Origin of the sequence: Streptomyces sp. WM6378, assembly GCF_001279695.1 — a bacterium.
Lineage (GTDB): Bacteria > Actinomycetota > Actinomycetes > Streptomycetales > Streptomycetaceae > Streptomyces.
In genome coordinates this window covers 1-107,703 of sequence record NZ_LGDD01000144.1, presented here as the reverse complement: position 1 = coordinate 107,703, position 107,703 = coordinate 1, and the positions used below count along the sequence as shown (strand labels likewise).

Annotated in this window: 87 protein-coding genes; 42 read left to right on the top strand and 45 right to left on the bottom strand. The window is 71.6% G+C overall.

All coding sequences use genetic code 11. The features are described 5' to 3' along the window. Positions 1-414 precede the first annotated feature (414 nt). Positions 415-2,595 (top strand): potassium-transporting ATPase subunit KdpB, encoded by a 2,181-nt coding sequence (gene kdpB / locus ADK54_RS14750; RefSeq protein ID WP_053726077.1) that lies wholly within the window; start codon positions 415-417, stop codon positions 2,593-2,595. 28 nt (positions 2,596-2,623) lie between these two features. On the opposite strand, the gene ADK54_RS14745 is transcribed toward kdpB, so the two are convergent. Together ADK54_RS14745 and ADK54_RS14740 are read right to left on the bottom strand one after the other, a co-directional pair. Continuing rightward, positions 2,624-4,144, bottom strand: coding sequence for a DEAD/DEAH box helicase (locus tag ADK54_RS14745; RefSeq protein ID WP_053726076.1), 1,521 nt, complete (start codon positions 4,142-4,144; stop codon positions 2,624-2,626). A 383-nt stretch (positions 4,145-4,527) separates the two neighbouring features. Next, on the bottom strand, positions 4,528-4,731 hold the full coding sequence (locus ADK54_RS14740) for a cold-shock protein (RefSeq protein ID WP_053726075.1): 204 nt from the start codon (positions 4,729-4,731) through the stop codon (positions 4,528-4,530). Between the two features lie 432 nt (positions 4,732-5,163). Between ADK54_RS14740 and ADK54_RS14735 the strand changes: the two genes are divergently transcribed. Next, positions 5,164-5,928 carry an SDR family NAD(P)-dependent oxidoreductase gene (locus ADK54_RS14735; RefSeq protein ID WP_053726074.1) on the top strand — a complete coding sequence of 255 codons (765 nt, stop codon included), beginning with the start codon at positions 5,164-5,166 and terminating at the stop codon, positions 5,926-5,928. Between the two features lie 73 nt (positions 5,929-6,001). Here the strand turns inward: ADK54_RS14735 and ADK54_RS14730 are convergent, their stop codons facing one another. The 5 genes from ADK54_RS14730 to ADK54_RS14710 form a co-directional block, all read right to left on the bottom strand. Beyond that, a complete protein-coding gene (locus ADK54_RS14730) occupies positions 6,002-7,114 on the bottom strand; it encodes an ABC transporter substrate-binding protein (protein WP_053726073.1) in 1,113 nt (370 codons plus the stop codon). Positions 7,115-7,233: 119 nt separating this feature from the next. Beyond that, positions 7,234-8,730 (bottom strand): IMP dehydrogenase, encoded by a 1,497-nt coding sequence (locus ADK54_RS14725; RefSeq protein WP_053726072.1) that lies wholly within the window; start codon positions 8,728-8,730, stop codon positions 7,234-7,236. Positions 8,731-9,017: 287 nt separating this feature from the next. Next, positions 9,018-9,917, bottom strand: a complete 900-nt coding sequence (locus ADK54_RS14720) for a polysaccharide deacetylase family protein (protein WP_053726071.1) — start codon at positions 9,915-9,917, stop codon at positions 9,018-9,020. Between the two features lie 372 nt (positions 9,918-10,289). Further along, entirely contained in the window at positions 10,290-11,522 is a 1,233-nt protein-coding gene (locus ADK54_RS14715) for a GNAT family N-acetyltransferase (protein WP_053726070.1), read from the bottom strand. Positions 11,523-11,601: 79 nt separating this feature from the next. Continuing rightward, positions 11,602-12,846, bottom strand: coding sequence for an MFS transporter (locus ADK54_RS14710; protein WP_053726069.1), 1,245 nt, complete (start codon positions 12,844-12,846; stop codon positions 11,602-11,604). A gap of 56 nt (positions 12,847-12,902) precedes the next feature. Here ADK54_RS14710 and ADK54_RS14705 point away from each other — a divergent pair, with 56 nt between their 5' ends. After that, the gene (locus ADK54_RS14705) at positions 12,903-13,886 is read left to right on the top strand and encodes an ArsR/SmtB family transcription factor (protein WP_053726068.1); all 984 of its coding nucleotides are present in this window, start codon (positions 12,903-12,905) and stop codon (positions 13,884-13,886) included. Positions 13,887-13,917: 31 nt separating this feature from the next. Here the strand turns inward: ADK54_RS14705 and ADK54_RS14700 are convergent, their stop codons facing one another. The 5 genes from ADK54_RS14700 to ADK54_RS14680 all read right to left on the bottom strand — a co-directional run bounded on the left by ADK54_RS14700 (position 13,918) and on the right by ADK54_RS14680 (position 20,824). Further along, positions 13,918-15,069 carry an XdhC family protein gene (locus ADK54_RS14700; protein ID WP_053726067.1) on the bottom strand — a complete coding sequence of 384 codons (1,152 nt, stop codon included), beginning with the start codon at positions 15,067-15,069 and terminating at the stop codon, positions 13,918-13,920. A gap of 46 nt (positions 15,070-15,115) precedes the next feature. After that, positions 15,116-16,579, bottom strand: a complete 1,464-nt coding sequence (locus tag ADK54_RS14695) for an NCS2 family permease (RefSeq protein ID WP_053726066.1) — start codon at positions 16,577-16,579, stop codon at positions 15,116-15,118. Positions 16,580-16,923: 344 nt separating this feature from the next. Further along, complete coding sequence (gene pucD, locus ADK54_RS14690) at positions 16,924-19,329, bottom strand: xanthine dehydrogenase subunit D (RefSeq protein WP_053726065.1); 2,406 nt, start codon at positions 19,327-19,329, stop codon at positions 16,924-16,926. Positions 19,330-19,331: 2 nt separating this feature from the next. Beyond that, positions 19,332-19,925: a (2Fe-2S)-binding protein gene (locus ADK54_RS14685; RefSeq protein ID WP_053726064.1), complete on the bottom strand. Its 594-nt coding sequence runs from the start codon at positions 19,923-19,925 to the stop codon at positions 19,332-19,334. A 2-nt stretch (positions 19,926-19,927) separates the two neighbouring features. Next, on the bottom strand, positions 19,928-20,824 hold the full coding sequence (locus ADK54_RS14680; protein ID WP_053726063.1) for an FAD binding domain-containing protein: 897 nt from the start codon (positions 20,822-20,824) through the stop codon (positions 19,928-19,930). 263 nt (positions 20,825-21,087) lie between these two features. On the opposite strand from ADK54_RS14680, the gene ADK54_RS14675 reads away from it, so the two are divergent. Together ADK54_RS14675 and ADK54_RS14670 are read left to right on the top strand one after the other, a co-directional pair. Then, on the top strand, positions 21,088-22,758 hold the full coding sequence (locus ADK54_RS14675) for a PucR family transcriptional regulator (RefSeq protein ID WP_053726062.1): 1,671 nt from the start codon (positions 21,088-21,090) through the stop codon (positions 22,756-22,758). 141 nt (positions 22,759-22,899) lie between these two features. Then, entirely contained in the window at positions 22,900-23,673 is a 774-nt protein-coding gene (locus ADK54_RS14670) for a hypothetical protein (RefSeq protein ID WP_053726061.1), read from the top strand. A 41-nt stretch (positions 23,674-23,714) separates the two neighbouring features. Here ADK54_RS14670 and ADK54_RS14665 read toward each other — a convergent pair whose 3' ends face one another. Beyond that, the gene (locus tag ADK54_RS14665) at positions 23,715-23,990 is read right to left on the bottom strand and encodes a hypothetical protein (protein ID WP_053726060.1); all 276 of its coding nucleotides are present in this window, start codon (positions 23,988-23,990) and stop codon (positions 23,715-23,717) included. Between the two features lie 163 nt (positions 23,991-24,153). Next, complete coding sequence (locus tag ADK54_RS14660) at positions 24,154-24,912, bottom strand: GntR family transcriptional regulator (RefSeq protein WP_053726059.1); 759 nt, start codon at positions 24,910-24,912, stop codon at positions 24,154-24,156. 124 nt (positions 24,913-25,036) lie between these two features. On the opposite strand from ADK54_RS14660, the gene ADK54_RS14655 reads away from it, so the two are divergent. Next, entirely contained in the window at positions 25,037-25,885 is an 849-nt protein-coding gene (locus tag ADK54_RS14655) for a (2Fe-2S)-binding protein (RefSeq protein ID WP_053726058.1), read from the top strand. A gap of 238 nt (positions 25,886-26,123) precedes the next feature. Continuing rightward, entirely contained in the window at positions 26,124-27,179 is a 1,056-nt protein-coding gene (locus tag ADK54_RS14650) for a DUF2637 domain-containing protein (RefSeq protein WP_053726057.1), read from the top strand. Positions 27,180-27,214: 35 nt separating this feature from the next. Here the strand turns inward: ADK54_RS14650 and ADK54_RS14645 are convergent, their stop codons facing one another. After that, positions 27,215-27,685, bottom strand: a complete 471-nt coding sequence (locus tag ADK54_RS14645) for an ATP-binding protein (protein ID WP_078966381.1) — start codon at positions 27,683-27,685, stop codon at positions 27,215-27,217. Between the two features lie 140 nt (positions 27,686-27,825). On the opposite strand from ADK54_RS14645, the gene ADK54_RS14640 reads away from it, so the two are divergent. Next, entirely contained in the window at positions 27,826-30,945 is a 3,120-nt protein-coding gene (locus ADK54_RS14640) for an alpha-mannosidase (RefSeq protein WP_053726056.1), read from the top strand. Here ADK54_RS14640 and ADK54_RS14635 read toward each other — a convergent pair. From ADK54_RS14635 to ADK54_RS14620, 4 genes are all read right to left on the bottom strand, one after another. Then, complete coding sequence (locus ADK54_RS14635) at positions 30,942-32,807, bottom strand: serine/threonine protein kinase (protein WP_053726055.1); 1,866 nt, start codon at positions 32,805-32,807, stop codon at positions 30,942-30,944. The genes ADK54_RS14640 and ADK54_RS14635 overlap by 4 nt on opposite strands. A gap of 130 nt (positions 32,808-32,937) precedes the next feature. Further along, on the bottom strand, positions 32,938-34,680 hold the full coding sequence (locus ADK54_RS14630) for a pyruvate dehydrogenase (protein ID WP_053726054.1): 1,743 nt from the start codon (positions 34,678-34,680) through the stop codon (positions 32,938-32,940). Positions 34,681-34,707: 27 nt separating this feature from the next. Next, entirely contained in the window at positions 34,708-36,420 is a 1,713-nt protein-coding gene (locus ADK54_RS14625; RefSeq protein WP_053726053.1) for a protein phosphatase 2C domain-containing protein, read from the bottom strand. Between the two features lie 144 nt (positions 36,421-36,564). After that, the gene (locus ADK54_RS14620; RefSeq protein ID WP_053726052.1) at positions 36,565-40,344 is read right to left on the bottom strand and encodes a S8 family peptidase; all 3,780 of its coding nucleotides are present in this window, start codon (positions 40,342-40,344) and stop codon (positions 36,565-36,567) included. Positions 40,345-40,535: 191 nt separating this feature from the next. Between ADK54_RS14620 and ADK54_RS14615 the strand changes: the two genes are divergently transcribed. From ADK54_RS14615 to ADK54_RS14605, 3 genes are all read left to right on the top strand, one after another. Further along, positions 40,536-41,516, top strand: coding sequence for a helix-turn-helix domain-containing protein (locus ADK54_RS14615; protein WP_053726086.1), 981 nt, complete (start codon positions 40,536-40,538; stop codon positions 41,514-41,516). A 69-nt stretch (positions 41,517-41,585) separates the two neighbouring features. Next, on the top strand, positions 41,586-42,068 hold the full coding sequence (locus ADK54_RS14610) for a DUF456 domain-containing protein (RefSeq protein ID WP_053726051.1): 483 nt from the start codon (positions 41,586-41,588) through the stop codon (positions 42,066-42,068). Between the two features lie 76 nt (positions 42,069-42,144). Then, positions 42,145-42,525, top strand: a complete 381-nt coding sequence (locus ADK54_RS14605) for a PPOX class F420-dependent oxidoreductase (RefSeq protein WP_107090531.1) — start codon at positions 42,145-42,147, stop codon at positions 42,523-42,525. A gap of 6 nt (positions 42,526-42,531) precedes the next feature. On the opposite strand, the gene asnB is transcribed toward ADK54_RS14605, so the two are convergent. The 4 genes from asnB to rsgA form a co-directional block, all read right to left on the bottom strand. Continuing rightward, the gene (asnB, locus tag ADK54_RS14600; RefSeq protein ID WP_053726049.1) at positions 42,532-44,373 is read right to left on the bottom strand and encodes an asparagine synthase (glutamine-hydrolyzing); all 1,842 of its coding nucleotides are present in this window, start codon (positions 44,371-44,373) and stop codon (positions 42,532-42,534) included. A 197-nt stretch (positions 44,374-44,570) separates the two neighbouring features. After that, positions 44,571-45,671 (bottom strand): calcium:proton antiporter, encoded by a 1,101-nt coding sequence (locus ADK54_RS14595; RefSeq protein WP_053726048.1) that lies wholly within the window; start codon positions 45,669-45,671, stop codon positions 44,571-44,573. Between the two features lie 42 nt (positions 45,672-45,713). After that, entirely contained in the window at positions 45,714-47,087 is a 1,374-nt protein-coding gene (locus tag ADK54_RS14590; RefSeq protein ID WP_053726047.1) for a bifunctional transcriptional activator/DNA repair enzyme AdaA, read from the bottom strand. A gap of 280 nt (positions 47,088-47,367) precedes the next feature. After that, a complete protein-coding gene (rsgA, locus tag ADK54_RS14585; protein ID WP_053726085.1) occupies positions 47,368-48,474 on the bottom strand; it encodes a ribosome small subunit-dependent GTPase A in 1,107 nt (368 codons plus the stop codon). Positions 48,475-50,219: 1,745 nt separating this feature from the next. Between rsgA and ADK54_RS14580 the strand changes: the two genes are divergently transcribed. Then, a complete protein-coding gene (locus ADK54_RS14580) occupies positions 50,220-51,968 on the top strand; it encodes an ABC transporter permease (RefSeq protein WP_053726046.1) in 1,749 nt (582 codons plus the stop codon). A gap of 27 nt (positions 51,969-51,995) precedes the next feature. Next, the gene (locus ADK54_RS14575; protein ID WP_078966380.1) at positions 51,996-53,417 is read left to right on the top strand and encodes a nitrate/sulfonate/bicarbonate ABC transporter ATP-binding protein; all 1,422 of its coding nucleotides are present in this window, start codon (positions 51,996-51,998) and stop codon (positions 53,415-53,417) included. Positions 53,418-53,685: 268 nt separating this feature from the next. Here ADK54_RS14575 and ADK54_RS14570 read toward each other — a convergent pair whose 3' ends face one another. Then, on the bottom strand, positions 53,686-54,087 hold the full coding sequence (locus ADK54_RS14570; RefSeq protein ID WP_053726083.1) for an ArsR/SmtB family transcription factor: 402 nt from the start codon (positions 54,085-54,087) through the stop codon (positions 53,686-53,688). Positions 54,088-54,235: 148 nt separating this feature from the next. Between ADK54_RS14570 and ADK54_RS14565 the strand changes: the two genes are divergently transcribed. From ADK54_RS14565 to ADK54_RS14535, 7 genes are all read left to right on the top strand, one after another. Further along, on the top strand, positions 54,236-54,709 hold the full coding sequence (locus tag ADK54_RS14565) for an NADH-quinone oxidoreductase subunit B family protein (RefSeq protein ID WP_053726045.1): 474 nt from the start codon (positions 54,236-54,238) through the stop codon (positions 54,707-54,709). Continuing rightward, positions 54,706-56,661, top strand: a complete 1,956-nt coding sequence (locus ADK54_RS14560) for a proton-conducting transporter membrane subunit (protein WP_234392069.1) — start codon at positions 54,706-54,708, stop codon at positions 56,659-56,661. The genes ADK54_RS14565 and ADK54_RS14560 overlap by 4 nt, the downstream gene beginning before the upstream one ends. Continuing rightward, a complete protein-coding gene (locus ADK54_RS14555; protein WP_053726044.1) occupies positions 56,658-57,611 on the top strand; it encodes a respiratory chain complex I subunit 1 family protein in 954 nt (317 codons plus the stop codon). The genes ADK54_RS14560 and ADK54_RS14555 overlap by 4 nt, the downstream gene beginning before the upstream one ends. 4 nt (positions 57,612-57,615) lie before the next feature. Continuing rightward, on the top strand, positions 57,616-58,281 hold the full coding sequence (locus tag ADK54_RS14550) for a hypothetical protein (protein WP_234392068.1): 666 nt from the start codon (positions 57,616-57,618) through the stop codon (positions 58,279-58,281). A 94-nt stretch (positions 58,282-58,375) separates the two neighbouring features. Continuing rightward, positions 58,376-60,004: a proton-conducting transporter membrane subunit gene (locus ADK54_RS14545; RefSeq protein WP_234392067.1), complete on the top strand. Its 1,629-nt coding sequence runs from the start codon at positions 58,376-58,378 to the stop codon at positions 60,002-60,004. After that, positions 60,001-61,479, top strand: coding sequence for an NADH-quinone oxidoreductase subunit C (locus ADK54_RS14540; protein WP_053726043.1), 1,479 nt, complete (start codon positions 60,001-60,003; stop codon positions 61,477-61,479). The genes ADK54_RS14545 and ADK54_RS14540 overlap by 4 nt, the downstream gene beginning before the upstream one ends. A gap of 61 nt (positions 61,480-61,540) precedes the next feature. Then, a complete protein-coding gene (locus tag ADK54_RS14535) occupies positions 61,541-61,933 on the top strand; it encodes a VOC family protein (RefSeq protein ID WP_053726080.1) in 393 nt (130 codons plus the stop codon). On the opposite strand, the gene ADK54_RS14530 is transcribed toward ADK54_RS14535, so the two are convergent. Both ADK54_RS14530 and ADK54_RS14525 read right to left on the bottom strand, forming a co-directional pair. Next, a complete protein-coding gene (locus ADK54_RS14530) occupies positions 61,873-62,595 on the bottom strand; it encodes a helix-turn-helix domain-containing protein (protein ID WP_053726042.1) in 723 nt (240 codons plus the stop codon). The two genes, ADK54_RS14535 and ADK54_RS14530, sit on opposite strands and share 61 nt — an antisense overlap. Positions 62,596-62,633: 38 nt before the next feature. Then, positions 62,634-63,827 (bottom strand): YihY/virulence factor BrkB family protein, encoded by a 1,194-nt coding sequence (locus ADK54_RS14525; RefSeq protein WP_053726041.1) that lies wholly within the window; start codon positions 63,825-63,827, stop codon positions 62,634-62,636. A 17-nt stretch (positions 63,828-63,844) separates the two neighbouring features. Between ADK54_RS14525 and ADK54_RS14520 the strand changes: the two genes are divergently transcribed. The 14 genes from ADK54_RS14520 (at position 63,845) to ADK54_RS14460 (ending at position 77,341) form a co-directional block, all read left to right on the top strand. Beyond that, complete coding sequence (locus ADK54_RS14520; RefSeq protein WP_053726040.1) at positions 63,845-65,479, top strand: acyl-CoA dehydrogenase family protein; 1,635 nt, start codon at positions 63,845-63,847, stop codon at positions 65,477-65,479. A 276-nt stretch (positions 65,480-65,755) separates the two neighbouring features. Beyond that, the gene (locus ADK54_RS14515; RefSeq protein ID WP_234392066.1) at positions 65,756-67,048 is read left to right on the top strand and encodes a helix-turn-helix domain-containing protein; all 1,293 of its coding nucleotides are present in this window, start codon (positions 65,756-65,758) and stop codon (positions 67,046-67,048) included. Between the two features lie 43 nt (positions 67,049-67,091). Next, positions 67,092-67,655: a GNAT family N-acetyltransferase gene (locus tag ADK54_RS14510; protein ID WP_053726039.1), complete on the top strand. Its 564-nt coding sequence runs from the start codon at positions 67,092-67,094 to the stop codon at positions 67,653-67,655. 173 nt (positions 67,656-67,828) lie between these two features. Beyond that, positions 67,829-67,912 carry a putative leader peptide gene (locus ADK54_RS48545; protein WP_310591794.1) on the top strand — a complete coding sequence of 28 codons (84 nt, stop codon included), beginning with the start codon at positions 67,829-67,831 and terminating at the stop codon, positions 67,910-67,912. Positions 67,913-68,026: 114 nt separating this feature from the next. Then, on the top strand, positions 68,027-69,724 hold the full coding sequence (locus ADK54_RS14505) for a nitrite/sulfite reductase (protein ID WP_053726038.1): 1,698 nt from the start codon (positions 68,027-68,029) through the stop codon (positions 69,722-69,724). A 31-nt stretch (positions 69,725-69,755) separates the two neighbouring features. Continuing rightward, complete coding sequence (locus ADK54_RS14500) at positions 69,756-69,935, top strand: hypothetical protein (RefSeq protein WP_053726037.1); 180 nt, start codon at positions 69,756-69,758, stop codon at positions 69,933-69,935. Then, positions 69,932-70,645 carry a phosphoadenylyl-sulfate reductase gene (locus ADK54_RS14495; RefSeq protein ID WP_053726036.1) on the top strand — a complete coding sequence of 238 codons (714 nt, stop codon included), beginning with the start codon at positions 69,932-69,934 and terminating at the stop codon, positions 70,643-70,645. The genes ADK54_RS14500 and ADK54_RS14495 overlap by 4 nt, the downstream gene beginning before the upstream one ends. A 32-nt stretch (positions 70,646-70,677) precedes the next feature. Next, positions 70,678-71,223 carry an adenylyl-sulfate kinase gene (cysC, locus tag ADK54_RS14490; protein WP_053726035.1) on the top strand — a complete coding sequence of 182 codons (546 nt, stop codon included), beginning with the start codon at positions 70,678-70,680 and terminating at the stop codon, positions 71,221-71,223. Beyond that, positions 71,220-72,155, top strand: a complete 936-nt coding sequence (gene cysD, locus ADK54_RS14485) for a sulfate adenylyltransferase subunit CysD (RefSeq protein ID WP_053726034.1) — start codon at positions 71,220-71,222, stop codon at positions 72,153-72,155. Before cysC ends, cysD begins: the two co-directional genes overlap by 4 nt. Before the next feature lies 1 nt (position 72,156). After that, a complete protein-coding gene (locus ADK54_RS14480; RefSeq protein WP_053726033.1) occupies positions 72,157-73,506 on the top strand; it encodes a sulfate adenylyltransferase subunit 1 in 1,350 nt (449 codons plus the stop codon). Between the two features lie 257 nt (positions 73,507-73,763). Beyond that, positions 73,764-74,876: an aliphatic sulfonate ABC transporter substrate-binding protein gene (locus ADK54_RS14475; RefSeq protein WP_053726032.1), complete on the top strand. Its 1,113-nt coding sequence runs from the start codon at positions 73,764-73,766 to the stop codon at positions 74,874-74,876. 45 nt (positions 74,877-74,921) lie between these two features. After that, complete coding sequence (locus tag ADK54_RS14470) at positions 74,922-75,716, top strand: ABC transporter ATP-binding protein (RefSeq protein WP_053726031.1); 795 nt, start codon at positions 74,922-74,924, stop codon at positions 75,714-75,716. Beyond that, positions 75,703-76,593 (top strand): ABC transporter permease, encoded by an 891-nt coding sequence (locus ADK54_RS14465; protein ID WP_053726030.1) that lies wholly within the window; start codon positions 75,703-75,705, stop codon positions 76,591-76,593. Before ADK54_RS14470 ends, ADK54_RS14465 begins: the two co-directional genes overlap by 14 nt. Positions 76,594-76,600: 7 nt before the next feature. Beyond that, a complete protein-coding gene (locus ADK54_RS14460) occupies positions 76,601-77,341 on the top strand; it encodes a sirohydrochlorin chelatase (RefSeq protein ID WP_053726029.1) in 741 nt (246 codons plus the stop codon). A gap of 487 nt (positions 77,342-77,828) precedes the next feature. Here ADK54_RS14460 and cyaB read toward each other — a convergent pair whose 3' ends face one another. The 3 genes from cyaB to ADK54_RS47490 are packed head-to-tail and all read right to left on the bottom strand — an operon-like array spanning position 77,829 to position 79,252. Continuing rightward, positions 77,829-78,386: a class IV adenylate cyclase gene (cyaB, locus tag ADK54_RS14455; RefSeq protein WP_078966378.1), complete on the bottom strand. Its 558-nt coding sequence runs from the start codon at positions 78,384-78,386 to the stop codon at positions 77,829-77,831. Positions 78,387-78,399: 13 nt separating this feature from the next. Further along, complete coding sequence (locus ADK54_RS47495) at positions 78,400-78,903, bottom strand: hypothetical protein (protein ID WP_234392065.1); 504 nt, start codon at positions 78,901-78,903, stop codon at positions 78,400-78,402. A 28-nt stretch (positions 78,904-78,931) separates the two neighbouring features. Beyond that, positions 78,932-79,252 (bottom strand): helix-turn-helix domain-containing protein, encoded by a 321-nt coding sequence (locus ADK54_RS47490; RefSeq protein ID WP_234392064.1) that lies wholly within the window; start codon positions 79,250-79,252, stop codon positions 78,932-78,934. Between the two features lie 128 nt (positions 79,253-79,380). On the opposite strand from ADK54_RS47490, the gene ADK54_RS14445 reads away from it, so the two are divergent. Next, positions 79,381-79,887 (top strand): hypothetical protein, encoded by a 507-nt coding sequence (locus ADK54_RS14445; protein ID WP_053726028.1) that lies wholly within the window; start codon positions 79,381-79,383, stop codon positions 79,885-79,887. A 248-nt stretch (positions 79,888-80,135) separates the two neighbouring features. On the opposite strand, the gene ADK54_RS14440 is transcribed toward ADK54_RS14445, so the two are convergent. The 3 genes from ADK54_RS14440 to ADK54_RS14430 form a co-directional block, all read right to left on the bottom strand. Then, the gene (locus tag ADK54_RS14440) at positions 80,136-82,784 is read right to left on the bottom strand and encodes a fibronectin type III domain-containing protein (protein ID WP_053726027.1); all 2,649 of its coding nucleotides are present in this window, start codon (positions 82,782-82,784) and stop codon (positions 80,136-80,138) included. 152 nt (positions 82,785-82,936) lie between these two features. After that, positions 82,937-83,515, bottom strand: a complete 579-nt coding sequence (locus ADK54_RS14435; protein WP_053726026.1) for a TIGR03086 family metal-binding protein — start codon at positions 83,513-83,515, stop codon at positions 82,937-82,939. Between the two features lie 62 nt (positions 83,516-83,577). Next, entirely contained in the window at positions 83,578-84,210 is a 633-nt protein-coding gene (locus ADK54_RS14430) for a DsbA family protein (RefSeq protein WP_053726025.1), read from the bottom strand. Positions 84,211-84,370: 160 nt separating this feature from the next. Here ADK54_RS14430 and ADK54_RS14425 point away from each other — a divergent pair, with 160 nt between their 5' ends. Next, entirely contained in the window at positions 84,371-85,222 is an 852-nt protein-coding gene (locus ADK54_RS14425; protein WP_053726024.1) for an aldo/keto reductase, read from the top strand. Between the two features lie 29 nt (positions 85,223-85,251). On the opposite strand, the gene ADK54_RS14420 is transcribed toward ADK54_RS14425, so the two are convergent. The 5 genes from ADK54_RS14420 to ADK54_RS14400 all read right to left on the bottom strand — a co-directional run bounded on the left by ADK54_RS14420 (position 85,252) and on the right by ADK54_RS14400 (position 90,697). Then, the gene (locus ADK54_RS14420) at positions 85,252-85,812 is read right to left on the bottom strand and encodes a DUF1697 domain-containing protein (RefSeq protein ID WP_053726023.1); all 561 of its coding nucleotides are present in this window, start codon (positions 85,810-85,812) and stop codon (positions 85,252-85,254) included. Positions 85,813-85,890: 78 nt separating this feature from the next. Then, positions 85,891-87,099 carry a S8 family peptidase gene (locus ADK54_RS14415; protein WP_053726022.1) on the bottom strand — a complete coding sequence of 403 codons (1,209 nt, stop codon included), beginning with the start codon at positions 87,097-87,099 and terminating at the stop codon, positions 85,891-85,893. A 513-nt stretch (positions 87,100-87,612) separates the two neighbouring features. Further along, positions 87,613-88,884: an ABC transporter substrate-binding protein gene (locus ADK54_RS14410; protein ID WP_107090532.1), complete on the bottom strand. Its 1,272-nt coding sequence runs from the start codon at positions 88,882-88,884 to the stop codon at positions 87,613-87,615. A gap of 38 nt (positions 88,885-88,922) precedes the next feature. Continuing rightward, positions 88,923-89,762 carry a carbohydrate ABC transporter permease gene (locus ADK54_RS14405; RefSeq protein ID WP_053726020.1) on the bottom strand — a complete coding sequence of 280 codons (840 nt, stop codon included), beginning with the start codon at positions 89,760-89,762 and terminating at the stop codon, positions 88,923-88,925. After that, positions 89,759-90,697, bottom strand: a complete 939-nt coding sequence (locus ADK54_RS14400; protein WP_053726019.1) for a carbohydrate ABC transporter permease — start codon at positions 90,695-90,697, stop codon at positions 89,759-89,761. Before ADK54_RS14400 ends, ADK54_RS14405 begins: the two co-directional genes overlap by 4 nt. Positions 90,698-90,825: 128 nt before the next feature. Here ADK54_RS14400 and ADK54_RS14395 point away from each other — a divergent pair, with 128 nt between their 5' ends. Beyond that, a complete protein-coding gene (locus tag ADK54_RS14395) occupies positions 90,826-91,737 on the top strand; it encodes a phosphotransferase enzyme family protein (RefSeq protein WP_053726018.1) in 912 nt (303 codons plus the stop codon). A gap of 10 nt (positions 91,738-91,747) precedes the next feature. On the opposite strand, the gene ADK54_RS14390 is transcribed toward ADK54_RS14395, so the two are convergent. Continuing rightward, positions 91,748-92,473: a 3'-5' exonuclease gene (locus tag ADK54_RS14390; protein ID WP_053726017.1), complete on the bottom strand. Its 726-nt coding sequence runs from the start codon at positions 92,471-92,473 to the stop codon at positions 91,748-91,750. Between the two features lie 106 nt (positions 92,474-92,579). Next, entirely contained in the window at positions 92,580-93,815 is a 1,236-nt protein-coding gene (locus ADK54_RS14385) for an SAV2148 family HEPN domain-containing protein (RefSeq protein WP_063801980.1), read from the bottom strand. A gap of 324 nt (positions 93,816-94,139) precedes the next feature. Here ADK54_RS14385 and glgX point away from each other — a divergent pair, with 324 nt between their 5' ends. Beyond that, positions 94,140-96,260 carry a glycogen debranching protein GlgX gene (gene glgX / locus ADK54_RS14380; protein WP_053726015.1) on the top strand — a complete coding sequence of 707 codons (2,121 nt, stop codon included), beginning with the start codon at positions 94,140-94,142 and terminating at the stop codon, positions 96,258-96,260. A 111-nt stretch (positions 96,261-96,371) separates the two neighbouring features. Here the strand turns inward: glgX and ADK54_RS14375 are convergent, their stop codons facing one another. Then, a complete protein-coding gene (locus tag ADK54_RS14375; RefSeq protein ID WP_053726014.1) occupies positions 96,372-97,634 on the bottom strand; it encodes an MFS transporter in 1,263 nt (420 codons plus the stop codon). An 81-nt stretch (positions 97,635-97,715) separates the two neighbouring features. Here ADK54_RS14375 and treY point away from each other — a divergent pair, with 81 nt between their 5' ends. Further along, on the top strand, positions 97,716-100,067 hold the full coding sequence (treY, locus tag ADK54_RS14370; RefSeq protein WP_053726013.1) for a malto-oligosyltrehalose synthase: 2,352 nt from the start codon (positions 97,716-97,718) through the stop codon (positions 100,065-100,067). Here treY and ADK54_RS14365 read toward each other — a convergent pair. Further along, positions 100,027-100,575, bottom strand: a complete 549-nt coding sequence (locus ADK54_RS14365) for a cytochrome P450 (protein WP_159047762.1) — start codon at positions 100,573-100,575, stop codon at positions 100,027-100,029. The two genes, treY and ADK54_RS14365, sit on opposite strands and share 41 nt — an antisense overlap. Before the next feature lie 79 nt (positions 100,576-100,654). Further along, a complete protein-coding gene (locus ADK54_RS14360) occupies positions 100,655-101,212 on the bottom strand; it encodes a DUF1707 and FHA domain-containing protein (protein ID WP_053726011.1) in 558 nt (185 codons plus the stop codon). A gap of 213 nt (positions 101,213-101,425) precedes the next feature. On the opposite strand from ADK54_RS14360, the gene ADK54_RS14355 reads away from it, so the two are divergent. Both ADK54_RS14355 and treZ read left to right on the top strand, forming a co-directional pair. Continuing rightward, positions 101,426-102,379, top strand: a complete 954-nt coding sequence (locus tag ADK54_RS14355; protein ID WP_053726010.1) for a GNAT family N-acetyltransferase — start codon at positions 101,426-101,428, stop codon at positions 102,377-102,379. Positions 102,380-102,452: 73 nt separating this feature from the next. Then, on the top strand, positions 102,453-104,192 hold the full coding sequence (gene treZ / locus ADK54_RS14350; protein ID WP_053726009.1) for a malto-oligosyltrehalose trehalohydrolase: 1,740 nt from the start codon (positions 102,453-102,455) through the stop codon (positions 104,190-104,192). Positions 104,193-104,229: 37 nt separating this feature from the next. Here treZ and ADK54_RS14345 read toward each other — a convergent pair whose 3' ends face one another. The 3 genes from ADK54_RS14345 to ADK54_RS14335 all read right to left on the bottom strand — a co-directional run bounded on the left by ADK54_RS14345 (position 104,230) and on the right by ADK54_RS14335 (position 107,083). Next, a complete protein-coding gene (locus ADK54_RS14345) occupies positions 104,230-105,360 on the bottom strand; it encodes an aminopeptidase P family protein (protein ID WP_053726008.1) in 1,131 nt (376 codons plus the stop codon). An 86-nt stretch (positions 105,361-105,446) separates the two neighbouring features. Continuing rightward, positions 105,447-106,400: a hypothetical protein gene (locus ADK54_RS14340; protein ID WP_053726007.1), complete on the bottom strand. Its 954-nt coding sequence runs from the start codon at positions 106,398-106,400 to the stop codon at positions 105,447-105,449. 41 nt (positions 106,401-106,441) lie between these two features. Continuing rightward, positions 106,442-107,083 carry a nucleoside/nucleotide kinase family protein gene (locus ADK54_RS14335; protein ID WP_199826962.1) on the bottom strand — a complete coding sequence of 214 codons (642 nt, stop codon included), beginning with the start codon at positions 107,081-107,083 and terminating at the stop codon, positions 106,442-106,444. Positions 107,084-107,147: 64 nt separating this feature from the next. Between ADK54_RS14335 and ADK54_RS14330 the strand changes: the two genes are divergently transcribed. After that, positions 107,148-107,540 carry a VOC family protein gene (locus ADK54_RS14330; RefSeq protein ID WP_053726005.1) on the top strand — a complete coding sequence of 131 codons (393 nt, stop codon included), beginning with the start codon at positions 107,148-107,150 and terminating at the stop codon, positions 107,538-107,540. The last annotated feature ends 163 nt before the right edge of the window (positions 107,541-107,703 follow it).

Here is a 107,703-nt window from a genome sequence, read left to right as displayed (position 1 = left end):
TGCCACCCCCTTGGCAATGAGCGCCACCAACGCGAAAACCGCGATCGTGGTGACGACGAAGGCCACGTCGGCCATCGTGAACTCCTGGAGAGAGGTTCGGATAAGAACGGACATCCCGAGGAAACCCCCTCGCCGAGCGCTTTCGGCCTCCGTTGACGCCCCTCTTACGGCCCGCCCCGACTCCTTGACGGGTCTCATACGCCCCTGACCCCCGGAGACCGCCGACTCCACGCACGAGGGCGATTCAGCCGTATTGTCGCGGCTTTGACATCGGTGGACCGCGCTGTCAGAGAGCCGTAAATACCCGCGGAATCGGGCGAGTTAGGCTCCGGCGATGACCTAGATTTCGGTTCGCCCGATCACAGGCCGTGTCCGAACCCCGTCCGGACCGCCGGACCCACCAGAAGGTCGTTGATGTCTCCCGCCGCCCCCCAGCAGGCCCCGACCGTCCTGTCCCCCAGTGGCCCGCCGCCCAGGAATCCGCCGGGGCCGCGGCCGCCCCGGCCCACCCACCGGGACGGCCGGCGGTCCGCCGGGCTCTTCGAACCCGTACAGCTCCTCAAGGCGTTTCCCGACGCGCTGCGCAAGCTGCATCCGCGGGACCTGGTGCGGACGCCGGTGCTGTTCGTGGTGGCCATCGGGGCGGCGTTGACCACGCTGTCCGCGCTCGTCCACCCGTCGGTCTTCACGTGGGTGATCGGCGTCTGGCTGTGGCTCACGGTGATCTTCGCGAACCTCGCGGAGGCCGTCGCCGAGGGCCGGGGCAAGGCGCAGGCCGAGTCGCTGCGCCGGGCCCGTACGGACACCGTCGCGCTGCGCCTTCGGGACAACTGGCGGGTAGGTACGGATCTGGACCACGCCAGGACCGAGGCCGTCGCGGCCACCGATCTCAAGCCGTTCGACTTCGTCCTGGTCGAGGCGGGCGAGCTGATCCCTGCGGACGGCGATGTGGTCGACGGGGTCGCGGCGGTCGACGAGTCGGCGGTGACCGGCGAGTCGGCGCCCGTGATCCGCGAGTCGGGCGGTGACCGCTCGGGCGTCACCGGCGGCACGACCGTCCTCTCGGACCGGATCGTCGTACGCGTCACCTCACGGCCCGGGCACTCCTTCCTGGACCGGATGATCGCGCTGGTGGAGGGCGCGGCCCGGCAGAAGACGCCGAACGAGATAGCGCTGAACATCCTGCTCGCGGCGCTCACCATCATCTTCCTGCTGGTCGTGGTGACGCTCCAGCCGATGGCCGAGTACGCGAACGCCGCACAGTCCACCACCGTCCTGGTGGCGCTGCTCGTGACGCTGATCCCGACGACGATCGGGGCGCTGCTCTCCGCGATCGGCATCGCGGGCATGGACCGCCTGGTGCAGCGCAACGTGCTCGCCATGTCCGGGCGGGCCGTCGAGGCGGCGGGCGACATCAACACGCTGCTGCTCGACAAGACGGGCACGATCACGCTGGGCAACCGGGAGGCCTCGGCGTTCGTGCCGATGCCCGGGGTCAAGGAGACGCATCTCGCGGACGCCGCCCAGCTGGCCTCGCTCGCGGACGAGACGCCCGAGGGCCGCTCGGTGGTGGTGCTCGCCAAGGAGCGGTACGGGCTGCGCGAGCCGGCCGAGGGCGATCTGCGCGGCGCCCGCTTCGTGGAGTTCAGCGCGCAGACCCGGATGAGCGGGGTGGACCTGCGCTGGGAGAACGGCGCCGTGTCCCACATCCGCAAGGGCGCGGCCGCCCAGGTGATCGAGTGGGTGGCGATGTACGGGGGTCAAGTCCCGGACCAGGCGCGGTGGTTCGCGGATTCCATCGCCGCCTCCGGAGGCACCCCGCTGCTCGTCGGCGTGCACGACTGGAACGGGCCCCGCGTCCTCGGCGTGATCCACCTCAAGGACGTCGTCAAGGACGGCATCGCGGAACGCTTCTCGGAACTGCGCCGCATGGGCATCCGTACGGTCATGATCACCGGGGACAACCCGCTGACGGCCCGGGCCATCGCCCAGGAGGCCGGGGTGGACGACTTCCTCGCCGAGGCCACCCCCGAGGACAAGCTCGCCCTGATCAAGAAGGAGCAGGAGGGCGGCAAGCTGGTCGCGATGACGGGCGACGGGACCAACGACGCGCCCGCGCTCGCTCAGGCCGACGTGGGCGTGGCGATGAACACGGGGACCTCGGCCGCGAAGGAGGCCGGGAACATGGTGGACCTCGACTCCAATCCGACGAAGCTCATCGAGATCGTCGAGATCGGCAAGCAACTCCTCATCACCCGGGGCGCGTTGACCACGTTCTCGATCACGAACGATGTGGCGAAGTACTTCGCGATCATCCCGGCGATGTTCGCCTCGGCCTATCCGGGGATCGGCGCGCTGAACGTCATGGGCCTGCACAGCCCGACGTCCGCGATCACCTCGGCGATCATCTTCAACGCGCTGATCATCGTGGCGCTGATCCCGCTCGCGCTGCGCGGCGTGCGCTACACCCCGGCCTCGGCGCACGACCTGCTGCGCCGCAACCTGGCGGTGTACGGGCTCGGCGGCCTCGTGCTGCCGTTCGTCGGCATCAAGCTCATCGACCTGGTGGTGTCGACGGTGCCGGGCCTGGGGTGACCGGTGCGGGCCGGCCACCCCCTGGGGGTCAGGCCGCGCGCCGGACCCGGGCGGCCTTGCGGGCCTCGGCCATCTCGCGGGTCTCGCCCGCGCGGCGCGAGGTGCCCGTACGGCCGCCGCCGGCCTGCCCGCGGGCGGTGCCGCGGCCGCGGAACGGGGCCTGGCCGCGCTGCTTGGGGCGCTCCGCCGGGGCCGCCGCGGGGGTGACCGGGATTCCGGAGGGGGCCTGGGCGCCGGTGATGCGGCTCAGCTCCGCCTCGCCGGAGCGGACCTGGGTGATCGTCGGGGTGATCCCGGCGGCCATCATCAGGCGGCTCATCTCGCGGCGCTGGTTGGGCATGACGAGGGTGACGACGCTGCCGGACTCGCCGGCGCGGGCGGTGCGGCCGCCGCGGTGCAGGTAGTCCTTGTGGTCGGTCGGCGGGTCGACGTTGACCACGAGGTCGAGGTTGTCGACGTGGATGCCGCGCGCCGCGACGTTGGTCGCGACCAGGACGGACACGGCACCGGTCTTGAACTGGGCCAGGGTACGGGTGCGCTGCGGCTGGGACTTGCCGCCGTGCAGCGCGGCCGCCCGCACGCCGCTCTGGAGCAGGTGCTTGGTGAGCTGGTCGACGGCGTGCTTGGTGTCCAGGAACATGATCACCCGGCCGTCGCGGGCCGCGATCTCGGTGGTCGTGGCGTACTTGTCGGCGCTCTGCACGTGCAGCACGTGGTGCTCCATCGTGGTGACCGCGCCCGCCGACGGGTCGACGGAGTGGACCACCGGGTCGTGCAGGTACTTGCGGACCAGAAGGTCGACGTTGCGGTCCAGGGTGGCCGAGAACAGCATCCGCTGGCCGTCCGGGCGCACCTGGTCGAGGAGCTCGGTGACCTGCGGCATGAAGCCCATGTCGGCCATCTGGTCGGCCTCGTCCAGGACGGTGATGGCCACCTGGTCCAGGCGGCAGTCGCGGCGCTCGATGAGGTCCTTGAGCCGGCCCGGCGTGGCCACGACGACCTCGGCGCCGGAGCGCAGCGCGCCGGCCTGGCGGCCGATCGACATGCCTCCGACGACGGTGGCCATCCGCAGCCGCAGCGCGCGGGCGTACGGGGTGAGCGCGTCGGTGACCTGCTGGGCCAGCTCGCGCGTGGGCACCAGGATCAGGGCGAGGGGCTTCTTGGAGTCGGCGCGGCGCCCGGCGGTGCGCACCAGCAGGGCGAGGCCGAAGGCGAGGGTCTTGCCGGAGCCGGTGCGGCCACGGCCCAGGACGTCGCGGCCCGCGAGCGAGTTCGGCAGGGTGGCGCCCTGGATCGGGAACGGCTCGGTCACACCCAGGCCGGCCAGCACGTCGAGGACCTCGGCGGGCATGTCCAGGTCACCGAAGTTCTCGACCGGGGGCAGGGCCGGGGTGATGGTGACGGGGAGGGCGAACTCGCCCTGCGGCGCGGCGGGCCTGCGGCCGCCGCCGGAGCGGTTCTGCCCCTGGGGCCGGAAGCGGGCCCCGCGGTCGGCGCCGCTCTTACGGGCGGCGGAGTAGCGGTCGTTCGTGCGAGCTGAACGGTTCAAGGAGAACCTTCCTCGATATGGCACGTATCGAGGGAGCCCGGCCGAATGGAGCGGCCGGGACATCGCAAGAACGAGCCGAAAACAGAAGTCGAATTCTGATCCGGCCGCACGAGGGCGCGGAAATTCCCCGCCCGTTGTCGGAATGCCGGGCAACCGCCGCCTGGGAAGGCGGACGGGCCGGATCAGGACAGCGGGCAGATGCGCACCCCGGCCGTGGCCGTGGTGGTTCGTCCGCTGCGTGGCAGGACAACCGGGGGCGCCCGGTGTCCCGCGGGCCGTGAAAACGCCGTCACGAGGTGGCGGCGGGCCCGGTGGAACAGCAACGGGCTGGGGCCCGCACCCCAAGGTGCGAGCCCCAGCCGCGTGCAGAAAACGCTTCAGCGTCAGGCAGGCGTGATGTTCTCGGCCTGCGGGCCCTTCTGGCCCTGCGTGACGTCGAAGTTCACCTTCTGGCCTTCCTGAAGCTCACGGAAGCCAGAGGAGGCGATGTTCGAGTAGTGGGCGAAGACGTCCGGGCCGCCACCCTCCTGCTCGATGAAGCCGAAGCCCTTTTCCGCGTTGAACCACTTCACGGTGCCAGTAGCCATGTCATATCTCCTTCGGGGCAATGCCCGGGGGTCCGCACTGTGCTGACCCCGTCGTTACCGCGATGATTGCCCCGTCCGGAAGAAAGCACCGGAAATACAAAAGCGCCCGACGGCATAAAACCATCAAGGCACTTGAAGTCTTTGGGAACCACAACTGCAACTGGGAACAACAGTAGCACGGATCCAGGAAGACGGCACGGCAAATACTACTATTTTGCGCGCGCCGCCAGGAGGCGTCGCCGCACTTTGCGTAAATTTCCGTGGCCGCGGCGACAAATATTCAGGTTCCCCGCCCCTGATGTCCGCCTCAACAGAGTGTCCGAAGTGGCCAGTTATGAGCCCTCGCACTTGATCTTCGACGGAGTCCGCGAACACTGGGGCGGTGCGCGGGCGGGTCCCGCGCCCCCTGGCCCCGGAGAAATGAGAGCCGCCATGACCACAGTTCTGATCACCGGTGCGACCTCGGGCATCGGCGCCGCCTTCACGCACCGCTTCGCGGGCTTCGGGTGCGCGCTCGTCCTGGTCGCCCGGGACGAGGAGCGGCTGCGCAAGACGGCCGATGAGCTGCGGTCCCGGTACGGGGTGCGGGTCGAGACGCTGGCCGCGGATCTGGTCGATCCGGCGCAGTGCCGCCTGGTGGAGGGGCGGCTCGCCGCGGCCGAGGATCCGGTGGACGTGCTGGTCAACAACGCGGGATCCGGCCTTCCCGCGCCGTTCCCGCACAGCCCCGTCGACGACGAGGAGCGGATGCTCGATCTCCTTGTGCGGGCCCCGCTGCGGCTCACGCACGCGGCCGTGCCGGGGATGACCGCGCGCGAGAGGGGCGTCGTCCTGAACGTCTCCTCGGTGGCGGGCCTGCTGCCCACCGGCACGTACGGCGCCGCCAAGGCGTGGCTGACCGCGTTCAGCGAATCCCTGCGCGTCGACCTCGCTCCGCACGGTGTCCGCGTCCTCGCGCTCGTGCCCGGTTTCACGCGTACGGAGTTCCAGAAGCGGGCCGGCATGGATGTCAGCTCGCTTCCCGAGTGGGCCTGGCTGGATGCCGAGAAGGTCGTGGAACAGGCCCTGAAGGACCTGCGCCGCCGGCGTCCGGTCAGCATCACGGGGTTCCAGTACAAGGCGTACGCCTTCGCCGTGCGTCACGTGCCGCGCACCGTCGCGGCCCGGATGGCCCGCTCGCGTACGCCTGCGAAGTGACACGTACGCCTGCGAAGTGACTGGTGGTTGGTAGCGCCGCGGCGTGGGCGGTTGACCGGGCTTCCAGGTGCTCTCAGCCGGTGTGGAGGACCCGGAAGCGATCGGGCTGCGCCGGGTCCCGATCGACGACTTGGACCGGCGGCCGGGTCCACTGCCACACGCTGATGCCCGGCGTCCGGGAGAACCGGATCTTTCCGCGGGTGCCTTCGACCGCGACATGCGGCCAGGATGCGGCGATGCGAGCCCGGTCCGCGCCCTCGGAGCGGAGCACGTCGGCGAGGACGGCGATCGTGTCGTAGCCCTCGAAGGCGACGAAGGAGGGCGCTTCGGCAAGCCGCTCGCGCAGCGCCGTCTCGACGCGTGCGCCGAGCGGGCCGAGGCGCTCGGGCAGGTAGCGCAGGAACGGGATCGCGGCGCCGTCGTCGCCGAGGAGCGCCGCCCATGAGGCGAACTCCGGCTGTCCGGCCGGAGCGCCGATCAGGACCTCGGCGAGGCGCTGGTCCCGGCGTACGGCCTTGACGATCGGCACGGCCGGGCCCGGGTGCCCGACCAGAAGGAGGAGGGCCGTCGCGCCGCTGTCGACGAGCGCGTCGCACAGCGCGGTGGGGGTGAGCGCGTTCGCGTCGAGTTCGACGACGGTGGCGCCGTGTGGAGCGAGGTGGTCCCGCAGGATGCCGGTCCCGGAGGCCCAGTACACGCTCGGCTGGGTCGCCACGGCTATGCGGCGGTGGCCTGCGCCGAGGAGGAAGTCCGCGTAGAGCCGCCAGCCGTGGGACTGCGCCGGGGCGAGGCGCGCGACCCGGTCCGTCGGCCGGTCGGTGAGCGCGTCGAGGACCGCTGACGAGCAGAGGAACGGCAGGCCGAGGGCGTCCGCCCGGGCAGCGGCGGCGCGGGCGACGACGCTGTGGTACTCCCCCGCCAAGGCTGCCACGCCCAGCCGGGCCAGTTCGTCCACGGCGGCCGCGGCCTTCTCCGGATCGGCCGCGGCGTCCCGGACCACCAGCTCCAGCGGCCGTCCACCGATCCCGCCGACGTCATTGACTTCGCGGACGCCCAACTCCAGCCCGGCGAGCAGGTGTTGACCCGCCTCGGCCCAGCCGGGCCGGGTCAGCGGAACGAGAGCGCCGATCCGGACGGCAGATCCGTCGGTGCGCTGCGCTCCGGGCGGCGATGGTGGCGTATTCATGGGGCGTCGTCTCCTGGGCGGCGAACGTCAGTGGCGAAGGTCAGTTGAGAACCACGGGCCGGAGGGGAGTGGTTCTGGCTGTACGCCACTCCCCTCCGGCCGGCGGTGGGCGGGGCCCGTCAGGCGATGGTCGCCGGGGCGTCCCGCAGCACGACGTTCGCGTGGCTCTCCTGGAAGCTCTGGTCGGAGACCAGGGTCAGCCGGGCCGTGGACTGGAACTCCGCCAGCGTGACGGAGCCGCAGGAGACCATCGTGGTCTTGAGCTTGGCGATGGTGGTGGCGAGGCCTTCGTTGAGGTCGCCCGCGTACGGGACGTAGCCGTCGACGCCCTCTTCGAAGATCAGGCCCTGGCCGCCCTGGCCGTAGCGCTGCCAGTTGCGGGCCCGGTTCGAGCCCTCGCCCCAGTACTCCTTCACGAAGCCGTCCCGGGTGGGGAGCTTCGCGCCGGCGGCTTGGTCGAAGCGGGCGAAGTAACGGCCCATCATGACGAAGTCGGCTCCCATCGCGAGGGCAAGGGCCACGTGGTAGTCGTGCACCAGTCCGCCGTCGGAGCAGATCGGCACGTACTCGCCGGTGCGCTCGCGGAAGGCGTCCCTGGCCGCCGCGACGTCCAGGACGGCGCTGGCCTGGCCGCGTCCGATGCCCTTCTGGTCGCGGGTGATGCAGATGGAGCCGCCGCCCACGCCGACCTTGACGAAGTCCGCGCCGGCTTCGGCGAGGAAGGTGAAGGCCTCGCCGTCGACCACGTTGCCGCCGCCGACCGGGATCTCCGGGTAGTGCTTCTTCACCCAGCTCAGCGCCTGTGCCTGCCAGTCGCTGTAGCCGTCGGACGAGTCGAAGCACAAGGCGTCGGCGCCCGCCTCCAGCAGGGCGGGGACGCGCTCCTGGTAGTCGTGGGTGTTGACGCCCGCGCCCACGCGCAGGCGCTTGGCGGCGTCCACGGCCTGGTTCGGGAAGCGCTTGTTGTCCGCGTAGTCGGAGCGGAACACCAGGTACTGCAGGTGGCCCTCGGCGCCGAGCACGGGGAGGCAGTCGAGGCGCTGGTCCCACAGCCGCGCGTTGGCCTCGGAGAGCGTGGTGTCGGCCCCGGCGTGGGCCAGGTCGGCGACGGCGGTCATCCGGCCGGCCACCGGCCCGTCGAGGTCGTGGCGCTGGGGGTGGAAGTCGCGGGAGGTCACCAGGCCGAGCAGGCGGCCGGTGGCGGTGCCGTCGTCGGTGACCGCGGCGGTGCTGTGCCCGGTGCGCCGCATGACGGCGACCAGGTGGCTCAGGGTGTCGTCCGGGCGGACATTGGTGTCGCTGGTGACGAACCCGGCCTTGAAGTTCTTCACCTGGCGCACGGCCGCGGCCTGGTCCTGGATCGACTGGTTGTGGTGCAGGAAGCTCAGGCCGCCGTTGCGTGCCAGCGCGATCGCGAGGTCCGGGGTGCTGACGGCCTGCATGATCGCGGACGTGAACGGGGAGCCCAGTTCGATCGCCGCCGGCTCGCCTACGAGGTGCCGCACCAGGGGCGTGCGCAGGTCGACCGTCGCGGGCGAGCAGTCCGTCCGGGTCCGGTTCGGCAGCAGCAGAAACTCGTTGAACGTCCGTGAGACCTCGGCGATGACCTGTGCCACTGTTCCTCCTGACCCCGTCGGCCGGGGCCCGACTGCCCCGCCGTGAAGATCGCCCCCGTGTTCCAGGGCCCGGGCGGACAGGGTTCGGCACAGCAGCCGTGGAGGTGCCACACACTGCGGCAGAGCCCTGACCGGCCCGTGGAATCGAACGGGGTGCGGTCGTGACCAGGCACCTTATCGACTGCCGGGCCGTCGCACGAATCGTGACCCCGTTGGGCGGAGCCGCCGTGCGCGTTCGATGTGGGCGGCCACGCCCGGGATATGACGGACCGTCAGTTACGGGTACGTCAGATGGCGGGGAAGCTGAACACGTAGCCCTGCTGCGCCAGCCAGGGCAGCAGTTCCTTCAGGGCCGCGACCGTCTGGGCGCGGTCGCCGCCGCCGTCGTGGAAGAGCACGATCGGGCCGTTCTTGAGCTCCTGCTTCACCGTCTTCACGATCGTCGCGGTGCCGGGCTGCTTCCAGTCCTTGGTGTCCACGTTCCAGCCCAGCGGGCGCATCCCGTGGGAGGCGGCGATGTGCCGGTTGTCCGGCGTGAAGGCGCCGCCGGGGGCGCGGAAGTACTGCACCTTGGCGCCGTCGGCGGCGTCCTCGATCATCTTCTGGGCGTCGAGGACCTCGGAGCTCTGGTAGGCGACGGGCTTCTTGTTCATGGCCTCGTCGTGGCTGACCGTGTGGTCGCAGAGCCGGTGGCCGGCCGCGACGATCTGCTTGACCATGCCGGGGTTGGCCTTGGCCTGCGGGCCGATCATGCAGAAGGTCGCCTTGACGTCGTACTGCTTGAGGACGGCGAGGATCTTCGGCGTCCAGACCGGGCTGGGCCCGTCGTCGATGGTGATCGAGACGGACTTGCCGCCGCTCTCGGTCTCGTGGTCGATCACTTCGGATATCCCGGCGGCGCCGGGGGGCGCGGCGGGGCCGGTGGCGTCGGCGGAGCCGTCCGAGCCGTCCGGCGCGCTGTCGTCGCCGGATGCCGAGGACCCCGGCTTGCCGCTCGCGCGGCCGGGCTTGTCGTCGGACTTGCCGGTGGACTTGCCGGTCGAGGAGGAGTGGGCGAGCGCGGGCCCTGGACCGTTGGCGGAGGTGTCGCTGCCGAGGAACACCGCGGCGGCCACGCCGCCCGTCAGGACCACGGCCGTTGCTGCGGCCATCACGATGCGGCGTGTGTGGGCGGTCAGTCGCGCCATGGATTCCCCATCCCCTCGGTACGTGCCGGTTCGGCAGCGGAGCTTCACCGGTTGGCCACGATCGCACGATCGCGCTCGAATCCCGAAATGCGAATTCTCCGGCCGGGTATCGAGGGAAAATACCCGATTTCCGGCAACTACCTTGGAGGACAAGGGGGTTGACGCGACCTCAGTGATACGAGGGGTTCGGTGCAGGTGCCGCACGCCGGGACTTTGGTCCCTAACGTGCAGGCAAAGACCCCTTCAAGGGGGCTTCCGGTTCCCCGTCCGAGCAGGCAGTTCACCGAAGGACCTTGGTCCCGGCCCCCGCCGCCCCCGTACGAGAGCCTCGTCACTTCTGCGCGAAATCCCCCCGGCTTCTCCCCCGGCCGCTCAGAACTCGTCGACCGTGTGCGGCAGTTCCGTGGTGCGCAGCGCCGCGTCCAGGGCCGCCGCCGCGCCCGGGGTGTGCTCGGTCACCAGGCCCGCGAGGACGAGGCGGCGGACCTCGGTGCCGCCGAGGTAGCAGGCGGCCAGGTCGCGCACGTCGAAGGTGAGGTCGGCCGGGGCCGGGGTCGGCTCGTACGTGCACGCGTGCGGGGACGCCGTCAGGCGGAAGCGGCCCGCGTTGGCCGGGACGCGGTCGTCGCGGACCTCCAGGACGAGCGCGGCCTCGGCCGCCCAGGAGCGGGCGGTGAGCGCGGCGCCGACGTCCACGAGGCGGATCCACAGCGCGGGGAACTCGGCGACGGCCCTGACCTGGTCCCGGTCGGTGGCGAACAGGAGCAGCGGGTCGTCCGGGGCCAGGCCCCAGGCGCGGACGGTGCCGGTGAGGTCGATGCCGGCGAGGTAGTTCCACAGCGCGGCCTCGCCCGCCGGGGTGTCGGCCTCCAGCTCGGCGACCTGGACGGTGCCGGGCTTGGCGGCGTCGTCCTCGCGCCGGGTGCGGTAGACGGCGTACCCGGCGAGCGGCTCGTCGGCGGCGCCGAGGCCGACGATGCGGGGCGGGCCGAGCTCTTCGTCGTCCTCGTCGGTCTCGGGCAGCCACTCGCCGCGCCAGCGCCCGGCGTCGCGGGCGATGCGCCCGGCCCGGCGGGTGCGGGTCGCCTCGTAGTACGGGCCGAGCTCGGCGGGCGCGTCGTCGGGGTCGATCAGGCGCAGGGGGCGCCGGTCGGCCTCGATGCGCAGGGCGAGCGGACGGGTCGAGTTGATCTCCACCGAGGTGCCGTAGGTGGCCGCGCCGAAGCCGAAGCGGCCGTAGATGGCGGCTTCGGAGGCCCACAGCGCGACGATGGGGCGGCCGTGTCCGGCGCAGCGGCGGAACACCTCGGCGATCATGCCGGAGAGCACGCCGCGACGGCGGTGGGTGGGGGCGACGGAGACGAACGTGAGCCCGGGGCAGGGGAGTTCACCGCCCGGGATGGACAGGGTGAAGCGGTGGGCCACCAGGAAGCCGGCGAGTGCGTCGCCGTCGTACGCCCCGACGCGGTCGCAGCGCAGCACCATCGCGCGATGGTAGGCGCGCTTCTCCTTCTCGTCTGGGCGGTCGTGGAAGACGAGCCACCAGAGCTCCAGGGCGCGGTCGACGTCGGACTCGGGCACGTCGCGGAACTCCAGCTCGCTCATGCGGCGACCCTAACCCGGCCGAATATGGACGTCACTCACATAACGTCCGGTCGGGCACGGAGCCCCCGGGCGCCGCAGGTCAGCCCACCGTCTGCTCCGCGGCCGCGGGGCTCGGGGCGTGGGCGGCCCGTCCGGCGACCGGCACCGTGACCGCGCCCGCCGCCAGGAACAGGACGCCGAGCGCCAGCCAGCCCGCCCCGCCTCCGTGGCTGACCAGGACGGCGACGAGCAGGGGGCCGCCCGCCCTGGCCAGGTCCGAGGAGAGGGACCAGGCGCCGAGGTACTCGCCCTGCCGCTCCGGCACGGCCAGGCCGTACGAGATGCCCCAGCCGCTGGCCGAGGAGAGCAGCTCGCCCGCCGTGAGCAGGGTGACCGCGACGGCGAGGACGGCGACCGCGGCCACCGGCGGCAGCCCGGCCGTAGTCGCGGTCACCGCGCAGGCCGCGAGCAGCGCCACGCCCGACCGGCGGCCGGCCGTGGCGGCCCCGGGGACGGTGTCGCTGCCGCGGGCCGCGCGCACCTGGAGCAGGATCGCGAGCGCCGTGTTGAGCAGCATGAGCACGGCGATCGACCAGCGCGGCGCCTGGGTACGCTCCGAAATCCACAGCGGGAGGCCGATGTTGAGCATGTCCGAGCTGACGTAGAGGAGCCCCGAGAGCGCGGCCAGGAGCAGGAAGCGCCCGTCGCGCAGCGCGGCACGCCGGGGCCGTCCCGGGGTGCGCGCGGCCTTCTCGCCCTCGGGCATCCGAAGGAGCACGGCCGCGACGAGCACGTACGAGAGGCAGTTGCCGAGGACGAGCGCCGCGTACCCGGCGTGCGAGTCGAGGGCGAGCGCCGCGCCCGCGCCCAGGCTGCCCAGCGAGAAGCCGACGTTGAGCATCACCCTGCTGTACGCGCTGGCCCCCACCAGGGCCGTGGAGTCGGCGAGCTGGGCGAGGTAGGCGCTCTTGACCGGCCGCCCCGCGCTCTCGGCCAGCGTGATCGCGCAGACCACGGCGAGGAAGCCGGCGAAGGAGTGGACGAACAGGTACCCGGCGAACGCCACCGCGCGGACCAGGACCGTCGCCAGGTAGACGCGGCGGTGGCCGACCTTGTCACCGAGCCGTCCGGCGGGAACGGACACGGCGGGGCCGAGCAGCGCGGCCACCGCGAGCCCGAGGCCGACCTGGGCGGCGCCGAGCCCGACGACACGCGTGAAGAAGACGATGGCGCCGGTGTGGAAGAGGCCGTTGCCGATCCAGTCGATCAGGGTGGTGACGGCGTAGGCGCGCAGCGGACCGCGGGGCGGCAGCAGCGCTGCCGCCCCCTTGGAAGTGGAGGACATGACAATCACTCAACGGCCTTGAGCGGCCGGGCGACAGAGATTTAGGCTCTGCCTCAATGCTCAGCTACCGACTCGGCGTCGACGACCTCGCCGACATGCGTTTTGCCTGCTCACCGCTGCTTGAGACGGCCACAAGCCTGTGGGCGCTGCGGAAGCCCGAGAAGTACGCGCTGCACCTGCCGTGGATTCGCCGTACGCGCGAGGCACTGGCCTCGGCGGGGGGCCTCGACACCGAACTGCTCGGCGAGCTCGCGGTGGGCGGCAGCGGCTGGATACCCGACTTCGTCACGCCCCGCCCCGAGTCGCCGCTGCCGGACGTCGCGGACGAGCTGCGCCGGGTGCGGGCGACCCCCGCGGACAAGGCGCTCTTCGATGTGCGGGCCGCGTACGCGAATCGCCCGCTGGCCCCGCGCATTGCTCAACTGGCCGCGGATCCACGGCAGTTGATGGAGGCGATCGCCGATGTGGTGGAGGCGTACTGGGAGCTGGCGATCGCCCCGCACTGGTCACGGATGCGGGCCGTACTGGAAGCGGACATGGTGCACCGGGCCCGGCTGCTCGCCCGGGACGGCGCGGCGGCGCTGCTCACCTCGCTCGATCCGTCGGCGACGTGGGACAACGGGCGGCTGACCCTGTTCGTGCACCGGGACCTGCACATGGCCGCGGAGGTCGACGGGCGCGGGTTCTGGCTCGTACCGACGCTGTTCGCGCAGCACACGATCAGTCCGGTGGGGGCCGAGGAGCGGCCGACGATCGCGTATCCGGCACGGGGTGTCGCCACCTTGTGGGAGACCCGGCCGCCGCGGCCCACGGGCGCGCTGGCCTCGCTGGTGGGTCGGCCGAAGGCGGCACTGCTGCTCGCGCTCGCGGGCCCGGCGTCGACGACCGAGCTCGCCCGGCGCCTCGGCGTCACGGCGAGCGCGGTCTCCCACCATCTGGCGGTGCTGCACCGGACCGGCCTGGTCGGCCGCGCGCGGGCGGGCCGGGTGGTGCTCTACGCCCGCACGGAGCTGGGCGAACAGCTGGCGCGCGGCGACTGACCGGAGCCGGACAGAGCGAGCGTCGCTGCGGCTAGGCCACCGAACCGATGCGCCCGACCGGTGTGTCCTTGCCGTCGTGGTGGATCGGGGTGTGGGCCCCGGTCAGCGAGACGCCGCTGCCTCCGCGCCGGTTGGCGACGATCTCCGCGGCGATCGACAGGGCGGTCTCCTCGGGCGTACGGGCGCCGAGGTCGAGGCCGATCGGGGAGCGCAGGCGGTTGAGTTCGAGCTCGGTGACGCCCACGTCGCGCAGCCGCTCGTTGCGGTCCAGGTGGGTGCGGCGCGAGCCCATCGCGCCGACATAGGCGACCGGCAGCTTCAGCGCGGTCTCCAGGAGCGGGATGTCGAACTTGGCGTCGTGGGTCAGGACGCACAGGACCGTACGGGAGTCGGTGGTGGTCCGCTCCAGGTACTTGTGCGGCCACTCCACGACGATCTCGTCCGCCTCGGGGAAGCGGGTCTTCGTCGCGAAGACGGGCCGGGCGTCGCACACCGTGACGTGGTAGTTCAGGAACTTGCCGACCCTGACCAGGGCGGAGGCGAAGTCGATGGCACCGAAGACGATCATCCGGGGAGCCGGGACGCTCGATTCGACGAGCACGGTGAGCGGCTGGCCGCACAGGCGGCCGTCGGCGCCGAGGGAGAGGGTGCCGGTGCGGCCCGCGTCCAGCATGGCGGTGGCCTCGTCGGCCACGGCGCGGTCGAGCTCGGGGTGGCCGCCGAGGGCGCCTTGGTAGGTGCCGTCCGGGTGGACGAGCAGGGCGCGGCCCATGAGTTCGGCGGGGCCGTCGGTGATCCGCGCGACCGCGGCGGCCTCGCCGCTCGCGGCGGCGGCGAGGGCGGCCGCGAACACCTCGCGGGCGGGCGAAGTGGTGCGGACCGGGGTGACGAGTATGTCGATGATGCCGCCGCAGGTCAGGCCGACCGCGAAGGCGTCCTCGTCGCTGTAGCCGAAGCGTTCGACGACGGTTTCGCCGTCTTCGAGTGCCTGCTGGCAGAGTTCGTAGACAGCGCCCTCCACACATCCGCCGGAGACCGAGCCGATCGCCGTGCCGTCGCTGTCGACGGCGAGGGCGGCTCCCGGCTGCCGGGGCGCGCTGCCGCCGACGGCCACCACGGTGGCCACGGCGAATTCGCGTCCCTGCTCGACCCACCGGTTCAGCTCTTCGGCGATGTCCAGCATGTTCGGTCTCCTTACGGATGTGTGGAGGGCGTCAGCGGCGCGGCCGCTACTTGACGCCGAGCCAGCTCTCGATGGGATGGAGGGCGAAGTAGATGGTGAAGACGGCGGTCAGGGCCCACATGAACCCGCCGATCTCGCGCCACTTGCCCTGTGCCGCCTTGATCACGGTGTAGGCGACGACGCCCGCGCCGACACCGGCGGTGATGCTGTACGTGAACGGCATGAGCGCCACGGTGAGGAACACCGGGATGGAGACCGAGCGGTCGCTCCAGTCGACGTGCTTGGCGGCGCTCATCATCATCGAGCCGATGACGACGAGGGCGGCGGAGGCGACCTGGGCGGGCACCAGCTGGGTGACCGGGGTGAAGAACAGGCAGGCCGCGAAGAAGAGGCCGGTGACGACCGAGGAGAGGCCGGTACGGGCGCCCTCACCGGCGCCGGAGGCGGACTCGATGAACACGGTCTGGCCGGAGGCGCCGGTGACGCCGCCGATCGCGCCGCCCGCACCGTCGATGAACAGGGCCTTGGACAGGCCCGGCATGCGGCCCTTGTCGTCGGCGAGCTTGGCCTCCTGGCCGACGCCGATGATGGTGGCCATCGCGTCGAAGAAGCCGGCGAGCACCAGGGTGAAGACGATCATGCCGACGCTGATGGCGCCGATGGAGCCCCAGCCACCGAACTCGACGTGGCCGAAGAGGCCGAAGTCGGGCGTGGAGACCGCGCTGCCCTTGAGGGCGGGGGCGGTGCCGCCCCAGTCCGCGTCGGTCAGGCCGGCGATCTTGGTGACCACGAAGGCCAGGACGCTGCCGGAGACGATGCCGATCAGGATCGCGCCGGGCACCTTGCGGGCCTGGAGCGCGAAGATCAGCAGCAGGGTGATCGCGAAGAAGAAGACGGGCCAGCCGACGAGCTGTCCGGTGGCACCGAGGGTGACCGGCGGTCCGTGCTCCGGACCCTTGCCCACGAATCCGGCCTTCACCAGGCCGAGCAGGGCGACGAACATGCCGATGCCCATGGTGATCGCGTGCTTGAGCGCCAGCGGGATGGCGTTCATGATCATCTCGCGGAGGCCGGTGACGACCAGGAGCATGATCACGACACCGTACATGACACACATGCCCATGGCCTGCGGCCACGTCATGTTGGGGACCACCTGGGTGGTCAGGGCCGCGGAGACGTTGAGTCCGGCGGCCAGTGCGAGCGGTACCTTGCCGATGAAGCCCATCAGCAGCGTGCTGACCGCGGCCGCGAGTGCGGTGGCGGTCACCAGACCGGCGTGGCCCAGCGTGTGCTTGTTGACGTCGGGCGTCGAGAGGATCAGGGGGTTGAGCAGGAGGATGTAGCACATCGCCATGAAGGTGGTGATGCCGCCGCGCACTTCCTGCGCGAGCGTGGATCCCCGCTCGGATATGTGAAAGTACCGGTCGAGCCAAGACCTGCCGGCCTGGGGACGGGAGCCGGAGCCCGCGTCCTCAGCGGTGGTCTTCGGCTCCACAGACTGCTGGGTCATGGTGCCTACTCCCAAGGTTCACAGGGGCACCCGCATAAGACTTGAGTCCTCAGGTCAGACAAGCTGCGGGATTTGGGATGGTGCGTGGGCTGCACGACCCGGGGGACGGCCCGAGACGAACGGTGTCTGCTCCTGCCGGGGTACCGGAAGTGGTACCGCAGTGCAGATGGCTACGGGTGTTGCTGGTGTGACTCGGTTTTGCGTGTGGTGCTGGTGCTGCTGGTTGCTGCGAGGACCGCGAGCGGTGCGGTACTTGATTGCTCCGGGCGGTGCGGGCATCGGAATTGTGACGTTCCTGGGAGGCGCGCACCGCCCGGAGGGATCTGGGGATCCCCGGGGTGGGATCAGGCTCCGGTACCGGTGAGGTGCTCGGGGCGGACCGGGGTCTTGTTGAGCTCCAGACCGGTCGCCGCCCGGATCGCCGCGAGGACGGCCGGGGTCGACGAGAGGGTCGGGGCCTCACCGAGACCTCGCAGGCCGTACGGCGCGTTCGGGTCGGCGAGCTCCAGGACGTCGACCGGGATGGTCGGGGTGTCCAGGATCGTCGGGATCAGGTAGTCCGTGAAGGAGGGGTTGCGCACCTTCGCGGTCTTCGGGTCCACGATGATCTCTTCCATCACCGCGACGCCGAGGCCCTGGGTGGTACCACCCTGGATCTGGCCGACGACGGAGAGCATGTTGAGCGCCTTGCCGACGTCCTGGGCGGTGGCCAGCTCGACGACCTTGACGAGGCCGAGCTCGGTGTCCACCTCGACCACCGCGCGGTGCGCGGCGAACGTGTACTGGACGTGGCCGTTGCCCTGTCCTGTGACGAGGTCGAAGGCCTGGGTCGGGCGGTGCCGGAACTCCAGCTCGACGTCGATCTCCTCGCCCTCCAGGACGTCCGCCAGGTCGGCGAGGACCTCGCCGCCGTCGGTGACGACCTTGCCGCCTTCGAGCAGCAGCTCGGCGGTGGCCCAGGCGGGGTGGTAGGAGCCGAACTTGCGGCGGCCGATCTCCAGCGCCTTGGCGCGCACGGCCTCACAGGTGTTCTTCACCGCGCCACCGGTCATGTACGTCTGCCGGGAGGCGGACGTGGATCCGGCGGAGCCGACCTGGGTGTCGGCCGGGTGAATGGTCACCTGCGCGACGCCCAGCTCCGTACGGGCGATCTGGGCGTGCACGGTGACACCGCCCTGGCCGACCTCCGCCATGGCCGTGTGGACCATCGCGACGGGCTCGCCGTTGATGACCTCCAGGCGCACCCGGGCGGTGGAGTAGTCGTCGAAGCCCTCGGAGAAGCCGACGTTCTTGATGCCGACCGCGTAGCCGATGCCTCGTACGACACCCTCGCCGTGCGTGGTGTTGGACAGGCCGCCGGGCAGGGCGCGGACGTCCGCGGCCTCCCCCGCCGCGAGCCACTGCTGCTCGGGCGGCAGCGGGCGGGCCTTGACCCGGCGAAGGAGCTCGGCGACCGGGGCCGGCGAGTCCACGACCTGCCCTGTCGGCATGATCGTGCCCTGCTCCATGGCGTTGAGCTGGCGGAACTCCACCGGGTCCATGCCCAGCTTCGCCGCGAGCTTGTCCATCTGGGCCTCGTAGGCGAAGCAGGCCTGGACGGCGCCGAAGCCGCGCATCGCGCCACAGGGCGGGTTGTTCGTGTAGAGCGCGATCGCCTCGATGTCGACGTCGTCGACGACGTACGGGCCGACCGAGAGCGAGGAGGCGTTGCCGACGACCGCCGGGGAGGCCGACGCGTAGGCGCCGCCGTCCAGGACGATCTTGCACTTCATGTGCGTGAGCTTGCCGTCCTTGGTGGCGCCGTGCTCGTAGTAGAGCTTCGCCGGGTGGCGGTGCACGTGGCCGAAGAAGGACTCGAACCGGTTGTAGACGATCTTGACCGGCTTGCCCGTGCGCAGCGCCAGGAGGCAGGCGTGGATCTGCATCGAGATGTCCTCGCGGCCACCGAAGGCGCCGCCGACGCCGGAGAGCGTCATGCGGACCTTCTCCGGCGGCAGGCCCAGGACCGGGGCGATCTGCTGGAGGTCGGAGTGCAGCCACTGGGTGGCGACGTAGAGGTCGACGCCGCCGTCCTCGGCGGGCACGGCGAGGCCGGACTCCGGGCCGAGGAAGGCCTGGTCCTGCATGCCGAAGGTGTACTCGCCCTCGACGATCACGTCGGCGCGCTCGCGCGCCTTGGCCACGTCGCCGCGGATGATCGGCTGGCGGTGCACGATGTTCGGGTGCGGGACGTGACCGGCGTGGTGGTCGTCGCGGCCCTCGTGGATCAACGGCGCGTCGGCGGCGAGCGCGGAGGCCTCGTCGGTGACGACCGGCAGTTCCTTGTAGTCGATCTTGATCTTGGCGGCCGCGCGGCGGGCGGTCTCCGGGTGGTCGGCGGCCACGAGGGCGACCGGCTCGCCGTGGTGGCGGACCCGGCCGTGGGCCAGGACGGGGGTGTCCTGGATCTCCAGGCCGTAGTTCTTCATCTTGGCCGGCAGGTCGTCGTAGGTGAGCACGGCGTAGACGCCGGGCATCGCGACGGCCTCGGAGATGTCGATGTTCTCGATCTCGGCGTGGGCCACGGTGGAGCGGAGCGTCTGGCCCCACAGCATGTCCTCGTGCCACATGTCCGAGGAGTACGCGAACTCACCGGTGACCTTGAGGGTGCCGTCCGGGCGGAGCGTCGACTCGCCGATGCCGCCCTTGGTGTGGTTCTGGGTGACGTTGGTGGGCGTACCGGCCGGAGTGGTGCGGGTGTTCTGCGCCATGGTCAGACCGTCTCTTCCTGACGGGCGGCCGCGAGGCGGACCGCGTCGAGGATCTTCTCGTAACCGGTGCAGCGGCACAGGTTGCCGGAGAGCGCCTCGCGGATGTCCGCGTCGGACGGCTCGGAGTTGCGCTCCAGGAGCTCGTCGGCGGCGACCAGGAGGCCCGGGGTGCAGAAACCGCACTGCACGGCGCCGGCGTCGATGAACGCCTGCTGGATCGGGGAGAGCGCGCCCGCCTCTCCAGTCTGCCCGTCCTGCGGCTTGGCCTGCCACCGCTTGGCGGCGTCGATGGACGTACCGCAGGAACCGGAGGCGCAGCCGCCGCCGGGGTGGGCGTCGGAGCGGTGGGCGGCGTAGTCGGCCAGGCCCTCCACGGTGACGACCTCGCGGCCCTCGACCTGACCGGCCGCGACCAGACACGAACACACCGGAACACCGTCGAGGCGGACCGTGCAGGAACCGCACTCGCCCTGCTCACAGGCGTTCTTCGAACCCGGAAGCCCCATGCGCTCGCGCAGGACGTAGAGAAGGCTCTCGCCCTCCCACACGTCGTCGGCCTCCTGCTTACGGCCATTGACCGTGAAATTGACGCGCATGGTTATGCAGCTCCTTCAAGGGTGCGGCCGTTGCCGCCGCGGTACGTCTCCCAGGTCCACATCAGCGTGCGGCGGGCCATGACGCCGACGGCGTGACGGCGGTAGTTCGCGGTGCCGCGGACGTCGTCGATCGGGTTGCAAGCACCCGAGGCGAGCGTGGCGAACTGCTTCGCGACCGAGGGGGTGATGATCTTGCCGTTGTCCCAGAAGCCGCCCTCTTCGAGCGCCGCGTTCAAGAACTCCTCGGCGGCCTTCGCCCGGATGGGGGTGGGCGCGGCCGAGCCGATGCCGGTGCGGACCGTACGGGTCTCGGGGTGCAGCGCAAGGCCGAACGCGCAGACCGCGATGACCATGGCGTTGCGGGTGCCGACCTTGGAGAACTGCTGGGGGCCGTCCGCCTTGGGGATGTGGATGGCCTTGATCAGCTCGTCCGCCTCAAGAGCGTTGCGCTTCACGCCCTTGTAGAACTCGTCGATCGGGATGAGCCGGACGCCGCGGGCCTGCGACTCGACCTCGACGTCCGCGCCCGAGGAAAGGAGCGAGGGGTGTGCGTCACCGGCCGGCGAGGCGCAGCCGAGGTTGCCGCCGACGCCGCCGCGGTTGCGGATCTGCGGGGAGGCGACGGTGTGCGAGGCGAGCGCGAGGCCCGGCAGCTCCGTCCGCAGGTTCTCCATGATCTTGGTGTACGGGACGGAGGGTCCGAGCCGGACGCTGTCCTCCCCGACCTCCCACTGGGCCAACTCGCTGATGCGGTTCAGGTCCAGGAGGTACTCGGGCCGGCGGTGGTCGAAGTTGATCTCGACCATCACATCGGTGCCACCCGCAATGGGCACAGCGGTGGGGTGCTCTGCCTTGGCGGCGAGCGCCTCCTCCCAGCTGGCGGGGCGAAGGAAGTCCATGAGTGGCTCTCTTCCGATTCTCAAATTCGGGGTCGTTCGCGCGGGTCCCGGGGACGGCAGGCCCTCGACATCTCAGTCGTTCATGTGCTGTTAACGCGGTGTGGACTCAGTACACAAGCCCCGATCCCTCGGGTGCAGTCACCGAAACCATGAAGGAGTTGGCTGGTCTCCGCTTACGTCTTGTAGATTCGTATGAAAGGCGGTGCTCCGTTACCTCACCGCTTTCCAACGGCAACATCAAGACAGATCGGCGGCGACACGCGATGCGGCTGCGCGCACTTCTGGAAACCGACGCGCTGGGGCTGCGGCTGCTCGGCGGCGAGGACGAGCTGGACCGCACGGTGCGGGGAGTCATGACCACCGACCTGCGGGATCCGAGCCGCTACCTCACGGGTGGCGAGCTGGTCCTGACGGGTCTCGCCTGGCGCCGGGACGCCGAAGATTCCGAGCCATTCGTACGCATCCTCGCGGGTGCCGGCGTGGCGGGCCTGGCGGCCGGCGAGGCCGAGCTCGGGGCCATTCCCGACGATCTTGTTTTGGCTTGTTCTCGCCACCGGCTCCCGCTGTTCGCGGTGAACGAGTCGGTCGCGTTCGCAACCATCACCGAGCACGTCGTGCGGCAGGTCTCGGGCGAGCGTGCGGGCGACCTCGCGGCGGTCGTGGACCGCCACCGCAGGCTCATGACGTCGGGCCCGGCGGGCGGCGGCCCCGAGGTGGTCCTCGACCTGCTCGGCTCGGACCTCGACCTGCGGGCCTGGGTGCTTTCTCCGACCGGCCGCCAGATCGCGGGCGCCGGGGACGCGCTGACCCCGGCGGTCGGCGCGGCCCTTGCCGCCGAGCACCTGGGCGCCACCCGCACCGGCCGCCGGGGCCCGCACCGGGCCACCGTCGAGGGCGTGACCTACTCGCTGTTCCCCATCCGCAACAACGGGCGGGGCGCCGCGCCCGCCGCCCGGGACGTGCGCGAGACGGTGCTTTCGGACTGGCTGCTCGCCGTCGAGGCCGACGCGAGCGACTGGCCGGCCGCCCGGCTCGACCTGCTCCAGGGCGTCACCCAGCTCATCGCGGTCGAGCGCGACCGGCGCGACGCGGCCCGCTCGGTGCGCCGCCGGCTCGCCCAGGAGGTCCTGGAGCTGGTGCAGACCGGCGCCGCGCCCGCCGAGATCGCGGCCCGGCTCAGAGTCGCGGCCCCGGTGCTGCTGCCCGGCCTCGGCTCGGCGCCGCACTGGCAGGTCGTGGTGGCCCGGGTCGACTGGGAGCGCGACTCCGGCGCGGAGATCGCGGGCGGCCCGGTCGCCCAGTCGCTCCTGGAGGAGATCCTGGTCGACCCCGCGGTGGTCGGCCCCGAGTCCTCCGACCGGATCGCGGTGGCCCACGCGGGCGACGAGGCGATCGCGCTCGTGCCGCTGCCCGCGGTCACGCCCGAGGGCGCCGAGGGAGGCCTGCACGCCGACGCGCTCCTGGCCGCCGTACGCACCCCGCTATCGGCGGGCCTGGCGGACGACGGCCGCCTGACACTGGGTGTCAGCGCCGCGGTGCACTCCGCCGAGGGGCTGCGCGGCGCCCTGGAGGAGGCCCGGCACGCCCGCCGGGTCGCCGCCGCCCGGCCCGGCCGGGTGTGCGCGGCCGGCCACCACGAGCTGGCCTCGCACGTGCTGCTGCTCCCGTTCGTGCCGGACGACGTGCGGCGCGCCTTCACCGCCCGGCTGCTCGACCCGCTGCGCGACTACGACCGGCGCCACCGCGCCGAACTCATCCCGACCCTGGAGGCCTTCCTCGACTGCGACGGCTCGTGGACGCGGTGCGCCACGCGGCTGCACCTGCACGTCAACACGCTGCGGTACCGGGTGGGCAGGATCGAGCAGTTGACGGCCCGTGACCTGTCCAGACTTGAGGACAAGCTGGACTTCTTCCTGGCGCTTCGTATGAGCTGACAGTCGATCCCGGCCAGTGTCGGACGATTGTGAACTCATTCACGCACCCCCCTTGGCCCGGCGTGCCATTCCGTGTTGAGATGCGGATCTACTCAGCAGCTCGATGGCGCGCTCGGGGAGGGCAACGTGGCGCATACCGCCATGTCTGGTTCCGGAACGACTGCAGATGACGGGGATCCGCTCCAGACCGCGGTATGGCGGCTGCGCTCGCGCGGCTGCTGGACGGACGCCGCCGCCCTGCTCGAACCGCATGCGGGCGCGGCGGCCGGCGCGCTCCAGCGCACCGCCCTGCTGACCGAGCGCTGCGTCTACACCGAGTCCGGCTGGGCGGAGGCCGACGAGGCGCTGCGCGGCGCCGAGGCCGTGGCCCGCAGCGACGAGGAGCGCGGCGCCGCCGCCTGCGAGCGCGGCTATCTCGCGTACGCCTCAACGCTGTTCGGGGTACGGGACCGGGCTGACGAGGCGCGCTCGGCGTTCGGCCGGGCCGCCGCCCTGACCGCGCTCACGGGCCGCGGCCGGGCGCTGCTCGACTTCCGGCGCGGGCTGCTCGCCGAGAACGTGGCCGACGCGCCACAGGCAGCCCGCGCCGCCTACCGCCGCGCCCACGAGGGCGCCGCGGCCCACGGCGACCCCCTGCTGCTCTCCTTCACCTGGCGCCATCTGGCCGGACTCGCCCTGCGCGACGGCGAGTTGGCGGAGGCGCGGCACGGCTTCACCGAGTCCCTGCGCATCCGCGAGGAGCTCGGCTACCTCATCGGCACGGCCCCGGCGCTCGCCGCGCTCGCCGACACCGAGGAGGAGCCGGTCTCGACCCGGCTGCGCACGGAGGCGGCCCGCCTCGTGCGCCTCCTCGGCGTCCCCACCTGGCTGGCCGCCCACTTGGGGGCCGCGCCACCCCGGCCCGCCGCGATGTGACGGTCCGTCAACCCGGTAGCGTGGCCGTTTCTGACGTATCGTCAATTCCCTGAACGCGCGTCGTCGATCAGCGAGTTGAGGTGACTCCAGGCCTGCTGGGCGAACCCCCACAGGGCGGCCCGCACGTCGGGGTGGCCGGCGAGGTAGACGACCGCCGCGATCAGCAGGACGAGCTGGACGAGGCCGGCGAGGCGGCCCGAGGAGCCGCGCCGCACGGAGCCCTGGGCGAAGCCCCGGTGCGCGTCACGTCCGTAGTCGGACGCGCGCCGGGCGGAGTCCGCGGCCCATTGCTGCTGCTGTACCTGCTGCTGTTGCATCCACGGATCCGGCATGGTGTCCCCCCGGCGTGCGATTCGTCCAAGTACCCGCAGGGACGCGGCAGTTGACGGTCCGGGTTCCTAGCGGCGCGAGCTGTTGCACGGCACGGACGCGGCCGTGACGGGCCGGGGTTCGCCGACCCGGTCGTTCAGGGGCAGGGCCTCAGAGTGCGGAGCCCGTGAAGTGTTCCCGTACGAGCGACTGGACGACCGGCAGGTTCTGGGCGCACAGGGCGTCCAGGAGGGCCAGGTGTTCGGCCGCGTCGGCGACCAGCTCTCCACGGCGCGCGACCGGCGCCGCGGTCAGCGGCCACTGGGCGCGCCGGTGCAGGTCGTCGGCGACCTGGACGAGCTGCTGGTTGCCCGCCAGGGTGAGAAGCGCCCGGTGGAAGGCGCGGTCGCACTCGGCGTAGCCCGCGCGGTCGCCGGTCGCGGCGGCCTCGGTGGTGGCCTCGGCGAGCGGGCGCAGCTCGGCCCAGCGCGCCGCCGGGACGGTACGGGCGAGCCGCAGCATCACCGGGACCTCGATCATGGCCCGCACCTCGGCGAGCTCCGCGAGCTCGCGGGCGCTGCGCTCGGTGACCCGGAAGCCCCGGTTCGGTACGACCTCGACGGCGCCCTCGATGCTGAGCTGCTGCATCGCCTCGCGCACCGGGGTCGCGGAGACCCCGAACCGCTCGCCGAGGGCCGGCGCCGAATACACCTCGCCCGGCACGAGATCGCCGTCGACCAGGGCGGTGCGCAGCGCGGCCAGGATCTGGCCGCGCACCGAGTGGCGGTGGACGGTGCGGGGGGCCGGCGGCTCGCTGTGGGTGTGCTCGCCGCGGGCGTCGCCGCGCTGCTCGCCGCCCCTGGCCTGGCCGGGGACGCGGGGCGACCCGTACGCGGGCACCACTGCCTCGCGCGCTCTGCCCTGTTCCACCCCGGCCTCCTACGGCTCCGCCTGCCCCACACAGACCATAGGCGGACAAAGCGCGAGTTCAAACCTCGCCCTCATCCGCTAAGGTAAGCCTTACCTGTCAACGATCGTGATTCGGTGGTCCCGCATGGCCGTCTCCACCTTGCTGCCCAGCCCCGCGCCGAGCCCCGTCGCGGACTCCTACGCCCGCCTGGCCGAGGTCTTTCCCGGACTGGGAATCAAGGAGCTGGTCGGCACCGAGCAGGCGCCCGGCGGCGCGGGCTGGGTCGGCGCGGCGGAGCTCGCGGCGGGCGGCACCGCTCTGGACGCCTTCCTGGCCTGGGACAACGCCCAGGTCGTACGGGACTACGGACACCAGGCCCGCCCCGACGTCATCGCCTCGTTCGGCTTCCACCGCTACGCCTGGCCCGTCTGCCTCCTCGTGACGGTGCCGTGGTTTCTGCACCGCCGGGTGCCGCGGGTGCCGGTCGCCGATGTGACGTTCCAGCGCACGCTCGGTCAACTCGCCGTACGGGTAAGTGAGTTCGCCTGTCTGCCGGGCGACCCGGCGGCTCAACTCCCCGGCGCCCGTGTCGTACCGGACGAAGAGGCGCTGCGCGGCGAGGTGCGGGCCGCGGTGGCCGAGCACATCGGGCCGGTGCTGGACGGGTTCGGCCCCCGCATGCGGCGCGGCAAGCGGGCGCTGTGGGGCATGGCGACGGACGAGATCGTCGAGGGGCTCTGGTACATCGGCGCCCTGCTCGGCGAGGAGCCGCGCGCGATGGCCGAGCTCGACGCGCTGCTCCCCGGCACCGCGAAGCCGTACGTGGGCACGCCCGGCTTCCGCGAACTGACGGCGCCCGACGGCCGGCGGCTGCCGACCCGCGACCGGGCGAGCTGCTGCTTCTTCTACACCGTGCGCCCCGAGGACACCTGCGTGACCTGTCCGCGCACCCGCGACGCCGACCGCGTGCAGAGGCTCAGCGCCGCTTCCTGAGAGCCCGCGACCGATCCGCGGGTGGGGTTCGGACACCGGCTCCGCGCCCATGCCACCCGTCCGGGTGAGCGCCAGTCGAACTCAACTCGCGCGCCGGGCACGGCAGTTCGATCGAATCCCCCCTATCCGACTTCCCTCGGCCTCAGTTGTCGCCCTCTTGCCCCGAAACCCCCTGCCGCCCCGTACGGCAGGAGCAGTATGGCGGCCGATACGCCCTACGCGATGCAAGGGACACCGCATGCGACTGACCGACATATCGCTGGACTGGCTGCTTCCGGGCGGCGTGATGATCGTGGGGGTCGTCGTGGCTCTGGTAGTGCTCGCGCGCGGCAAGCGCGCCGGTGACAACGCCACCGGCGACGACTCCTGGGAGCGCAGTGAGGAGCGCCGCAGAAGGAAAGAGGCGGTGTACGGCACCGCTTCCTATGTGCTCCTGTTCTGCTGCGCGGCGGTGGCCGCCGCGCTCTCCTTCCACGGCTTGGTCGGCTTCGGCCGGCAGAACCTCAATCTGACGGACGGCTGGGAGTACCTGGTCCCGTTCGGCCTCGACGGCGCGGCCATGTTCTGCTCCGTACTCGCGGTGCGCGAGGCCAGCCACGGCGACGCGGCGCTCGGCTCGCGCCTCCTGGTGTGGACCTTCGCGGGCGCCGCGGCCTGGTTCAACTGGGTGCACGCGCCGCGCGGCATGGACCACGCGGGCGCCCCGCAGTTCTTCGCCGGCATGTCGCTCTCGGCGGCGGTCCTCTTCGACCGCGCCCTGAAGCAGACCCGCCGGGCGGCCCTGCGCGAACAGGGCCTGGTGCCGCGGCCGCTGCCGCAGATCCGGATCGTACGGTGGCTGCGGGCCCCCAGGGAGACCTTCGGCGCCTGGTCGCTGATGCTCCTGGAGGGCGTGCGCACCCTGGACGAGGCGGTCGAGGAGGTGCGCGAGGACAAGCGCGCCAAGGAGGAGAACAAGCTCCGCAGGCGCGACCAGGAGAAGCTGGACCGGGCGCACTTCAAGGCGCTCAGCAGGCAGAACCGGGCCTGGGGGCGCGGCAGGGGCGGCCGCCAGGTCGGCGTCCAGGGGATCGGCCCCGGCCAGGGCTCCGCGCAGCCCAAGGCCGTCGCGGAGCCGGCCATAGCCGAGCCAGGACAGCTGCCCCTGCGGGGCCGGCCCTCCCTCCAGGCCGTCGCGGCCGCTGAGTCCGCGGCCCGGACCCTGGACCTCACCGCCGAGGACGACACCCAGGCGCTGCCCCGACTCGACTCACTGGAACGCAAGCTCAAGGACCTTGAGCAGCAGTTCGGCTAGCCGCCGGGCACGCGACAGTGCTTCCCGCGGAGCGCCTAGTACTGCGGCGCCGCCCCGTTGCGGCCGAGCTCGAACCACACCACCTTCCCCATGCCGTGTTCGTGCACGCCCCAGGCGTCCGCCAGCGCCTGGACGAGCAGCAGGCCCCTGCCGTGCGTACCGTCGTCGGCGGACGGTGCGTACGGCGTGGGAAGCGCGGCCACGAAATCCCGTACCTCCACGCGAAGGCCGCTCTCGCCGACCGTCGCCGTCACCACCGCGCCGTGGTCGGTGTGCACGAGGGCGTTGGTCACCAGCTCGCTGGTGAGCAGTTCGGCCACGTCCGCCGCCCCCGAATGCCCTGACGGGCCGAGAAGTTCCCTCAGCGCCCGGCGTATTTCCCCGACGGCGCTCAGATCCGCCTGCCCCACTCTCCTGCGCAGCAGACGCTGGTCCCCCTGCTGCGCATCAGGTGTCCGGACGGGCCCGCTCCCCGCGGGGCCGATCCCTGCCTGATGCCTTGTCATAACCCCCACCTGCACGTTGTGACGACCTTTCCCCCTCGAACATGCACACGGGATGCATGCCCCGTCCGGACGCGGTCACGCATGGTGATTCCTCAACAACCGAACGGGAAACCCTTCAGTGAGCCGCTGGAGGAGAAGCCATGCATGATGACCGAGCACTGGTGGAGGGACGCCTAGAGCGGGCCATGCGCCAGTTCGTGCGCCCCGCGCAGTACGCCGCCCGGGTGCCGATGGCCCTGGCCGTCTGGCACGTGCCGGACGAGCCGGTGCCCGTCGCTCGGGCGTTGACGGCGGCATACGAGCCGTTCGAGGCCGGTACCGAGTGGGGCCGGCCATGGTCGACGAGCTGGTTCCGGATCGAAGGACGGGTGCCCGAGGCGTGGGCGGGACGAAGGGTCGAGGCGGTCATCGACCCCGGTTTCACCGGAGCGGGTCCGGGCTTCCAGGCGGAGGGTCTGGTGTACGACACCTCGGGCGTCCCGCTCAAGGGCATCCATCCGCGCAACCGGCATATCCCGGTGGCAGCGCCTGCGGCGGGCGGGGAGGAGGTCGCCCTGCTCCTGGAGGCGGCCGCGAATCCGGCGGTGCTGCACGACTTCGAACCGACCCCGCTGGGAGACGTACTGACCGCCGGGCATGGGCCCATTTACCGATTCGCGGCTGCCGACCTCGCCGTACTCGACGACGAGGTGTGGCACCTGGTGCTGGATGTGGAGGTGTTGTCGGAGCTGATGCAGGAGCTGCCCGCCGACCGGGCCCGCCGGCACGGGATCCTGCGCGCCCTTGAGCGCATGCTGGACGCGCTCGACCTGCACGACGTGGCGGGCACGGCGACGGCGGCCCGCGCCGAGCTGACCGACGCGCTGTCCCGTCCGGCCGGTCCCAGTGCCCATCGCGTCTCGGCGGCCGGCCACGCGCACATCGACTCGGCGTGGCTGTGGCCGCTGCGCGAGACGGTCCGCAAGGCGGCGCGCACCTTCGCCAATGTGACGGCGCTGGCCGCCGACTACCCCGAGCTGGTCTTCGCCTGCTCACAGGCCCAGCAGTACGCCTGGGTCCGCGACCACCAGCCCCACATCTGGCGGAGCATCAAAAAGGCTGTGGAGAACGGGAATTGGGCTCCCGTCGGGTCGATGTGGGTGGAGTCGGACGCCAACATGCCGGGCGGTGAGGCGCTGGCGCGGCAGATCGTGCACGGCAAGCGCTTCTTCCTTGAGGAGCTCGGCGTGGAGACCGAGGAGATCTGGCTGCCCGACTCCTTCGGATACACCGCCGCCTTTCCACAGCTCGCGAAGCTGGCCGGGGTGAAGTGGTTCCTCACCCAGAAGCTGTCGTGGAACCAGACCAACCGGATGCCGCACCACACGTTCTGGTGGGAGGGCATCGACGGCACCCGGGTCTTCACGCACTTCCCGCCGGTGGACACCTACAACTCCCAGTTCCACGGTGCCGAACTCGCCCACGCCGAACGGAACTTCAGCGAGAAGGGACTCGCCACGCGCTCCCTCGTCCCGTTCGGCTGGGGCGACGGCGGGGGCGGTCCCACCAGGGAGATGCTGGAGAAGGCGCGCCGACTGCGCGATCTGGAGGGCTCGCCCCGGGTCACCGTCGAGCCGCCCTCGGCGTTCTTCGCGGCCGCGCACGCCGAGTACGGGGAGCGAGCCCCGGTGTGGTCGGGCGAGCTGTATCTGGAGCTGCACCGGGCGACCTACACGACCCAGGCCAAGACCAAGCAGGGCAACCGGCGCAGTGAACACCTGCTGCGCGAGGCGGAGTTGTGGACGACGGCCGCCGCGCTGCGCTCCCCCGACTACAGCGTCCCGTACGACGATCTCGACCGATTGTGGAAGACGGTGCTACTGCACCAGTTCCACGACATCCTGCCCGGCTCGTCCATCGCCTGGGTCCACCGGGAGGCGCGCGAGACGTACGAAAGGGTACGCGCGGAGCTGGAGGGAATCGTCGCGGGCGCGGTCTCGGCGCTGGGCGGGGCTCGACAGCCCACTGTGCTCAACGCGTCGCCGTACGCGCGGAACGCGGTGGTCGATGCGGCGGCCGAGGACGCGCCGGGCGGCCAGCCGCTGCCGGGCGGCCGGGCGCTGCTCGCCGTCCACGTCCCGCCGCTCGCCGCGACGGCACTCCCCCGGGCGGCCGCTTCGGCGCCGCCGGTGACCGTCGCGCGGGGCGGGTCAACTCTCGTACTGGACAACGCGGTTGTGCGGATCGTGGTGGACCACGAGGGGCTGCTGACCTCGGTCCGCGATCTCGTGGCCGACCGGGAGGTGCTCGCCCCGGGCAGTCGCGGCAACCTCCTCCAGCTGCATCCCGATCACCCCAATCAGTGGGACGCCTGGGACATCGACCGGCACTATCGGCGGCGGCACACCGACCTCACCGACGCCGACTCGGTCGAGCTCGTCGAGGAGGGGCCGCTGCGGGCGGCCGTGCGGGTGGTGCGGAGCTTTCGGAGTTCGCGGATCACGCAGGAGATCCGGCTCTCCTGCGCCACCCCGCGCGTCGACGTCGTCACCGAGGTCGACTGGCGCGAATCGGAGAAGGTGCTCAAGGCGGCTTTTCCGCTCGACGTGCACGCCGAACGGTCCACCGCCGAGATCCAGTTCGGGCATGTGCACCGCGCGACGCACGTCAACACGGGCTGGGACGCGGCCCGGTTCGAGATCTGCGCGCACCGCTGGCTGCGGGTCGCCGAGCCCTCGTACGGGGTGGCCGTGCTCAACGACTCGACGTACGGGCACGATGTGACCCGGGTGCCGCATGACGCGGGGCTCGGCACGACCGTACGCCTCACGTTGCTGCGGGCGCCGCACAGCCCGGATCCGGCGACCGACGTCGATGTCCACCGCTTCAGCTACGCACTGCTTCCGGGGGCCGAGGTGACGGACGCCGTCGCGGAGGGGCTCGCGCTGAACCTGCCGCTGCGCGTCGCGCCCGCCGCCGAGGTCGCGCCACTGGTCACGGTGGACGACCCGGCCGTGACCGTCGAGGCGGTGAAGCTCGCGGAGGACCGGGGCGGGGACGTGGTGGTGCGGCTCTACGAGTCGGCGGGCAGCCGGGTACGGGCGGTGCTGCGGCCCGGATTCCCTTGCGGGCGGGCCGAGTTCACCGATCTGCTGGAACGGCCACTGGGCGAGGCCCCGCTCTCGGCGGAGGGGATCGCCCTGGAGCTGCGGCCGTTCCAGATCGTCACGCTGCGGCTGCGCGGAGACCGGGAGCAGCAGGAAGGCTCACCACGGGCTTAGTACGGCACCGTGCCGCACCAGGTCTCCGCCCAGGCCGAGGCTCCGTACTTGTTGGCGGCGCGCATCGTGACACAGATCTCGTCGCCGGAGAACGGGCCCGTGATCGTGTAGTTGAGGGAGCCGGTGGAGTAGACGGTGTCGACGCTCTTCTTCGTGAAGTTGCTGCCCTTGTTGGTGTAGTGGATGTCGTACCGGGACGCACCGGAGACCGCCGGCCAGCTCACCGCGATCGGCATGGAACACGCGCCGACGCAGGAGTTGGTGTATTCGAGTTTGTAGGCCTTCATGTCGGGCGGCGGGGAATCCTGGGACGTGCCGCCGGAGCCGGACGAGCCCGAAGACCCGGACGCCCCCGACCCCGACCCCGACGACGACGAGCCGGTCCCGCCGCCGGCGCCACCCCCGGCGCCCCTGGTGGAGCCGCCCCCACCACCGGGCTGGCTGCCGCCCGCGCCGCCGGGAGGTGCCGGACTCCCGCCGTTGGCCGGGGAGTTCTGCCCGTCGCCGGGCTTGGCGTCCGGGCCCTTCGGGGGCTCGCTGCCCTGGGCGCTCGCCCCGGGGGAGGCGGGAGCGCTCGGCGCGCCGGGCGAGTTGCTTCCGGAGGGCGCGGCGCTGGAGCCCGCATGGGCACCACTGCTCGCGCTCGCACTGGCGCCCGGGGGCTTGGCCTGTGCTCCGCCGCCACCGTCGCTCGCGAAGGGCTGGAGCACGGCGATCGTGCCGCCGCCGACGGTGAGCACGGCGACGACCGGCAGCACGATGAGCCTGCGGCGTCGGCGGGGCCGCTCTTCGGGCTCCCGCTTCGTGGCGCTGACGCTCGCCACGACGGGCTCGGGGGATCCGGCCGGCGCCCGCAGCCCGATGGTCGCCCGGTCCACGGGCACTTCCCGCAGCGGCTCCGCCTCGGCGTCGAGCAGCCGCGCGGACTGCTGGGCGAGCCGGGCGACGACGCGGGCGGGCAGCCAGGCGCCGCGCGCGGAGCGCGGACGGGTCCGCTCCGGGTCGGCCAACAGCTCGTCCACGCCCGGCCGTTGGTCGATGTCCTTCGTCAGACAGCGGGTGATCAGGGCCCGCAGCGAGTCGTCCTCGACGCCCGTCAGATCGGGCTCGCCCTCCACGATCTGGAACATCACGGCGTGCTGGTTGCTGGCCCCGTGCCCGAACGGCAGCTGCCCGGTCGCCGCGTAGGTCAGCACGCACCCGAGGGTGAACACATCGCTCTTGACCCCGGCGCTCTGGCCCCGCACCTGCTCCGGCGACATGAAACCGGGAGAGCCGACCGCCATCCCCGTACTGGTGAGCAGGGACTCGACGGACGTCTCAAGGGCCCGGGCGATCCCGAAGTCGATGACCTTCGTACCGTCCACGGTGAGCATCACGTTGGACGGCTTCAGGTCGCGGTGCACGATGCCCGCGCCGTGAATGTCCCGGAGCGCCTTGAGGAGTTCCTCGGCGAGCGCGTGCAGGGACTCGGTCGGCAGCGGCCCGTGGCGCCGCACGATCTGTTCGAGCGAGAGCCCGGGCACGTACCCGGTCGCCACCCACGGCGGCTCGTCACCCGGACCGGCGTCGAGGACCGGCGCCGTGTAGCGCTCCCCGACCTTGCGCGCCGCCTCGATCTCCCGCCGGAACCGGGCCCGGAACTGCTCGTCGGACACGTGCTCCTCGTGGACGACCTTCACGGCGACGGTGCGCCCGCTGTCCGAACGTGCGAGGAACACCCGCCCCATGCCGCCCGCGCCGAGCCGTCCAAGGAGCAGATACGGCCCGATGCGCACGGGATCGCTCACCGCGAGCGGTTTGATGCCCCCCTCTATGTAATCTTCCTGCTCACCGCGTCCGTCCCCGTTCGTACCGCTCATGATGGTGTGACTCCCCCGGCCCTTCTCGCCTGGTCATCGGCGTAACCCGGTTGAGAGTAGTCGCTGTTGACCAACCGGGTGAAGGCGAGGACGCGCGCGAGGAACCGGCCGGGGCCCGGCCGCGGGCTCCTCAGGGCCTCGGCACGTTGCGGAGGTTGGAGCGGGCCAGCTGGAGCATGCGGCCCACTCCCCCGTCCAGGACGATCTTGCTGGCGGAGAGCGCGAAGCCCGACACCATCTCGGCGCTGATCTTCGGCGGGATGGACAGCGCGTTGGGGTCGGTGACGATGTCGACCAGCGCCGGGCCCTTGTGCTTGAAGGCGTCCTTGAGCGCGCCCGCGAGCTGCTTGGGCTTCTCCACGCGCACCCCGTACGCCCCGGCCGCGCGGGCGATCGCCGCGAAGTCGGGGTTGCGGTTGGTCGTCCCGTACGAGGGCAGACCGGCGACCAGCATCTCCAGCTCGACCATGCCGAGCGAGGAGTTGTTGAACAGCACGATTTTTACCGGCAGTTCGTACTGGACCAGGGTGAGGAAGTCCCCCATCAGCATCGAGAACCCGCCGTCGCCGGACATCGAGATCACCTGGCGCCCGCGGTCGATGAACTGGGCGCCGATGGCCTGCGGCAGCGCGTTGGCCATCGAGCCGTGGCTGAACGAACCGATGATCCGGCGCCTGCCGTTCGGCGAGATGTAGCGGGCCGCCCAGACGTTGCACATGCCGGTGTCGACGGTGAACACGGCGTCGTCGGCGGCGAGTTCGTCGAGCACGGAGGCGACGTACTCGGGATGGATCGGGACGTGCTTCTCCACCTTGCGCGTGTACGCCTTGACGACGCCTTCCAGGGCGTCCGCGTGCTTCTTCAGCATCTTGTCGAGGAACCGGCGGTCCGTCTTGACCTGCACGCGCGGCGTCAGACAGCGCAGCGTCTCCTTCACATCGCCCCACACCGCGAGGTCCAACTTCGAGCGGCGTCCCAGGTGTTCGGGGCGTACGTCGACCTGGACGATCTTGACGTCGTCGGGCAGGAAGGCGTTGTAGGGGAAGTCGGTGCCGAGCAGGATCAGCAGATCGCACTCGTGGGTCGCCTCATAGGCGGCGCCGTAGCCGAGCAGGCCGCTCATTCCGACGTCGTACTTGTTGTCGTACTGGATCCATTCCTTGCCGCGCAGCGCGTGCCCGATGGGCGACTTGATCCGCTCGGCGAACTCCATGACCTCCGCGTGCGCCCCGGCGGTGCCGCTGCCGCAGAACAGGGTGACGCGCTTCGCCTCGTCGATGAGGGCCGCGAGCTTGTCGATCTCGCTGTCGCCGGGCCGCACCGAGGGCAATGAGGTGACGAGGGCGTGGTCGATGGCCTTGTCGGGGGCCGGCTCGGAGGCGATGTCGCCGGGCAGCGCGAGGACGCTGACGCCGCCCCGGCCGATCGCGTGCTGGATCGCCGTCTGGAGCACCCGGGGCATCTGCTGCGGGTTGGAGATCAGCTCGCTGTAGTGGGAGCACTCGCGGAACAGCTGGTCGGGGTGGGTCTCCTGGAAGTATCCGAGGCCGATCTCGGAGGACGGGATGTGCGAGGCGAGGGCGAGGACCGGGGCCATCGAGCGGTGCGCGTCGTACAGGCCGTTGATGAGGTGCAGGTTGCCGGGCCCGCACGACCCCGCGCACGCGGCCAGCTTCCCGGTGAGCTGGGCCTCGGCACCGGCCGCGAAGGCGGCGACCTCCTCGTGCCTGACCTGGATCCAGTCGATGGCGGAGTTGCGGCGGATGGCGTCGACGACGGGGTTCAGACTGTCGCCGACGACTCCGTACAGCCGCTTGACGCCCGCGCGGGTGAGGATGTCGACGAACTGCTCTGCAACGTTCTGCTTGGCCATGGGTCCATCAACCCATGTCCCCTGCCGTTACGCCTCCCAGACCGCGACAGCCGTACGGTCGTCGGTGTACCCCTTCACCCTCAGCGTCACGTCGGAGAGGAAAGCGGCGAGCCCCGGCAGCTCGGGGCGGGTCCAGCGTTCGGCGAGTTCCTTGGCGAGGGCCGCCTCGCCGCGCAGGGGTTCGGCCAGGCCCCCGCTGCACAGCAGGAGGGTGTCGCCCGGACGGGCCACGGAGGCCCGGAAGCGGAACGGCTCGCCCGGCGGCGCGGGCGGGTCGATGTAGGGGCGGGCGGGCTCGACGGTGTTCAGGTCCATGGTGAGGCGGTCGCCCTGCGGGGTTTCGGCGGGGGCCGAGCCGAAGCCGACCACCGGCTCGCCGCGAGCCTCCCCCGGCTCGGGCACGGCGGGCTCGATGTCCTGCCAGACACCGCCGCGCAGCCGGAACAGGCCGCCGTGGCCGATGCCGAAGAACACCCGGGTGCGGCAGGCGGGGTCGGCCGAGAGGAGCAGACAGCGCAGGCTCGCGGTGTACTCCTCGGGCTCGGTGCCGAGCTCGGCGGCGCGGGCCCGCAGCATTCCGTAGCTGCGGTCGGTGAGCCGGTGCAGCCCCGACTTGAGGTCGCCTCGCCGGCCCGCCCTTATGTCCTCGGCGAGGCGGACGTGGCTGCGGCCGATCGCGCCCCCGATCCAGTGGCAGGCGTCGGCGGCGGCGAGGTGCGCCCGGTCGCTGGTCCGCGCGCCGCTCGCGACGGCGACCAGGACCAGGGCGTTCTCGCCGGTGCCGAAGCGGGCGGTGAGCAGGGCGTCGCGGCGCGGCTCGCCCCGGTAGCGCGCGGAGTCCCCGCGCGAGGAGGCGGCCCGCAGGACGTACGCGCCGTAGCGGGCGCCGTCGAGCACGGTGTCGGCGACGAGGTCGTCGAGCTCGTCCGGCCGGGCGGCGGGCAGCGCGGTGGGCTCGGCGTCGTAGGTGGGCGGCCCGTCACCCACATGGCCGGAACGCGGCCGGGGCACCGGCGCGAACTGCTCGGGCGGCGCGGTCTTCGGCGGGCCGAACTGCTCGTCGGGGGCGAACGCGGGCGGGGCGGGGGTTTCCACGGTGGGGGTGCGCAGGCCCTGCGGGGCGCGCGGCTCACGGGTGGCGGCGGCACGGGCCGGATCGGGCGGGGCGGTGATGGGGGCGGGGCGCCGCTCCTCGGCGGGGTGCGCCGCCTCGGCCGGATCCGGCGGGGCGCCCTCCGCCCAGCCGGGCGGCAGATCGGGCAGCGGGGCCGGGGCCGTCGGCGGTGGCGGGGCCGCCGGGACGGACTCCCACCAGGCGGCTGGTTTGCGCGGCCCGGGCGGAGTCCCGGGCGGAGTCCCGGGCGGCTCCCAGGGCGCCCGGGGGCGAGGCGAGGCGGGAGGTGCGTCCTGCGCGGCGGGCGAAGCGGCGCGTTCCGCCCCGGGTAAACCGGCCGGGTTGCGACCGGGCACGTCCGGACCCGCCACGTCCGAAGCCTCCGGGGTGGAACCCGCCGTCTCCGAACCCTGCGCGCCCGAAGGTCCCAGCGGCTTCGAATCCGCCGCGGCCGGACCCACCGCACCGGAACCCGCCAGGCCCGAACCGACCGTGTCCGACGCCGAGTTGAAGCGGTCGTCGAGGCTGTCGCCCGAACCGTCGGGACCGGCGTCCGGGGCCGACTCGTCGTACAGCCGGTTCCACCAGTCGTCGTCCCGGGTCGGCCTCTCCCCCTGCTGGCTCATGCCCTTATTGTCCACCGTCCGAGGCATACGAAAACGGGGCATCGGGAAAATGTCCGCAACGGACAAGCGTGGTGGCCGATGCCGAAAGTCCGCCGGGCGGCCCCACCCCCCACGGGAGGGACACCCGGCGGACCGGCTGCGTGGCTAACGCACTGCGTATGCGTTCACCACGGTCTGGGTGACCGAATTGCCGTTGGCATCGGTCAGTTCGACCTTCAGGGTCACGTCCTTGGCGGCGGCGCCCGCGTGGTTCACGGTCGCCGTCCAACTGCCGCCCTGCTGGGCCGACTTGGCCTCGGTCCAGGTGGTTCCGCCGTCGTAGGAGTACGACAGCTTGGCCGAGACCAGGGCAGCCGGGGTGTAGCCCGCGTGCCCGGTCACCGTGAGGCCGATCTTCTGGCCGTCGGCCGCCGGGACCGTCTTGAGGCCGTCCTCGGGGATGCCGTAGTGCGGGAAGAGCAGCGGGATGCCCTGCGAGTAGACGTTCTCCTCCAGGTGCGAGCGGAACTTCCAGCTCGTGGTGACCTCGTTCGAGCGCTTCCACACCGAGCCGGAGGGGCCGATCTTCTGGTTGTCGCTGATGAGCTCGTACGCCGCGTCGTCCGCGGGGACGGTGAACACCCCCGACGGCCAGCCGCTGCTGTCGTAGTCCTGGCCGTTGCGGCGCAGCAGCAGGGAGCCGATGTCGCCGAACGAGCCGGGCTGGGCGCTGTGTTCGGAGTCCGCCCACATGCCGGGCGCGAAGCCGATCAGGTTGCCCTGGCGCTCGGCGGCGAGCAGCGGCTTGCCCGTGGCGTCGCGTCCGGCGTCGGGGCCGACCACGCCGTCGTACCAGCTCTCCTTGGTCTGCTTGCCCGCCTGGTAGGCCTTGGCCGGGGACAGCATGAACTCGCCGAAGGGGAAGCTGGACGAGACGAAGTGGTCCCAGGTGGTGGTGCCCGCCGTGTAGTACTCGGTGCGGGTCGAGGGGACGGCCACCAGGTCGATGCCGGAGAGGCTGACCGGCCCCGCGCCGCTGGGCCGGTGGGCGGCGACGCCGTCGATGAAGTCGGCCGGCACGCCCATCGAGTGGTACGTGGACACGTTGCGGCCGAGCTGTCCGTCGCGCACCCGGTAGGTGCGGTCGGAGCCGAATCCGCCGTCCTCCTGGAAGCCCAGGTTGTAGACGTAGCCGCTCTTCGCGGTGGCCTTCCAGCGCAGCGTCACCGGGCCGTTGGAGAGCCGGTCGGCGAGCGCCTTGGCCTCGGCCGCCTCGACGGCGAGGGTCGGCAGCGGTCCGCCCGCGAACCCGTACGTGGGCAGCCAGCGGCCGGCCGAGGGGCGGTGCACGACGAGCGCCTTGGCGCCCGCGGCTTTGGCGTCCTTGCCCAGGGTCAGGGCCGAGGCATCGCCGTCCGGCACCGCGACGAAGGCGATCTTCCCGGCGACCCCGGCCGCCTTGAGCTCGTCCGGAGTGCCGTTCCCCGCGTCGACGAGCGCGGCCTCGCCGGTGCCGTCGAGGTTGTCGGAGCCGATGCTCGCGGTGAGCGGGTGCAGCTCGGGCCCGCCGGCCGCGGCGAGCTGGTCGAACTGCGGGGCGTACGCCCGCCAGTAGCTGCCGAACTCGAAGTCGCCGGTACGGGCGTCGCCCTGGACGTCCGCGAAGTAGTCCTTGATCAGCCGGGAGCCGGTGATCGAGCCCGAGTGCAGCCACTGGCCGCCCCAGGAGCGGGCGAAGTCGAGCGTGGTGGTGCGGACTTCGCTCGGCCGATCGGTCTTCACCGAGAGGCGGTGCGCGTCGCGGGCGTCGAGGACGAGGGTGGTGTCCTTCTTCAGGTCGAGCTGCGGGCGGCCGAGGTAGCTGACCGAGCCGACGTTCGCGCCGGTCGCGTCGCCGGGGTCGGCCGAGGCGACGAACGAGGACACGAAGTAGGCGCCGGGGCGCAGCCGGTAGACCTGGTCGGCGGCGCCCTCGTTGAAGCGGCGCTCGCCGGTCGCGGTGTCGGTGCCGATGACGTCGAGGGACGAGGCGCCCGTGGCGGGCTTGCCCTGGCGGTCGACGAGCTTGACGCGCAGAGTGACCGTCTCGGGCTCGACGTACAGCGAGAACGGGGTGGACACCTTCACGCCGCCCGCCGTGGCGAGCACGCGGCCGGTGACGTCTCCGTACTGGGCGGCCTTGAGGCGGGCGGTCGGGTCGACGGCGAGCGGCACCTTGACGGTGGAGCCGGCCGGGACGGTGACCGAGCGCGAACTCAGCTTCGCGACGGGGGAGTTGACGGCCGAGCCGTCGTTTCCGGTGACGCCCGCGACCTTGAGGTCGAGCTGCACGGGCTTGTCGGAGACGTTGGTGTAGGGCACGTCGACGGTGGTGCGGTCGCTCTTGTCCTGCGGCCAGTTGAAGGTGCCGGCCTGCACGGCGGAGGCGCCGAGGACCGTCTCGTCGATGGCGGCCTTGACGTCGAGCCGCCCGCCGCCGGTCTCGCGCACGTCTCCCGGGATGCCGCTGTTCGCGGACGAGACGAGCGCGGCCTTGATCTGCTGCGCGGTCCAGTCGGGGTGGCGCTGCTTGACGATGGCGGCGGCGCCCGCGACGTGCGGGGTGGCCATCGAGGTGCCGGAGATGGTCTGGTACGCGTAGATGCCGCGGCCGCCCGCGTTGGCGGCCGATATGCCCACGCCGGGGGCGGTGATCTCCGGCTTCAGGGTGTGTGTGAAGGGGGCCGGGCCGCGGCTGGAGAAGCTCGCGGTGGTGTCGTCGCGGTCGACGGCGCCGACGGTCAGGACGCCGGGCGCGCAGCCGGGCGAGGACACGGTGTTCAGGCTCGGCCCGGAGTTGCCGGCCGCGACGACGAACAGGGTGTGCGTGGCCTCGGTGGCGAGCCGCTGCGCGGCGGTGCTCATCGGGTCGGTGCAGTCGGTGGGGACGGGGCTGCCGAGCGACATCGACACGACGTCGGCCTTGTTGTCGACGGCCCACTGCATTCCGGCGATGATCCACGAACTGTCGCCGGATCCGGAGTCGTTGAGCACCTTGCCGACAAGCAGGTCGGTGCCGGGCGCGATGCCCTTCTTCTTGCCGTCGCTGGCCGCGCCCGAGCCGCCGACCGTGGAGGTGGTGTGGGTGCCGTGGCCCTGGCGGTCCTCGGTGTCGGGCGAGTCCGTGAAGTTCTTGGCGGCGGCGACGCGGCCCTTGAGGTCGGGGTGTTCGGCGTCCACACCGGTGTCGAGGACGGCGACCTTGGTGCCCTTGCCGTCGTATCCGGCGGCCCAGGCGAGGTCGGCGCGGATCTGCTTGGCCGACCGGTCCAGGGAGGCCGTCACCTTCCGGTCGAGCCACAGCTTCTTGATTCCCGAAGTGGCCGACCTGGTACGGGAGTTGGTGACGTCGGCCCACAGCTGGCTCGCCTTGGTCTTGTCCGCGCTGAGCGCCATGCCGTTGACGGCGGGCAGGCTCAGCCCGGCCTTCGCGCCGCGCGGCACGGGCGGCGCCGACCTCGCCACGGCGGTGTCGTACACCGCGATGAGCGGAATCGTCTTGGTGTGCGCGTCGTCGTAGCCCTGGCGGATGAGCCCGGAGACGTTGAACAGCTCGTCGTCGACCTTCCCGGCGGCGAGCGCCTGGGCCGCGTCGTCGGGGTAGACGTAGAGCTCCTTGCCCGAGCGCCGGGTCTGGACGAGCGGTACGGAGCCGTCCTCGCGCGGCAGCGCGGTGACGCCGGTGGGCGTGCCGGAGGTGTCCCTGCTCACCACGACCTTGTCGCCGGTGACCAGGGTGACGGTGGCCGGTGTTCCCGTGCGGCTCGCGGCGCTGCCGACGAGCGGTCTCTTTCCGGTGGCTGTTGTGTCGTCGTGCCGTGGCGCTGCCACGGACGGCGCCACCGCGGTGACGGCGAGGGCGGCGGCCGTCGCCACCCCCAGAGCCGTACGCGATATCGGGCGCATCGCTCTCCCCAGATGAATCCGGAACAAAAGACACCGCGCCCGAAGAGCGCAAATGCCCCGTACCCGGAGGCTGTTGGTGCTGCGGTGGCTCGACATTGGCAGAGCGACGGGAGATACGGGGATGATGTTGTGAGGCGGGTTTACGCCGGGGCGGTTTCCCGCCACCGCGCAGGTGAGGGAGGCGGTCCGTGGTGCTGGGAGCGATAGGTCTCGACGAGACGCAGGAGTCGGCGTACCGCGCCTTGGTCGCGGTCGGCGCGGCCGAGGTGAGTGACCTCGCGCACCGGCTCGCGCTGCCCGAGAACGAGACCGAACGCGCACTGCGCCGCCTGGAGCGGCAGGGCCTGGCCGCCCAGTCCTCGGCGCGCACCGGGCGGTGGGTCGCGGCCCCGCCCGGCGTCGCGCTCGTGGCGCTGCTCACCCAGCAGCGCCACGAGCTGGACCAGGCCGAGCTGGCGGCGGCGCTGCTCGCCGCGGAGTACCGCGTTGAGGCCGCCGAGCCGGCCGTGCACGACCTCGTCGAGGTGGTGACCGGCGCGAGCGCGGTCGCCCACCGCTTCCACCAGCTGCAGCTGGGCGCGGCCGAGGAGGTGTGCGCGCTGGTGACGGGCAAGCCGGTCGCGGTCACCGGGATGGACAACGAGTCCGAGGAGCGGGCCGCGATCCGCGGGGTCGCCTACCGGGTGGTGATCGAGCGCGAGGTGCTCTCGCTGCCCGCCGGAATCGTCGAGCTGTCCGCGGCGCTCGGCCGCGACGAGCAGGTGCGGACGGTGGACCGGGTGCCGACCAAGCTCGTCGTGGCGGACCGCAGCCTCGCGATGGTGCCGCTGACCGGGCGGGGCGCCGAGCCGGCCGCGCTGGTGGTGCACGCGAGCGGGCTGCTGGAATCCCTCATGGGCCTCTTCGAGGCGGTGTGGAAGGACGCGCTGCCGCTGCGCCTTGGCGGCGGGGGCCGCGGCATCGTCGAGGAGGCGCGGGGCCCGGACGCGACCGACCTGGAGATCCTTTCGCTGCTGCTCGCCGGAATGACCGACGCCAGCGCCGCCAAGCAGCTGGAACTGGGCCTGCGGACCGTGCAGCGCCGGGTCAAGGGCCTCATGGAACTCACCGGTGTGACGACCCGCCTCCAGCTGGGCTGGCACGCCTACGAGCGGGGCTGGGTGGCCCGCTGAGCGGTCGCGCGGTGGGCCGGGAATACGCCTGGGACTGCGGAAACGGTCCGTTTCCTGCACCCTTGGCAGATGGGCGTGTGGCAGCTCCTCGCGGTCGGGGCGGTGATCCTGATGGGCCTGTGCGGCGTCCTTGTCCAGGGCGTCCCCGGGCAGGCGATCGTGTGGGCGGCCGTCGCGTGGTGGGCGCTGGACGACATCACGGGGCTCGCCTGGGGCGTCCTGGTGGGGGCCACCGGCGTACTGCTCCTGAACCAGGCCCTCAGGCCGTTCCTGCCGCCGCGCCGCTTCAAAGCGGCGGGAGTGGTCAAGAGATCGGTGCTGATCGCGGGCGCGGCCTCCGTCGCGGGGTTCTTCGTGCTGCCCGTGGTGGGCGGGATCGCCGGGTTCATCGGCGGCCTCTACGGCGCGGAACGGGTGCGGCTCGGCAGCCGCGGCGACGGCTTGGCCTCGACCCGTACGGCCCTTCGCGCGGGCGGCTACTCGGTGCTGGCCGAGCTCTTCGCCTGCCTGCTGGTGACCGGGGCGTGGCTCGGCGCGGTGATCTGGGGCTGAAGGAGAGGCGCCGCACCTCAAGTCCTAGGTCCACAACCCGATGACTGGGCCCCGCCACGCGTGTGAGGCTGGCGGCATGACCGAATTCAGCGAGGCCGAGCGCACGTATCTCAAGAGCCAGCGCCTTGGCCGACTCGCCACCGTGGACGGGACGGGCCAGCCGCAGGCCAACCCCGTCGGATTCTTCCCGCAGGACGACGGGACGATCCTCATCGGCGGGTACGCCCTCGGCACCACGAAGAAGTGGCGCAACCTCCAGGGCAACCCGAAGGCGGCCCTGGTGGTCGACGACGTGGTGAGCGTGCGGCCGTGGAAGGTGCGCGGGGTCGAGATCCGGGGAGTGGCCGAACTCCTCACCGGGGCCCACGAGTTGGGCCCGCACTTCAGCGAGGAGCTCATCCGCATCCACCCGCACAAGATCCACAGCTGGGGCCTGGACGAGCCGGGCCCCAGCTAGGCGGCCCTACGCCAGGTTCACCTCCGGCTTGTACAGGTCGAGCCAGATCGCGAGGTCCAGGGTGCGCTCCAGGCCGCGGCGCGATGCCTGGTGGATCTGCGGGGCGCTCACGTCGGCGGCCCGGCGCAGGCCCTCCCGGTCGATGAGGTCGAAGACCGGGTGGGACGGCTGGGCGAGCAGGTCCTTGGCGTGGCCCTGGAGGGCGATCGCGTACTTCGGGTCCTGCGTGGACGGGTACGGGCTCTTGACCCGGTCGTACACGGACTTCGGGACGACGTCCTTGGCCGCCTCGCGCAGCAGGCTCTTCTCGCGGCCGTCGAAGGACTTCAGCGACCAGGGCGCGTTGTATACGTACTCGACGAGCCGGTGGTCGCAGAACGGCACCCGCACTTCGAGCCCGACGGCCATGCTCGCGCGGTCCTTGCGGTCGAGCAGGACGCGCACGAAGCGGGTCAGGTGGAGGTTGCAGATCTTGCGCATCCGGTACTCGAAGTCGCTCTCGCCGTCCAGGCGTTGGATGCCGGCGACGGCGGTGTCGTACGAGTCCTTGATGTAGGCGGGGATGTTCAGCGCGGCCGAGAGGTCGGGGCGCAGCAGGCCGGAGTCGTCGCCGAACTGCTCGGCGAACTTGACGAGCCAGGGGAACATGTCGGCGTTGCGGGCGTCCTCGTCGAAGAACTGCTTGTAGCCGCCGAACACCTCGTCCGCGGACTCGCCGGACAGGGCGACCGTGGAGTGTTCGCGGATCGCCTTGAACAGCAGGTAGAGCGAGGTGTCCATGTCGCCGAAGCCCATGGGGATGTCGCGGGCCCGGATGACCTTGGCGCGCACCTCGGGGTCGGCGAGCGACTGGGCGTCCAGGACGATGTCCTGGTGGATCGTGCCGGAGGTGCGGGCCACGTCGTGGACGTAGGGGGTGTCGGGGGTGGCGCGGAGTTCGTCGGCGACGAAGTTCTCGGTCTGGCCGACGAAGTCCACGGCGAAGCTGCGCACCTGCTCGCCCACGTCGCCGAGCTGGCGGGCGGCGAGCGCGGTCAGGGCGGAGGAGTCGAGGCCGCCGGAGAGCAGCATGCAGCGCGGCACGTCGGCGACGAGCTGGCGCCGGACGATGTCGTCGAGCAGCTCGCGGACGTGGGCGATGCTGGTCTCGCGGTCGTCCTCGTGCGCACGGGTCTGGAGGGACCAGTAGGTGTGGGTGCGCAGGCCGCCGCGGTCGACGGTGACGACGGTGCCGGGCTCGACCTCCTTCATGCCGTCCCACACGGCGTGGCCGGGCGTCTTGACGAAGGTGAACAGCTCGCGCAGGCCGTCGAGCGAGACCGAGCGGCGGGCAAGGGGGTTGGCGAGGATCGCCTTGGGCTCGGAGCCGAAGAGCACGCCGTCGGCGGTCTCGTAGTAGTAGAAGGGCTTGATGCCCATCCGGTCGCGGATCATGACGAGGCGCTGGACGCGCTCGTCCCAGATCGCGAACGCGTACATGCCGTTGAGGCGTTCGGCGACGGCCTCGCCCCATTCGAGGTAGCCGTGCAGGACGACCTCGGTGTCGGAGTCGGTGGTGAACCGGTGCCCGCGGGCGGCGAGTTCGGCCCTCAGCTCGGTGAAGTTGTAGGTCTCGCCCGAGTAGACGAGGGCGACCGTCCGGCCGCCCTCTTCGACGGTCATGGGCTGGCGCCCGCCCGGAAGGTCGATGATCGCGAGCCTGCGGTGGCCGAGAGCGGCCGGCCCGTTGGCCCAGACGCCGCGGTCGTCGGGACCGCGGCAGTCCATCGTCTCGGTCATCGCGTTCAGGGTGTCCCGCTCGGCGCGCAGTTCACGGTCGAAGGAGATCCAGCCGGTGATGCCACACATGGTGCCTCCTGCTTGGCCTCTCCGGCCGGAGGGGGGACGTACCGCCGGCCGAATCAGATGTATTGAGCAACTACCTACCTCTCGATCGTGTGCCTCGGCAGGCGGCCCGTCAACATGGGCGTAACACCGGTGACTTGAAAGCAGCGCTTAGTCGGCCGGGAACGTACGCAGAACGAGCCGCCTGTTACAGGTCAGGGCTAAGGGCTGATCGCGAGCACGATGTACGCGGCGAACAGCGAGAGGTGCACGCCGCCCTGCATCAGGGTGGCGCGGCCCGGCACGACGGTGAGGATGCCGACGGCGACCGTCAGCGCGAGCAGCACCATGTGGCTGGCGCCGAGGCCGAGGACCAGGGGCCCGGACAGCCAGATCGTCGCGAGCGCGACGGCCGGAATGGTGAGGCCGATGCTGGCCATGGCCGAGCCGAGGGCCAGGTTGAGGCTGGTCTGCACGCGGTCGCGGCGGGCCGCACGCACGGCGGCGATGGTCTCCGGAAGCAGCACGAGCAGCGCGATCACGACGCCGACGACCGAGGCGGGAAGGCCGGCCGCCGCGACCCCCCTCTCGATGGTGGGCGAGACCCCCTTGGCCAGGCCCACCACGGCGACCAGCGCGACGCCGAGCAGGGCGACGCTGGTCCAGGCGGTGCGCGCGGAGGGCGGGTTGGCGTGGGCGTCGTCGCGCATCACCTCGCCCTGTTGGGTCACCGGCAGGAAGTAGTCGCGGTGGCGCACGGTCTGGGTGGCGACGAAGAGCCCGTACAGGAAGACGGAGGCGATAGCGGCGAAGATCAGCTGGGCGGGCGAGAACTCGGGGCCCGGCTTGCTGGTGGTGAAGGTCGGCAGGGCGAGGCTGAGGCCCGCGAGCGTGGTGACCGTGGCGAAGGCGGTGACGGTGCCCTCGGCGTTGAAGACGGCGTATCTGCGGCGCAGGGCGCCGACCAGCAGGCAGAGACCGACGATGCCGTTGCAGGTGATCATCACGGCGGCGAAGACGGTGTCGCGGGCGAGCGAGGCGCTCTTGTCGCCGCCGTCCGACATCAGGGTGACGATCAGCGCCACCTCGATGACGGTCACCGCGACCGCGAGCACGAGTGACCCGAACGGTTCGCCCACCCGGTGAGCGACCACCTCCGCGTGGTGCACCGCGGCGAGCACCGCGCCCGCCAGGAAACACGCGACCAGGGCCACGAGCCCGGCGGGCAGCGAGCGCCCCCAGGTCAGCGCGAGCAGCACGACGGCGAGCAGCGGCATCAGCGCCGACCAGCGGTCCAGGGGCAGGCGCGCGAGACGGATCATGCCTTCGACGTTCTCAGAAGTGGCCGGGCGCCGCCCGTCGGACTACTTCCCCCTGCCCGCCTCGACCTGGAGGTGGCGGCGGGCGTAGGAGCGCCAGGGCCGCCAGGCGTACTCCCCCTCCGCAGGCCCGACGTCGGGGTCGCCGAGCGCCCGCGTCCGGATCACCGCGACGGTCGCCTCGGCCATGCCGGGCAGCGTGCGCAGGATACGGGCCGCCTCGTCACGGTCGGCGCCGGCGTCCAGGCGCAGGGTGGCGTCGGCGAGCGCGGCCGCCAGGGCGGCGAGCTGCGGGTCGGGGTGGCCGGCGAGCGCCGCGGGCTCGGGGAACAGGTGGGTGAGCGTGCCGCAGGGCACATCCAGCCGCTTGCCGTACGACTCGACCAGCGCGGCCGCGCCGTCCCTGCCGGCCAGCGCCCGCACCGCGCACTCGTCGGGATCGGCGGCGCCCGGCGAGCGCAGACCCGGGGTGCGCGCGACGAGCGGCGCGAGCCGGGGATCGGCGCCGAGCCGCTCGTCGACGGCGTACGGGTCGGCGTCCAGGTCGAACAGGCGGCGCAGGCGCTGCACGGCGGTGGTGAGATCGCGCAGGTCGGAGAGGTGGATGCGGGCGTCGAGCCAGCCCTGGCGGGCCGCGGTGTGCGCGGGGGCGGCCTCGTCGACGGCCACGACGGCGGTGCCGTGCGGCAGCCGCAGGGTGCGGCGGTAGGTGCGGGCGCCGGGCTCGCCGACTATCTCCTCGACGCACGCGACGGCTTCGCCCGCCAGCAGATCGAAGGTCTCCTTGGTCGCGTACGGGCCCCGGTAGGCGAGCCGCAGCGGGATCCCGGCCGCCGCCGTGACGCCGGGCTCGGTCGCCCGGGTGCCGGCCTCCTCGCGCAGGCCGCTGGGGGTGCGGGCGTAGATCTGCCGGATCGTGTCGTTGAACTGGCGCACGCTCGCGAACCCGGAGGCGAAGGCGATCTCGGTGACCGGCAGCGACGTGGTCTGGAGCAGCACCCGGGCCGAGTGGGCGCGCTGGGCCCTGGCCAGGGCGACCGGGCCCGCGCCCACCTCGGCGGTGAGCTGGCGCTGCACCTGCCGGGTGCTGTACCCGAGCCGGGTCGCGAGCCCGGGCACGCCCTCGCGGTCCACCACGCCGTCCCCGATCATGCGCATGGCCCGGCCGACGACGTCGGCCCGCGCGTTCCACTCGGCGGAGCCGGGCACGGCGTCCGGGCGGCAGCGGCGGCAGGCCCGGAAGCCGTGGCCCTGGGCGGCGGCGGCGCTGGGGAAGAACCGGACGTTCTTGCGCCGGGGCGTGACTGCGGGGCAGCTCGGTCGGCAGTAGATGCCGGTGGTCGCCACGGCGAAGAAGAACTCCCCGTCGAACCGGGCGTCCCTGCTGCTGACGGCTTCGTACCGCGTGTCCTCGTCCATCACGCTTTCCAGTGTGCGGGGTCCCCTGCGGGGTGGCTGGCGGGTTTCGGACGGGGAGGTCCCGGTGCCCTGGGGCTCGCCCCAGACCCCGTCGAGCCCCGACCCCGCCCCTTCACTAGACCCTCCGGGGGCCAGGGGGGACCCCCATGACGGGCTGGGTTGCCCGTACCGCATGCTGCCAGGGGCGCGGGGAACTGCGCGACCAGCCACGCACGGTCCGCAGCTGACTACCGCACCCCCGGAGGGTTTCGGGAAGGGGTGGGGCGGGAGCCCCCCGGGGTCAGCGCAGACGGCCGCGCTTGGCCTCCATGTTGGCGCGCCCCTCCGCCCCCTTCGCCTTCCAGTCCCGCCGGATCTCCGCCCGCAGCCGAGCATCCGTCTTCGCCACGATGCGCTGGTTCTCGCGCAGCAGCTTGCGGTAGCTGTCCAGGCGGCGTTCCGCGAGCGAGCCGTCCTCGATCGCGGCGAGCACCGCGCACCCCGGCTCCGCATGGTGCGCGCAGTCGTGGAAGCGGCAGTCCGCGGCCAGTTCCTCGATCTCGGCGAAGACCTGGCCGACGCCGGACTCCGCGTCGTACAGGCCGACTCCACGCAGCCCGGGGGTGTCGATGAGGACGCCGCCGCCCGGCAGCACCAGCAGATTGCGGGTGGTCGTGGTGTGGCGGCCCTTGCCGTCGACCTCGCGGGCCGCCTGCACCGCCATCACCTCCTCGCCGAGCAGCGCGTTGGCCAGCGTGGACTTGCCCGCGCCGGACTGCCCGAGCAGCACGCTCGTACCGCCCGCGACGACCGCCGCGAGGATCTCGACGCCTTCGCCGGTCGTCGCGCTGACCGGCAGCACCTGCACCCCGGGCGCGGTGGTCTCCACGTCCTGGACGAGGTAGGAGAGCCCGACCGGGTCGGGGACCAGGTCGGCCTTGGTGAGCACGACGAGCGGCTGCGCGCCCGACTCCCAGGCCAGCGCCAGGAACCGCTCGATGCGGCCGAGGTCGAGCTCGACGGCGAGCGACACCGCGATGATCGCGTGGTCGACGTTGGCCGCGAGGATCTGTGCCTCGGACCGGTTGGAGGAGGTGCTGCGCACGAACGCGGTGCGGCGCGGCAGGTACGTACGGACGAACCGGGGGTCGCCCACCGGCTCGACGGCGGCCCAGTCGCCGGTGCAGATGACCCGCATCGGGTCGTGCGGGGTGACGAACGCGGTGTCGGCGCGCAGGGTGCCGTCGGCGGTCACCACGTCGCACTGGCCGCGGTCGACACGGACGACCCGGCCGGGCACCAGGCCCTGTTCGGCGTACGGGGCGAACTCGGCCGCCCAGGCGTCGTCCCAGCCGTATGCGGCCAGCGGGCGCGACGAGGCGGAGGTGTTGAACCCGGAGTCGTTCAACTCAGCAGTGTTGAAGCCGGAGTTGTCGAGCGGGGAGAGGAACGAGGAAGACAAGGGGAACCCTTCGAAGGGCGGCCCCGGCGCCACGCCTTCGGGCGTGGAGGAAAAGGTGGGTCAGCCGGAGACCACGGGGATGCGTTGGATGAACTTCGGGATGCGGGCAGCGCCCTTCGCAACGACAGCCATCGTTCACACCTCCCCAACCAGGTCACTTCACCGGCGACGACCCCGACGATCTTCGGTCGTCACTCGAACAGGCTCGACTTTAGACATGGGCGACACGCGACGCCAGTCATTTAATTCCGCGGCTGCCGCGCCCCCCTGCGGAGGCGGACTCGCACAACGCCCCACCTCGCCGGAAGGCGTCAACTTACAGTGGCGCCAAGGGATTTCACGTCCGCTCGGTCGAGGAGATGTACCGCTACGCCTTCCGGCTCGACGACCGGAACAGCTCCCTGGGCGACGGCTTCGGCCGGACCATCTGCTGGTCGGCGACAGCGGCGAGGTGACCCGCGAGTTCCCGCTGCGCTACGGCGTGGAGCTCAGCGTGAAGACCGCGTACCGGGTGCGCTTCGCCTTCTTTTCAGGCCTCTCGGAGCAGGAGACCTTCCCCTTCGCGTACGACCGCGGCACCGGCCGGCACTCGGCGAGGTCCTTCCTCGATCTGCTGCAGGCGGGCCCGCACCTCGCTGTGGCGGATCAGGCAGTGGCCGGTTCAACGCCAGGACGACTGGCTGCAGTTGAGCCTCCTCGCGGAGTCCACCAGGATCACCCGCACGGCCCCGGACGCGGCCCTGCGCGAGGGCGAGCGCTGGGCCCCGGACACCCGCTTCGCGGAGGCGCTGACCGCCGCACTGCCCGGGCCCCGGGCCGCCGACGTCCTGGCCCCGTTCGCGGGCGGCACCCTGGCACAGAAGGCGAGCCGCGCGGTGCGGGAGCAGCACGCGGCCCAGTTTCTCGAAGGCCTCAGCCGCGAGGAACTGGCCGACCTCCTGGAACAGGCCCGGCCGTCCGGCGCACCGCCGCCACGGCTGCGGCCCGGCGAGCCGCCGACACCGGCCGACGGTGCTTTCCCTGTTCGGCCTGCGGGCCGCTCCGCGCGTGTTCATCTCGTACGCCCACGAGGACGACGGCGCCCACATCGACCAGGTACGCACGCTCTGGCGGCTGCTGCGCGGGCTGGGGGCACCGACGCACGGCTCGACCTTCCGGCGGGCGAGGAGCCCCAGGACCGGGCCCTGTGGACGGACCGCCAGTACCGGGCCGCGGACTTCGTCCTGGCCGTCGCCTCCCCCGCCTACCGGGCCGCGCCAAGGGCGCCGAGCAGCTGGTGCGCTACTCACCAGCCAGCCGTACGAGACCGGCGCCCCTCCTCGGCGCCGTCCCCCACCTGCCGCCCCGGCCTCCTGAGTAACGCCGTCCGGGCCCCACACCCCCTTATTTGCGCACCAGCGCAAGAACCGGCAGACTGCACGGGTCGCTGGAAACCGCATCACCGAAGGGGGCAGCCATGGACGCGGATCCTCCCAGTCCGTGCCGCCCCGCCGGGCGTCTCTGACCCTTCCCGTCGCCTCCCGCCCCTCGGCGCCGCGCCCGGGGCCACGGCACGGCGTGCCCCGATCCTCCGGGCCCCGTACCCCTCCCTCCCCCTTTCCTTTCTCACCACGCCGGGCTCCGCCGCGCCGGGGTGCGCGGTCGCGCCCCCGGGGCTCCTGTGCCCACAGTGTGGTCGGAGGTTTCTTGTGATGTCGTTCCGGACGAGCAGCCCCGCACCGCGGGTCACCTCCCGCTTCGCGGGCCGCCTGGCCCGGCTCAGCTGGGTCGACGCGGTGGTCGCCGCGGCCGTGCTCGTGCTCTTCTACGTCGTGCTCCAGGTGGGCCACGGGACCACGGTCCGGTTCTCCACCGATCAGTCGATCAAGGTCGACACCGATCCCGCCCAGTTGCCGTACGACGCCGCCCGCTCGCTGCTGCGCATGTTCATCGCGCTGGCCGCCTCGATCGTCTTCACCTTCGTGTACGCGCTGGCCGCCGCCAAGAGCAGGCGACTGGAGCGCATCCTGATCCCGGCCCTGGACATCCTCCAGTCGGTGCCGGTGCTCGGCTTCCTCACGGTCGCCGTCAGCGGGTTCATCGCCCTGTTCCCCGGCTCCATGCTGGGCCTGGAGTGCGCGTCGATCTTCGCGATCTTCACCTCGCAGGCCTGGAACATGACGTTCGGCTTCTACCACTCGCTGACCTCGCTCCCCCGTGAACTCGACGAGCTGTCACGGTCGTTCAGGTTCACGCGGTGGATGCGGTTCTGGAAGGTGGAACTGCCCTCGGGGATGATCAGCCTGGTCTGGAACGGCATGCTCAGCTTCGGCGGCGGCTGGTTCTTCCTCGTCGCCTCGGAAGCCATCAGCGTCAACAACCGGGACTACGCCCTGCCCGGCGTCGGCTCCTACGCCGGCGCGGCCATCACGGACGGCGACCTCGGCAAGGTCGGCTGGGCCATCCTCACCATGGCCGTCATGGTCATCGGCGTGAACTTCGTCTTCTGGCGGCCGCTGACCGCCTGGTCGGAGAAGTTCAAGAACGAGCAGTCCGAGGCGAGCGAGGTCCAGCGCTCGGTCGTCCTTGACTTCCTGCGCCGCTCCAGCTGGCCGCAGCTGCTCGGCAAGGCGCTGCGTCCAGTGGGCCGGGCCCTGAGCAGCGCGGGCCGCGTCCTCGGCACCGACGACCGGCCGCTGCACGTCGACGGGGCTCGTCGGCGCACCGGCGACATCACCTTCACCGTCGTCGCGGGCGGCCTCATCCTGTGGGGGCTGTTCGACCTCGGCCGCTATCTCCAGGACGAGACGGGCCTCGGCGTCTTCGGCGAGCCGCTGCTGCTCGGTCTCGCGACGCTGGCGCGGGTGGTCGTGCTGGTCGCGGCGGCCACCGTCATCTGGGTGCCGATCGGCGTGAAGATCGGCTTCTCGCCGAAGCTGACCCGGATCGCCCAGCCCGTCGTCCAGGTCCTGGCGAGCTTCCCCGCCAACTTCCTCTTCCCGCTGGCCGTCTGGTTCTTCCTCAAGACGGGCCTTTCCATCAACATCGGCGGCATTCTGCTGATGGCGCTCGGCGCCCAGTGGTACATCCTCTTCAACACCATCGCGGGCGCCATGTCGATCCCGAGCGACCTGCGCGAGGCCATGGACGACCTGGGCGTACGCGGCTGGCAGCGCTGGAAGCGGCTGATCCTGCCCGGCATCTTCCCCAGTTACGTCACCGGCGGCATCACCGCGTCGGGCGGCGCCTGGAACGCCTCGATCGTCGCGGAGGTCGTCACCTTCGGCGGCACGACCCTGACCGCCACCGGCCTCGGCGCCTACATCGCCAAGGCCACCGCTGCCGGCGACTTCCCGCACCTGATCGCGGGCGTGGCGGTGATGAGCCTTTACGTCGTCGGCCTCAACCGCCTGCTGTGGCGCCGCCTGTACCGGCTCGCCGACACCCGCTACGCCCTCTGAAACCCCCTGAGCTTTTCTGGAGCCCTCATGGTTCTGAACACCCTTCGCACCCTGCGCAACGCACGGCACGCGGTCGCCGCGCCCGCGCCCCGCCCGGCCGACGGCGAGATCCTGCTTGAGACGGTCGGCCTGACCAAGGCCTACGCCGGCGCGGACGGCGAGCTGCCCGTCCTCGGCGGGATCGACCTCCAGGTGCGGGCCGGCGAGGTCGTCGCGCTGCTCGGCAAGTCGGGCTCCGGCAAGTCGACGCTGCTGCGCTGCCTGGCCGGGCTCGTGCCGCCGAGCTCCGGCACGGTGTCCTACCGGGACGCCCCGCTGACCGGCGCCAACCCGGGTACCGCCATGGTGTTCCAGACGTTCGCGCTGCTGCCCTGGCTGACCGTGCTGCAGAACGTCGAGCTGGGCCTGGAGGCCCGGGGCGTACCGGCGGACACCCGCTCGGACGCGGCCCGCCAGGCCATCGATCTGATCGGCCTCGACGGCTTCGAGTCCGCCTACCCCAAGGAGCTGTCGGGCGGCATGCGCCAGCGCGTCGGCTTCGCGCGGGCGCTGGTCGTGGAGCCGGACGTCCTGATGATGGACGAGCCGTTCTCCGCGCTCGACGTGCTGACCGCGGAGAACCTGCGCGGCGAGCTGATGGAGCTGTGGGAGTCGGGCCAGTTCCCGACCCGGGCGATCGTCCTGGTCACGCACAACATCGAGGAGGCGGTCCTGATGGCCGACCGGATCGTCGTGCTCGGCTCACGGCCGTACGGCACGATCCGCGAGACGTTCGAGGTGGGTCTCGACCGGCCGCGCGACCGCGACGCGCCCGCCTTCGAGGAGCTCATCGACCGGGTCTACCGCACGATGACGGGCCGCGCGAAGGAGACCCATCCCCAAGGTCTCACCTCCGTCCGAGCCGGGGAGACCCCATCCCCCGGCCGCCCCGAGGGCCTCGAACCCGACCGGCGCACCCCGGCGAACACCCCGCTGCCCGGGGCCAGCGTGGACGGCCTGTCGGGCCTCGCCGAGATGGTCGCGCACCGCGGCGGCAGCTGCGACCTGGCGGACCTCGCCGACGACCTCGGCCTGGAGATCGACGACGTGCTGCCGCTGGTGGACGCCCTCGAACTGCTCGGCTTCGCGGCCGTCAGCGACGACGACCTGGTCCTGACCGACCGGGGCACCACGTTCGCGGGCGCCGACGTCCGCAGCTCCAAGCGGATCTTCGCGGAGGCCGGCACGGACGCCCCGCTGGTCCGCCTGATCACCACGAGCCTGCGCCAGAGCCCCGACGGCACGCTGCGGGCGGGCTTCTTCCGCGACGTACTGGCCCACCACTACACGAGCGAACAGGTGACCCAGCAGCTGGAGACGGCGACGGACTGGGGCCGGTACGCGGAGCTGTACGGGTACGACGCGGAGCGGGAGGAGTACCGGCTGGATGAGGGGGCCGCCGCCGCGTAACCCTGGCCGGGCCTGATGACTTTGTCCGCTTCGCGGAGGTGCGGGTCTCGATTGCGGGCCGGGATGCTTCGAGGGACGCGCGAGCGTTCGGCTGCGGACCGTGCGTGGCTGGTCGCGCAGTTCCCCGCGCCCCTAGCGGCGTGCGGTACGGCATACCCAGCCCGTCATGGGGTCCCCCCTGGCCCTTGAGGCCTTGGGGGAGTTTGAGGACGAGCGCCCTTCAGGCGCGATACGGGCTCTGGGGCGGAGCCCCGGGCAGGGTGGGGCGCTACTCGGCGACGGGGCGCGGGGCTCTGGCCCGGCGGACAGCGCGAACCGGAGCGGCATCCTCGGCCGCGGCAGGGGCGGAGGCAACCCCCTCGGCCGACGCAGCGAGGGCCACCACGGACGCCTCCTCCAAAAGCGAGCGCACGCCCGGCCCGGCCGCCCGGTAGAAGATCCGCGTACCGTCACGCCGCGACGTGACGAGCCCGGCCGAGCGCAGCTTGGCCAGGTGCTGGGACGTCGCGGCGACATGCGCCCCGAGAAGCTCCGCCAGCGCGCTCACCGGCAGCTCGGCCCCGCTGAGCGCCCACAGCAGGCGGTACCGCGAAGGGTCCGCCACCGCCTTCAGGACGGTGACCGCCCGGTCGGCCCGCTCCGCGTCCCAGCTCTCCATTTGCGCTCCCATGCAAATAGCGTAACGGAGCCGGGCCGCGCCCCCGCAGGCAAGCCGCAGCCCACACGGGAGCCAACCCCTCCCCTCCAGGTCGCCAAACCTTGTCAAAGCCCGCGATCCGCTCGTAACCGGAATCCGGCCATGGCCGGTTGTGCCGGGCATGAGTCTGCTGCGCAAGATCCGTGAGACCGGGCGGGTGGCGGAGGACGCCCCGCCGCGCCCCACTCCCGGCGACTTCCCCGCGCTCGCCGGATCGGCGCAGGTCCGCTGCGTGGACGCCGGGTCGTGCAACGGCTGCGAGATCGAGATCGCCGCGTCCTTCGGGCCGGTGTACGACGCGGAGCGGTACGGCGCCCACCTCGTGCCGTCCCCGCGGCACGCGGACGTCGTCCTGGTGACGGGCCCGGTCACGCGGAACATGAAGGTGCCGCTGCGCCGCACGGTGGCCGCGATGGCGGAGCCGAACCTCGTCGTGGCGGTCGGCGACTGCGCCCTCGACTGCGGGGAGTTCAGCGGGGGTTACGGGGTCGAGGGGGCCGTCGCCGATGTCGTGGACGTCGATCTCACGGTGCCCGGCTGCCCACCCCGGCCGGAGCAGATCGTCGCGGCGCTGCGCACGGTGACGGGCCGGTGAGCGCGGCCAGCGGCACACTGACCGCCGGGGTGGGAGTCGCCGGTCTCGTCGCGGGCGTGGCAGCGCTCGACGGCGGGCACTGGACGGCGGAGCTGCCCTGGCTGCTTCCGCTCGGCGGGGTGCGCCTGGCGGTGGACGCGCTGTCGGGCCTGTTCATGGCCGTCGCGGGCGCGGTGGTGCTCGCGGTCGCGGTGTACGCGGCCGGGTACGGGCGCGCGTCGCGGACCGCGAGCTGGGTCCTTCCGGGGTTCGGCGCGGTGCTTGTGCTCGTCCCGGCCGCCGGTTCCGTCTCGACGTTCCTGCTCCTGTGGGAGCTGACGGCGGTCGGCTCGCTGGTCCTGGTGCTCGGCGAGCACCGATGGGGGCACCTCCCTGGTCGAGCGGAGTCGAGACCTTGGGGGAGGCGCGCGGTGCGCGAGGCCGGGGTCTGGTACGCGGTGCTGACCCAGCTCGGCTTCGTGGCCCTGCTAGCCGGACTCGCGCTGTTCGCCGCACTGGCCGGCGGCCAGACCTTCCCCGAACTGCGCGCCGCGGCAGGCTCGTTGGGCCCGGCGTGGCGCGGCACGGTCTTCGCGCTGCTCGCCGTGGCGTTCACCTCGAAGGCCGGAATCGCCCCCCTGCACGCCTGGCTGCCCCGCGCCTACACCGAAGCGCCCGACCCCGTCTCGGCGCTGATGAGCGCGACGATGGTCAACCTCGGGGTGTACGGGATCATCCGTTTCGGGCTCGACCTGCTCGGCGGGGGCTCGCCCTGGTGGTGGCTCGGGCTGATGGGCGCGGGCGGGGTGTCCGCCGTGTACGGCATCCTCCAGGCCGCGATGGCACCCGACCTGAAGCGGCTGCTCGCGTACTCCTCCAGCGAGAACATGGGCCTGGTGCTCATCGGGGTCGGCGCGGGCGGCCTGTTCGCGGCCGACGGCGACCGGCGCCTGGCCGGCCTCGCCCTCGCGGCGGCCCTGCTCCACCTCGTCAACCACTCCGCTTTCAAGGGCCTGTTGTTCTGCGCGGCCGGTTCAGTGGTTCGCGCGACGGGCGTACGGGATCTGGACATGCTGGGCGGGCTTCGCGCCCGGATGCCGGTCACGGCCGCGCTGTTCGCGGTCGGCGCGCTCGGCGCGGTGGCGCTGCCGCCCGGCAACGGGTTCGCCGGGGAGTGGCTGCTGCTCCAGTCGCTGATCCACGGGCTCGCGGTGCCGGGCATGGCGACGGCCGTGGTGCTGCCGCTCGCGGTCGCGGTGATCGCGCTGAGCGCCGGGCTCTCGGCGGCCGTCTTCGTGAAGGCGTTCGGCGTCGGGTTCTTCGCCCGGCCGCGCGGCGAGGCGGCGGCCGAAGCCCGGGAGAGCCCGCCCGCGGTGCTCGCCGGAATGGGGCTGCTCGCCCTCGCCTGTATCGGACTCGCCCTGTTTCCAGGGGAGTTGGGCCCCGCGCTCGACCGGGTCGTGGCGGTCGCGGGCGCCGAGCCGACGGTCGGCGGGGGCGCCGGGGTGCGGCTGCGGACCTTCTCCGGGGCGCTCGCCCCGCTGTGGATCGCCGTGGCCCTGACGCTTGCCGCGCTGGGCACGGCCGCCCTCGTACGCCTGCTGGCACGGCGGCCCCGGCGCACCGGCGCCAGGCTGTGGGACTGCGGGGGCGGCGCGCCGACGGCCCGGATGACGTACACGGCGACGTCGTTCGCCGAGCCGCTGCAACGGGTCTTCCAGCAGGTGCTCGCGCCCGAGCAGGACGTCAGCGTCACGCCCGTACGGGAATTCGCCTATCTGGAGGAGCGGGTGCGGTTCCGACACCGGGTGCCCGACCGGATCGAGCACCGGCTCTACCGTCCGGTCCTCGCAGGGCTGTCCGCCGCCGGGCAGTCCGCGCGGCGCCTGGCCACCGGGTCGATCCACCTCTATCTCGGCTACGGCTTCTTCGGCCTGGTCTCGCTGCTCCTCGTCCTGGCGGTGGGCTGGTGAGCGTCATCTCAGCGGCCGCGGTGGCCGTGCAGGTGGGCGGCGTCGCGGCCGGTGCGCCGCTGCTCAACGGGCTGATGCGACAGGTACGGGCGAGGCTGGAGGGACGGGCCGGGGCCGGTGTCGGCCAGCCCTGGCGGGATCTGCGCAAGCTCCTGCGCAAGGAGGCGGTGACCTCGCTCGGCACGGGCCCGGCGTTCCGCGCGGCCCCCGTGCTCCTGGTCGCGACGACCGCCGTGGTCGCCGCACTCGTACCACTGGCCTCGACCGACACGGTGGTGAGCGGAAGTTCGGACCTGATCGTGGTGGTGGCGCTGCTCGCCCTCGGCACGGTCACGCTCGCCCTTGCCGGACTCGACAGCGGGACGGCGTTCGGCGGGATGGGCGCATCCCGCGAGATGACGCTGGCCGCGCTCGTCGAACCGACCATCCTGGTCTCGGTGTTCGCCCTGTCGCTGCCGACCGGCTCGACGAACCTCCCCGCGATCGTGTCGGGCGCGCTCCTGGACCCCGACCGGCTCGTCTCGCCCGCCGGGCTGCTCGCCACGGCCGCCCTCGCGGTGGCCGTACTCGCCGAGACCGGACGCCTGCCCGTCGACAACCCCTCCACCCACCTCGAACTGACCATGGTGCACGAGGCGATGGTCCTGGAGTACGCGGGCCCCGACCTGGCGCTCGTCGAACTCGGCGCCCAGATGCGGCTCACCGTGCTGCTCGGCCTGCTCGCCTCGCTGTTCGCCCCCTGGGGCATCGCCACTACCGCCTCCGCGGGCGCGCTGGTGATCGGCCTCGCGGTGTGCGCGGGCAAGGTGGCGCTGCTCGGGGCCGCGCTCGCGGCGGCGGAGGTGTTCTGGGCGAAGCTCCGGCTCTTCCGGGTGCCCGAACTCCTCGCCGGTTCCTTCCTGTTGTCGCTGCTCGCGGTGACGGCTTCGTACTTCCTGAGCGGGGCGTGAGCCGGTGCTGAGCGACACGCTGTTCACCAAACTGCTCGACCTGTGCTGCGGGGCCTTCCTGCTCGCGGCGGTGGTCATGCTGTGGCGGCGCGAACTGGCCGCGGAAGTGCGGGCGTTCACCCTGCAAGGGGTGGCCCTCGCGGGCGTCGCGGCGCTGCTCGGGCTGCACGAGACGCGCTGGGACCTGGTCTCGGTGGCCGTCGGCATCGGACTGCTCCGGGCCGGGGCGCTCCCCTATCTGCTGCGCCGCGCCCTCGCGGGCGGCGGCGCCCCCGAGGAGACACAGCCCCTGGTCAAGGGGGCGGGCTCGCTCCTGACCGCCGCCGCCCTCACCCTGCTCGCGTACGTGGTGGCCCGGCCGCTGGTGGCGCTGAACCCGAACCCGGTCACCCGGGCGCTGCCGGTGGGCCTCGCGGTCGTCCTGATCGGCTTCTTCGTCCTGGCCACCCGGCGGCACGCGGCCGCCCAGGTCATCGGGTTCCTGCTGCTAGACAACGGCATCACGGCGATCGCGTTCCTCGCGGCGTCCGGGGTGCCGCTGATCGTCGAACTCGGGGTGTCCTTCGACCTGTTGCTCGCGGTGCTCGTGCTGCACATCCTCACTACGCGGATGCGGGACGTCTTCGGGTCGGCGGCGCGGATCGACGACCTCCAAGAGCTTCACGACTGAGCCCCCACCCCCGCCCCTTCCCTCGACCGGGGCGCCGCCCCGGACCCCGCTCCTCAAACTCCCCCAGGGCCAGAAGGGCCGGGGAGCGGCCCCCATGAGAGGCACACACATGCTGACCACCCTGCTGCTCGTCGCCCCCGTCGCGACTCCGCTCAGCGTCAGTGCCGGGCATGCGCTGCGTGCCCGGCGGGCCGACATCCGGGTCAGGATTCCGGCCGCCCGCACCGCTCCGGTCGACGTCCTCGTACCGGTCGGGGCGGGCGGGCCCGCCGAAGCCGTGCCGCTGGACACACACCCACCCGAACCACCGACACCGACGCGGAGCCGCGGCTGGGCGGGGCTCGTCTCCCCCGCCGCGATGCTCGCCTGCGGTGCGGCGCTCGCCGCCCGAGTCCCGCGCACCGGGCCCGTGTCGGCCTTCGGGGAGGTGTTGCGGGCCGACGCGCTCACCGTGTGGATGCTGCTCGTCGTGGGGGCCGTGGCGGCCCTCGCCGTCGCGGCGGGGCCCGCGCACCTGGCCGGGGAGCGGGCGGCCGGGCGGGCCGCCGACCGGACCGTGCACCGCTACCACCTCCTGGTGCACGCCTTCCTCGCCGCGATGTGCCTGGCCGTACTCGCCGGAAATCTGGGGGTGTTGTGGGTGGCGGTGGAGGCGACCACCGTGGTGACCGCGTTCCTCGTCGGCCACCGCCGCACCCGTACCTCCGTCGAGGCGGCCTGGAAGTACGTGGTGATCTGCTCGGCGGGGATCGCGCTCGCCTTCCTCGGCACCGTGCTCGTCTACTACGCCGCCCGCCGGGCGGGAATCCCCGAGACTGGCGCGCTCGACTGGCGGGTCCTGGTAGCCCACGCGGGCAGCCTCGACCCGAACGTCACCCGGCTCGGCATCGCCCTCGTCGTGCTCGGCTACGGCGCCAAGGCCGGGCTCGTGCCGCTGCACGCCTGGCTTCCGGACGCGCACAGCCAGGCGCCCTCTCCGGTGTCGGCGCTGATGTCCGGGGTGCTGCTCGCCGTGTCGTTCTGCGCGGTGCTGCGCTACAAGGTGATCGGGGACCTGGTGCTCGGCACCGGCTTCGCGCGCGGGCTGCTCGCCGCGATCGCGCTGCTCACCCTCGCGCTTGCGGCCGGGCTGCTGCTCGCGCAGCGCGACTACAAGCGCATGCTGGCCTATTCCAGCATGGAGCACATGGGGCTCATCGCGCTGGGCGCCTCGTTCGGCGGGCCGCTCGCCCTGTCGGCCGTACTGCTGCACATCGCCGGGCACGGGCTCGCCAAGACGGTGGCGTTCTGCGCGTCCGGGCAACTGCTCCAGTTGCGCGGGACCTCGCGGATCGGCCGGATCCGAGGGCTGGTCGCGCTCTCGCCGGGACTCGGCGGAGCGCTCGCGCTGTCCGTCGTGGCGCTGCTCGGGCTGCCGCCGTTCGCCCTGTTCGCCTCCGAGCTCGGCCTGGCACGCGCCGGGTTCGCGGCCGGCCTGGGGTGGCCGCTGGCCGTCGGCCTGCTCCTCGCGCTCGTCGCGTTCGCGGCGCTCGCCGCCCGCACCGCCAAGATGGTGCTCGGCCCGGCCCCGGCGGACCTCGCCGCGCCGGTGCGGATCGGCGCGGCCCGCGGGCTGCCCCTGGGCGCCGGACTGCTGTGCTGCGCCGCGCTCGGCCTGACCGTACAACCACTGCTGCCGCTGCTCACCGCGGCCGCGGACATCGCCGCGGGGGCCGCCCGATGAACCGCAGGACCGAGGAGATCGGATCGCCCGAACTCCCTTGCCAGGCACGGAAGTTGCTCGACTCGGGGCAGCGGCTCGCGCTGGTGGCGGCGCACCACGACGAGGGCGCCGTGCGCGTGGTGTACCTGTTCGTCTCGGGGCCGCCGGACACCCGTACCGAACTCCACGTACGCCTCGACCCGGACCACCCATCGGTCCCGACCCTCGCCCAACTCTCCTTTCCCGCAGGGCGGTTCGAGCGCGAGATGCGGGACCTGCACGGCGTGGTGCCGCGCGAGCACCCGCTCCCGCACCGGCTCGTACGCCACTACCACTGGCCGCGCGGCTGGTACCCGATGCGGCCCGACGCCGGAGCCGCGCCGCCGTTCGGCGAGCAGGAGGGTCCTTATCCGTTCCTCGCGGTCGAGGGGGACGGGGTGTACGAGATCCCGGTGGGTCCCGTGCACGCCGGGCTCATCGAGCCGGGGCACTTCCGGTTCTCGGTGGTCGGCGAGACCATCATCCGGCTCAAAGCGCGGCTGTGGTTCGTGCACAAGGGCATCGAGAAGCTCTTCGAGGGGCGGGACGCGGCGGGCGGACTGCGGCTCGCCGAGCGCGTCAGCGGGGACACCGCGATCGGGCACGGGCTCGCGTACTGTCTCGCGGTCGAAGAGGCGTACGGCGTCGAGGTGTCCGAGGAGGCCCGCCGTGCCCGGGCCCTGCTGCTCGAACTGGAGCGGTTGCACAACCACGTCGCCGATCTCGGCGCGCTCTGCAACGACGTCGGCCACTCCATCCTCCACTCCCATGCACTGCGCATCCGCGAGCAGTTGCTGCGGCTGGCCGACGCGACGACGGGACACCGGCTGCTGCGCGGCGCGGTCGTGCCCGGCGGCGCCCGCCTGGCGTCGCTGCCGGACCCGGCGCAGCTGGCGCGGATCGCCGTCGACCTCGGGGAGATCACGGAGCTCGCCCTCGGCCATGCGACGGTGCGCGACCGGTTCACCGGCACGGCCGTGCTCAGCGCGCAGGCGGCGCGGGACCTGGGGTGTCTGGGCTATGTGGCGCGGGCGAGCGGCCTGAGCGCCGACGCCCGGTTCGGCCATCCCTTCACCACCGAGGGCCATCCGCGGGTGCCCGCGACGCAGGCCTCGGGCGATGTACTCGCCCGGTTCCTGGTGCGGGCCGAGGAGGCGCAGGCCTCCCTCGAACTCGCGGCGCGGCTCGCGGCTGAGCTGCGGCCCGGCGACATGACGGTGCCGCTGCCGAGGCGCCCCGCGGGGTCGAGCGGAACCGGCATCGTGGAGGGCTGGCGCGGGGCGATCACCACACGAGTCGAGCTCACGCCCGCCGGCACGCTGACCCGGGTGAAGCCGGTGGACCCGTCGTTCTTCAACTGGCCCGCCCTGCCGGTCGCCCTGGTGGACACGATCGTCCCGGACTTCCCCCTGGCCAACAAGAGCTTCAACCTGTCGTACGCGGGCAACGACCTGTGACGGCCGCCGCGTGTCCGTTTCGTACAAGACCCCCGTCGGGGCCGCTGCCTACGGTGAGGCCATGACTCCACGACTCGACGCCATCGGCCTGGTAGCGGCCGACATGGCCGCATCGCTCGCCTTCTACCGCCGCCTGGGCCTCGCCGTTCCGGCCGACGCGGACACCCAGCCGCATGTGGAGTGCACGCTCCCCGGCGGCACCCGGGTCCTGTGGGACACCGAGGACACCGTCCGCTCCTTCGACCCGGACTGGACGCGCCCCGAGGGCGGCGGCCGTACGGGCCTTGCCTTCGCCTGCGACACGCCCGCCGAGGTCGACGCGACGTACGAGGCGCTCATGGCGGCCGGGTACGACGGCCACCTCAAGCCCTGGGACGCCTTCTGGGGGCAGCGCTATGCGGTCGTCCACGACCCGGACGGCGTGGAGGTCTCGTTGTTCGCCGCGCTCGCGTAGTCGGTCAGCGTCATCCCGGCCAGCGAGCGCATCTCGCGGGCGAGGTGGGCCTGGTCGGCGCAGCCGGCGGCGAACGCGGCCTCGGCGTACGGCACGCCCTGGCGTACGAGGCCGAGGGCACGCTGGAGGCGCAGGATGCGGGCCAGGGTCTTGGGGCCGTAGCCGAAGGCGTCGAGGCAGCGGCGGTGCAGCTGGCGGGCGCCGAGGCCGACCTCGGCGGCGGTGGCCCGCACGCTCCACCCGGCGGCCAGGCGGTCCGCCACCGCGCGGGTCAGCGGGTCCGGGCGGGGCGCCTTCGCAAGGGCCACGGCTTCGAGGGCGGCGGCCGGGTGGGCCGCCTCGCCGACCCGTTCGGCAAGCGAGCGCACCTCGGCCCCGGGCCAGATCCCGTCGAGGTCGACCCGGGTGTCGCGCAGTTCGTGCGCCGGGACGCCGAGGACTGCGGGGCCGGCGCCGGAGGCGAAGCGGACCCCGGCGTAGCGCGTGCCGGGGGCCGCGTCGGGCACGTGGGCGTGGGTGTCGGGGCCCGCCACCAGGAGGCGGCCCTCGCACCAGAGCAGATCCATGCAGCCGTCCGGAAGGACGGGCCGCGCGTCGTCGCCGGCCACGGTCCGGGTCCACACGAAGGCGCCGGACAGCCGGGAGGGCCGCTCTCGGTACATGCCTTCGAGGATAGTCCGGCCTCCCGGCGGCCGGCCCGTCAGTCGTGGTCGCGCGGGGACTTCTCGTGGTCGCGCGAGGGCTTCTCCTGCGGCTTGTCCTCGGGCTTCTTCGTGGTGTGCAGGCGGGACTTCACGTCGTCCGGCGGCAGGAACTTCGACCAGCGCTCGGGGAACTCGGAGGGCATCCCCGGGTCGCCCGCCTCGTCGCCGTCCTCGCCGTCGTCGAAGAGCATCGGCTGGACCGGCTGGGCCCGGGCCACGAGCTGGGCGGCCTGCGCGGTGCGCACCCGGTCGCTGGCCGCGCGGGCGGCGGCCGTCGCCACCGACGGCCAGACCCGGTCGATGGCCGCGTTGACGGCCGCGCCGACAAGGACCGCGAACGCCGAGATGCCGATCCACAGCAGCACCGCGATGGGCGCCGCGAGCGAGCCGTAGATGGTGGGGCCCTCGACCGTGCTGGTCAGGTAGATCCGCAGCAGGAACGAGCCGAGCACCCACATCGCGAGGGCCACCAGGGCGCCCGGCACGTCCTCGATCCACGGCGAGCGGACCGGCACCGAGACGTGGAAGAGGGTGGTCAGGAACGCGATGGACAGCAGGATCATCGTCGGCCAGTACAGGAAGCTGATCACGTTCGTGCCCCAGGGGACCAGCTCCACCACCCGGTCCGGGCCGACCACCGCGAGCGGCAGCACGACCGCGCCGATCAGGAGCGCGACGATGTACAGGAGCAGCGAGAGCAGCCGGGTCTTGACGATGCCGCGGTGCCCGTCGAGCCCGTACATCACGGTGATGGTGTCGATGAAGACGTTGACCGCGCGCGACCCCGACCACAGGGCGATGGCGAAGCCGATGGAGACGATGTCCGGGCGTTTGCCCTTGGTGACGTCTTCGAGGAGCGGCTGGGCGAACTCGTGCACACCCCGGTCGGACAGTACGGTTCCGGCCGCGTTCAGGATGTTCTGCTCGATGCTGGCGACGGTGTGGGTGCTGGTCCAGCCGTCCACGTAGCCGAGCAGCGCGATGACACTGAGCAGCAGCGGGGGCAGCGAGAGGAGCGTGAAGAACGCGGCCTCGGCGGCCAGGCCCAGGATGCGGTACTCGACGCAGGAGTTGACGGTGTCCTTGAGGAGCAGCCAGCCCAATTTCCGCTTCGAGACGTTGCGGTAGAGGACGCGGGCCCGATGAAGGCGGCCGGATGTCCGCTCGGGTGTTTCATTTGCTGGCTGCACGTCCTTACCGTATCGGCATGGCAGCCACCACCCACACAGTGACCAACCAGGCTCCGCCCCTGGTGGGGTACGACGTCTTCACCGCCGACCGGGCCCTGTCCGAGGCGGTCGAGCGGCACACCGCGCCGGAGCTCGTCGACGAGGTACGAGAGGAGCTCGCGGGCCTCGGACGGACCGCGGGATCGGCCCAGGCCCAGGAGTGGGGTGTGCTGGCTAACGAGAATCCGCCGAAGCTGCGCACCCACGACCGGTACGGCAACCGCATCGACGAGGTCGAGTTCCATCCCAGCTGGCACCGGCTGCTCGGCAAGGCGGTGTCCGCCGGGCTCACCGACGCCTGGGGGCGGCCCGCCGGGCACGTGCGGCGGGCGGCCGGCTTCCTGGTGTGGACGCAGGCCGAGGGCGGGCACGGATGCCCGGTCTCGATGACGCACGCGGCGGTGCCCGCGCTGCGCACCGACCCGGCGCTCGCCGCCGAGTGGGAGCCGCGGCTCACCTCGCACGTGTACGAGGAGGGGCTGCGGCCCGCCGCCGAGAAGGGCGGGGTGCTCTTCGGGATGGGCATGACGGAGAAGCAGGGCGGCAGCGACGTCCGGGCGAACACGACGTCGGCGGTGCCGCTCTCCGCCGACGGCGAGTACGTCCTGACCGGGCACAAGTGGTTCTGTTCGGCGCCGATGAGCGACGGGTTCCTGGTCCTTGCCCAGGCTCCGGGCGGGCTGACGTGCTTCCTGGTGCCGCGGGTTCTCGCCGACGGCACGCGCAACGCGTTCGCGATCCAGCGGCTCAAGGACAAGCTGGGCAACAAGTCGAACGCGTCGAGCGAGGTCGAGTTCGACGGGACGTGGGCGCGCCGGGTCGGTGAGGAAGGGCGCGGGGTGCGCACCATCATCGAGATGGTGGCGGCGACCCGGCTCGACTGTGTGATCGGCTCGGCGGCGATCATGCGGCAGGCGGTGGCGCAGGCCGTCCACCACGCCTCGTACCGAAGTGCGTTCGGTGGGTTGCTCGTCGAGAAGCCGCTGATGCGCAACGTGCTCGCCGATCTGGCCCTGGAGTCGGAGGCGGCCACCACGCTGGCGCTGCGGCTCGCGGCCGCCTACGACGCCGACACGGAGGAGGAGCGGGCGTTTTTGCGGCTCGCGGTGCCGGCCGCCAAGTACTGGGTGACCAAGCGGTGTACGCCGGTGGCGGGCGAGGCGCTCGAATGCCTCGGCGGCAACGGGTACGTCGAGGAGTCCGGGATGCCACGGCTGCTGCGGGAGGCTCCGCTGAACTCGATCTGGGAGGGCTCGGGCAACGTCCAGGCCCTGGACGTCCTGCGGGCGCTCCAGCGCGAGCCGCAGGCGATCAACGCGTTCCTCCAGGAGGTCGGCAAGGCACGCGGCGCGGACCACCGCCTCGACGCGGCGATCAAGGACCTGCTGACCGAACTCTCCGACCTGGACGGCATCGAGGCGCGGGCGCGGCGGCTTGTGGAGCGGATGGCGCTGGTGCTCCAGGGTTCGCTGCTCGTGCGCTGGGCACCGTCACAGGTCGCGGACGCGTTCTGCGCCTCGCGGCTCGGCGGCGACTGGGGGGCGGCGTTCGGGACGCTGCCGCACTCGCTGGACCTGGCGTCGGTGGTGGAGCGGGCCCGCGCCGAGGTGTGAGCGGAGGGCCGCCGCGGCCGAAAAGGTCCGTCGGGGGTGGTGCTGCGCCGACACGGCACCACCCCCGCGCTCATGCGTCCGTGGAGGGAGCATGACGACCGGACTTCCGGTGCTCTCCCATCTTCGTACACGCACACGGCCGTTCGCGAGCGTTGCAAAGGGTTGCAACCATGTGCGGCATATCGCCCCGCGCCAACTCCCGGACGGGCAGGATGAATTCAGGACACGCGGGGCCCAGTACGTGACGGACGCCGGTGTCGACAGCAGGAGGATTCCGTGGAGACCAACACGCTCGACGTGGCCCGGCTCGCCGCGATGGACTCCCGGGAGGCGACCCGGCTCCTGAAGAGCATGCGGGCGGCCGCCCTTGAGGGCCGGCGCACCAAGGTCGTGCCGCGCACGGACATCGGGGAGTCCTGGCGGCGGATGCTCAGCAGCGGGCTCGACCCGGACGGGGAGAACCGTGCCGGGCTGCTTCCTCTCGCCGAGGTCGAACGGCGCAGGCGGCACTCGCGGTTGACCGAGGTCCTTCCGGTGCTGCGGGACGCCCTGGTGTCGGTGGCGGACGCCGCGCAGCACATCATGGTGGTCTCGGACGCCGAGGGGCGGCTGCTGTGGCGCGAGGGGCACCCTTCCGTCCTGAAGCTCGCCGACACCCTGGGCTTCGAGGTCGGCGCCGACTGGAGCGAGACGGCCGCCGGCACCAACGGGGTGGGCACCCCGCTCGTCACCGGCCGGCCGGTGCAGGTGTTCTCGGCCGAGCACTTCGTGACCGCGCACCACACCTGGACCTGCGCGGGCGCGCCCATCGTCGACCCGCGCGACGGGCGGCTGCTCGGCGTCGTCGACATCAGCGGGCCGCTCAGCACCATGCACCCGGCCACGCTGTCCTTCGTGACGTCGGTGACCCGGCTCGCCGCGGCCGAGCTGCGCAACCGGCACTTCGCGGCCCTTGAGCGGCTGCGTACGGTGGCCGCGCCGGTGCTCTGCCGGATCGGCGGGCGGGCCCTTGCCGTCGACGACAACGGCTGGGTGGCCGCGGTCACCGGCATGCCGCCCACCGACCGGCTCACGCTGCCGAAGTCGCCGCGCTCGGGCCGGGTGTGGCTGCCCTCGCTCGGCATGTGCACGGTCGAGCCGCTGCCCGGCGGCCGGCTCGTCCAGGTCGACGGGGAGGGCGGCGGCGCGGGCCCCTCGACGGCCCGGCGGGTCGTGCTCGACCTCAGCCGGCCGCGGCGCTGCTCGGTGACGGTCTCGGGCGACGCGGGCAGCTGGACGCAGGAGCTCAGCCCCCGCCACGCGGAGCTGCTGTTCGTCCTGGCGCAGAACCGGGAGGGCCGCAGCGCGGCCCAGCTCGCGCAGGACATCTTCGAGGACCCGACGCGCACGGTGACCGTACGGGCCGAGATGTCACGGCTGCGCCGCCACCTCGCGGAGGTGCTCGCGCACCGCCCGTACCGCTTCAGCGAGGACGTGCGGGTGGAGGTGGTCGGGCCGGACCGCCCGGCGGACCTGCTCCCCCACTCCTCGTCCCCGGCGGTGAGACTGGCCCGGGGCCGCCACCCCTGACCTGCGTTGGAAGCATCATGCGCCGCATGATTGCCTGAGCCGCATGAGTATCACCGTGACCACCTGGTCCCTTGAGCAGACATCGCTCGCCGATCTGCGCCCGGCCGCCGAGCCGTCCGGCGACGTCACGATCGTGCGCGCCGAGGTCCCTTCGCCGGAGTTCAGCCGCTTCCTCTATACGGCGGTCGGCGGCGACATCAAGTGGATCGACCGTCTGGGCATGTCGTACGCCGAGTGGGAGCGGGCGCTCGCCGGGCCGGGCACGGAGACCTGGGTGGCCTACGACCGGGGCACCCCCGCGGGCTACGTGGAGCTGGAGGCCCAGCCCGGCGGCTCGGTCGAGATCGTCTACTTCGGTCTGATCCCCGCCTTCCGCGGCCGGCGGATCGGCGGCCACCTCCTGTCGTACGGGATCCGGCGGGCCTGGGACCTGGCCGAGCGCTGGCCGGAGCTGCCCGCCACCGAGCGGGTGTGGCTGCACACCTGCTCGCTGGACGGGGAGCACGCCATGGACAACTATCTGCGCCGTGGCTTCAAGCTCTTCGAGACCAAGGAGGAGCAGGCCGAGGACGTCACCGCGCCGGGACCCTGGCCGGGGGCCTTCTGAGGGGCGGACGAACGACCCTCGGGCAGCTTCAGGTGGCTTCGGACGTTTCCCGGCGGGGGAACCGCCGCGTCCGCCCCGTGACCCGGGACACAGCGTCCCACCATTCGGGACAGCAATGTCCACATTATGGATAGTGGTGGACTGGGTCTAAAGTCCCGTGACACGCTTCCGTCATGTCTGGAACTGGAATTGCCTTGGTGAGTCGGCGGCACGTCGACCTCGGCCGCATGTCCAGCGCCATCTGTCCGGCACGCTGACGCCTCCAGCAACGCCGCGATCTCTTTCCCCTTTGTCCTGACTGCGCACCGCCGCGCCGAAGCGCGAGTGTGCAGGTCAGAGCCGCCCACCTGCAGTCCCGAAGGACATACGCCATGGCCGCCACCCCAGAAAACCCTGCCCCCGCGACGCCCCGCCGCAAGCCGGGCCGCCACCGTGGTGAAGGCCAGTGGGCCGTTGGCCATTTCACGCCCCTCAACGGGAACGAGCAGTTCAAGAAGGACGACGACGGTCTCAATGTGCGGACACGCATTGAGACGATCTACTCCAAGCGCGGCTTCGACTCGATCGACCCCAACGACCTGCGCGGCCGGATGCGCTGGTGGGGGCTCTACACCCAGCGCCGGCAGGGCATCGACGGCGGCAAGACCGCGATCCTGGAGCCGGAGGAGCTGGACGACGAGTACTTCATGCTGCGCGTCCGCATCGACGGCGGCCGGCTGACCACCGAGCAGCTGCGCGTGATCGGCGAGATCTCGCAGGAGTTCGCGCGCGGCACCGCCGACCTCACCGACCGGCAGAACATCCAGTACCACTGGATCCGCATCGAGGACGTCCCGGAGATCTGGAACCGGCTCGAAGCGGTCGGCCTGTCCACCACCGAGGCCTGCGGCGACACCCCGCGCGTCATCCTCGGCTCGCCGGTCGCCGGGATCGCCGCGGACGAGATCATCGACGGCACTCCGGCCATCGACGAGATCCAGCGCCGCTACATCGGCAACCCGGCCTTCTCCAACCTGCCCCGCAAGTTCAAGTCGGCCGTCTCGGGCTCCCCCCAGCTGGACGTCGCGCACGAGATCAACGACATCGCGTTCGTCGGCGTGGAGCACCCCGAGCACGGGCCCGGCTTCGACCTGTGGGTCGGCGGCGGCCTCTCCACCAACCCCAAGCTCGGCGTGCGGCTCGGCGCCTGGGTGCCCCTGGACGAGGTGCCGGACGTCTACGAAGGCGTCATCTCGATCTTCCGCGACTACGGCTACCGGCGCCTGCGCACCCGCGCCCGCCTGAAGTTCCTGGTCGCCGACTGGGGCCCGGAGAAGTTCCGCCGGGTCCTCCAGGACGAGTACCTCAAGCGCGAGCTGCTCGACGGGCCCGCGCCCGAGCAGCCGAGGGACGTCTGGCGCGACCACCTCGGGGTGCACCGCCAGAACGACGGCCGCTTCTACGTCGGCTTCGCGTCCCGCGTCGGACGCGTCGACGGCGCCACCCTGAGCAAGATCGCCGAGCTGGCCGAGACGCACGGCTCGGGCCGCCTTCGCACCACCGCCGAGCAGAAGCTGATCGTGCTCGACGTCGCGGAGGACCGCGTCGACTCGCTCGTGTCCGGCCTGGAGGCGCTCGGGCTCAAGGTCAACGCCTCGCCGTTCCGGCGCGGCACCATGGCCTGCACCGGCATCGAGTTCTGCAAGCTGGCCATCGTCGAGACGAAGGCGCGCGGCGCCTCGCTCATCGACGAACTGGAGCGCCGCATCCCGGAGTTCGACGAGCCCATCACCATCAACATCAACGGCTGCCCCAACTCCTGCGCCCGCATCCAGGTCGCCGACATCGGCCTCAAGGGCCAGCTGGTCCTGGACCGCGACGGCAACCAGGTCGAGGGCTTCCAGGTGCACCTGGGCGGCGCGCTCGGCCTGGAGGCCGGCTTCGGCCGCAAGGTCCGCGGCCTGAAGGTCACCTCGGCCGAGCTGCCCGACTACGTCGAGCGGGTCCTCACGCGCTTCCAGGCGGAGCGCACCGAGGGCGAGCGGTTCGCCGCCTGGACCGCCCGCGCCAGCGAGGAGGCCCTGTCGTGAGCCGCGGCGGACGACAGCGAGAGGACCAGCCATGAGCGAGCGTGCGGCCCCCTTCCACTGCCCGTACTGCGGTGACGAGGACCTGCGTCCCAACGAGACCGGACACGGCGCATGGGAGTGCGCGGCGTGCAACCGGGCCTTCCAGCTGAAGTTCCTCGGGCTGCTCGCCCGCGGGGTTCAGCGCAACGACCGTGGAGGGGAAGCGATATGACGGCCACTCAGACCGACGAGCGCACCGCCGAAGACCTCAAGGCGCTCGCCGAGCAGGCGGGCCGGGACCTCGAAGAGGCCTCCCCGCTGGAGATCCTGCGGTGGGCGGCCGACACCTTCGGCAAGCGGTTCTGCGTCACGTCCTCCATGGAGGACGCGGTCGTGGCCCACCTCGCCTCGCGCGCGATGCCCGGCGTGGACGTGGTGTTCCTCGACACCGGCTACCACTTCCCCGAGACCATCGGCACCCGCGACGCCGTCGCCGAGGTGATGGACGTCAACGTCATCACGCTGACCCCTGGCCAGAGCGTCGCCGAGCAGGACGCCGAGTACGGCCCGAAGCTGCACGACCGCGACCCCGACCTGTGCTGCGCGCTGCGCAAGATCAAGCCCCTTGAGCAGGGCCTGGGTTCGTACTCCGCGTGGGCCACCGGGCTGCGCCGCGACGAGTCGCCGACCCGGGCGAACACCCCGGTCGTCGGCTGGGACGAGAAGCGGCAGAAGGTCAAGGTGTCGCCGATCGCCCGCTGGACGCAGGACGACGTGGACGCCTACGTCGCGGAGCACGGTGTGATCACCAACCTCCTCCTCATGGACGGCTACCCCTCGATCGGCTGCGCACCCTGCACCCGCCGGGTCGCCGAGGGCGAGGACGCGCGGGCCGGACGCTGGGCCGGACGCAACAAGACCGAGTGCGGGCTGCACGGATGACGGACCGTCAGAAGAATGATCAGGAGACTTCGATGAGCGTGACGGAGGCGGGAGCCACCATCTGGCTGACCGGTCTGCCGAGCGCCGGCAAGACCACCATCGCGTACGAGCTCGCGGGCCGGCTGCGCGAGGGCGGCCACCGCGTGGAGGTGCTCGACGGCGACGAGATCCGCGAGTTCCTCTCGGCGGGCCTCGGCTTCAGCCGCGAGGACCGGCACACCAACGTGCAGCGGATCGGCTTCGTCGCCGAACTGCTCGCCGCCAACGGCGTGAAGGCGCTGGTCCCGGTGATCGCCCCGTACGCCGACAGCCGAGAGGCGGTGCGCAAGCGCCACCAGGGCGAGGGCACCGCCTATCTGGAGGTGCACGTCGCGACGCCGGTGGAGGTCTGCTCCGTACGCGATGTGAAGGGTCTGTACGCCAAGCAGGCGGCGGGCGAGATCAGCGGCCTGACCGGCGTCGACGACCCGTACGAGGCGCCCGAGGCGCCGGATCTGCGGATCGAGTCGCACACCCAGACCGTGCACGAGTCCGCGGCCGCGCTGCATGCGCTGCTCACCGAGAGGGGCCTGGCATGACGTCGGCAATCACCGTGAGCGAGGGCACCGACACCCCGTACGCGCTCAGCCACCTGGACGCTCTGGAGTCCGAGGCGGTGCACATCTTCCGTGAGGTGGCGGGTGAGTTCGAGCGGCCGGTGATCCTTTTCTCCGGCGGCAAGGACTCCATCGTCATGCTGCACCTGGCGCTGAAGGCGTTCGCCCCGGCGGCCGTTCCCTTCACGCTGCTGCACGTGGACACCGGGCACAACTTCCCCGAGGTCCTCGCCTACCGCGACCGGGTGGTGGCCGAGCACGGCCTTCGCCTGCACGTCGCCTCGGTGCAGGACTACATCGACGCGGGCAAACTGCGCGAGCGCCCGGACGGGACGCGCAACCCGCTCCAGACCCTCCCGCTGACCGAGGCCATTCAGGAGCACCGCTTCGACGCGGTGTTCGGCGGCGGCCGGCGCGACGAGGAGAAGGCGCGCGCCAAGGAGCGGGTGTTCTCGCTGCGCGACGAGTTCTCGCAGTGGGACCCGCGCCGCCAGCGCCCCGAGCTGTGGCAGCTCTACAACGGCCGGCACGCCCCCGGTGAGCACGTCCGGGTGTTCCCGCTGTCCAACTGGACCGAGCTGGACGTGTGGCAGTACATCGCCCGCGAGGACATCGACCTGCCCCAGATCTACTTCGCCCACGAGCGCGAGGTGTTCAAGCGGTCCGGGATGTGGCTGACCGCCGGCGAGTGGGGCGGCCCCAAGGCCGACGAGAGCGTCGAGACCCGCCTGGTGCGCTACCGCACCGTCGGCGACATGTCCTGCACCGGCGCCGTCGACTCCGACGCGACGACGCTGGACGCCGTCATCACCGAGATCGCCGCATCGAGGCTCACCGAGCGGGGTGCCACCCGCGCCGACGACAAGATGTCCGAGGCCGCGATGGAAGACCGCAAGCGCGAGGGGTACTTCTAGAATGTCCAACTCCGTTGACAACGCAGTACAGTTGGCCGATCTGTCGGCCACCACCCTGTTGCGCTTCGCGACCGCCGGGTCCGTCGACGACGGCAAGTCCACCCTGGTGGGCCGGCTCCTGCACGACTCGAAGTCGGTCCTGACCGACCAGCTCGAAGCCGTCGAGGCGGCCTCGCTCAAGCGCGGCCAGGAGGCCCCCGACCTGGCGCTGCTCACCGACGGCCTGCGGGCCGAGCGCGAGCAGGGCATCACCATCGACGTGGCCTACCGCTACTTCGCGACCCCGCGGCGCCGGTTCATCCTGGCCGACACCCCCGGGCACGTGCAGTACACCCGCAACATGGTGACCGGCGCCTCCACCGCCGACCTCGCCGTGGTCCTGGTCGACGCCCGCAACGGCGTCATCGAGCAGACCCGCCGGCACGCCGCGGTCGCCGCCCTCCTGCGCGTCCCGCACGTCGTCCTCGCCGTCAACAAGATGGACCTGGTGGCGTACGAGGAGAAGGTCTTCGCGAAGATCGCCGAGGAATTCACTGCGTACGCCAGCGAGTTGGGCGTCCCTGAGATCACCGCCATCCCGATCTCGGCGCTTGCCGGGGACAACGTGGTGGAGCCCAGCGCCAACATGGACTGGTACGGCGGCCCCACCGTCCTGGAGCACCTGGAGACGGTCCCGGTCAGCCACGACCTGGCCTCCTGCCACGCGCGCCTTCCCGTGCAGTACGTGATCCGGCCGCAGACCGCCGAGCTCCCGGACTACCGCGGTTACGCGGGCCAGATCGCCGCCGGTACGTTCCGGGTCGGCGAGCCGGTGACCGTGCTTCCCTCCGGGCGCACCAGCAAGATCGCGGGGATCGACCTGCTCGGCGAGTCCGTCGACATCGCCTGGACTCCGCAGTCCGTCACCCTCCTCCTGGAGGACGACATCGACATCTCGCGCGGCGACCTGATCGTGCCGAGCGGGGACGCCCCCGCCACCACCCAGGACGTGGAGGCGACCGTCTGCCACGTGGCCGACCAGCCCCTGACGGTGGGTCAGCGGGTGCTGCTCAAGCACACCACCCGCACGGTCAAGGCGATCGTCAGGGAGATCCCGTCCCGGCTGACCCTGGACGACCTCTCCCAGCACCCCGAGCCGGGCCAGCTCGTCGCCAACGACATCGGCCAGGTCAAGGTGCGCACCGCCGAGCCGCTCGCGCTCGACTCCTACGCCGACTCGCGGCGCACGGGCTCGTTCCTGCTGATCGACCCGGCGGACGGCACCACGCTCGCGGCCGGCATGGCCGGCGAGTCGTTCGCCACCCACAAGGTGCTCAACACCGTTGCGGACGAGGCGGGTTGGGACTTCTGATGCTGGGACTTCCGATCCACAGTCACGACGTCTACTCGACCTTCGCGAAGGAGGGCGGCCGCGTGGGCAGCGGCGCCCTCGGCAGCGGCCAGGGCGGGGTCGCCCGATGTGCGCGATGACGTACGCGCACCGCTCGCGCGCCCGGATGCACCACCAGCACCCCCCGCACCGCCGAAGACCTGCCGACTTCCCGGCCGCGTCCCGGAGTTGAGACTCCGCCGGACGTAAGCACCGGGCCTCCGAGAGGACACCCTCCCGTGCCTGCCAGCTCCACTTTGCGGCGCAGCCTGATAGCCGCCGCCACCCTGCCCCTGCTGTTCGGGGCGCTCGCCGCCTGCGGCTACGGCTCCGCCGCCGACAAGGGCGACGCCGGGAAGGCCGCGCCCGCCGCCGACGGCAAGAAGCTCTCCGCCGACTCCGTGAAGATCGGCTACTTCCCGAACCTGACCCACGCCACGCCGCTGGTCGGCGTTCAGGAGGGGCTGTTCCAGAAGGAGCTGGGCGGCACGGCCGTCAAGACGGCCACCTTCAACGCGGGGCCCTCCGAGATCGAGGCGCTCAACGCGGGCTCGATCGACATCGGCTGGATCGGCCCCTCGCCCGCCATCAACGGCTTCACCAAGTCCAAGGGCCAGAGCCTGCGCATCATCGGCGGCTCGGCCTCCGGCGGTGTGAAGCTGGTGGTCAACCCGAACAAGATCAAGTCGGTGGACGAGCTCAAGGGCAAGAACATCGCGACCCCGCAGCTCGGCAACACCCAGGACGTGGCGTTCCTGAACTGGCTGGCCGACAAGGGCTGGAAGGTCGACGCGCAGAGCGGCAAGGGCGACGTCAACGTGGTCCGCACCGACAACAAGATCACCCCGGACGCGTACAAGTCCGGCTCGATCGACGGCGCGTGGGTGCCCGAGCCGACCGCGTCCAAGCTGGTGCAGGAGGGCGGCAAGGTCCTCGTGGACGAGTCCGACCTGTGGCCGGACCACCAGTTCGTGATCACCAACATCATCGTGTCGCAGAAGTTCCTCAAGGAGCACCCCGATGTCGTCGAGGCGGTCCTGCGCGGCTCGGTGAAGACCAACGAGTGGATCGTCACCCACCCCGACCAGGCGAAGGCCTCGGCGAACGCCGCGCTCAAGAAGCTCTCCGGCAAGGAGCTGCCGGCGGACATCATCGACCCGGCGTGGAAGTCCATCCAGACCCTGGACGACCCGCTGGCGGCCAGCCTCCAGGCGCAGGCCGACCACGCGGTGAAGGCCGGCCTCCTCAAGAAGCCCGACCTCAAGGGCATCTACGACCTGGACCCGCTCAACAAGGTCCTCAAGTCCCTGGGCAGGCCCGAGGTCGGCGACGCCGGTCTCGGCGTCAACTAGTCCCCGTATCAAGCCGGTTCACAGGTTTCCCAGGAGGTGACGACCATGGCCACCGCACTCGCCAAGGCCACGGACCGCACGGCGGCAGCGCACGAGTACGCCGCCCGGATCGGGCACGTCTCGAAGTCCTTCAACGGTCCCGCGGGACCGCAGCTCGTCCTCGACGACATCTCGCTCGATGTCGCGCCGGGCGAGTTCGTCACCCTCCTGGGCGCCTCCGGCTGCGGAAAGTCGACGCTTCTCAACCTGGTGGCGGGCCTGGACGCGCCGACCGCGGGCACCATCGAGACGCCCGGCGGGCGGCCCGCCCTGATGTTCCAGGAGCACGCCCTGTTCCCGTGGCTGACCGCGGGCAAGAACATCGAGCTCGCCCTGCGGCTGCGCGGGGTGCCCAAGAACGACCGGCGCGAGCGGGCCGAGGAGCTCCTGGCCCTGGTCCGCCTCCAGGGCGCGTACGGCAAGCGCGTGCACGAGCTGTCCGGCGGCATGCGCCAGCGCGTGGCGATGGCCCGCGCGATCGCCCAGGACTCCCAACTCCTCCTGATGGACGAGCCGTTCGCGGCGCTCGACGCGATCACCCGCGACGTGCTGCACGACGAGCTGACCCGCATCTGGCGGGAGACGAACCTGTCCGTGCTCTTCGTGACGCACAACGTGCGCGAGGCGGTCCGGCTCGCCCAGCGCGTGGTGCTGCTCTCCTCGCGACCCGGCCGGGTGGCCCACGAGTGGACGGTCGACATCGACCAGCCGCGCCGCATCGAGGACGCCGAAGTGGCGGAGCTCTCCGTCGAGATCACTGAACAACTGCGTGGGGAGATCCGCCGCCATGGCCAGCACTGAGACCACTGACGTCAGGGACTCCCCCGACCTGGGCAGCCTCGAAGCGGGGCTCGACGCGCTCGAAACCGTCCAGACCCACCGCACCCCGGTGCGCGAAGTCCTGGTCAAGAAGGTGCTGCCGCCACTGACCGCGGTCGCCCTGGTCCTGGTGGTGTGGCAGGTCCTGGTCTCGGCGAAGGTCACCGACTCGTACAAGCTGCCCGCGCCGTCCGCGGTGTGGTCGAGCCTTGAGGACATGTGGCTCCAGGGGACCCTGCTCGACGTCGTGTGGACCAGCGTCTCGCGCGGTCTGCTCGGCTTCCTGCTCGCGCTCGCCATCGGCACACCGCTCGGCCTGCTCGTGTCCCGGGTCAAGTTCGTGCGGGCCGCGATCGGTCCGATCCTGTCCGGGCTCCAGTCGCTGCCATCGGTGGCCTGGGTCCCGCCGGCCGTACTCTGGCTCGGCCTGAACGACTCGATGATGTACGCGGTGATCCTCCTTGGCGCGGTCCCCTCGATCGCCAACGGTCTGGTCTCCGGCGTCGACCAGGTGCCGCCGCTGTATCTGCGGGCGGGCCGCACGCTGGGCGCGACCGGGGTGCGCGGCGCCTGGCACATCCTGATGCCGGCCGCGCTGCCCGGCTACCTCGCCGGTCTGAAGCAGGGCTGGGCGTTCTCCTGGCGTTCGCTGATGGCCGCCGAGATCATCGCCTCCTCGCCCGATCTCGGCCTCGGGCTCGGCCAGTTGCTGGAGAACGGCCGCAACAACTCGGACATGCCCGGCATCTTCCTGGCGATCGTCCTGATCCTGCTCGTCGGCATCGCCATCGACCTGCTGATCTTCAGCCCGCTGGAGCGCAGGGTGCTGCGCGGCCGCGGTCTGCTCGTGAAGGGCTGAGCCGCCCGTGCACCGCCCGGTCCTCCTCGTCATAGCCCACGGCAGCCGCGACCCCCGGCACGCCGCGACCGTCCACGCCCTGGTGCGGCGGGTGCGGTCGCTGCGACCGGGGGTGCGCGTGGAGCTCGGATTCCTGGACTTCAACGCGCCGTCGGTCCCGCAGGCCCTGGACCGCCTGGCCGTGGAAGGCGTACGGGACGTCGTGGCCCTCCCCCTCCTCCTGACCCGCGCCTTCCACGCCAAGGCGGACATCCCGGCGGTCCTGGACCGGGCCCCGGCCCGCCTGAACATCCGCCTGGCCGACGTCCTCGGCCCCTCCCCCCTGCTGCTCGCCACGCTGGAACGGCGACTGTACGAAGCGGGCCTCACCCCCGCCGACAAGCGCTCGACCGGGGTCGTCCTGGCCTCGGCGGGCTCCACCGACCCGGAGGCGATCGCAGTGATCGCTGAAATTGCGCGGGAGCTGCGGCACACCGGTTGGTGCGCCGTGCGGCCTGCGTTCGCCTCCGCGGCCCTGCCCCGCACGGAAGACGCCGTGCGGGAGCTTCGGGCCCTGGGCGTGCGCCGGGTGGCCGTCGCCCCGTACGTCATCGCCCCCGGCTTCCTGCCCGACCGGATCGCCCGGGGCGCGGCGGACGCGGATGTCCTGGCCGAAGTGCTGGGCGCGGCGCCGGAGTTGGCGCGCCTTCTCCTGTCCCGGTACGACGAGGCGAAGACCCGCCCTCGCAGCCCCGCGCTGACGGCTTGAGCCCTGCTCGCGGGTGCCGCGTTACTGGCTCAGCCTTCAGCCGAGTTGCAGGACGCACACTCGACGTTGAATGGCTTGCCTGTCCGAGCATCGACCGTGAGGGTCACCCCGAACCCGTGCGGGCAGAAACGACGGGGGCGCCTTCCGGGACGCCTTTCAACCCGAAGACGCCGCCAGCTCGCCAGTACCTGGCTGTACCGAGGGTCGTCCCACGTGCGGGGCACTCCGCTTCCTTCGCTCACTGCGGTTCCCTCCTGACGGACCGTAGCCAACTGTACTGCGGTGCTGGCGAGTTGAGGGCGCACCGGCCGGTAGTCCCGAGCCGATCGAGCACGAGCCATATCCCCACAGCCGTCGACCGCCTCACCTCGACGTCCGAACCACGCCGAGCGCCTCGACGTTCCAATCCGCCCTGTAGCCAGGTGCCGCCCCAACAAAAGAGCCCCTTCAGCCTTCGGACTGGAGGGGTTCTCCACCATGATCCGGATCAGCGACTGCGCCGAGCCCGTACCGCGTCGGTGTACAGCTCCGTCGTCAGGTCGTCGGCCCCGATGCCCAGGTCCGCCAGGACTGAGCGGACGTCGTCCAGTGCGGCCGTCACGTCGGTCTCGTCAACGAGGGTCTCCACCTCGATGAACGTGCCGTCGAGCTCCGGGACCCGGGCCAGGGTGGCGAGCATCTGCCGGTCGTAGGCCTTGAAGTCGTAGTTCCTGCACCGCTTCTCGAACGCGATGACCGGCACATAGCCGAGCTGGCGGAGCATGGCGTGCACGGCCTCCGCATCACTGACGCGGGTCTCGTACTCGGGCTTGGACCCCGACGCCTCATCGACCTTGGCAGCCTTGAACGTCAGGACGGTGCGAATGCCGTCCGCCCCGCGCACAGTTCGCACCCGCAGCTCCTGGTCCTTCTCCTCAAGTCCGCCCGCCCGGTCGTCGTAGTAGGTGTCGCGGTACACCTCGGCCCGGCCAGTGGCTCGCTCATCGAGACGGCGCAGCACCGCCTCGGGAGCATGGACGCGCGCCTTCAACTCGGCCTCGATCACCAGCGATCCCCTTTCACACCGTACGCTCGGCTCCATCGATGATCGCCTCGACCATGCGTCGGAAACCGCGGTACAACGGTCCGTGCGGCGTCTCCATCACCTTGTAGCACGCCGACTCATGGCCTTCCCAGCCTGCGTCGAAAGCACCCACGAACATCGTCGTATCAGTGCGGATGACGCGCCAGGTCGGAAGCATGCTGTACCGGTACACCTGCACATCGCAGGTACCAGTTAGTTCCCGCAGCCTCGCCTCGGCCAGGCGTACCCCGCTCGCCAGGGACTCGACCGATTCCCCCACCTCCGCCGCTCGTTGGGTGATCGCGACCGACTCGGGGTCGAGGAGCAGGAGGCGCACCCGCCGACCGTGACCACCCTGTTCGCGAGGAAGGCAAGCCCGCAGGAGCGAGTCGTTCAGTCCGATCAGGCCGAGTCCTCGAACCGCCAGCACATCCAACTCTCGTGCAGCGCTGGCATGTTGACGGATTTCTTCACTGGCTGAGGCCTGCGAGGCGTACACGCGGACGACCTCGGGGAACGCGGCCAGGTCAAAGGCCGCGCCGCCCCCAACGCCTCTCCCTGCTGGCCGCCAGACCGAGGAGGTGACGGGCGTCGTCGGGCATGTCCAGGCCGTCGGCGATCCGCTCGTACACGTCCAGGCGGGACACCTCACGGCGGCCGTTGATGATTTCGTTCACGCGCCCCTGCGCCATGTCGATGGCCGTGCCGATCCTCGCCTGACTGGCGCCTGAGTACTGCTGTACGCACCGGAATACCGCACCCATGTCCCGACGGCGCAGCGCCTGCCGCAGTTCGGCCGTCTCCCAGGCCCAGCCGGGAAGTTCGATCGCTGCCGGTAGTCCGGCCACCCTCCACCTCCCCTATCCGCAGGTGGGATACCAATCCATCTCACGGTGAGATTACCGCTCGGATATCGAGATGCCTGCCGCTTCCCCGAGATCCTTGCCGCTCGAAGCAGCCCACTGCGGAGGCACCCATGAGCACCCTCGGAACCCCCCTTGCCCGCTCCCTCACCGAGGCAGAGAGAGCGATCTCCAGCTGGCTCGCAGGCAGCCTCAACAGGCCTCAGGAAGCGTGGGATCAATGGGCGAACGGGCCCATCGCACTGCTGGCGCTGGGACGCCGCTTCTCCGCCGTCCGCCTGGCCGACGAGCTGGTGTACGCCGTAGCTGTCGGCCAGGGGGCGACCGCGGTCCTGCGTGCGTGCCTGCGCGGGCCCGTCATCCACGACCCACGCGGGCGCCGGTTCTACGCGCTGGTCCCGCCGTCGCCGTCACCCCGGAGCCTTGGCCCGTACGCCACTCACCTCGGTCTCGGCCACTACCTCGGCGTGCCCCGCATCGGGGACAACGAGCCGGACGCGGCCCACGCGAGCTACTGGGCCGTACCCATGTCCGCCCCCGGCGCCCTGTGCGATCCGATCCGGCTCGACCAAGTGATCGAGGCGGGCACGACCGCACTCGACAGTCAGGCCGAGTCATGACCGCGAAGCGGACGCCGAGCGCCTATGTGACTCCCGAGTGTCGAGAAGCCCGCAACCTCTGCTGGCCGGGCGGACACACGCACTGCCCCGGCCCGTTGGAGGTGCGCCGTTGGCAGGGTGAGGCACCCCTTGAAGTGCTGAAATGCGCCTGCCCGTGCCACCCCAAGAATTCCCGAGCCAGCCGGCCCCTCAAGGTGCCGCCATGACCGACACGGCCCGTCGCTCCTGCGCATCCGTTTGCGTCCGCTTCACGACTGGGTCAGAGATCCAGCTGCGGCCCCCGGCCCCACCCCCGCCGCCGTGACGGCCGCGACCGTGAACGTGTAGCGCTTGCCCGGCACAAGACCCCCCACCACCCGGAACATCCCCTTCGCCGTCGGCTGGGTGACCAGGGCGTCCCGCCCGGTGACCTCCACGACCCGCCCGTCCGAGACGGTGATCCGGTAGCCGACGACCTTCGCGTCGCCCATGGCCGCGGGCGGCGTCCACGCCACTGTCACCGCCCCGGCGCCGGCCCGCACCTTGACCCCGGTCGGCGCCCCCGGCAACACGACGGCCGCGCTCGGCGCGAGCGGCGCCGAGGCGAGCGACGGGGCGCTCTCTCCGTGCGCGTTGCGTGCGGTGACTGTCACCCTGAACGGGCCCTCCGGCACCCTGAGTTTGCCGATGCGTACATACGCCTGCCGTGCGAAGTCCGCCGCGGTGATGTCGGCCATCGCGGCCTCGGTTCCGTCGGGGCGCAGGGCGTGGGCCGTGTACCCGGTCAGTGGTGAACCGCCGTCCACATACGCGGGGTTGAAGGTCACGTACATCGCATCCGCGCCCGCCGTGCTCGTGCCCACGCGGGCCGGGGCCTCGGGCACGGAGACCGCCTGCGTCGTACGGTCGAGGACCGAGCGGTACGCGGGCTCGATGCCGGCGCCCGCGAGTACGTCCGGCGGCACGTCGGCGAGGCCGGCCATGATGTGGTTGCCCGTGGTCACCAGGCCCTTGCTGTTGCCGTCGGCGGTGCCTTCCTCCCACCAGTTGTCCTTGATCAGCGTCGGGTCGTTGTTGCCGAGCTTGTCGCGGTAGTCGGTGTGGCGGCTGGCGACATTCGCGTACGCGGCGCCGTACAGGACGTTGCCCTGGACGGTCTCGTAGGTGCAGCCATTGTCGGTGTAGACGCTCTTGCCCAGGCCCCACTGATCGTGGATGACGTTGCCGGTGACCTTCTCGCCGTCGGCCATCGACGTGCCGGTCAGGCCCTGGGTGTAGACGCCTCCGCCGTCGTCGAGGAGTTGCATGTAGTCGAAGATCAGGTTGTCGCGCACCGCGTTGTCGTGGCTCGGGTTGGGTGTCGCGGGCGAGCCGATCTTGTCGGGCCAGCCGCCCCAGCCCATCGAGATCGCGCTGTAGCCGAGGTGGTCGAGCTGGTTGTGCGCGATGGTGTTGTGCTGGGTGTACCCGTTGAGGATGCCCACCCCGCCGTGGAACTCCCGGGGCAGCGCGTAGAGATGATTGTCCGTCACCTCGATGTGGGAGGCGGGAGCCTGGCCATCCACACCGCCGATCTCCATCCCGTTGCCGGAGATGTCGGTGAACACGCTTGATTTCACCGTTGAGTTGGTCGTGCCGGTGCCTAGTTCGAGACCTGCGGCGCCGAGATGCGCGAAGGTGCTGTCGCTGATGTCGATGCCGCGCGCGTACGAGAAGGACACGTTGCCCGGCATCTTCGTCCAGGAGGCGAAGGGGCAGGTGCCACCCGGGGTGAAGCCGCACAGGCCCTGGGTCGCCCAGCCCTTGGCGCCGGTGATGGTGTAGCCGGCCTGGATCTCGGAGAAGCCCTCGGGGCCGGACGGCGTCAGCCAGGTCGCGTAGCTGAACTGGAGCCCCTGGAAGGCGACATCGTGCAGCGGCGCCTTCGAGGTGCCGTGCCCGTCGAGCAGCTTCTCGGCGGAGGCCGCCTCGATGTCGGCGCTCCTCGGGTCCTCGCCCTGGCGCGGCAGGTAGTACACGGTGCCCGCGGTGCGGTCGAGGTACCACTCGCCGGGCTGGTCGAGGAGTTCGTAGGCGTTCTCGACGTAGGACGCCTCGCCGTTGTTGGTGAGCTTGCCGGGGCCGACCATGCTCACCGTGCGGCCGGGCCGGTCGGGGAACTCGACGCGCTTGTTGGAGTTGTCCCAGCACGGCTGGGCCATGGTGATCGCGGCGCCCTTGGCGGCGGCGATCGTGCAGCGGGGTTCGGTCCACTGGCCGAGTCCGTTGCGCTCGACGTTCCAGAGGGCCTCGCCGCTGGTGTACACGAACTCGGCGTCGGAGGGACGGCGCCAGCGCGCGATGGCGTCGGAGGTCGCGGTGTAGCCGGTGGACGTGGCGGTGAGGCCGACCGGCACCTCGCCCCTGGCACGCTGACCGCGCACGCCGTCGACGTACAACTGCCGTGTGTCGCCGAGCCCTTGGGGTGCGGGTGCGGACCACAGCCCGGGGCGTCCGGACACCGGCTGCCAGCCCTCGACCTTGTGGCCGCCGCTGATGACGGTGGCCCCGGCGCCCGCGCCCTGCCAGATGATGCGGTGGCCGTTCCGGCCGGAGTCGCGGGCGTCGAGTTCGAGCGGCTTGTCCATGCGGTACGTACCGGCCGTGAGGTGGACCGTGAGGTCGGCACTCTGGTGCGCCGCCCTGCCGCGCGCCACGTCGCGGGCGCGCGGCAGGCCGCGCACGGGGTGCTGGGCGGTGCCGTCGGCCAAATCGTTCCCAGTGGGGGACACATACACATCGGCCGAGGACGCGTGCGGCGAGCGTGCCGTGGCCGACGGCACGAGGCCCGGGACGCCCAGGGCCAGGGCGGCCGCGAGTGCGAGGATCGGGGCGGCTCTTTGGGGCGCCGTCCGCGGCGCGCTCCGGGATGCGGGCATGTTCCCTCCCAGTGGGAGCTCATGGGACCGGCCCCCTGAGCCACTGGAAAGGTAGGAGCATTGACATACCACGGTCAACACATCGATCCGGATTCCTCGGGATTCCTCGCCAACTCCCCCTAGTCATCGGATCACTTGAGCGCGAATTGGAGTCAGGCGACCCAGTGCGGATCGCGGCCGGAGGCGGCCAGGGCGCGCTCGAAGGTGGCGGCCGCGAACGGCAGGTCAACCGGGTCGGCGAAGCCCTGGTACTGGCGGTAGAGCTCGGCGTTGTCCTCGACGACCTTCAGGACGAACGCGGCGGACTCCTCGGAGATCCGCACCTCCTGCCCGGTGGCGCGCGCGACGTCCCAGCCGTGCACCACCATCTCCTTGACGACCATCGAGGCGATGTGTGCGGCGGCCAGCGCGGTCCCGCCCAGATCGATCTCGCCCTCCCAGACGGCCGGGTCGGCCCACGCGGCGACGGCCCGGTCGAGCTGGGCGGCGTACCGCTCGGGCCAGTCGGCGTCGGCGGTGAAGTCACGCGCGGTGAGCTCGTCCGGGAGCGGCTTGCGCAACGCCCGGTGCCCCAGGCCGTGCGAGGTGTACAGGACCCAGTGGTTGACCAGCGCCCGCACGTCCCACTCCCCGCAGGGAGTGGGCCCGGCGAGCTGCCCGGGGGTGACGCCGCGCGCGATGCGGGCGGCCTCTGCTGCACATTCGGTCATGACACGGTGTTCGTTCTTCATACGACCAGCCTGCCGCCGCAGCCCTCCCCCGGTATTGAAGAAACGCGACAAGATCGCTGACCTCAGTCGAAGCGGAGGGAGCCCGTCCGGGTCCGCTTCAGCTCGAAGAAGTCGGGGTACGCGGCGATCGTGCGCACGCTGTCGAAGAGCCGGGCCGCCTCCTCACCGCGCGGGATCGAGCTGAGCACCGGGCCGAAGTAGACCTTGCCGTCGAAGTGCATGGTCGGCGTGCCGACGTAGCCGTCCTCCGCCGGGTCCTTGCCCGCGTCGTGGCTGCGGCGCACGGCCTCGTCGCGCGCCGGGTCGTGGGCGGCTTCGGCGAGCGCGGCGGGCAGGCCGAGCTCCGCGAGCGACTGGGCGATCACCTCGTTGAAGTCCTGGTTCTTGTCCTGGTGGATGCGGGTGCCGAAGGCGGTGTACAGATCGCGCAGCACGCCGTCGCCGTGCGCCTCCGCCGCCGCGACCGCGACCCGGACGGGGCCGATCGACCGGTCGACCAAGTCCCGGTACCAGTCGGGCAGTTCATTGCCGATGTTGTGGAAGTAGAGGCTCATCGGCCTGAATCTCAGCTCGATGTCGCGGCGCCGCTCGACCTCCAGCATCCAGCGGGAGGTGATCCAGGCGAAGGGGCAGGCGGGGTCGAAGTAGAAGTCGACGGTGGTGCGCTGCGCGAGGTCTGTCTTGGTTTCCGTCATGGGTCGAGCGTAGCCCGGCAATGGCCCCCGCCACTGGTCCAATGATGTCTGCGATCACTGGGCCATTTCGGCGTCGGACGGCTCGGCCCGTTGCCTGGTGGTCGTGCCGCGGCTCGGCCCGTCGGCCGGAGCGCAGAGGTGGTCGGCTACGGTCCTCTGCATGATCCCTGAGACCTTCGCACTCGGCGGCGACCGGCCCCTGCGGCGGCTCGGCTTCGGCACCGCGCAGCTGACCGGGCCCGGCTACTGGGGCCCGCGCGGCGAGCGGGCGGACGCGCTCGCCGTGCTGCGCCGGGCGGTGCACCGGGGTGTCACACTGATCGACACGGCCGACAACTACGGCCCGGACCTCGCCGAGGAACTCGTCGCGGAGGCGCTCCACCCCTACCCGGCCGATGTGGTGATCGCGACCAAGGGCGGAGTCGTACGGACCAGCGACAGCGCCTGGCACATCGCGGGGCGGCCCGAGCAGTTGCGGGCGATGTGCGAGGCGAGCCTGCGCCGGCTGCGGGTGGAGACCATCGATCTGTACCAGTTGCACCGGCTCGACCCCGAGGTCCCCATGGCCGAACAGCTGGGCGCTCTCGACGAGTTGAGACGGGCGGGCAAGATCCGGCACATCGGGCTGGACAGCGTCTCGGCCGAGCAGGTGGAGCAGGCGCTCCGGCTGACCGGCATCGCCTCCGTGCAGAACCGCTTCAACCTCCTCGACCGGGAGTCGGCGGCGGTCGTCGCCCTGTGCGAGGCGCACGGCTTGGCGTTTCTGCCCTGGTTCCCGCTGGCCAACGGCGCGCTCACCGGCGAGGCGGCGGCCGACCTCGACCGGATCGCCCGGCAGCACGGCGCGACCAGGGGCCAGATCGCCCTGGCTTGGCTGCTGCACCACTCCCCCGCCCTGTGCCCGACGCCGGGCACCGGCTCACTGGCGCATCTGGAGGAGAACCTGGATGCGGCTCAACTCAGCTTGTCCGAGGCCGAGTTGAACACATTGGACGCGCTTCGGGCGTCCTGAGCCGACTCCCGACGGGTGGGCATGGCACCTCAGGCGCCGACCGCCTCCGTCATCCGCACCAGCGCCTTGACGGTGTTCCAGTTGCGGGAGGTCGCGTCGATGCCCTTGAGCAGTCCGGGCCGGGACAGGGCGGCGCCGAGCTGCGACTTGCCGAGGCCGTCGGGCGCGTACAGATAGAGCACCTGGTCGCCGAGCCGGAACTCCTCGGGGAGGAAGGCGGCCCGGTCGATGGAGGCGAAGCGGTCGGCGGTGACGGGCGGGCCCGCGAAGAAGGTGGCGTGCAGCTGCTTGCCCTCAAGAACGTCGGCCGGGAAGGGACAGCCGTCGAGGACGGACCGCAGATAGGGGCCGCTGCGCACCATGCAGGCGACGCGGAAGCCGAAGTGCTTCTCGATGGCGGCCTCCAGGCCGGCCGCAAGCGCGTCCTGATCGCGGGAGATGCTGCTGAAGACGGCGTTTCCGCTGTTGAGGTACGTCTTCACATCGCCGTGGCCCAACTCGCCGAGGATTTCCCGAAGGTCGGCCATGGGAACTCGTCTGTTCCCGCCCACATTGATGCCGCGCAGCAGAGCGGCGTACGTCGTCGTCATGGGGGTCACCCTAAAGCGGCCCCCGCGCCCCGTGGGGGACGGGCGCGGGAGCCGCCGTTCGCCGCTGCCGAACGGTGTCTACTCGACGATCTTCAGCAGCTTGTTCGGGGTGCCGGGGCTCGCGTTGGAGATCTTGTCGGCCGTGGCGCCCTTGGTGAGGGCGTCGGAGACCTGGGCCGGGGTGGCGTCCTTGTGGCCTGCCAGGTAGACGGCCGCGGCGCCGACGACGTGCGGGGTCGCCATGGACGTACCGGAGATGGTGTTGGTGGCCGTGTCGCTGGTGTTCCAGTCGGAGGTGATGTCCGAGCCGGGGGCGTAGAGGTCGACCACCGAACCGAAGTTGGAGAAGTCGGACTGCTTGTCGTCCTTGGTGGAGGAGGCGACGGTGATGGCTTCCTTCACGTGGGCCGGCGAACTGTTGCCCGCGTCGGTGGACTCGTTGCCGGCTGCGATGCCGAAGGTGACGCCGGAGGCGATCGCCTTCTGGACGGCCTCGTCCAGCGCCGGGTCGGCGGTGCCGCCGAGGCTCATGTTGGCGACCGAGGGGCCCTTGTGATTCTTGGTGACCCAGTCGATGCCCGCGACGACCTGTTCGGTGCTGCCGGAGCCCTGGTTGTCGAGGACGCGCACGGCGACGATCTTCGCCTTCTTGGCCACGCCGTGCTCGGCGCCCGCGATGGTGCCCGCCACGTGCGTGCCGTGGCCGTTGCCGTCGTCCGCGTTGTCGTTGTTGTCGACCGCGTTGAAGCCGTAGGAGGCCCGCCCGCCGAAGTCCTTGTGGGAGATGCGGACTCCGGTGTCGATCACATACGCGGTGACGCCGTCCCCGGCACTGTCCGGGTAGGTGTACTTGCCGTCGCCCTTGGTGTCGGCCTGGTCGATCCGGTCAAGGCCCCAGGACGGCGGGTTCGCCTGCTCCGCGTTGATGTGGAACTTCTTGTTCTGTACGACCTTGCCGACGGACGGGTCGGCGGCGAGCCGCTTGGCCTCGGTCTCCGAAAGCCCGCTGGCGGAGAAGCCGTTGAGGGAGGAGGAGTAGTCGCGCTGGAGCTTGCCGCCGTACTCCTCGGCGAGCTTGCGCTTGGAGTCGGACGTGGCCGACTTGTCGAGCAGGACGATGTAGCTTCCGTCCACCGCGTCCTGGGCGTGCAGTCCGTAGACCGTGCCTTCGGCGGGGGCGGCTCCGGCGAACGGAGAGTTCAGTGCGGTCACTCCGGCCGCCGCCACGACGGCGGTTATGGCTGCGGTGAGCTTGATCTTCTTGCTCGCGCGCTTGTGAGTTGCCATGAAGAGGGGGTCTCCTCGTCACTATTTGTGGGGGGTTTGCCTACCGGACGGAAACTTTCCGGGGCTGATTCGAAACCCTTGCCGATTGACACGCGCAGATCAAGGACTTCATCCAGCTGTGACTTACCCAACAAGGTTTTGTAATCAGAAACCGGCCAGGAGCGGGCAACTCGGGCTTTGTGAAGGGTCGATGAACACTCTGTGTGAACACGTCGACCTTTCCCGGGGCCCAACCCCCTTTACGTGTAAGGGGCTTCGGTACGCCTCGTCGGGGATGCCTCCACACCGAAGGGATGAGCCCGGACCCGGCAGGCTCACCTGAGAGCACGACGAGACGGCCGGATCGCACCCCTAACGTCGAAGGGTGGTCCGACGGCGCCGGGTCGTCGGCCACTGCCCCGGCGGCTGCCTGGCCTCACGCACGACGAGGCCGTCGAACCGCCGCCGGCCGAGACCGCCCCGGCCCGTTCGGGGGACGGGCCGGGGCAACCCGCAGGGATCCCCTTTCAGAACTCACCGCTGATACCGCGCCAGCACCCGGTTCCCGTCCTGGACCAGGCGTTTCTTCAGCTCGGCCGCGTCGATCGCCCCGCTGTAGTACTCCTGCAGGGCAGGCGTGGCCACCTTGTCCTTCCATTCCGGGTAGCCCCGCACGGACTGCGCGGGAGCCGGGCGCAGATACGGGGCGAGGGCCGCGCCGGTCGCCCAGCCGTCCTTGGCGGTGTGCAGGGCCGGATCCTTGAGCGCCTCGGTTCCCGTCGGCAACATCCAGTCGCCCTTGGCGAGGCGCACCATGTTCGCCGGGCTCAGCATGAAGTCGATGAACTGGGCGGCCTCCTTCTTGTGCGGGCCGTCCTGGGCGACCGACAAGGTCTGCGGGCTGACGCCCTGGTCCAGGCCCGCACTGCCCGCCGGGGCCGGAAGTACCGTCCACTCGAAGCCGGGCGGGGCCTGCTGCACGATCTGCTGGCGGTAGGAGAACCCGAGCGGCACCATCGCGTACTTGCCGCCGAAGAACCCGGGCAGGGTGTCCGAACCACCCATGCCGAGGGTGCTGCGCGCCGCGCTCTTGTCACTGTTGACCTGGTCGTGAATGGTGTCGGGGACGACCGCGTCGCCGGCCGTGAACTCCACCTTCGCCTTGCCGTCGGCGCCTCGCGCGAAGAGCCGGCCGCCCTCGGAGAGCCCCAGGTTGAGGGTGACCGAGACGGGCTCCTTGAGCGGCCAGGCCACACCGAATCTTCCGTCGCCGCTCAGCTTCTCCGTCACCTGTCTGAATTCGGCCCAGCTCCAGGGCTGTTCGGGTGTGGGAATCCGAACCCCCGAGGACTTGAGGATCTTCGTGTTGGCGATGAGGACCCTCGGCTCCTGGAGGAACGGCACCCCGTACACCCCCTGGTCGAAGGTGGCCGTCTCCCAGCTCTGCGCCGGGATGTCGTCCTTGAGCCGCCGCGGGAGCAGACCGCCCAGGTCCGCCAGGTAGCCGCCGTACGCGAAGTCGGCCAGGTCGTCCGAGGTGTCGTGGATCACATCGGGCGCCTCGCCGCCTTCGAACGCGGTGAGCAGCTGGTCGTGGACCGTGTCCCAACTGCCCTGCACGTACTGGACCTGAATGCCTTTATGTGTCGCGTTCCACTCCTTGACCAGGCCCTTCGTCGCATCCACGGACTCCTTCTGCCAGGCCAGGGACTGGAAGCGGAGCCTGATGACTCCGCCGCTTCCCGAGCCGCCGTCCGAGCACCCGGCGAGCAGCGGCGCCAGCAGGGCCAGCATGGCGGCCAGCATCAACAGCCGCACGAATCCGGCCTGTTCACGAGCCCGCATCAGCCCTTCACCGCCCCGGTGACCATGCCGCCGGTGATCCGCTTCTGAATGATCGCGAAGATCACCAGGGAGGGCAGGGTGGCGAGGAAGGCGGCCGCCGCGAGCGGGCCGAGGTCGGCGACTCCCTCCGCGCCGAGGAAGTGGGTGAGGACGACGGGCAGGGTCTGTTTCTCGGGGGTCTTCAGCAGAACGAGTGCGAAGAAGAATTCGTTCCACGCCGTGATGAAGGCGAAGAGCCCGGTGGCCACGATCCCGGGGGCGAGCAGGGGCGCGGTGACCGAGACGAGGATGCGCGGCCGCCCCGCACCGTCGACGGCGGCGGCCTCCTCCAACTCGGTTGGCACGGCGCGTACGTAGCCGTTCAGCATCCAGAGCGCGAACGGCAGCGACCAGACCACGTAGACCATGACCAGACCGCCCACCGAGTTGATCGCGTGCAGGTTCTTGAGGACCAGGAACAGCGGAATGATCAGCAGGACGAACGGGAACGCCTGGCTGATCACCACCCAGCCCGTGGCGGCGGCCGCGAGCCGGCCCCGGTGGCGGGCCATGACGTACGCCATCGGCGTCGCGATCACCACCGCGATGAGGGAGGCGGAGAGGGCCGCGATCAGGCTGTTCAGCCCGGCGTGGAGCAGGGGGTGTTCGTCGAAGGCCTGGCGGAAGTTGGCGAGCGTGGGGTGCCGGGGAATCCAGGTGGGGTGGAGCGAGCCCAGCTCGCGCGCTGGTTTGAAGGCGGTCGAGATCAGCCACAGGAACGGGAAGGCCAGGAAGACGAGATAGGCGAGCAGCGCCAGGTACTGTCCTGCGCGCCCCAACCTCCTTGTGCGCGCGGTCACTTGCCGTCCCCTTCCCTGAGACGGCCCACCAGGAAGAAGGCGAGGCAGACGGCGATCACGGCGACCATCACGCAGCCCATGGCCGCCGCGTACCCGAACTGGCCGTAGCGGAAGGCCTCTTCGTAGGCGAAGAGCATCGGAAGCCGGGTGCGCCCGCCCGGCCCGCCGTTGGTCAGCACGTAGACCAGAGCGAACGAATTGAAATTCCAGATGAAGTTGAGCGCCGTGATCGCGAGGGCCACCGGTTTCAGGGCGGGCCAGGTGACGGTGGTGAAGCGGCGCCAGGCGCCGGCCCCGTCGATGGCGGCGGCCTGGTGCAGTTCCCTCGGGGTGTTCTGCAGCCCGGCGAGGAGGGCGACCGTCGTCTGCGGCATGCCCGCCCAGACGCCGACGACGATCACGGCGGGCAGGGCGGTGGCGAGGCCGGTCAGCCAGTCCCGGCCGTCCCCGAGCCCCAGGTTGCGGACGGTTTCGTTGAGGATGCCCGCGTCGGGCTGGTAGACGAGGCGCCACATGATGCCGACCACGACCTCCGGCATGGCCCAGGGGATGATCGCGAGCGCCCGGGCCAGCCAGCGCAGCCGGAGTTTCTGGTTGAGGAGCAGCGCGAGCCCGAGGGCGAGCAGGAACTGGGGCACGGTGACGCCGACCGCCCACAGCAGCCCGATCCTGAACGACTCCCAGAACAAGCCGTCGTGCGCCAGGTCCCGGAAGTTGAGCAGCCCGACCCACTGGGTGGCGGCGGTGCGGCCCGACTGGGCGTCGGTGAAAGCCAGCGCGATGCCATAGAGCAGCGGGCCCACGCTGAGCACCAGAATGGGGATGAGTGCCGGGAGCACCAGGAACCAGGCCCCGCCCGCGCCTGCGTCCGCGCTCCTGCGTCTGTTCGTCGGCTTTCGGGTGGCTGACCGTGCGCTGACGGTCGTCGATGTCACCGTTTCGACCCCTTTGTCCAGTAATGCCGAACAGCCTCCGTCATCGTGCTGACGGTCCGTCCGTTCGTCAAGACGACCTACGTGAGTGCGAGACTTGGCCGGTAGGAAACGATCACCGGGAGACGATCATGGACGAGGCACGGGCACGCGAACTCCTTGCCGGAGCGGCACTGAGCGACCCCGGCGGGCTTGCCGGAGTTGCCGAGGCCGAGCTCCTCGCCCTGGGCGAGAACGCGGTCTTCGCTCTGCCCGGCGCCGCACACGCCTTGCCGGACGGCCTGGTCGTCAAGGTCGGCCGCGATGCCACCGACCACCCGGAGCTCCTTGAGCGCGCCGAGCGCGAAGTGGCCGTCGCGACCTGGCTCGCCGAGACCGGGGTGCCCGCGGTGCGGGCCGTCGAGCCGAAGCCGAGGCTGGTCGAGGGCCACCCGGTGACCGTGTGGCACCGGCTGCCCCCGGCCGAACGCCCCGCGGGCCCCACCGATCTGGCCGATCTCCTGCGCCGCGTCCACGCCCTGGAGGTGCCCGCCTTCCCGCTGCCCCGCCGTGAACTCCTCGGCGGGGTCGAGCGCTGGCTACGCCTGGCCGGCGACGCGATCGACCCGGCCGACGCCGCATATCTGCGGGCCCGCCGGGACGGCTTCGCGGAAGCGGCCGCGTCGCTCACTCCACATCTGCCGATCGGTCCCATCCACGGCGACGCCCTCCCCCGCAATGTCTACATCGGCCCCGAAGGGCCGGTCCTGGTCGACCTGGAGACCTTCTCCGCCGACTTCCGTGAGCACGACCTGGTGGTCATGGCTCTGTCCCGCGACCGGTACGGGCTGCCCGCCGAGCAGTACGACGCGTTCGTCACCGCCTACGGCTGGGACGTGCGCGCTTGGGACGGCTGCGCGGTCCTGCGCGGTGCCCGCGAGACGGCCAGCTGCGCCTGGGTCGCCCAGCACGCCCCGACCAACCCCAAGGCGCTCGACGAGTTCCGCCGCCGCGTCGCCTCGCTGCGCGACGGCGACCCCGAAGTCCGCTGGTACCCGTTCTGACCGCCCGGCCTCAACCTCGGGCAGGAGCGGCCAGTTCGCGCAGCGGCCAGGAGCCGTCGATCACCGCGTCCGCCGTGCCCTTCTTGCGCAGGAACTGCTGGAAGTCGGCCGCCCACTCCGCGTACCAGCGGATCTGACGGTCATGCAGTTCCGCGAGGTCGAGCCGCGCCACCTGAGGGTGGCGCTCGGCTATCGCCACGGCCACCCGGGCCGCCGCCAGCGCATCCGCCCCCGCGTCGTGCGCCGCCTCCAGGACCACTCCGTACTCGACGCACACCGCTTCGAGGGTGCGCTTCCCCTTGCGGTAGCGGTCCACGGAGCGGTCGATCGTATACGGATCGACGACGGGCCCTATGGCGGCGCCGTCCAGCCGGTCGCTGAGCGAGGGCAGTTGGTGGCGGCGCAGTTCGGCGGCGAGCAGCGTCAGGTCGAAGGCCGCGTTGTAGGCGATCACGGGCACCCCCCGGCGCCAGTGGCCGGCCAGGGCCTCGGCGATCTCGTCGGCCACCTCGGCGGCGGGCCGGCCCTCGGCCGTGGCCCGCTCGCTGCTGATCCCGTGGACCGCGGACGCCTGTGCCGGGATCCGTATCCCCGGATCCGCCAGCCAGCTGTGCTGCCCCACCACGTCGGCGCCCCGCAGTTCGACGATCGCGGCCGTCACGATGCGCGCCTCGCGCGGCTCGGTGCCGGTCGTCTCCAGGTCGAAGCCGACCAGCGGCTCCAGGTGCCAGCTCATGCTGCCCCTCCTTCGTGGTGCTTTCCCCCAGTTGACGACCACCCTCGCACGCGACACTGACAATCGGCCGGACGGCCGGAATCCACCCGGGAAAGCTCACCACAATTCAGGACACAGGGCGGGAATCAACCCAGACCGACTCGAACTCCTCGCGGTACGTCTCGAAGAGCCCGTGCTCCACGTCCTGCCCGGGCCGCACCACGCCCCGCCGCCCACCGCCGCGCAGGACGAGCACCGGTGCTTCCATCCCCCGCGCGCGGCGCAGGTAGGACTGGACGACCGCGACGCCGTCCGCGCCGTCGCCGTCCACCAGGTAGGCGGTGAAGCGCGGCGTCTCGTCGAAGACCTGGATCTCGAAGGCCCCCGGGTCGCGCAGCCGGGCCCGCACCCGCCGCATGTGCAGGATGTTCATCTCCACCGAGCGGCTCAACTCGCCCTTCTTCAGACCGAGTTCACGCTCGCGGCGCTTGACCGCGCTGCTCGCCGGGTTGAGGAAGAGCAGCCGGACGCGGCAGCCCGACTCGGCGAGCCGCACCAGGCGCCGGCCCGAGTAGTTCTGCACCAGGAGGTTGAGGCCGATGCCTATCGCGTCCAGGCGGCGGGCCCCGCCGAAGAGGTCCTCGGCGGGCAGCTGGCGTTGCAGGCGCACCCGGTCGGAGTGGACGGAGACGACATCCGCGTACCGGTCACCGACCAGGTCCTCCACCGCGTCGATGGGCAGGCGGTGCGCGCCCGGCGCTCCGCCGGCGCCGCCGAGCACGTCCAGGAGCCGCGCCGAGGCCCGCTCCGCCTGGGCGAGCACGGCCTCGTTCAGCGCCCGGTTGCGCGAGACGACGTTGCGGGCCACTTCCAGCTCGTCCAGGGCGAGTTCGACATCGCGCCGGTCGTCCACGTAGGGCTCGAAGCAGGGCCAGTGCTGCACCATCAGCTCCCGCAGCTGCGGGAGGGTGAGGAAGCTGAGCACGTTGTCGTCGGCGGGATCGAGCAGATAGCCCTTGCGGCGCGAGACCTCGCGCACCGCGACGGCCCGCTGCACCCACTCCTGGCCCGCGGGGCCTGCCGCGGCGACCACCCAGTCGTCGCCGTGGACCGGCTCGTAGATCGGCCGCAGCACGGCCGCCACCACGGCACGCAGCCGCTGCTCCACCAGGTTCAGCCAGATATAGGCGCGCCCGGCCCGCTGCGCGCGCGTACGCACCTCGCTCCAGGCGTCCGCGCCCCAGTCCAGCTCCGCCCCGATCTCCATCGGACGTGCGAGGGAGACCGCTCCGGGCGGGATGTCGCCGGACTCCCCCTCATGACCCGTGTCACCAGGGGGCAGCTCAAGACCTCCCGAGCTCACCCACGCACCGCCTTCCGCCCCCCGGCAACCCCAGCGGGTCCGGCCCGCCCTGTACGCCCTTCAACGATCAAGGAAGGGTACTCCGGGAGCAGGAGGCGCTGCAGCCCGATGGCGAGTCGAGTTTCCCAACTGGGCCGAGGATACGGCCTGTTCTGCTGGGCACTATCTGTCGGGGTGAGCGGATTCATAGCGCTTGCGCCGCGTCGCCCCGAGCCGGGTCACCCATTGGCGCACGCGGACGTCCTGGGTGACCGTCGTCTTTTCGGGGAGGATCTGGCCGAACAGCCCCTCAGCACCCCGAGCGGAAGTGGAAGAGTCTTGCCCATGCAGGTATGGCCGGGACAGGCTTACCCACTCGGTGCCACGTACGACGGCGCCGGGACCAATTTCGCGGTCTTCTCCGAGGCCGCCAGTCGGATCGAGTTGTGTCTGCTGCACGACGACGGCTCGGAGACGGCCGTCGAGCTGCGCGAGTCCGACGCGTTCGTACGCCACGCCTATCTGCCCGGCGTGCTGCCGGGCCAGCGGTACGGCTTCCGGGTGCACGGACCGTACGAGCCGCAGAAGGGGCATCGCTGCAATTCGGCGAAGCTGCTGCTCGACCCGTACGCGCGCGCCATAAGCGGGCACGTGGAGTGGAACGAGGCGGTCTACGGCTACCACTTCGGGCGCCCCGACAGCCGCAACGACCTGGATTCGGCGCCGCACACGATGGCCTCGGTGGTGGTCAATCCGTTCTTCGACTGGGGCGACGACCGGCCGCCCCGCACCGAGTACCACCACACCGTGTTCTACGAGGCTCATGTCAAGGGCCTCACCATGCTGCATCCGGAGCTGCCTCCGGACCAGCGCGGCACCTACGCGGCGCTCGCGCATCCGGCCGTCATCGAGCACCTCACCCAACTGGGCGTGACCGCCCTTGAGTTGATGCCGGTGCACCAGTTCGTCAACGACCACCGGCTCGCGGACGCCGGGATGTCGAACTACTGGGGCTACAACACCATCGGCTTCTTCGCCCCGCACAACGCGTACGCCTCGTGGGGCGACCGCGGCCAGCAGGTCCTGGAGTTCAAGCAGGCCGTGCGGGCGCTGCACGAGGCGGGCATCGAGGTCATCCTCGACGTCGTCTACAACCACACGGCGGAGGGCAACCACCTGGGTCCGACCCTGTCCTTCCGGGGCCTGGACAACACGCAGTACTACAGGCTCGCCGACGACCTCCGTTATTACGAGGACACCACAGGGACCGGCAACAGCCTCCTCATGCGGTCGCCGCACGTCCTGCAGCTGATCATGGATTCGCTGCGCTACTGGGTGACCGAGATGCATGTGGACGGCTTCCGCTTCGACCTCGCCGCGACGCTGGCCCGCCAGTTCCACGAGGTGGACCGGCTCTCGTCCTTCTTCGACCTGGTCCAGCAGGACCCGGTGGTCAGCCAGGTCAAGCTGATCGCCGAGCCGTGGGACGTGGGCGAGGGCGGCTACCAGGTCGGCAACTTCCCCCCGCTGTGGACGGAGTGGAACGGCAAGTACCGCGACACGGTACGGGACTTGTGGCGCGGCGAACCGCGGACCCTGGCCGAATTCGCCGGGCGGCTGACCGGCTCGTCGGACCTGTACCAGGACGACGGAAGGCGGCCGCTGGCCTCCATCAACTTCCACACCTGCCACGACGGCTTCACCCTCAACGACCTCGTCTCCTACAACGACAAGCACAACGACGCCAACGGCGAGGGCAACCGGGACGGCGAGAGCCACAACCGGTCCTGGAACTGCGGCGCGGAGGGCTCCACCGACGACGACGAGGTCAACGAGCTGCGCGCCCGCCAGATGCGGAACTTCATCGCCACCCTGATGCTGTCCCAGGGCGTGCCGATGCTCAGCCACGGCGACGAGTTCGCCCGCAGCCAGGGCGGCAACAACAACGCGTACTGCCAGGACAACGAGCTGTCCTGGGTGCACTGGCCGGACCCCGGCGACGACCCGGACGGCACGCTCCTCGCGTTCACCCGGGCCATGGTGGGGCTGCGCCGGGACCACCCGGTCTTCCGGCGCAGGCGCTTCTTCCACGGCCGCCCGGTGCAGGGCACGCACGACGAGCTCTCCGACATCGCCTGGTTCACCCCCGAGGGCGAGGAAATGGCCGACCGGGACTGGCAGTCGGCGAGCGCGATGGCCCTGTCGGTCTTCCTCAACGGCAACGCGATCTCGGAGCCGGGACCGCGGGGCGAGCGGATCGGCGACGATTCGTTCCTGCTGATGTTCAACGCCAGCGCGGAGGCGATCGACTTCGTCGTGCCGGTCAATCACGGCCGGCAGTGGCAGGTGGTCGTGGACACCGCGCGGCCCGAGGGGGTGCCGCCGGGCGAGGGTCCGAAGGTGTCGGCGGGCGAGCGGGTCGGGCTCATCGGCCGGAGCATGACCGTGCTGCGGCGGCCCGCGTAGAGCGCCCGCCCAGGCATCTCAACAGCCCTGACCTGCGCCGGAGTTCGATTGTCAGTGGGCTCCGGCACAGTGGGGACCATGAACGCGACCACTGTCCGGGCAACTGTCGACTCAGCTGTCGACCGGACTCCTCGGGGCCGCCGCGACGCCGGTGACGGCATCCGCGGTGGCTGGCTGCGCCCGCCGTCCGCCGAGCCCGCGCACGGACCACGAGCACACCGCGCAGAGCGCCCCGGCCACCACCATCACGGCGAACGCGGCGACCGCCCCGTGGTCCTGCGCGAGCCGTCCCGAAAGCGCCAGCGCGAGCGCCTGGCCGCCGACGACGCCGCTGGTCAAGAACGCCATCGACTCGGCGAGCCGGTCCCTGGGCACCAGGCGCTCGGTCAGCCCGAACACGGTGATCAGATGGGGCGCGTACGCCACCCCGAGGACGATCACCGTGGCGTACAGGCCGACCAGTGTGTCGACGAAGAGCAGCGGTACGGAGAGCACGACCAGCGCCGCGGTGGCGATCCGCCACCGGACCGGCAGCGCGAGCCGCTCCGGCACGGCCACCATGGCGAGCCCGGCGGCCGCGCTCATCACACCCATGGCCGCGTACACGAGCCCGGTCTGCGAAGGCCGGCCGAGCTGCTCGGTCAGAGCCGTGATGCCCGCCTGCGAGGCGCCGAACATGGCGCCCTGGAGGGCCATCGTGGCGCGCAGCGCGTACACCGCGCCGGGCAGCCGGGTGCGGGCGGCCCCGGTGCGCCGTGCGGCGGTCACCTGACGTGCCGTCGGGTGCAGCGCGAAGGCCGTGCCGCAGACGGCGAGCAGAGCCGCGGCCGTCAGCAGTGCGGCGGCCGGATGGGCGAGGGCGGCGGCCAGGCCCACGAAGGCCGGGCCGAGGACGAACGAGATCTCGTCCAGGGTGCCTTCGAAGGAGAGCGCGCCGGCCACGGTCCGCTCGTCGGCGCCGGCCCGGTGCGCGAGGGCCACGGTCCGGCTCCGGGCGAGCGGCCCGACCTGCGGGACGCTCGCCCCGGCCAGGGCGCCGAGCAGGGCCAGCCAGCCGGTCGCGAGGTGAGAGAGCGCGGCAAGCACCAGGCCGGTCACGGCGGCGGCATTGGCGAGCGCCGCCGCGAGCACCACGACGCGCTGTCCGTACCGGTCGGCGGCGCGCCCCAGGAGCGGGCCCGCGACGGTCTGCCCGGCGGCCAGCGCGCCTCCGGCGAGCCCGGCGGTCGCCAGGCTGCCGCTGGTCTCGGCGACCAGCAGGACGCTGCCCAGCTGGCACATGGCGGTCGGCAGCCGCCCGAGGAAGGAGATCACCGGCAGTACGGGCCCCGTCAGGGCGAGCACCTTGCGGTAAGTCTGAGCGGATCCGGCCATCAGGCGAAGCTAACGCGGCCGACCGGGGCATACGCATGGGCCGAAGGCACAGAAGCCGCCCGCCGGGGTACGTACGTTCATATGACGCCGCCCATCGCGACTTACCGGCTCCAGCTCCAGCCCGGCTTCCCGTTCGCCGCCGCCGAGGAGGCGCTGCCCTACCTGGCGGAGCTCGGAGTCTCGCATCTCCATCTGTCACCGGTCCTCGAAGCCGTGCCCGGCTCGACGCACGGATACGACGTCACCGACCACGCGAAGGTACGCGAGGAACTGGGCGGCGAGTCCGGACTGCGCCAACTGGGCGCAAGAGCAGGAGAGTTGGGGCTAGGCCTGATCCTCGACATCGTGCCGAACCACATGTCGGCGGCCGCGCGCCACAACCGGCAGCTGTGGGACGTGCTGTGCGCCGGCCCCTCGTCGCCGTACGCCTCGTGGTTCGACATCGACTGGGCGGCGGGCGACGGCCGGGTCCTGCTGCCGGTGCTCGCCGGCCCGCTGGGCGCAGAGCTGGACCGCCTGACGGTGGACGGCGGCGTACTGCGCTACGGCGAGGAGTGCTTCCCGCTGCGTGCGGGCACGGCGGGCCTGCCTCTGCCGGAGCTGCTCGACGCGCAGTTCTATCGGCTCGGCTGGTGGCGGCTTGCCAGGACCGAGCTCAACTATCGACGCTTCTTCACGATCGCGGAGCTGATCGGCCTCCGGGTGGAGGACGAGAGCGTCTTCGACGCGACGCACGCCAAGATCCTGGAGCTGGTCCACGACGGCGTGGTGGACGGGCTGCGGGTCGACCACCCGGACGGTCTTGCGGACCCCGAGGCCTATCTGCGCCGGTTGAACGAGGCGACGGACGGCCGCTGGACGGTCGTCGAGAAGATCCTCACCGGCGACGAGCGGCTGCCGGCGGGGTGGGCGGTCGCCGGGACGACCGGATACGACGCGCTGCGCCACATCGACGGCCTGTTCACCGATCCGGCAGGTGTGGATCAACTCCTTTCCATATATGGAGAGTTCACCGGCGTGAGCGGTGACCGGGGCGGGCGCTGGGGGCCGACGGTACGCCGCGCGGCGTACCGGGTGCTGACCCATGAGCTGGTGGCCGAGACCGAGTATCTGGTGCGCCTGGCGCAGCGGATCTGCTCGACGGGCGGCCCCGAGCTGCGCGATCACGCCCCGTGGGCGCTGCGGCTCGCCCTGCGGGAGCTCCTTGTCCGCGTCCCGGTCTACCGGCCCTACCGGTTCGGGGCGGAGCTGGTGCTTCCCGCCTCGGCGGCCCTGGAGGCGAAGGCGGCCTTCCCGGTCGCGGAGGAGTCCGCCGCGGTGGACCTGGTGCGGGACCTGGCCCTCGGCCGGCTCGGCGACAGCCCGGAGCGGGACCGGTTCCGTACGCGCTTCGCGCAGACGTCGTCGGCGCTCCACGCCAAGTCCGTCGAGGACACGGCCTTCTACCGGTACACGCCGCTGCTCTCGGTGAACGAGGTGGGCGGGGATCCGGGGCGGCCTTCGGTGGAGCCGGACGAGTTCCACGCGTTCTGCGCCCGGCTCGCCCGCGACTGGCCGAGCACCGGCACCGTCCTGTCCACGCACGACACCAAGCGCAGCGCGGAGGTGCGGTCCCGTATCGCGGTGCTTTCCGAATGTCCGCGGCGGTGGGCGGCGCTGCTCGACCGGGTCGCCGGGGTGCGGGCGCCCGATCCGCATCTCGCCTGGGTGGCGTGGCAGACCTCGGTCGGGCTCGGCGGGCTGCCGGAGCCGGACCGGCTGGCGGCGGCGCTGCTCAAGGCGGTGCGGGAGGCCGGTCTGCACACGGGCTGGACGGAACAGGACCCGGGCTACGAGAAGGCGGTGAGCGACTTCGTCGAGGCCGGGCCTGGTGGTCAACTCGCTTCAGCGGTACGGGAGTTCACACAGGAGGTCGAGGCCGCAGGGCGGGCCAACAGCCTCGGGGCCGCGCTGCTGCATCTGACGATGCCGGGGGTGCCGGATCTCTACCAGGGGACGGAGGCCGAGTACGCGGCGCTGGTGGACCCGGACAACCGACGCCCGGTCCGGTTCGACCGGGCCGCTCTGGCCGACCCCGGCGACAAGCTCTGGGTGACCCTGGCGGCGTTGCGGCTGCGGCGCGAACTCCCCGAAATATTCGGCGAATCCGGGACCCACGGGGAGCTGGCCGCGCACGGCCCGCGCGCCGGTCACTGCGTGGCGTTCTGCCGCTCGGGCGAGGTGGTGACGGCGGTGACCCGGCTCTCGCTGCGGCTCGCCGAGGCGGGCGGCTGGGCGGGGACGGAGCTGCGGCTTCCGCAGGGCCGATGGGCCGATGTCCTCAGCCCGGGGAGGCAGTTCAGCGGGGCGGTGGCGCTGGACGAGCTGTTCGCACCGTTCCCGGTCGCCCTGCTCAGGCGGGCCGTACGAGAAGGCGGCGAGGGGGCCGGGTGAGCAGTCCGCTCTCGGCCAGGGTGAAGGCGTCGGCCCTTCGCAGCCCGGGCATGGCGGTGAGCAGGGCGTTCACCGCGCACTCCGCCTGGAACTCGGCGACCCGGGCGGCCGGGCAGTCGGCGGGTCCGAGCGCGAGCCCGCCGGTGGCGGTGCGGTGCAAGTCGAAGCGGTCGGGGTCGCGGAACCGGTCGGGGTCCCGGTTGGCGGCCCCGACGAGCAGCGCGACGGCGGCCCCGGCCGGGACGGTGCCGCCAGATATCGCCAGGTCACGGACGGCCCGGCGCAGCACCACATGGACGGGAGGATTACGCCGAAGCGATTCGTCCCAGGCCTGACCGATCAGCGCCTGAACCCCCTTCACCAGCTCCAACTGCTCAGGACTGTCTTGGAGGTTGGCCATGGGCAAGGCGAGCGCCCGGCCGGTGAGCACGGCCTGGTCCGCGCTGCGCGCCGCGAGCAGGGCGACCCCGGTGCCGCCCCGGCGACGGCCGAGGTCGGTCGGCGCCATGATGAACCATCCCACTGACAACGCCCTTTGCGAGCGGTATTCGCCCAGGCCAAAGGGGGGTGCAAGAGGACAGCAGGGCTCAGTGGGTGGCGAGTCGGAAGGCCATCCGGCCGAAGCTGACCTGGTCCCCGTCGGCCACGGCGACCGCCCCCGTCACCCGGCGCCCGTTGACACAGGTCCCGTTGGTGGAGCCGAGGTCGCGCAGCTGCCACATCCCGGACTGGAAGACGAGCTCGGCGTGCACGCGCGACACCGTCTCGTGGCTCAGGCGGAGCCCGTTGGAAGGGTCGCGGCCGATCCGCAGCGGATACGGCCCGGGCACCGGGAAGAGAAGCTTGGGCAGCCGCTCGGTCTGCCAGGCCCTGCGCAGCGAGACGGAGAACTCGGAGACCCTGCTGACCGCGCCGAACACCGCCTTCGACCAGCGGTTGCCGCCGCTGTCCAAGTCGGCGGTGAGGGCGACCAGTTCGTCGGAGCGGCGGGCGGCCAGGGCCAGTTCCATCCGGCGCAGGAAGGTGTCGTGCGACAGCTTGCCCTCGGCGGCGCCCTCGCGCAGCACCTCCAGCACCCGGTCGCGCTCCGCGTCGGAGAGCCGCGCGGGCGCCGAGGAGGTCTGGAATTCGAAGGAGGGCGTCACATCAGCGATTGTCCTTCCACAAGGCCATGAGTGTCCAGCAGACGGTCGCCCTCCCAAGGGGGCTCGCGGTTCATCACCGCCCCAGCTCTGACCTGGGACGCAGAGGCATCGGTCGCCGCATTCCCTTGTCGGGCAGCCCTCGAATTCCCTTGTCGGGCGGCCCTCGTGCCCTGTTAGGGTCTGCCGACTCGTCAAACCTCTGAGGGGACCCTCTTGCAGATTTCCGCGTCGGACATAACCCTGCGTCCGCTCGCCGGGCCCGAGGAACTCGGGCTCTTCCAGCAGCTTTCCTACGTCCTGGACCACGAACTCCAGGACGATCTGGCCACCGGCCGCCGCATCCCGGCCTGGATGTGGGTGGCCCTGCGCGACGACCGCGTACTGGCGCGCATCGCGTGGTGGGCCCCGAAGAACGGCGATGCGCCGCAGAGCCTCGACTTCTTCGACGTCGACGACGCCCTGCCCGCGGCCGAGCGGCACGAGATCGGCCTGCGCCTCCTTGAGACCGCGACCGCCGAGGTGGTGCCCGCGGATGCCGAGCGCCCCGAGTACGGCCGCTTCGTGCCTGGCGACTGGCGCGAGGACCCCGCCGCCCGCGAGGTCGTCGAGACCCGGCTGAACATCATGGCCGCCTCCGGTGCGACCCCGCTCGTCGAGCGGCTGCGCCTGGAGTGGCGGCCCGGCACGCCGCTTCCCGCGGCCTCCACGCGGCTGACGTTCCGTCCCGCCACCGACCGCGAGGAGCTCGTCTCCCTGATGACGCTCGTCGTGGAGGGCTCGCTCGACGAGCACACCCGCGAGGAACTGCTCACCATGGCCCCGCGCGAGTCCGCGGAGCTCATGTACGAGGAAGAGTTCGAGACTTTCAGGACGCCGCGCGAGTGGTGGCGGATCGCCGAGCTCAAGGACGGCGGCGAGCCCGTCGGATTCGTGATCCCGGCCCGCAACAGCTACAACCCGATCATCGCCTACATCGGGGTGCTGCCCGCCCACCGCGGCCACGGCTACATCGACGACATCCTCTCCGAGGGGACACGCGTCCTGGCCGAACAGGACGTGCCCCGGATCCGCGCCTCCACGGACCTGCCCAACGTCCCCATGGCGAACGCGTTCGCCCGTGCGGGCTACGTCGTCTTCGAGCGCGCGATCAACATGATCTGGAAGTAGTCACGAATTGCGGGCGTGTCCGCCTCGTCTGTCGCACCATGGTCGCAACCGGCTACGACAGGGGGACACACCCGTGCTGTTCGAAGTGTGGGCGCCGAACGCCGACCGGGCCGCTCTCCTCCTGGAGGACGTGACCCACCCCATGAACCGCCATCCCGTGCGCGCGGGCTGGTGGCTGGCCGAGGCCGAGGGACACCCTGGCGACCGCTACGGATACGTGCTGGACGACGGCCCGGTGCTGCCCGACCCGCGATCGCGCCGACAACCTGACGGCCCTGACCGCCTCAGCGCGGTCGTCGTCCACGAAACCTTCGGCTGGCAGCATCCCTGGGAGGGGCGCCCGCTCCAGCGGGCCGTCCTGTACGAGCTGCACATCGGCACCTTCACCGCCGAAGGGACCCTTGACGCGGCCGTCCAACAGCTGCCTCACCTGGCCGAGTTGGGGATCACGCACATCGAGCTGATGCCGGTGTGCCCGTTCCCGGGCCGGCACGGCTGGGGGTACGAGGGCGTCTCCCTCTGGGCGGTGCACGAGCCCTATGGCGGACCCGAGGCCCTGAAGAGGTTTGTCGACGCGGCACACGCCCATGGTCTCGGCGTCGTCCTGGACGTCGTGCACAACCACCTGGGCCCGTCCGGCAACTACCTGCCCGCCTTCGGCCCGTACTTCACGGACACCCATCACACGCCCTGGGGCTCGGCCGTCAACCTGGATGCCGCCGGCTCCGACGAGGTACGCGCCTTCCTCCTGGAGAGCGCGCTGGCGTGGCTGCGCGACTACCGCCTCGACGGGCTGCGCCTGGACGCGGTGCACACGCTGGCCGACACCCGCGCGTTCACCTTCCTCGAAGAGCTCTCGACGGCCGTCGACGTGCTCGCCGCCGAACTGGGCCGGCCGCTCTTCCTCGTCGCCGAGTCCGACACCTGCGATCCGCGCACCACCGCGCCGCGCGGCGAGGGCGGCCTCGGCCTGCACGCCCAGTGGAACGACGACTTCCACCACGCTCTGCACACCGCCCTCACGGGCGAATCCCAGGGCTACTACGCCGACTTCGCGCGCGCCCCGCTCTCCGCGCTCGCCAAGACCCTGACCCGTGTGTTCTTCCACGACGGTACGTATTCGAGCTTCCGCGGCCGCGTCCACGGGCGGCCCGTCGACCGCGCCCACACCCCCGCCCACCGCTTCCTGGGCTACGCGCAGACCCACGACCAGATCGGCAACCGGGCCCAGGGCGACCGTCTCTCGGCCACCCTGTCCCCCGGCCTGCTGGCCTGCGCTGCGACGCTGACGCTGACGAGCCCGTACCCGCCGATGCTCTTCATGGGCGAGGAGTGGGGCGCCCGCACCCCCTGGCAGTTCTTCACCGACCACACCGACCCCGCGCTCGCCCGGGCCGTACGGGAGGGCAGGCGGCGGGAGTTCACGTCCCACGGCTGGTCCGCCGAGGACATCCCCGACCCGCAGGACCCGGCGACGCGCCGGCGCTCCTGCCTGGACTGGACGGAACCCACGGGCGAACCGCACGCCAGGCTCCTTGCCTGGTACCGCGAACTCATCGCGCTGCGCCGCGACCGGGCCGACCTGACGGACCCCGACCTCGCGGCCGTCAAGGTGGCGTACGACGAGGAGGCGCGTTGGCTGACGTACCGGCGCGGCGATCTGCGGGTGGTGGTCAACCTCTCCGAGGAGGCCGTCAGGATCAAGCTCGGTGGCGGCGGCCGGGTCCTCGCGGCCTGGGAGCCGGTCGGGGCGCCGGGCCCGGACGGCCTGCTGCTGATGCCGCCCGAATCGTGTGCGGTCCTCGGCAGCTGAGACCCGCGCCACTCAATGCCTGTACTACTGAGGGCGGTTACTCGACGATCGCCATGGCGCGGTCGGTGTTGTTCAAACGCCGGCCGCCGTCATCCGTAACGGTGACGATGTCCTCGATGCGGACCCCGAACCGGCCGGGCAGATAGATGCCCGGCTCGATGGAGAAACACATCCCGGGCACGAGCGGCAGCTCCTCGCCCTCGATCATGTACGGCGGCTCGTGGGTGGTCACGCCGATGCCGTGGCCGGTGCGGTGGATGAAGTACTCGCCGTATCCGGCGTCCGCGATCACGGCGCGCGCCGCTCGGTCGACGTCCTGGCAGGCGGCGCCGGGCCTGACCGCCTCGAAACCGGCCTGCTGGGCCTCGCGCACCACGTCGTGGACGCGCTGCTCGGCGGCGCCGGGTTCGCCGACGTGGACGGTACGGGTGGTGTCGGAGCCGTAGCCGTACTTGAGCCCGCCGAAGTCGAGGACGACCATGTCGCCCTGTTCGATGGTGCGGTCGCCGGCCTCGTGGTGCGGGTTGGCGCCGTTGGGCCCGGAGCCCACGACGGTGAAGTCCACTTGTGAATGGCCGTACTTCATCAGGAGGGCGGCGAGATCGGCGGCGACCTCAGTCTCCTTCCGGCCCGCGAAACGTACCTTCACGATCTCGCCGTACGCCTCGTCCGCCGCCGCGCCCGCCGCCTCCAGGCGGGCCAGCTCGTGCTCGTCCTTGACGGCCCGCAGCATGGGCAGCGCCTCGGTCAGCGCGACGTACGAGGTGCCGGGCAGTTCCTTCTGCAGCCCGAGCAGGTGCATCGCCCAGGCGTTGTCACTGACTCCGAAGCGCCCGTCGACGTCGAGGAGCGGGGCCGTCACGGCGTACGGGTCCTTGCCGTCGGTCCAGTCCCGCAGGGTCAGCGCGGCGGCTCCCGCGGCGTGTTCGGCGTCGGGTGCCTCCAGGGTCGGCACGACCAGGACGGGGTCCTGACCGGCCGCGAGCACAAGGACGGTGAGCCGCTCGGTGATCGCGGTCGGCTGGTAGCCGGTGAGGTACACGAGGTCGGGGCCGGGCGCGACGAGCACGCCGGCCAGTCCGGCGTCGGCGGCGGACTGGGCGGCGCGGGCCATCCGGGCCCGGTAGTCGTCGGCGGTGAAGGGCGCGGGGGCAGGCTTCGTAGGCATGGCCACATCCTCCCCGGACGCCCGTTGGCGCGCGAGTGGGATGAAGCCCCCGTTCGCCGCGCCTCCTTCAAAGGCTGCGCAACACTTCAGAACCCATCCGTCTCGTCGTCGACAAGCCGCTCAAGAAGCTCACCGAAGTCCTCGCCGACGACGATGCGCAGCCCCTCGCCGTCCCGGTCGCTGAGCTGGGTGAGCGTGCCGCCGCGCCACCAATAGACGTACGGGCTGATCGACCCCGGAGTGTCCTCGTACCCCGAGGCCGCGAACGAGGCCATGGCGTTGAGGGCGAGGACCATGCCGGAATCGCGGATGACGTGGAAGGCGAGCTGGTGGCGGAAAGGCATCGCCACGAGCGCGCCCTCCGGAGGGACCTCTCGGCCGGTGACCTGGCGCACGACGGCCTCCAGGGCGAGCACCCGGCTCGCCGTGTAGAAGGAGTCGCCGACGACGATGTCAAAGCGCATCCCGTCGTCGCCCTTGACCGTCTCGTGTCCCTCGACGGGCAGTTCGCGCAGATTACGCAGGGCTTGTTCGCGCAGGTCAGGGACCTTGCCGAGGGGTTCGAGAGCCTCGTCGGTGAGCATCATGACGCTCTCGGGGAGGTCGAGAGCGAGGATCTCGTAGAGGCCCGGCGCCACACTGCGCGCATAGCCGAAGCTCTGCGGGTCGAGTCCGTCGCCGCTGATCACCCGGGGATACAGCTGGGCCCGGATCTGTTCGGGCGGCAGGGTTTCAAGCGCGGAAGGCGCGTCCATGGTGCGCAGCACCATTCCGACGTGCTTACGGATCAATTCCGGCCACACGCGCGGGCCTCGCGGCTCGTTGTGGCAGACGGCGGCGAGATTGCCCAGGCCGAACTGGCGCCCGCCACTGTCCTTCACCATGTCCGCGTAGACCGTGACCTCCAGGCCCAGCTCGGCGAACGCTTCCCTGACCACCGCACGGAACCGGGCGCCCTCGCCGTTCGAGAAGAAGCCGAACTCGGGGTCCCTCGGAACGTCGCTCGCGTCCCGCCTGGGCCCTCGTCGGAATATCCCCACGTCTGCTGCCTTCCCCTTGCACGGTCGCCAGAGCTGCGAGCCTACCCAGTGTGCGCACCCGTGATGACAAGATCCGCCCGCGCGCGGCCGGCGGCCACGAGACGTGCGTTGACCTCGTCGGACTCCTCGACCCACCGCTCGGCGTACGGTCGGGGCTTGCCGTGCCGCACATGCCGCTCGACCAGTCTGCGCACCCGCTCCCCGTTGTCGACATGGAGATACCAGATCTCGTCCACGAGATCCCTGACCTGCGCCCAGGCCCCCTCGTCATGAAGCAGGTAGTTGCCCTCGGTCACGACGAGCGGCACCTGAGGTGCGACGGGAATGCTCCCGGCCAACGCCTCCTCCAACGACCGGTCGAAGTCCGGCGCGTATACGACCGTGCCGGGATCGGGCGAGCGCAGCCTGCCAAGCAGCGCGGCATATCCGGCAGCGTCGAAGGTGTCGGGCGCACCCTTGCGTTCGGCACGTCCGAGCCGGCGCAGCTCCCCGTTGGCGAGATGGAACCCGTCCATGGGCACGAGCACGGCCTGCCCGTCGAGGCGCCTCACCAACTTCCCGGCCAGCGTGGACTTTCCGGCACCGGGCGGCCCCGCGATGCCCAGAATGCGGCGACGTCCGGGAACGACGAGGCTGCGCGCGCGGCGCACGAGCCCGTCAAGGTCGAGATCCATACTGCGCATTGTTCCACCGTCCTCTCCGGAGTCACGTAGTACGTATAACCTCGGTGCGTATAGCCTGGGTGGTATGCCGCACATTGCACTGATCACGCTCGTCGTACGCGACTACGACGAGGCCATCGAGTTCTACACCCGGGCCCTGGGATTCGAACTGGCCGAGGACACCGACCGCGGGGACGGCTCGCGCTGGGTGGTCGTCCGCCCGCCAGGCACAACGGCTGGTGCGGTCTCGCTGCTCCTGGCCCGGGCGAAGGACGACACCCAGTTGGCGAGCGTGGGCGCACAGACCGGCGGCCGGGTCGGATTCTTCCTCCACACCGAGGACTTCGCGGGCGACCATGCCCGCATGCTGGCGGCCGGCGTCCGCTTCCTGGAGGAGCCGCGGCACGAGCCGTACGGTTCGGTGGCGGTGTTCGAGGACCTCTACGGAAATCGCTGGGATCTGTTGCAGCCGGCTTAGGGGATTTGCGTTCAGGACTCAGGTGCTGGCCTTGGATGCAGGCCGTAAACGGCCCCTGAAACGTGAAAAAGCCCCGCACCGTGACCGTATTCCTACGGTCTGGTGCGGGGCTTTCCCCACAATTTGTTCGGCGGCGTCCTACTCTCCCACAGGGTCCCCCCTG

Coding starts and splice junctions, on each gene's coding strand:
- ADK54_RS14635 (WP_053726055.1), bottom strand. CDS start 32,807: ATGAGCGGTACGAACGGGGACGGACGCGGTGAGCAGGAAGATTACATA.
- ADK54_RS14570 (WP_053726083.1), bottom strand. CDS start 54,087: ATGGGAGCGCAAATGGAGAGCTGGGACGCGGAGCGGGCCGACCGGGCG.
- ADK54_RS14630 (WP_053726054.1), bottom strand. CDS start 34,680: ATGGCCAAGCAGAACGTTGCAGAGCAGTTCGTCGACATCCTCACCCGC.
- ADK54_RS14445 (WP_053726028.1), top strand. CDS start 79,381: ATGAGCACCCTCGGAACCCCCCTTGCCCGCTCCCTCACCGAGGCAGAG.
- ADK54_RS14430 (WP_053726025.1), bottom strand. CDS start 84,210: ATGACGGAAACCAAGACAGACCTCGCGCAGCGCACCACCGTCGACTTC.
- ADK54_RS14650 (WP_053726057.1), top strand. CDS start 26,124: ATGCGACTGACCGACATATCGCTGGACTGGCTGCTTCCGGGCGGCGTG.
- ADK54_RS14735 (WP_053726074.1), top strand. CDS start 5,164: ATGACCACAGTTCTGATCACCGGTGCGACCTCGGGCATCGGCGCCGCC.
- ADK54_RS14440 (WP_053726027.1), bottom strand. CDS start 82,784: ATGCCCGCATCCCGGAGCGCGCCGCGGACGGCGCCCCAAAGAGCCGCC.
- ADK54_RS14390 (WP_053726017.1), bottom strand. CDS start 92,473: ATGAGCTGGCACCTGGAGCCGCTGGTCGGCTTCGACCTGGAGACGACC.
- ADK54_RS14610 (WP_053726051.1), top strand. CDS start 41,586: ATGGGCGTGTGGCAGCTCCTCGCGGTCGGGGCGGTGATCCTGATGGGC.
- asnB (WP_053726049.1), bottom strand. CDS start 44,373: ATGTGTGGCATCACCGGCTGGATCTCCTTCGACCGTGAACTGCGCGCC.
- ADK54_RS14640 (WP_053726056.1), top strand. CDS start 27,826: ATGCATGATGACCGAGCACTGGTGGAGGGACGCCTAGAGCGGGCCATG.
- ADK54_RS14595 (WP_053726048.1), bottom strand. CDS start 45,671: ATGATCCGTCTCGCGCGCCTGCCCCTGGACCGCTGGTCGGCGCTGATG.
- ADK54_RS14420 (WP_053726023.1), bottom strand. CDS start 85,812: ATGACGACGACGTACGCCGCTCTGCTGCGCGGCATCAATGTGGGCGGG.
- ADK54_RS14565 (WP_053726045.1), top strand. CDS start 54,236: ATGAGTCTGCTGCGCAAGATCCGTGAGACCGGGCGGGTGGCGGAGGAC.
- ADK54_RS14375 (WP_053726014.1), bottom strand. CDS start 97,634: ATGGCCGGATCCGCTCAGACTTACCGCAAGGTGCTCGCCCTGACGGGG.
- ADK54_RS14580 (WP_053726046.1), top strand. CDS start 50,220: ATGTCGTTCCGGACGAGCAGCCCCGCACCGCGGGTCACCTCCCGCTTC.
- ADK54_RS14720 (WP_053726071.1), bottom strand. CDS start 9,917: ATGGCGCGACTGACCGCCCACACACGCCGCATCGTGATGGCCGCAGCA.
- ADK54_RS14395 (WP_053726018.1), top strand. CDS start 90,826: ATGGACGAGGCACGGGCACGCGAACTCCTTGCCGGAGCGGCACTGAGC.
- ADK54_RS14435 (WP_053726026.1), bottom strand. CDS start 83,515: ATGAAGAACGAACACCGTGTCATGACCGAATGTGCAGCAGAGGCCGCC.
- ADK54_RS14705 (WP_053726068.1), top strand. CDS start 12,903: ATGCTCAGCTACCGACTCGGCGTCGACGACCTCGCCGACATGCGTTTT.
- ADK54_RS14505 (WP_053726038.1), top strand. CDS start 68,027: ATGGCCGCCACCCCAGAAAACCCTGCCCCCGCGACGCCCCGCCGCAAG.
- ADK54_RS14495 (WP_053726036.1), top strand. CDS start 69,932: ATGACGGCCACTCAGACCGACGAGCGCACCGCCGAAGACCTCAAGGCG.
- cysD (WP_053726034.1), top strand. CDS start 71,220: ATGACGTCGGCAATCACCGTGAGCGAGGGCACCGACACCCCGTACGCG.
- ADK54_RS14470 (WP_053726031.1), top strand. CDS start 74,922: ATGGCCACCGCACTCGCCAAGGCCACGGACCGCACGGCGGCAGCGCAC.
- ADK54_RS14680 (WP_053726063.1), bottom strand. CDS start 20,824: ATGGACTTCCTTCGCCCCGCCAGCTGGGAGGAGGCGCTCGCCGCCAAG.
- ADK54_RS14675 (WP_053726062.1), top strand. CDS start 21,088: ATGCGGCTGCGCGCACTTCTGGAAACCGACGCGCTGGGGCTGCGGCTG.
- ADK54_RS14530 (WP_053726042.1), bottom strand. CDS start 62,595: ATGTACCGAGAGCGGCCCTCCCGGCTGTCCGGCGCCTTCGTGTGGACC.
- ADK54_RS14665 (WP_053726060.1), bottom strand. CDS start 23,990: ATGCAACAGCAGCAGGTACAGCAGCAGCAATGGGCCGCGGACTCCGCC.
- ADK54_RS14500 (WP_053726037.1), top strand. CDS start 69,756: ATGAGCGAGCGTGCGGCCCCCTTCCACTGCCCGTACTGCGGTGACGAG.
- ADK54_RS14605 (WP_107090531.1), top strand. CDS start 42,145: ATGACCGAATTCAGCGAGGCCGAGCGCACGTATCTCAAGAGCCAGCGC.
- ADK54_RS14685 (WP_053726064.1), bottom strand. CDS start 19,925: ATGCGCGTCAATTTCACGGTCAATGGCCGTAAGCAGGAGGCCGACGAC.
- ADK54_RS14575 (WP_078966380.1), top strand. CDS start 51,996: ATGGTTCTGAACACCCTTCGCACCCTGCGCAACGCACGGCACGCGGTC.
- ADK54_RS14410 (WP_107090532.1), bottom strand. CDS start 88,884: ATGCTGGCCGCCATGCTGGCCCTGCTGGCGCCGCTGCTCGCCGGGTGC.
- ADK54_RS14335 (WP_199826962.1), bottom strand. CDS start 107,083: ATGCGCAGTATGGATCTCGACCTTGACGGGCTCGTGCGCCGCGCGCGC.
- ADK54_RS14700 (WP_053726067.1), bottom strand. CDS start 15,069: ATGCTGGACATCGCCGAAGAGCTGAACCGGTGGGTCGAGCAGGGACGC.
- ADK54_RS14655 (WP_053726058.1), top strand. CDS start 25,037: ATGGCCGTCTCCACCTTGCTGCCCAGCCCCGCGCCGAGCCCCGTCGCG.
- ADK54_RS14540 (WP_053726043.1), top strand. CDS start 60,001: ATGAACCGCAGGACCGAGGAGATCGGATCGCCCGAACTCCCTTGCCAG.
- ADK54_RS14710 (WP_053726069.1), bottom strand. CDS start 12,846: ATGTCCTCCACTTCCAAGGGGGCGGCAGCGCTGCTGCCGCCCCGCGGT.
- treY (WP_053726013.1), top strand. CDS start 97,716: ATGACGCCGCCCATCGCGACTTACCGGCTCCAGCTCCAGCCCGGCTTC.
- ADK54_RS14730 (WP_053726073.1), bottom strand. CDS start 7,114: ATGAATACGCCACCATCGCCGCCCGGAGCGCAGCGCACCGACGGATCT.
- ADK54_RS14520 (WP_053726040.1), top strand. CDS start 63,845: ATGGCAGCCACCACCCACACAGTGACCAACCAGGCTCCGCCCCTGGTG.
- ADK54_RS14415 (WP_053726022.1), bottom strand. CDS start 87,099: ATGGCAACTCACAAGCGCGCGAGCAAGAAGATCAAGCTCACCGCAGCC.
- ADK54_RS14425 (WP_053726024.1), top strand. CDS start 84,371: ATGATCCCTGAGACCTTCGCACTCGGCGGCGACCGGCCCCTGCGGCGG.
- ADK54_RS14695 (WP_053726066.1), bottom strand. CDS start 16,579: ATGACCCAGCAGTCTGTGGAGCCGAAGACCACCGCTGAGGACGCGGGC.
- glgX (WP_053726015.1), top strand. CDS start 94,140: ATGCAGGTATGGCCGGGACAGGCTTACCCACTCGGTGCCACGTACGAC.
- ADK54_RS14715 (WP_053726070.1), bottom strand. CDS start 11,522: ATGAGCGAGCTGGAGTTCCGCGACGTGCCCGAGTCCGACGTCGACCGC.
- ADK54_RS14545 (WP_234392067.1), top strand. CDS start 58,376: ATGAGAGGCACACACATGCTGACCACCCTGCTGCTCGTCGCCCCCGTC.
- cysC (WP_053726035.1), top strand. CDS start 70,678: ATGAGCGTGACGGAGGCGGGAGCCACCATCTGGCTGACCGGTCTGCCG.
- ADK54_RS14535 (WP_053726080.1), top strand. CDS start 61,541: ATGACTCCACGACTCGACGCCATCGGCCTGGTAGCGGCCGACATGGCC.
- ADK54_RS14625 (WP_053726053.1), bottom strand. CDS start 36,420: ATGAGCCAGCAGGGGGAGAGGCCGACCCGGGACGACGACTGGTGGAAC.
- ADK54_RS14465 (WP_053726030.1), top strand. CDS start 75,703: ATGGCCAGCACTGAGACCACTGACGTCAGGGACTCCCCCGACCTGGGC.
- ADK54_RS14345 (WP_053726008.1), bottom strand. CDS start 105,360: ATGCCTACGAAGCCTGCCCCCGCGCCCTTCACCGCCGACGACTACCGG.
- pucD (WP_053726065.1), bottom strand. CDS start 19,329: ATGGCGCAGAACACCCGCACCACTCCGGCCGGTACGCCCACCAACGTC.
- ADK54_RS14590 (WP_053726047.1), bottom strand. CDS start 47,087: ATGGACGAGGACACGCGGTACGAAGCCGTCAGCAGCAGGGACGCCCGG.
- ADK54_RS14330 (WP_053726005.1), top strand. CDS start 107,148: ATGCCGCACATTGCACTGATCACGCTCGTCGTACGCGACTACGACGAG.
- ADK54_RS14620 (WP_053726052.1), bottom strand. CDS start 40,344: ATGCGCCCGATATCGCGTACGGCTCTGGGGGTGGCGACGGCCGCCGCC.
- kdpB (WP_053726077.1), top strand. CDS start 415: ATGTCTCCCGCCGCCCCCCAGCAGGCCCCGACCGTCCTGTCCCCCAGT.
- ADK54_RS48545 (WP_310591794.1), top strand. CDS start 67,829: ATGTCTGGAACTGGAATTGCCTTGGTGAGTCGGCGGCACGTCGACCTC.
- ADK54_RS14365 (WP_159047762.1), bottom strand. CDS start 100,575: ATGGCGCCGACCGACCTCGGCCGTCGCCGGGGCGGCACCGGGGTCGCC.
- ADK54_RS14480 (WP_053726033.1), top strand. CDS start 72,157: ATGTCCAACTCCGTTGACAACGCAGTACAGTTGGCCGATCTGTCGGCC.
- ADK54_RS14670 (WP_053726061.1), top strand. CDS start 22,900: ATGTCTGGTTCCGGAACGACTGCAGATGACGGGGATCCGCTCCAGACC.
- ADK54_RS14510 (WP_053726039.1), top strand. CDS start 67,092: ATGAGTATCACCGTGACCACCTGGTCCCTTGAGCAGACATCGCTCGCC.
- ADK54_RS14740 (WP_053726075.1), bottom strand. CDS start 4,731: ATGGCTACTGGCACCGTGAAGTGGTTCAACGCGGAAAAGGGCTTCGGC.
- ADK54_RS14645 (WP_078966381.1), bottom strand. CDS start 27,685: ATGACAAGGCATCAGGCAGGGATCGGCCCCGCGGGGAGCGGGCCCGTC.